Genomic DNA, 115,343 nt, shown 5'->3' with positions numbered 1-115,343 from the left:
TGGGGATAAATTGAATACTCGATTGTTTGGATATTTTCTTGAGTAATAGGAATAGACAGCAGTGCCTGATAGAGCCGATTCATGATAATAGCATTCTCTTCCTGTGCAGTTAACGCATCTGCTGCCTCTGTTACCACTCCTAATTCCAATTCGGCTACATCTGGTCGTACTTGTAACATGCCCGTACCAAAAACCTTTAGAGAAGGTTGATTCCATTCTTTATGAAAATGATTGGACATTCTCTCCCTCCATTCTTTTTCGATAATTTAGTCTATTCGTAGAGGGGGGAAAAATATGTGAATCTGAGAAAAAGTAGCTTAGGAAATTAGCTCTAATAAGTAGTAAACATCGTAAATTTTTGCAAGGTATAGCCTATTTTTCGTACGATGTTTATCGAATCGGCATATTCCTTATACGCTAAAGTATAGACAGCATCCTCATTATTCCAAATTATGCGAAAGTATTGATCGACCTCCTGTACTACTTTCTGGTGATTAGCCGAAGAGATCGAGAGGTTACTCTCTAAATTATAATTATTGAGATTTCTCGCAGTGAAATTGCTAGAGCCGATTACTATCTCACTCGTGGCCTGACCATGAACATAAAAAATCTTAGAATGATACTGCTCTTTGTTGATGTTATACCACCTAATCGTAATATTTTCTGAATGATCATTCTGTAATTCACTAGCAACAGGGATATTAGGTAATCCTACCTTTTCATTGCCAAAAGCATTTTGATTCGGATCAAGAATGATTCTAATCGATGCTCCACGGTCAGCAGCGTCTTTTAGTGAGTCAATAATCGTTCGGTCTGCTAAATAAAACATGCCAATCCAAATTTCATCTTCGGCTGTTGTGTCCTTTATCACTTGAATCACCCTTTTCTCTGTTTGTTTCTCTGTAACAATTTGTGCTTGAATAGCATCTTTTTTTGATGAGGTAGTTGTTTCAAGCAATGGGTCTAATTCCTTTTCGGTTGGAAATAAGGAGGTATCCCCTCCAGAGAATGCGGCAACAGCTTGTTCAGATTCAATGAGGTCTTTTAGGATAGCACCCTTTACTTTAAAGCCAACATTAGAGTGAAAGCCACTCGCATCATGAGGATTACCTGATAATATCAATCCATTGTCCTCCGAAATAACGACTTTACGATGGTTTGCTTTAATATTTAATAGCTTTAAGTAAGAACGTGCGGTAACATTTGGAGACTTATTACCAAATGGATTGGTGATCCAGCCAGTACCTTCTTGACCAAACCACTTGACAAACATTCGCCAAAAACCAGAATAAAGCGGGTTGGGATCTCTTAATCTATTTAAATCCGTATAGATGACTTCTGCACCTATTTGACTTAATGGCTCTATATGCTGAGCCTTATGAGATCCGTAGGTTGTATTAATTGGATCTGTAATAAAGATAATTTCTAGATCAGGGTATTTTTCCTTCTGTTTCATTATTTTTTGCCGAATGGTGCGACTAATAGGAGGGAAGTCTCTTCCTATAGCCGACGTTTCATTCATCATGAAAAAATCAAGGATTAAAAATTCCTCCGCATTTTCGATCGTTTGATAAACTTCTTCAAATATTTCTTGTTCGTGTATTTCCTTTCCATTCTTTTGATAGGTTAAATCATATAAAAATTCTATCTCACTATCGGTCAAATGGTGAATATTGCCTTTGTAGTTGATTCCCTTAGGTAGAGGCTTCTGTTGATGGTAGAAAATAGTACTAATATAGATAATCGATAACACAAAGAGGACCCAAAGTGATCTTTTTTGATGCCATTTATGACGTTTCTTCATCGCTGCTTGCTCCTTCAAAAAAATTAAAGTCTATTATCTATACCCTCTTTTTATACTTCTATCCCCTTGATTTTTCATCATGAAAAATGAATCTATTTTAATAATCATCTATAATATAAGGTGGGAAGAATATTCAAATGACTAACTAAAAATAGGAGGATCTATGACGATTCGAACGATTGCAGTAAACCTCGATTTGAAGGAGAAGGAGCTAGAATGGATACAGAATCATGCCCAAGATTGGAATGTCATAGCTGGTGCTGATTTGTCAGCAGAAGAGTTATTACAAGCAGAGATTATGTTGAATTGGAAAAAAGGAGTAAGAGATATTTTATCAGAGAGTAATAGGTTAAGGTGGGTGCAAACATGGAGTGCAGGTGTCAACCGTCTTCCGTTAGAACAATTAAAAGCAAAGGGAATCCATCTAACGAGTGCGAATGGTGTCCATGCCTATCCTATTTCTGAGACGATTTTTGCCATGTTATTAGGCTTTACTCGAAGAATAGATACCTATGTCCGTCAACAGCAGCTGAAGAAATGGGAGCATGCGAATTTAAGAAAAGAGATTCATGAAAAAACAATAGGAATTCTTGGTATTGGTGCGATTGGATTAGAGACGGCAAGAATAGCGAAGGCATTCGGAATGAAGGTACTAGGAATGCGTTATTCTGGAAGGTCAGCAGAATATGTTGATCAAATGTATAAACCAAAGGAGTTGGATAAATTATTACCACAGTGTGACTATGTGGTGATCACCCTTCCCTTAACAGAACAAACGAAGGATATGTTTACCACTAAGGAATTCAAACTAATGAAAGAGAACGCATTCCTTGTTAATATTGGTCGAGGGCCGATTATAAAAGAAGCTGATTTAATACAAGCATTAGAAAAAAACGAAATAGCAGGAGCAGGCCTGGATGTTTTTGTCGAAGAACCATTAGCTGTCGATAGTCCACTTTGGGAAATGGAAAATGTGATTATTACACCACATACAGCAGGTTCAACAGAATATTATACGGAACGTGTGATCAGGGATATTTTTCTGCCTAATTTCAAGGCCTATCTCCAAACAGGTAAGCCGACGACCAACCTTGTAAATTACAGTAGAGGATATTAGATCCCTTCATTCTCCATCAATGGGGTGAAGGGACCCCCTTATTTAATTGGTGGTACAAATAAGGGGTCTTGATTGAATTTTGAAATATGTAAATCCTTCTGGCGGTTAATCGAAGCAAAGAATACATCCTCTAGCTGTTCAATATTAGACTCATGCAATTTCTTTATTAACCATTCCTTATCCACATGTAGTGCAGGAAGAACATCCTCCATGATTTTTCCTTCCAATACAACAGGAAAGGAAATAGGTAATGGGGAAGACTTTGCCTTTAAGACACTCAATTCACCGTTTGCTTCAATTATGGCTGTCTCCACTTCTCTTATGTCGAATATTTCATTATTTCGTAGCATTTCCAATATGTTAGAAACCGTGTACCCTATTTTCTTTAAGTTTTGATTTAAAAATATTCCATCCTGGATGACAATCGTTGCTTCAAATGTTACTGCCTGATCTACCTTTTGACTTGCTATTTTTAGATGGGCAACCGTTTTTTGCAATAGGGCGATTACGATAATTGCAAAAATAGTTGGTAGATGGTTAATATTGGGGTCGGCGATATCTGCTCCAACTACCGATGCTAAGGTTATAATAACTAAGAAATCGAAAACGGGTAATTCCCCTACTGCTCGTTTACCCATGAATAGTGTGATCACGAGTAATAAAGGCAAAATGGTTAGGACTCTCCATCCAACGAGTAATAGGTCTTTCAGTAAATCCTCCATCTGTTTTCACCTCAAATAATTGTGTATTGCTATTTTTTCCACCTCCTTAGGATCCATGCATAATTAGGAAACCTTTTTCAATTTCCTTCGTATAAGAAGTAAACAAAGAATGGAGCGATTGATTCATGAATGACTATGAAGAAAAAGTATATCAAGAAATGATGGAATGGGAGCTAAAATTACTTAGAAACAAAAGTATGGTCCAGAGGCTTTCTAAAAAGGCTCAGAACAAGATAAATAGTTATATACCAGAGAAAGCCCACACCGTCATAACAGAAGCTATCAAACATATGGTGAAGGCAACCCTTGTTGGATCTGACTTTACCACTTCAAAAAAGCCTAGCAGCTTATACTCATTGGAAGAAAAGGAAAAATTAGTCGAAGAAAAAATCACTTCTTATCGAAAAACAGCAGCAATTGAAGGAGCGGGTACTGGTGCAGGAGGTATCCTTCTAGGACTTGCTGATTTCCCCTTACTGCTATCGATTAAAATGAAGCTTTTGTTTGAATTAGCCTCTATCTATGGATATGATACCAAAAATTATGAAGAGCGATTATTTTTGCTACACATTTTTCAACTTGCCTTTGCAAACGATGATCGTAAAAGAGAGGTATATTATTTTATCAAACATTGGGAGGAAGAAAAGGAGAAGCTAGTCGATGTGGATTGGCGCGTTTTCCAACAGGAATATCGTGATTATATTGATTTAGTAAAATTATTTCAGATGATTCCAGGTATTGGGGCGGTCGTAGGCGCATATGCCAATTATAATCTTGTCGACCAGCTCGGAGAAACGGCAAAAAATTGCTATCGACTTCGGATTTTTGGTGAATAGCATAAATTAACCCTTCCGTCGATAGAAATTTTATTCAGAATAGACAGTTTTCTTTTGAAGCTTCACATAATAGTAGTAAATACCTAATGCTAATATCGATAGGATAATTCCAGAAACATAAGGCAAATAAATAGCTAGTCCGTATAGCATTCCGCCCAGGGAGGGCCCGATAATTCGACCTAATGAATCAAAGGAAGACAGCATACCTGTTACCTGGCCATAGCCTGATTTTGCCTTTTTCGTTAGTAAGGAAGAAACGGCAGGGCGAATCAAGCCATTTCCAATTCCGAAAATCGTTAAAAAGATAGCAGCCGTTAAGAAGCTGTTCACTAACAGAATTGTCGCAAAGCCAATGGTGGAAACGATAATACCGATTTGAATAACATTGCCTTCCCCGAATTTTTTCGTCATTTTACCGACAAGTCCGCCTTGTACAACGGCTCCAGCTAAGCCCATGATCATAAAAATATAGCCAAGCTCCGTTGTTCCTAATCCTGCTTTGTCATCGGCAAAATAGGCAAAAGTAGCCTCAAGACCAGCAAGAGAAATCGACACAAACCATTGTAGTATAAATAACGGTGCTGTTGGATCCTTGATTGCCTTTAAGAAGGAAGGTCGATTTCTTTGTTGCTCGACTGCTTGATCTTTATCCAGTGACTCCTTCAACACAAGCATAACGAGTATTAAGGTAATAAGGGAAGAGCCTCCCGCTAACAAAAATGGGGTCGAAAGATTATTTTCTGAAAAAATACCACCAATCGCTGGTCCAAAAATAAACCCTAATCCAACAGAGGCCCCGATAATCCCCATCCCTTTACTGCGGTTCTCTTCTGTTGTGATATCTGCCACATATGCCATGACAGTAGGCATATTCGCAGCCGAAAGAAATCCACCAATAATTCTAGCAGCAAATAGCATCCATAAATGGGAAGCAAAGGCCATTAGAAAAAAGGATAAAGCAAGACCTGAGATCCCTAATAATAAAACAGGCTTTCTCCCTATGCGATCAGAGATTCTCCCCCACATTGGTGAGAATAGAAATTGCATTAAAGAATAAACAGACATCAATAAGCCTAATTCCAGCGGAGATGCCCCTAACTCCTCTGCATAAAAAGGTAGAACCGGAATAATAATCCCAAATCCGACCATAACTAGAAACATTACAGCAAATAATATCGCTAAAACTTTTTTAGATTTCACAGATGTTCACTCCAACTGAATAGAATATACCTCTCACTTAAGAAACCATGATACTAATTCTTTTGGATGATAAGCCGTGTAATTAGGCTGCCACTTAGGAAGATCGATCGTCCGCTTTCGGTGGTTCATCCAAATTGCCTGCCATCCCATTTGCTTCGCCCCGACAATATCATTTTCATAGGAATCCCCAATATACACTGTTTTTTCTTTATTGAGCTTTAATTGGTCTTCCATATATCGAAAGACTTCCCTACTAGGCTTTGAATGACCAATTGCACCTGAGACAAAAATATGGGTTGCTGGAATCCAATGAGATAAGCCTAGCTGTTTTACCTTCATCATTTGATGGGCTTCTTCTCCGTTTGTGAGAATCGCTAGCTGTTTTTTTTGTGAAAGAAGGTGATCTAATAATTGTTTTAATTCCTCAAATAAAGTAATTTGTTTTTGCTCTTGCAAGTATTTTTGTTGAAAACTGACAGCGTCTTGATAGCTTATAGCTAATCCAAACTCTTCACATGCCTTTGTTATACGATAGGTTTGGAGCTCTAAAGCAGTGATTTCCCCATTCATGTGTTTTTCAAAGACTTCATCACTATATTTTCTACTAGTGATATAAAGAGCCTCCAACTCTGCATCAATGAAATCCTGCTGGAATTGTTGTTTTACTGTATTCTTAAATGGTAGTAATTGATCATATAATGTATCATCTACATCGAAAATAATGGTATCCATTTGCGTCATCCTCATGATAAAAATGTCCTCATAAATTTTATCATAGTTTGATGGGTGGAAGGAATGTATTTACATGAAACGAGTCAATATTTCGTCAAAATATCTCGAAATTGTTAACAAACTTTGCGAATTTAGGATTGAAAAGTTATCAAAATATTGTTAAAATTATCACAAAGTATGAAGGCTATGTGTAACTGGCGAGATGCGGAAAACCGTAAGGGAGCACATAGTATCGATAGCCGCTCGCCTGGGCAAGGGTAAGGAGTTATTCCTTACCTCTTTCTATTTATAATCATTTCAAGGAGTGTGGTTAGATGAAAAGAGTATATAACTTCTCTGCTGGTCCATCAATGCTACCATTAGAAGTATTAGAAAAGGCACAAGCGGAATTACCAAGCTATAACGATTCAGGTATGTCTGTGATGGAGCTTAGCCATCGTTCTGGTTTGTTCACAGAAATCATAACAGAGGCAGAAGCACTACTACGTGAATTATTGAATATTCCAAGCCATTATAAAGTATTATTTATTCAAGGTGGTGCGTCACAGCAATTCGCCATGGTGCCACTTAACCTGATGAAAAATGGCAAAGCGGATTTCGTGCATACAGGATCCTGGTCCAAAAAGGCGATGAAGGAAGCAGAAAAATACGGTAAAGTGAATGTCATTGCTTCTTCTGAAGATGATAACTTTACCTATATTCCAAATATAGATCCAACAACATTAGACCCAGATGCGGATTATGTTCACATTACAACGAATAATACGATTGAAGGAACAGCCTTCCGAGAGATTCCTGATACAGGAAAAGTCCCACTCGTTGCGGATATGTCTTCAAATATATTATCAGAAGAAATCGATGTATCGCAATTTGGTATAATTTACGCTGGGGCACAAAAAAATATTGGTCCAGCGGGATTAACGGTGGTTATAATCCGAGAAGATCTAATAGGAAATGCGAAGGACATTTGCCCAACAATGCTAGACTATAAAACACATAGTGAAAGTGGTTCTTTATATAATACACCACCAACATTTGCTATTTATATGGCAAAGCTAGTTTTCGAATGGGTGAAGGAGCTTGGTGGACTGAAAGCAATGCAAGAGCGAAATGAGAAAAAGGCAGCTATACTCTATGACTATATTAGTCAATCCGATTTTTATCAATCTCCAGTAGCAGAGGATAGTCGTTCTATTATGAACATTCCTTTTGTTATTCCGAATCACGATTTAGATGCTAAGTTTATCAAAGAGGCACAAGCAGAAGGACTAGAAACATTAAAGGGTCACCGCTCTGTTGGTGGAATGCGTGCAAGTATCTATAACGCAATGCCAGTGGAAGGTGTAGAAGCATTCGTTGCATTTATGAAAAAATTCGAAGCAGAAAATAAATGATGAACCAGTAATCCCAGAGGTAACTATCTACTTCTGGGATTCTTAATTATGGAGGGAGAAGGCCAAGATAAAAGGATAAGCCAACCACCACGTTAAGATTCATCCACGAAACAAAAATTCAGAGGGCTAGCCCGCACTTTTTCTATATTGAAAAGAACCATGTTCCGTGCTAAAGTAACAATAGCTTTTTTTATCACAGTTACTAGTGGGGAAGAAGAAACCCCACAGCTTGGTGTCTTCTTTAATGAAAACGCTTTCCTAAGAGGTGGAATAAATGAAGAGATTAAACAAATTACGCAATGATTTACAATCCTTAAGCTTGAAAAGTAGAATTGCCATTCTATTTGCCATTAGTACATTTATACCCTTAATGTTTACAGTGCTATTTTCTTATCACACGATGTCAACCATTTTAACGAATAAACTTCATACAAACTTCAACAGTAACTTACACCAAATTAGTCTTACTATCGAAAATACGATCAATGATATGAACTATGTATCGCAACAGATTGATTTCTCTGAAAATATCCAATTTCGATTAAAAACCTACCTCAAAATGGAGGATTCTCTTGAGAAAACAAGACTCTATGAAGATATTAAAAATGAATTGAATTTGATCACCTTTAGTAATCCAAATATTGGACTTTCCCTTATTTATGTAGAGAAAGAGAACAAGTACTTATTTAATAGTCACGGGGTCAAGGATGAATTTCATTTGCGCAATCAACCTTTATTTATTAAAGGATATAAAATTGATAATTTCGGTCCACATGTAAGCATGGAAAGATACAATGACAAGTATGTATTATCGACAGTAAGGCAGTTAGATATGGATTATGAAAATCATGTTTATTTATATATGGAGTCAAATTTAGATTTAACGAGAAATATAGTAGAAAAAGACAATGTCCTCAATCATACAAGCTATTTACTTCTCAACAAGCAAAATGAAGTCATTTACAGTGAGGAGCAAGAGGAATTTCCACTACAAACACCATTTTTCCGTGAAGAGCATTTGGACGAGGATGGGACACGAAACGGCTATTATTGGTTCAAACAAACAACCGATCGTGGCTGGAGTGTGGTATCCCTTATTTCTATTGCTCAGTATAAACAGGAGATTAACGAGTGGATGATCCTAATGCTCTATATGGCTATTCTATTCGTATTGGTTAGCTTAATTGTTGGGTTGTTGCTATGGAAGACTTTTTACCGACCACTTCATCAACTAAACAGTGAGATCAAGCTGATGAGTAACCATAATTTTGCCTCAGAAGTAGTTAGCACAAAAATCCCCGAATTTGTCGATTTGCTCAGTCATTTTCGTAAAATGAAAAAACAAATAACGAATTTGATCCAAGCGATTGAACAAAAGGAAAGAAACCGTGCTGATTTAGAAGTCGAGAAGCTATTGCATCAAATAAATCCACATTTTCTCATGAACACATTAGACACAGCAAGATGGTTGGCTGTAGCCGGTAACAAAGAAGAGGTGACCCATTTATTAACAGCATTAAATAAATTACTTTATTATAACATGGGGAAGCTAGGGAACTCCTCCACCTTAAATCAAGAGATTGATTCAGTGAAGCAATACCTAGAGCTCCAACAAATTAGATATGATTTTGATTATAAAATAGAGCTATTCATAGCTGATAGCTTGCTAGAATCATCCGTTCCTAGATTTATCCTACAGCCAATTGTCGAAAATTCTATCTATCATGGGTTAGAGGATGATGGTTCTATTCGAATTGCCATAACGAATGACCCTCATAATATGATGATAAAGGTGAGTGATAATGGTCGAGGAATGAGTGAGGAGGATATTCAAAGGATTTGGCAGAAGGACCAGCAGAAAGAAAAGGGAATGGGTATTGGACTACATTATGTTAAACAAATATTGGACCGGACATATGAAGGGCGTGCAAGTATCGATATTTTCAGTAGTACTAACAATGGGACAGATGTTGTGCTGACTATACCAATAGGGGAGGAATTTTCATGATCAAGGTGCTTTTAGTAGAAGATGATAAATTGGTTAGAAAAAGTCTGATCACAGCGTTCGACTGGGCTAAGTTTGATATGGAGATTGTTGGAGATAGCAAAAATGGGGAGAAGGCATTGGAATTTTTACGCGAACAAAAGGTAGATCTAATCATTACTGATTTAGCGATGCCGATAATGTCAGGTATTGAACTAATTCGTAAGGTAAAGCAATGGTATCCCTCTGTTTTTATTGTCGTATTGTCCCTCCATCAGGATTTTGAATATATTCAAGAAGCGATGCGATTAGGTGCGATTGACTATATTGCGAAGGTGGAGCTCGATACGAATAGTATGGATGAAACATTGGAAAGAATTCATAATCGTATACAGAGTGAGCAATCAAATAAAACGATACCCCCAGAATCATCAATAGGAAATGGCTGGATACTGATCAGCGAAAGTGATCTAGAAGGCTATGTCAATATGATCAAGGATACATGCAAGCAAAAGGAATTCTTCTATCTTGAAACAGATGCCTTATTTGTTCCGTCTAAGGATGAACGGTTTCTAGATAGACTGTATTCAATGAATAGGAAGGATTATTTATTAATCATTGAGCTGGATGAACAAAAAAAGTATAAGTTAGATGATTTAAGGCAATGGCTACAACGACATAAGGATCGTTTGCTTTTCTATGAAACTATATCAGACCAGTCAATTACATGTATACCGTTGGAAAAAGTGAGGATGCAGGAGTACAACAAAGAAGAAAAGCAACGACAAATAGAGCAACTAATTCATGATACTAAAGCAATGCAATGGGTGTTTCACGAGGAAGTGCTAGCTAGCATTCTATCAAGACTTCAACATTTACGACTTACAAGTCACAAGTTGAATGAATTGCTCATGATCGGATTAGGGGAATGCCGAAAAATATATTCTCTTCTGACGATGAAGCCATTAGAATTACCAGAGTACTTCTCTTACTGGGTAGAGGTGGAAGAATGGTTTAATGAAGCACAGGATAGTATGTTTCGTGCAATGTATAGGCCATCCGTCTCAAAGGAAACAACCGCAAGTATATTAGAGGCTGTTTCGATCATTCATGAGCAACTTTCTACTAATCTAACGGCAGCAGATGTCGCAGAAAAGGTTCATATGAGCAGAAGTTATTTTAGTGTCTGTTTTAAGCAAGTGATGGGGGAAACTTTTCATGAATATGTAAGATTAGCACGGACGAAGCAGGCAATGGATTATTTCATGCATACTAATGAGAAGGTTGCCACAGTCGCTGAAAAAGTAGGCTATACCGATGTCAAATATTTTAGCAAAGTATTCAAAAAATCAACCGGTTTCCTACCAAGTGCTTATCGAAAAAAATACGCAGGAGGAAATTTGTTTGATAAACAGGAGACGATTGTTTCGGAATTAAACACAAAAAAGGACATCGATGAAGAATAGAACAATTACCCCCTATAATCTCGGAACATTTCACTGATTGAATACGCTTACAAAAATGCTACGATATAGATGTGAAAATAAAAAGGTTAGAAAGGGGATGGCAAGATGAGGAGAAAGTTCTTAGGTGTTTTCATTATTTTTCTTTCATTATTCTTAGTAGCATGCACCGGTGACTCCAAGGAAAGTAGCAGTGAAGAAGGGTCTGGAGAGCAGCCAGGAACAACTGGAGATATGGATCCATTTGGTAAATATGAAGAGCCGATTACCATAGCGATTGGACAGGAGGTAGATCCAACAGACACCAGCTTACAGGATGGGGACACACCATTAGATAATCAGTATACACGTCATGTAAAGGAGCATTTAAATATTGATGTGGAACATGCCTTTACAGCATCTCCTGCCAATTACGATCAAAAGGTAAGCTTGGCCATTGCAAGTAATGATTTGCCTGATGCGATGGTAGTTGGGCCAGTAGAGCTTAGGCAAATGGTAGAGGCTGATCAGATAGCAGATTTAACAAAGGTTTATGAAAATTATGCTTCACCTGCAATTAAGGAAATCATTGATAGCTCGGAAGGGGTAGCATTGGAGAATGCCACTTTTGATGGGAAAATCATGGCAATACCAAATTCACAGGCTGGTGCAGATGGTGTTCATAACCTGTGGATAAGAAAGGATTGGTTGGATAAGCTCGGATTAGAACCGCCAAAGACCGTCGAGGATCTTAAGGCAGTGGCCAAAGCTTTTGTCGAACAAGATCCAGATGGGAATGGAAGTGATGACACGATTGGGTTAGCGGGACCGGATACGAGCAATAAGCTCTATGCCAATTTTCTAGAATCAACGAACAATTTATACGGTTTTGACGGCATCTTCTCTGCATTACACGCCTATCCAGGTTACTGGATAGAAGGAGATGATGGGCAACCTGTTTATGGTTCGATATTACCGGAAACAAAGGAAGCTCTTGCTGTTCTACGGGATATGTATAGTGAAGGATTGATTGACCCGGAAATGGGCGTGCGTGAGGATTCAGGTGAATCGATTATTAGTGGGAATACTGGAATGTTTTTCGGTCCGTTTTGGATGCCATATGGTCCACTTACGGATGCTATTACCAATAATCCAGACGCTAATTGGCAGTCCTATGCCCTACCATTGGATGCAAATGGGGAATATACTCCTCACTTAAGCACAACAACAACACAATATGTCGTCGTGCGAAAAGGATATGAGCATCCAGAAGCAGCGATGAAAATATTAAATAATTTGTTGGCACATGAATCAGAATTTGACCCAAGTATTGGAGGGCCAGGCTATTATCCACTACGGCTAGTTTATGCACCAGCAGATGAAATGGAGGTTACTACCATTGCGCTAAGAGAAGTGTTGGCCGGAACGAAGGAACCTGAGGATTATTACAATATGCCGGCATATAAACTATTAAAATCAGATGTGGATCAGATCCATGAGGTGAAGCTAGAGCCGTACGATAATACGGATATTCAATATTGGGATCCTGATGCGAATTTGGGGTATTGGACTAGAGCCTATTCGGCTTTAGTAGGGACAGCACCACTAGTGGACACAGAAATAAAAGGAGTAAAGAGCTTAATTTATTCCCAAACAAAAACAATGGAAGATCGTTGGGTGAACCTGAAAAAGCTCGAAGAAGAAACCTTTATGAAAATTATTATTGGTACAGAACCGCTAGATGCGTTTGATCAGTTTGTGGAAAATTGGAAGAGTCAAGGCGGTGAGCAAATTACCGACGAAGTAGCCGAAATTGCGCAGTAAATAATAGAGAAGGCGTCGAAGCTAATCGACGCCTTAACTGATATCTATATCTAAAAGTTTTTAGGAGTGTGGGTGATGAAGACAAAAGGATTTGCGAAGCATTACTATATGATGATGGCTCCTGGGCTCTTATGGTTAGTGTTATTTAGTATTGTTCCGATGTTTGGAATTGTGATTGCCTTCCAGGATTTTAACCCGGGCAAGGGGATTCTTGGATCAGAATTTATTGGACTCGAAACCTTTAAATACATGTTCACACTTAGTGATACACTAAATGTTTTTTATAATACGATAATCATTGCCATCATGAAAATTATTGGAAACTTAATTGTGCCATTAGTGTTTGCGTTAATGCTTAATGAGATACGCTATATCGGCTTAAAGCGGTCGATTCAGACAATTGTCTATCTACCGCATTTTCTCTCCTGGGTTATTTTAGGTGGTGTGCTGCTAGATATATTTGCCTATCAGGGGCCGATTAACCAGCTCCTTGGTATATTTGGTGTCGAACCAATTCTGTTTTTTGCCCAAGCAGATCTCTTTCCTTTTCTAGTAGTAGGAAGTGATGTGTGGAAGGAATTCGGCTTTAATACAATAATTTATCTAGCTGCACTAACTGGAATTAATCCTGCCCTGTATGAGGCAGCAGGAATTGATGGGGCTTCTAGATTTAGAATGCTCTGGCATGTCACCTTACCTGGCATACGAACCACTGCTGTTTTACTAGCTGTATTAAGTCTAGGAAATGTGCTAAATGCAGGATTTGATCAGATATTTAACCTTTATAATCCACTCGTCTATTCGACGGGAGATATTATTGATACATGGGTGTATCGTGCTGGATTATTAAATTTACAATATGAATTAGCGACAGCTGTAGGGCTACTAAAATCTGTGGCAGGCTTTATTTTAATCAGTCTTTCCTATTTCTTAGCCTATAAGTTTACCAATTATCGAATCTTTTAAAGGAGGGATAAGCATATGTTGCGGAGTAAATCATTATCTTCCAAAATGACAGATGCTATTTTAATAGCGATCCTAGTGATCGTTGCGATCACATGTATTTTGCCACTTTGGTATACATTATCCCTGTCACTTAGCTCAAAGACAGCTGCTGCTGCAGGAGCCGTGGCCCTGTGGCCGGTGGATTTTAATTTTGATTCCTATAAACAATTATTGCAGGATAGTCAATTTTTTAAGTCTTTTTGGATCTCGGTACAACGGGTAGTGCTTGGCGCAGGATTGAATTTCATTATTGTACCATTAATGGCTTATCCTTTATCGAAAACAGTAAAGGATTTTAGAGGTAGAAATGTGTTGATGTGGACCGTTATTTTTACGATGCTGTTTAATGGAGGGCTCATTCCACTATATATTACGATTCAGGAATATAATTTAATGAATAGTATTTGGGCATTGGTGTTAGTAGGGGGAGCACAAACGATTGTTTTTAATATTATTTTAACCATTAACTTCTTCAGAAATTTACCTAAATCATTAGAAGAAGCGGCATTAGTGGATGGGGCAGGTCCTTGGTATATTTTGTTTAAACTGTTTATCCCTTTGTCGATTCCGGTTTTGGCAACAGTTTCGCTATTTAGTATTGTGTATCACTGGAATGAATTTCTGTACGGGTTAATTTTTATGACAAGAGAGGAGTTTTACCCATTACAAACTTATATTCAACAATTAGTTGTTTCGGTTGATCCTTCTACGATGACAGAGGATCAATATAAGCGAATGAGTGAGTTATCGAATCGAACATTAGATGCTGCAAAAATATTTATTGCGATGATACCAGTACTAGTCGTCTATCCATTCTTGCAGCGTTATTTTATACATGGAATTACGTTAGGATCGGTGAAAGAGTAGGAGGGAATCTTATTGGAATCAAGTGGCATGGAAAGAATATATCGTTTAGCGGATTTTATTATGAAGCTCGCTTATTTGAATCTACTAGCCATTTTTTATACTGTCATAGGGCTATTTATCTTTGGCTTTTTTCCAGCATTAACCGCTTTATTTTATATTGTTCGAAAATGGCTAACAGGCTATAGTGACATACCCATTACAAAAAATTTCTGGTTTGCCTATAAGAAAGAGTTTGTCAGAAGTAATGTGATTGGAGCTATTCTGTTTTTATCTGGTTTGCTTCTTTTTATTAATCTTTCGATCGCAGAAGTAGTAAACGAGCCAATCATTCGTTTTAGCTATTATATCCTATTGCTTGTTACGATCTTATTTGCTTGTATGTGTCTTTACGTTTTTCCGGTATATGTACATTTTAATGGGAGTATGGTTCAAATGTTTAAAAATGCATTTTTATTCCTATTTGTTCAGCCGATCCATACGGTGTGTATGGTGGCAGGGGTTATTATTCTATATTTTATGCTTAGGTTTGTTCCAGGGTTGATTCCTTTCTTCAGTATGAGCATCTTTGCATTTATTGTGATGTTTTTTAGTTTGAGAAAGTTTGAAAGGATAGTACGAGTAGCAGATTCCGAGGTTACACAAGCTTAAGCTCACCTTATGAAAGCGCAGAATAATGGGCTCATTGTGTGAAACGTTCTTAGCACACAATGAGCCGAAAGAGAAACCTCCTATTTTAATCTTCTCTCAATATGCAAATTGTTTTCGAATAAAGTCAATAAACTCTATATCCTGTTTGCTTTTTCTTTTTTCAAGCATGAATTGTGCATCGTCTCCTAATGCATAGCGGAACTGATCTGAAGTGTCATTAGCTACACGGTATATGCCATCTGCGATATCGTCAGCTTTTGAAGCATAATTTTCGAAGCTTTCCAGCTGTTTACTTAGTACTATTTCCTGATACTCCTGATAATCATTCTTATAATCATGTTGCAATGTTACTAAAGATCGTCCAGTAAAATCTGTATCAACATTACCGGGTTCTATCATTTTTATTTTGATATTATGTTGTGAGAGCTCATATTGTAAGGATTCTGCAAAACCTTCAAGGGACCATTTGGTAGCATGATAAAGACTTAGAAGTGGAAAACTAATTTGCCCAGCAATTGAGGAAACATTGATGATTAATCCATTGCGATTTTGTTTGAAATGAGGAAGAATCGCTTTAATGGTATTCATGACTCCGAAAACATTCACTTGAAATTGATGATAAATTTGCTCCTCTGTTGAGAATTCAAAAGGCCCAAATACAGCATATCCCGCATTGTTTAAAACTACATCGATCGAGGAAAATTCACTGATGCCTTGAGCAATTGCATGATGAATCGTTTCAGGAATGGTAACATCTAATTTTGTTACAAGGACATTTTCTTCCTGTGTCAGCTCTTTCTCCTTTTCAGGATTTCGCATTGTCGCAATCACATTCCATCCTTTTTCTGCAAAATATTTAGCAGTAGCCTTTCCTATACCAGATGAAGAACCAGTTATTAAGATTGTTTTCATTTAACTCTCCTCCTTTGTTATTTCCTATCCAGTATAAAATATATATTGAACAAAGTAAACTAAAATAGTTATACTAGTTTATTTAGTTTACATTTCTTTTTGCTAAGGTATAATGAAAATAGAACAAACGAAAGGGTTTTTCTAGATGAGAAAAAGTAGTAACTCGGATCAATTAATTGAAAAATTAAAACCAGTCATACGGAAAACTCCATATAGCCAATTAACAACAGATACCATTGCAAAGTATATGGACGTTAGTAAAGCAACATTATATAAACACTTCACTTCTAGGGATGAAATTATCGAAAAAGTTGTTGTATATTATATGGACTATATTGCTGAAGAAGAGGAGGGGAATAACTCAAATGAATATGAATATATAGAAAAATTCCAAAAAATATTTGACCATTCGTTAAAAGGAGTAATTTTCGTAACAGATATATTTTTAGAGGATCTTCATGACAATTATCATTACCTCTACGAAAGGTGGCAGACAGCCATACAGAAGCGGTATACAAAACTATCGTCATTCTTCGAGAGCGGTATAGAGAAAGGAATCTTTAATAATATCAACCCTATTCTGTTCATGATTCAAGACGATAGTGTATTAAGAAAAATGTTTGAACCATCCTTTTCGGTTAGATATAATGTGACTCTGAAACAGGCAATTTTGGACTATTATCAAATGAAAAAATTTCAACTAATAGCTCCTGAATGGCTGGGTATAGCGGATGATGATCTTATTATAAAAGAGGTAGAGTTTGTTTTAAAAAAGCTATAATAAATAAAGACGATCTACAGTAACGATAAGTTCTGTAGGTCGTCTAAATCTGTTCTACTTCAGCTTGCTATTTAAGCCCACCACAATTCCTTCGCACCTTCATCAATCAGCATATCCTTAAGAAATACAACTGCCTTGGAGAAGCCCTCATCGATGCTCATCAGCCCATCCTCATGTTCAATACTAATAGCGCCATCATATCCAATAACCTGTAGGGCACTAATAATATCACGCCATACTTGCTCATCATGTCCATAACCTACGGTGCGGAAGACCCATGAACGATTGGCAATATCCTTATAGCTTTTCGTATCAAGCACTCCATTTAGTTCTGTGTTCCGTGGCTCGATCTGGGTATCCTTTGCATGAAAGTGGTAAAGCGCGTCTCCTATTTGTTTAATGCTTTGAGCAGGATTCATTCCTTGCCAGAAGTAATGACTAGGATCAAAATTCACCCCAATTTGGCCTCCACACTCTTTTCGCAACCTTATCGCTGTTTCATTATTATAGACAACAAAACCTGGATGTGGTTCAATCGCCACTCGCACATGATGTTGCTTCAATAATTCATTTTGCTCCTTCCAGTAAGGAATCACCTTTTCTCTCCATTGCCATTCCACTACATTTGAAAAATCTGTCGGCCAAGGACAGGTGATCCATACGGGATTCTTAGAATGCTCGGATTCACCAGGGCAGCCGGAAAACGTAACAACCGTATCGATATTTAATTTATTCGCCAGCTTGACTGTCGCGACAAATTTATCATGGAAGTCTTTCGCCACCTCCTTGTTAGGGTGTAAAGGATTCCCATGACAGCTTAATGCACTAATCTTTATATTCCGTTTCTCAAAAGCTTGCTTGAATGCTTCGAGCTTTTTATTATCTGCTAATAATTCGATTGGTTTGCAGTGTGCATCCCCAACAAATCCACCAGAACCAATCTCTACTGTATCAATCCCTTTTGCTTTTACATGGTCTAGCATTTCTTCTAAATTCATCTCTGAAAATAGTACGGTAAAAACACCTAGTTTCATCGTATAACCTCCATTGTGCTATTTTTCTGACCCTGCAGTGATCCCACTGACAATGTGCTTTTGGAATAATAGAAAGATAATGATAATGGGTGCTGCTGCAATAGTAGAAACAGCCATTAAGTTATCCCACTGTGTTCCGTATTGACCGATGAATTTCTGTATCCCCATTGTAAGTGGTCGTACCGCTTCATCTGTCGCAAGTGTTAAGGCAAAAATTAAATCTCCCCAAGCGAATAAAAAACTAAATGTACAAACTGTTAGAATAATAGGCTTTGTTAGTGGTAGGATAATTCTGACAAAGGCAGTAAATGTATTACAACCATCAATGACTGCCGCTTCCTCTAACCCCTTTGGAATCGCTAGAAAAAATGGCCGCATGATCACAATGGCGAATGGCAATGCTGTTGTCGTATTTCCGACAATTAATGCTAAATAACTGTTCACTAAATCAAATTTGCTAAACATAATGTAAAGCGGCATTGCCATCATAATACCTGGTATCATTTGTGTCACGAGTAAGATTAAGAGAAAGCCATTCGCCCAAGCTAGTCTAAATCGAGCTAATGCGTACGCACATGGTAATGCTAATATAAGGGTAAAGATTGCTGTTCCGGCAGCAATGATAAAAGAATTTCGAATATATGGTAATAGACTTTGATCTTTAATTAGATTATCGATGTAGGCATCGAATTTGATTGTTTCAGGAAGAATCATCGGTGGTGATGCGAATACATCTTGGATCGGTTTTATTGAAGTGGTGATCATCCAATAAATAGGGAAAAGGAAAGCTGCTGTAATAACAATTGCACAAACAAGTAACAAATATTGCTTTACACTGTACTTATTTTTCATTGTGCTTCCTCCTTTTTAATCAAGTAAAGATAAATGGAAGCAATCAATAATAAAATGATCAGAATGACTGTTGCTATAACGCCACTTTCACCAAAGCTAAAGTTTACAAATGCTAGTTCATAGCCATAGAATGGTAAAACAGTAGTAGCGTTAACCGGCCCACCACCAGTCATAATTAAAATCAGATCAAACACTTTAAATGTATAAATAATCCCCAAAACTAAAATGACTAATAATTGTGGTCTTAGCAATGGTAGTGTGATATGCCAAAATGTTTGGATTCGTTTCGCTCCATCAACCTTTGCCGCTTCATACACATCCTTTGGTAAGGATTGCATGGCAGCTAAGATTAGAATCATATTAAAAGGAATTCCTATCCAAATATTGGTAATAATGACGGCAACTAAGGCTGTATTTTTTTGCCCTAGCCAGTTAATCGGGTTATCAACAATATTTAAAGAAGTAAGGATATAGTTAAATACCCCGTAGTCGACGTCGAATAGCCATGTAAAAAGAGAGCCTGTAATTACTAATGGGGTCATCCATGCCAACAGCATAATCGAACGGAAAAAGTTCCGAAAAGGAAAATCTTGATTAAGAAAAACAGCAAGTAAATAACCGATCACTACTTGGAACACAATACAGGTGAAGGTATAAATCAACGTGTTTTTTAATGCGATTCCAAATTTGTCTGTTTGCAGGATGTTGACATAATTGTCCAGTCCAACAAACTCTGCTCCTGTTTGTAAATTCATCAGTGTTAGATTTTGGAAGCTGACAAAAATGTTATATATAATAGGATAGATCATAAAGGTTAACACAAAGACTAGGGCTGGTAGTAGGAACAGGTATTTAGGTGCCTTATTACGTAAGTGCCCGTACATGTCTAAAACCTCCTATATTCAAAAGAGGGAGCTTCACCCCTCTCTTATTACAAGTTAGAAATGAATAATGTTATCATTCTGGAAGTAATGCCTTGATCTCCTCTGCTGTACTTTCCATGATGGTATCCACCTCTTCACCAGTCATTGCACGTTGGATAGCTTCTTGTATATGGGTAGAAATCTCAGGATAATTGGTACCATAGGCTCTTGGCTTTGCCGTTTCTAATTGCTCCATAAACACTTTGACATGCTCATCCTTTGCCCACACATATTGCTCGTCTTTGGCAACATCTGCTCGACTAGGAAGTCTTCCCCCTAATTCATGCATCGGACCTAGTATCTCAGGCTTTTGTGTCCATTTAATAAACTCCCAAGCTTCATCCTGTACTTCAGAATTAGCGGTAATCGCCCAATTTTCTCCTCCAAGGATAGATGCAGTCCCAGCTTCTCCAGCAGGCATGAGGAAAACCCCCCATTCTAAGTCTGGTGAATCCTCCTCGAGCATTGGAATTTGCCAGGGTCCATTTTCCATCATGGCAGCTTTTTCTGTTTGGAATTGAACGAGTACATCGGATTGATCCCAGTTGATCATATTAGAGGAGATGATGCCATCCTCAACCATCCCTTGTATATAACTCAGCGCACTTTTAGCCTCTTCACTTCCAAAACTGTCTAAATCCGCACCAGATTGCCATAAATAAGGTAAAAATTGAAAGGTTCCTTCTTCACTTTTTACACCAGACATCGCAAATCCTTTTATATCTCCATTTGTTAGTTTGTCGGCTGTAGCTCGAAATTCTTCCCAGGTTGTCGGAACCTCTTCAATCCCGGCCTCTTCAAACATGGTTTTGTTATAATAAATTGCCAGTGCGTTACTATTGTTTGGAATGCCATAATATTTATCATCTAACATGGCAGAAGCCATTGGACCTTCAAAGTATTGATCTGCTTCACCCCATTCTTCTACTTTACTCGTTATATCTGCGAAGACACCTGCTTGAGCAAATGATTGGTGATCAGGGTTGTCAATCACAACGATATCTGGTAAATCTCCAGCTCCTAATCCTTGTAGTAATTTTGTTTTTAAATCGGCAAATGGCATGTACGTTCTTTCGAAGGTGATATTTGGATTTTCTTCTTCATATTTCTCGATCAATGCTTCTTGTTCTCTTGCACTAGATGAACCAGGCTCTAAGTAATCCCAGATTTTTATCGTTACTTGTTCCCCATTTCCTGTTCCTTCCTCATTTCCGGTTTCATTTGAATCACCGGAGCAAGCTACTAAGACAAACATCATCAGACCGACAAGTGAAAAGAATACCCAATTTTTCATCATACTTCCTCCTTAAGATTTACTTCTCTCCCGTTTTTAATGGATTCAAGTGAAGCACTTACCATTTGAAAGCTATGAATATTATCGGTTATGTCTGTAAGTGGTTTTCTGTTTTCGTCTAATGCATTGACCATTTCCGTAATGGAATAAGCCCTGTCGACAACGGGCATGTTTGGAATTGGCAATTCTTTCATGTTATCTTTTTGTATTCGTACTGGTTTGTCATCGATAAGGGCAATAATTCCTTTCTCTCCGTACAGCTTAAAATCCCCATTCCAAGACGTTTCTGGTCCACTTGTTACCCAACTAGCAAAATAATTAATAAGCACATCTTCAAACGTCATAGTGATACTAACGGTTGGTTTCCCATGGAACCAACTCCATGTTGGACGAATGCTTTTGGCATAAACCGTTGTGGCATTTTTTTCTAATAGGTAACGCATTAAGTCAAAATGATGAATGCTCATATCCTCTACGATGATTTCTTCGTAATGATCACGCCAACCACCGAATTTTGTAGCCCTTTGGAAGTTCCATTCCACGTATTCAATTTTTCCTACAAGATCCTCGGTTACTGCCTTCTTGATTGCTTGTATTTCTGGTCGGTAACGATAGTTTTGGCTGATCATGACAGAGGTGTCATACTTTACTGCCATCTTTGTCAGCGCGATAGCATCTTCCTTTGTATGTGCGATTGGTTTTTCCATAAATACATGAAGTCCGTTTTCTAAAGCGGAGATCGCAATCTTTTTGTGTGTCTGTGGAGGTGTTATAATGACAGCTATGTCTGCATCTACTTCTTTAAAAGCTTGCTCATAATCGGAAAAAAGTTGAATAGAAGAATCCTTTAATAGCTCTTTTGCTTTTTGTTGATTGGTCTCATCGACATCTACTACTGCGACAACCTGAACTTGCTTGTGTTGATCTAAGATTTCTAACCAAGATAATCCAAACCCTCCTGTCCCAATTTGAATGATTTTCTTTTGTCCCATACGAACCACCTACTTTTGTCGGAATTTTCACATAATTGATGAACGTCAATCATTATGTCGATAAATAGAAAGAAGTGTTAGTCACTTCTTTGTCTAAAACGCAATTTGTAAGCGTTTTATTTTGTTAGTTCATATCATAAGACATAAAGTGATGAACGTCAATCATTTTTTTGCTCATAAAAATAAATTGTTAGCTTAGAAGTGGATCGAGTAGCGTAGAAAGAGGGTTGAAAAGCCCCCCCTCCATTGCGTATTCCTCTTTCCTTCTTTTGTCCACTTTATACCTAATTAACTCTATATGTCTTTTATTATGGTTCTACACTCAATAAAAGGCATCTGCAATTATTCTAGTTCCTTGATCTTTAGTATGGAAATTTGAAAGCATTTAAGTAAATAAGAAGGGCTTGAATTTTTAGTTATCTTATTCTATAATAATAAAATGAACGGTCAGTTTAAAAAATATCATTATTAGATAAAGGAGAAAAATTTATGGCTCGACCAAGAGGGCAAGGGGAAAAAACTAAGGAACTGATTGCTGAAAAGGCAAAAATTATATTTGAACAAAAAGGTTATGCTGGAACTTCAATGGAAGATATTCGGGAGTTTAGTGAGATAAGCAAAGGCAGTATCTACTATCACTTTAAAAGCAAAGAAGAGTTGTTCCTATATACAGTAGAAAAAACTTCAGAGGTTTGGAGAACAAAATGGGAAGATCATGCGAATAAGGTGGAAACGGCAACAGAAAAACTTTACCTTCTTGCAAAATACTATGCTTCGGATATGCAAAATCCTTTATCACATGCAGTTCCAGAATACATGGCCACTGAAAATATAGACAAAGTGCTCAAAAATAAGTTATTTGATTTGATAAAACCGGAATATGAAGTTTTTTATCAAATTATTGACGAGGGAATGTGCCGTAAAGAATTTAAAAGTAACCAATCCCCTGATGATTTAGCTTATATTTTATACAGTACACTTACAGGTTTAAGTATTACACAATTCGTTGGTTATAGTGATAAACAATTTCTCATGCTTTATCAGAGTGCAATAGATGTCTTCCTAAAAGGAATATTAAAAGATAGTACCCCTTAAAATAGAAGGGGTTTTAAAATAAACATTAATAAACCGAATGGTCAGTTAATTATTGGGGAGGAAATTAAATGAAAAATTATGATATTAAAGTAATACCAATGAGAGAGGCTAAAAGAGACGTATCCAGGGAGGTAGCAGCTGTTTTTGTTGATGGATATGAGAAAGACTTAACGTTTCTTTCAAACAATCGAGAGAAGTTAATAGAAGCGTTTCAGAAAATGATCTGTCAGGATGTTTTTTACTTTGCTACTCTAGAAGGAGAAATCGTTGGAATTCTTGCTTGTTCCAATAACCAGAAACGAGCAGTGACAATTGATAAAGCACTATTGAGAAAATCATTTGGCCTTATTACAGGTAGTATCGCCTATCATTTTATGAAAGATGAATTTAATAAAAAATTGCCTTATCAAGATGATACAGGTTATATTGAATGTGTTGCTACCTCAATTAAAGCTAGAGGTAAAGGTGTTTCAACTGCTTTAATGAGTTACGTATTAGAGAATGAGGATTATCATCGTTATATTCTAGAAGTGGTGGATACAAATAAGGTTGCTTATCGATTATATAAAAAATTGGGTTTTACAGAGTTTAAGCGAAAAAAGGAAAGTTTTTCAAAGATGAAAGGGTTTAAGCATAGAATTTATATGGAATTGTGTGTCACTTAAGAAAACAGAAAGAATTAAAATATCGCTTTTAACAAAATTAATTGGCGCAATTATGAAAGAGAGCAACAAGGCATTTATTGTTACACTCTTGATATACTGTACTCTGATTTATACCAATCAAAGGTGGAAAGTGTTTTTAATTGAGATAAATGAATAAGTTTATAAGGCTGTCCGTTAAAAAAGACAGCCTTTTTTAAAAGATAACCAGCTAATAGTAGCTCGTTATCTTGTTCCACTTTTGGGGCGAATGTTTAACAAGGGTATTCGTCTTTCCTTAATATTATTTGTTAGCTGTATCGAGATAATATTTTGCATTTGCTTTTGTTGCGATTTCAAGCTTCACAATATGATCGTCTACTTGACCACTTTGCTCTTCCAGCATATAATCTGTAACCTTCTGTAAGGTAATAGTAGCTTGTGCCATTGGATCCTGACAAATCGTTGCTGTCACCACACCTTTTTTCATCGAATCATAAATGGCTTGATTAATATCATGGCCGATTATGATATGCTTTGTAGACCATGACCAATAGTTCTTGATTTCACCTAGAATACCACTCGCAACATAAATGGCATCCGTCCTTTTTAACGTATCCGCTTCCTTTTCCATTACCTCTTTTATATGCTGACTATTCGTGTACGCACTTTGGCTAAAATATAGTGTTTGGATCTCAACATCTAGATCATGATCCTGAAAAAAGGCGAGAAAGCCCCTTTCCTTATGTTTCATTTGAAACGTATCTTCTAGATCTCTAATTAGAATGACACTTGTTAGATTTTCCTTGAAAAGATAAATAAGCTCCGCTGCTAAATAGCCTGCATCGAAATAATTACTCCCAACATAGGCAATTCGTTTACTGTTAGGAACGTCTGTATTGACAGTAAAGACTGGTATATTTGCTTCAATAGCTTGGTTTATTAGCTCTTCAAATGGACCAGCATCATGAGGAGCAATTGCAAATGCATCATACTTTCCCTTTTCGATCAGCTTTTCTAAATATTGAACTTGTTCATTGTTAGGAATTGTATGAATACGATGCACTTCAATATTAAAGCCAAAATCCTCATACATATAAGCGGCTTTTTTGATTTCTTTGTCTAATTCTCCCCAGAAATAATCTGGAACGACTGGTAATATAAAAGCAATATGAATCAATCGCTGTGTTGACAAAAACTTCGCTGCTCGGTTTGGTCGATAGCCTAATTCTTTTGCTTTTGCACGGACTTTGCGAACCGTTTTTTCACTAACACCTTTTCGGTTATTCAAAACACGGTCCACAGTTGCTGTTGACATACCTAATTGTTCTGCAATCATTTTTGCTGTGACTTTCATTTGAGTTCACCTGCTTTTTACTGTTTGTCTTAGCATATTATACTCCATACAAGAATGACTATTGCAAGTAAAATCAGTATCGTTAACCTAAAACGAAGTAAGCAACTAAAATCCCAACAGTACCAAAAATCAAGGAATAGATTAAGTTATAGTAGGTGATCAAGTAAGGACTTTGCCTTAGACTCATAGATGTAATCGTAACAACAAGTCCATAAGTTCCAATTGGTACGGTAGAAACCCCTGCTGTCACCAAAATAATCGCAAGACTGAGCGGATTTAGAATATCAATAAGCATTGTGCTAATACCACCTATAACCCCCATTGTAGCGACAGGATGTACACCGAACATGCTCATCAACATAAATAATACTTGAATCATGATTAATAGAACAATTGGATAGTCAGCTACTAGAATAATAGGTCTTTGAATCAAGTTTAATGCAGGTGAATCATTTAAACTACCAGTAAAAAAAGCGAGAGTAACGAATAGGACAATGAAATTATGCATGTTGTTCATACTATATTTCCACTTATTCCACCCAATTGTCCAAAAGCTTTTGCTCCTTCTGATAGCAAATGCCCAGCATGCTGCAAACGGTAAAACCAGTATCGTAACAATAAAAATAAATTCTAAATGAAACCAGTTGCCTAATAGAATAACAAGTGCTAAGAAGCTTCCCAATGCAATGATTAATTGGATTATTTTTGGTCGAATTTCACTGTTTTGCTTTTCTTTTATTGTTTGATTATCTTTAGGGTAGTCTATTTTACCAAAATATAACCTTCCCCAAACATTATCAAGAATGAACATAAAAACCGTGATCATAATCATCCACGGTAGAAGCTCCGCATATTTAACCCCTGTAATAAAAATAGATAAAGCTAGTAAGACTTCCAATGGACTCCACGGCAATGCAAGGGAATAACCACGCATTGTTGTCATCATAATAAATTTATCTGCTACTTTTTTATGGATTGGCTTCAAGTTTTCTACTAAAACATCTTGTGCAATCGTAGCAGATGAGACGTTTAAAAAGGCTGTTAGAGACATCATTGCTGTAGTGCTCCGCTGATAGAGAGCACCAAGATTCTGAACGTTTCCCCGTAATAAATTTTGTATCAGTTTATCAAATCTACCAGCTGTTACAACACTATTCATCCATGGAAGAACCGCTAATAGTGTTAGGATCGAGAGGTTTGCTTCTAGCATTGGTGGTATATCTAATAAGGCTAGGTCAGTTGTCGCAAAAAAGATTGCCCCTACGATTACAAAGGAAATACCAAGGATTTTAAAGAGTCTGGAAGCAGATCCAAAGCTTAACATAAGCATAGTAAAAGCAAGAATTCCTAGCATATAAGAAAATGTTTCACTCGGAAAAAAGACAGAAATAATATGTAAAATAAATACGAATGAAAAATAGATATAGCTATATCTCAAGTTAGATACCTTCCTTCTAGTCTGCTTCCTCTTATCATAGCAGAATAACAAGGAAGATAGCATTTAACTTGATTATCGATTCTAGTTTTATATGAAAAACATCCTAATAGATTCCGCTAACTGCCCCCTGAAGGTTTATGGTATATTGTAAATGAGAATCATTTTCAATAAAGGGAGGGTTTAGTGTGTATGAAATAAAACAGCTTGATCTGTTACCGGTGTTCGTAACACTAAAACGAGTGGAATCTATGAACTCTAACAAGCACTATCAGCTTACGCATACATGGAATCGGGATTATCTACTACTTTATTTTCCAAAGGGGAGTGGCTGGATTTCGATAAATGGGGAAAAAACAAAGATAAGCAAAAGGGAAGCATATCTTTGTAAGCCTGAAGAGACATATGCACTAACGCTAAAACCGGATATACATGCCTTTTTGTTTCATTTCAACATGAATGGGGAATTACCGCTAGAAGCCGAGAGGAAAATGGTTGTCCAGCCTGAGCAAGTCCAGAGATATTGCTATCAGTTGAACAGTATGGACCCAAACGATAATCCAATATTAGCATTACAATTACAAATACAATTTCAAAAAATGATCTATTCTATTTTAACGATGAAAAGAAAGCTATCTATTTCTTTAGAGGATAGATTGATAGAAGCAAAAAAATATATTGACGAACATTTTTCAAAAAATATTCAGATTGAACATTTAGCTAGAATGGCTCAGGTGAGTGAGCATTATTTTGTTGATCGTTTCAAAAGGCAGTTTGGCCTGAGTCCTATCAAATACTTACATCATCAGAGACTAAAAAAGGCAAAAGAACTACTGATAACATTAGATTTTAAGCTGCGAGACATTGCCTCACATGTAGGGATTCAGGACGAATATTATTTCAGTAGATGGTTTAAGAAGAAGACAGGCTACGCCCCTAGTGAGTATAGACTTCGTTATAAAAGAAAAATAGCAGTGAGTCAGCGGAATTATATCGGACAATTACTAGCCTTAGATATTATTCCTTATGCGGCACCATTACATCCAAAGTGGACACCTTACTATTACGAAAATTATCGAGTCGATATCCCTGTCCATTTAAGTGCTTATAAAATCAATGAAAGAAAGGATTCGAATCTCGATACACTGATTGATCTCTCTCCAGACATCATTATTTCAGATCGAAGGGATCAATTAGGAATTAGTGAAAAGCTTTCTGATCAAACAAAGGTGTTAAGCATGTATTATGGAAAGCAAACTTGGCGGGAACAACTAATGTTCATCGCAAAATATTTAGACGAGGAAAAGAAGGCAGTTGATTGGCTCAATCAATTTAATAGAAAAGTGGCCAATGTAAGAGAACAACTGCAAACTAAATACAAATCGACAACTTTTTTGTTCATTAGAAAGTTTAAACAGTCTCTTTATGTGAATTGCAATCGAACGATGTCAGAATTATTCTATGGCGAATTAGGTTTACTATCAGCGCTCGGGACAACGATCTGTGATCATGAGATATCATTAGAGGAAATTGATCAAGCAAATCCTGATCATATTCTGTTCATGATTTGCCATGAGCAAGAAACCCTACAGGACTGGCAGGAGGTAAAGAGATCAGCTGAGTGGAATAGATTGAAAGCAGTCAAACATCAACATGTACACCTGATACCAACAGACCCTTGGTTTGAATATTCAGCGATTGCACATGACCGTATTCTCGATCAGTTAACAGAATGGTTATCATCGTACTAAACGTCCTTTTACCTTAGAGGAATTTTGTCCAAATAGGAACAGGTAGATTGTCCATGGATTGGATTTCTTTTTTGTATTACCATTGAGAATGATTATTAATATCGTTATTCGGAGGGGGAAATAGATAGATGTTAAAAAAATGGATCAGTCTCATGCTACTAACACTACTTTTCACAATATTAGTGGCCTGTGGACAAGAAGAGACGCAAGAAGCAAATTCTAGTAGCGGAAAAGAAGAAGCAGAGGATACTAGTCAATCAACTGAAATAAATTATTTAGGAGAGACCTATGAAGTGCCAAAAGACCCTTCCATTGTTATTACAGGAAGTTTAGAAGCAATGGAGGATGCCTTAATGTTAGGGGTAGAGCCAATCGGTGCCATTTCCGTTGGTGGTGAGTTTCCAGAATTATATCAAGAGATTGTTGGTTCAGCTGAATCGATCGGAGAAAAGCAACAGCCAAACCTAGAGAAGATTTTGGAGTTAAACCCTGACGTTATACTAAGCACAACCAAATTCCCTGAGGATGTAAGTTCAAAGCTTAATGAAATAGCAACCGTCATACCAGTATCCCACCTATCTACTGATTGGAAGGACAACCTCTTGTTAATGGGCGAGCTATCTGGAGACAAGGAAATAGCAGAGCAAATTCTAGCTGACTATGACGAACAATTAGAAGAGATTCAAGCAAAAGCATCCGAGCAGCTACAGGATAAGACAGCGGTCGTTGTTCGAATTAGGAGTGGGAATATTATGATTTATTCTCAGAATACATTCTTTAATCCTTCCTTGTATGAGGATTTTGGTCTGGCGGTTCCATCTGTAGTCGAAGCAGCGGAAGCACAAGAAGCTATTTCGCTAGAAAAGTTTAGTGAAGTAAATCCAGACTATATTTTTGTTCAATATGCCGAGTCAGAAAATGCAGATAATCCAGAAGCACTGTCTGACTTAGAGGTCAATCCAATTTGGCAAAGCCTACAAGCAGTACAGAACGATCAAGTCTACGTGAATGTGGTAGATCCGCTTGCACAGGGCGGCACAGCTTGGAGTAAAATCGAATTTTTAAAAGCATTCAAAGAGAATGTGTTAGCAGAGTAAAAAGGGGTAGGAGCTATGCGAAAAATCAAAACCTTCATACCATTCGTCATTTTCATCATAGCTCCAGTCGTCATCATAGGCACGATGTTTTGCTCCATATTACTTGGTGCAAAAGCCATTCCAGTGGATGTGATTTGGGAGGCGATTTTCCAATTTGATGAAAAAAATGTCGATCATCAAATTATCCGTTTCTCTCGCATTCCACGAGCATTAGGTGCACTTCTTATTGGTTGTTTTTTGGCGATATCTGGTTCGATCATGCAGGGGATGACAAGAAATTATCTTGCGTCTCCTTCTATTATGGGGGTGTCTGATGGCTCCATTCTTATGATCACCTGTTGTATGATCTTTTTTCCGAATCAATCCAATATAACAATGGTGCTGTTTTCTTTCCTTGGTTCGGCAATAGCAGCAGGGGTGGTTTTTTTACTTGCATCCTCTTTGCCTGATGGCCTTAAGCCAGTGAAAATGGCCATCATCGGTACGATTATTGGAACATTTTTAAGTAGTGTAGCTACAGCGTTGGCCACCTATTTTCAAACCTCACAAAATATTAGCTTTTGGTATAATGCAAGACTCCACCAATTGGAGCCTACTTTATTAAAGGTCGTCTTGCCTTTTGCTTGTATTGGACTTTTCCTTGCGATTGCCATTTCAAAGCAAATGACGGTGTTATCCTTAGGGACAGATGTGGCCAAAGGTTTAGGACAAAGAGATCGACTGATCAAACTATTGGCAGGTTTAGCTGTAGTAATTTTGACAGGGTGTTCAGTATCACTTGCAGGAAATATCGGATTTGTCGGTTTGATCATTCCACATATTAGCCGGTTTCTTGTTGGCGTAGATTTCAAATGGACTATTCCGTTTGCTGGGTTGTTAGGCGGCGTTTTTCTTGCTTTTGCGGATATAGGAAGTCGGTTCTTAAATTATCCATTTGAGACACCAATAAGTGTAGTTACTGCCACAATAGGTGTTCCATTCTTTCTCTACCTAATTAAAAGTAGAGGAGGGGGCTCATATGCAGCAAAATCAAGCTAAAGGCCGGAAGTTTATTCGAATAAGCACCATTTTGATTCTTGGCTTTTTACTTGTTTTTTATTTTAGCTTAACCTACGGAGAGTTTTCGATGACCTTAACAGATGTAGTTCGCACTTTATTAAGGATGGATGAAAGTGATGACAATCAACTAGTCATTTTCACCTTTCGCTTGCCTCGTATTGTCATCGGTATATTAGTTGGTTTGGGACTAGGGATAGCTGGTGCCATCCTTCAAGCATTAACCCGTAATGAATTAGCAGATCCAGGAATACTAGGGATCAATGCTGGTGCGGGTGCTTCGATTGTTCTGTATATGTATACGATAAGCAAGCTCGGTATGGAAGCAGGATTCATGGCAACTTTTGCGATGCCTATATTTGGCCTGATTGGTGGGATTTTCACCGCAATATTTATTTATAGTTTTTCATGGACAAACGGGAGATTAGATTCAAATCGATTATTATTAGTTGGAATTGCAGCAGGTTCGGGATTAGGTGCCTTAACCTTATACCTTTCCTTAAAAATGGATCCACAAGATTTTGAAGCTGCAACAATGTGGATGACAGGGACAATTTGGAATGCAGACTGGCAAAAAATAATAGCCATATTGCCATGGTTTTGTCTTCTTTTACCTATTATTTTTATTCGATCAGCTAACCTAGACTTATTCTATTTAGGGGAGGATTCTGCCAAGAACGTAGGACTTGCTACAGAATGGGAGAAAAGTATTTGGCTATTCTGTAGTATTGGTTTGATCAGTGCATGTGTGGCTGTTTCTGGTAGTATCGGCTTTATCGGTCTTCTCGCACCACATATGGCAAGACGTTTGATCGGGTTACATCATAACTATGTATTAGTCATCTCTGGCTTAATTGGTATTGTCTTAGTTACCTTGGCCGATTTCATCGCAAAGACGATTTTTTCACCAGTTGAATTACCTGTAGGGGTTGTCATTGCTATTATAGGAATCCCTTATTTCATCTATTTATTAAAAAGAAGAACAGTGAGGTGAGCAAAATGAAGCAAGTCATGCTACAGGATACAGAACAATTTTGCTTAATTGCAACCAATCGTGACCAACAGACATATCAAATCTCGGTCTATGTGCCGAAGCAAATTGCGCCAGATGAAGGTTTTCCTGTTCTCTATTTATTGGATGGGAACGCTGTTTTTGGGACAGCTGTTGAAGCGGTAAGAATTCAATCACAGCGAACAGAAAAAACAAATGTGCAACCAGCAATCGTTGTCGGAATCGGTTATGAAATAGCGGATGCCTTCTCTTCGCGTCGATTTTATGATTATACAATGGACCCACCAGAGATAGATATATGCTCACGCTGGAAAAAACACCCCCCGCCTCAGCATGGTGGTGCAGACCATTTCCTAGCTTTTATCGAAGAAGATTTAAAGCCATTTTTGTTCCGTCGTTACAATATCAATCAACAAAGGCAAACCATCTTTGGTCATTCCTTAGGAGGATTATTTGTATTACATACGTTGTTTACGAAGAATCATGCCTTTCAAAACTATATTGCTGGTAGTCCGTCCATTCACTGGAATAAAACACGTCTCAGTAAGGAGAAGAAGGCATTTTTAAAAAATGACCAACAACGATCGCTTTCCTTATTGATAGCTGTTGGTGAGCTTGAGGCGAATCATTCCACCAATATGTCAGAAAATGCACGGCAATTAGCCGAGGAATTATCGAAGGTGCCTCTTCTAGAGGTACAGTTTGAGGAGCTAGAAGAGGAGAATCATATATCTGTATTGCCTGTTTTATTGAATAAAGCGATAAAGCTAGGATTAAAAGCAAAATAGAGTAGAAAACGAGCTGTCTTATGACAGCTTCTTTTTTGTGCGTTAGGAAAGCATAAAAATTTTTACACAATAGGGTTTCAATATACTGAAAAATTTTAAAGTACCAAGGTGCCTAGTTTTCCTAAACGAATAGAGTGTCTATGATGAATAGCAGATGATTTATTTGAAATAATATCCTTGATTGTCGCAATTTGTAGCAGTAACCAAATCATAGTGCAAAAGAATCAGAACGATTTTGGTTGTTTGTGATCGTTATTGATTGACTATGATTGAAAATGATTGTATAATCTCTGTAAGCGATTAATTCATGAATTGAGGGATACCTATAATGTTAACGATCGAGCGTCAGGAGTTCATCATAGGACTATTGAAAGAGAAGGAAATCGTTTCTGTTCGTCAAATATGCGAATCAACAGGAGCATCTGAATCAACTATACGTCGCGACTTAACCGAATTAGAAAATAAACAATTAATCAAAAGGGTGCACGGCGGTGCTTCTTTATTAAAGAAAAAACGAGCAGAACCCACACTTCTAGAAAAAACCGCACAATATCAAGCGGAAAAAGAGGCGATTGCGAAAAAGGCAGTTACCTTTGTAGAGGATGGGGATTCGATTTATTTAGATGCAGGTACCTCTACCATGCAAATGATCCCGCTACTAAAAGAAAAATCCGTTGTCGTAGTTACAAATGGCATTCCACATGTTCAGCTCCTTATGGAGTATGGGATTGAGACATATGTCATTGCAGGAAAAGCAAAAAAGGGGACTGCTGCTCTGATTGGAACGAAGGCAGTTGATGCTATTAAGGAATTTCGTTTCGACAAATGCTTTCTAGGCATAAATGGCATTCATGCAAGTCAAGGGTTCACCACACCAGATCCTGAAGAGGCCAATGTTAAACAAGCTGCAATCGAGCAATCACAAGCAAGTTATATATTAGCAGATCCAACAAAATTCGGAGAAGTATCCTTTGCAAGTGTAGCAAATATTGAAATGGCCACGATCATCACAACAGATGAGATATCGACAGAACAACAAGAAAAGATAGCAAAATTAACAACTTTAGAGGTGGTGTCACTATGATTTATACTATAACCTTAAATCCTGCCATTGACTATGTCGTCAAGCTTGATGTATTAGAGCAAGGAACGATTAACAGAAGTCAAGGCGATTATAAAGAAGCAGGTGGAAAAGGTATTAACGTATCCCGCGTATTAGATCGCTTAGGCACAACAAGCACGGCTTTAGGTTTTATTGGCGGTTTTACTGGAAAATTTATCACAAATTATTTAGAAAAGGTGGGCATTGCACATGACTTTGTCTCCTTACAAGAGGACACCAGAATTAATGTAAAGCTCAAAGCTGGAAATGAAGAAACAGAAGTGAATGGAAAATCACCAGCCATTACAGAAGAAAACTATGAATCTTTTGTTAATAAGCTCAGAGGATTAACGAGTGAAGACATGGTTGTACTAGCAGGAAGTTTACCGGCCTCTCTTCCTGAGGATACTTACCATTCCATTGTAACTATGTTGAATGCCCAAGGTGTTTCCGTCATTTTAGATACAAGTGGATCGGCATTAGAGCAAGCAATCAAAGCAAGTCCGGCCTTTATAAAACCGAACAATCATGAACTAGCCGACCTATTTTCAGAAAAAATAAAAACTGATTTGGACATTGTAAGGCTTGCTAAGAGATTACATGTGGAGAATCGAATAGATCATGTCTTAGTATCCATGGCAAAAGAAGGAGCCATTTACGTAGGAGAAGCAGGAACCTTTAAGCTAAGTGCCCCAACAGGACGAGCTGTACACTCCGTAGGTGCAGGAGACTCGTCTGTCGCAGGCTTCCTTTATAAATGGCAGGAATCTAACCATGCTGAAGAAGCTGCAAAATATGCGGTAGCTTCAGGAAGTGCCACAGCATTTTCTAAAACATTGTGTACAAAAGATGAGGTCGAGAAGTTATTAGAAGAAGTGCAGGTAACAAAGCTTTAGTTTTTAAACAGACATCTTAAGAAAGGATGAGGGGCTATGAATATCACAGAATTATTAAAAAAAGATATTATGATTTTGGATGTAGACGCAAGCTCAAAAGAAGATGTTATTCAAGCAATGGCTAATCGCTTAGACCAAGCTGGGAGATTGAATGACAAAAAATCGTTTATCCAAGCAATTTGGGAGAGAGAAAGTGGGAGTAGTACAGGGATTGGGGAAGGTGTTGCCATTCCTCATGCCAAAACAAGTGCAGTAAAAACACCTGCCATTGCCTTCGCTCGTTCGAAGGCTGGAGTAGATTTTGATTCATTAGATGCGCAGCCTGCCCATTTATTTTTTATGATTGCGGCAAGCGAAGGGGCAAATAATGATCATCTTCAAACATTGTCGAGATTATCCACTTTATTAATGGATGAAGATTTCCGCCAAAGATTGATGGAGGTAGAAACAGAGGAGCAAATCATCGAGATCATTGATGAGAAGGAAAAAGAGAAGCTAGGAAAAGAAGAAGTGTCTAATTCCACAAGTGGTCCTGAAATACTAGCTGTCACTGGTTGTCCAACAGGAATTGCTCATACGTATATGGCAGCAGATGCCTTAAAGGATAAAGCGAAAGAGCTTGGTGTAACGATCAAGGTAGAAACAAATGGCTCGGATGGAGTGAAAAATCGTTTAACAGAAGAGGATATAGCGAATGCGAAGGCGATTATCGTTGCCGCCGATACTAAGGTAGAGCTGGAACGTTTTAGTGGGAAGCAAGTGTTACAACGAGGAGTAACGGACGGTATTCGCAAGCCCGAGGAATTAATTAACACAGCAATAAACGGCGAGGCTCCTGTTTACCAAGGAGATGGAGACAGCTCCCAAGCTAGCTCAAGTGGAGCAGGAAAAGGCTTCTACAAGCACTTAATGAATGGTGTATCAAATATGCTACCATTCGTTGTCGGAGGTGGGGTATTAATCGCGATTTCCTTCTTCTTTGGTATCCACTCCGCTGAACCAGACCATGCTTCGTATAATGAATTTGCTGCTGCATTAAAAGCAATCGGTGGCGATTATGCCTTTGGTTTAATGGTAGCAGTACTAGCAGGTTTTATTGGAATGAGTATCGCAGACAGACCAGGCTTTGCTCCAGCGATGATTGGTGGTTTTATGGCCTCCATGGGTGGTGCCGGCTTTCTTGGTGGTTTAATTGCCGGTTTCTTAGGTGGTTATGTCGTGGTTCTCGTGAAAAAGCTACTAGCAGGCTTACCGAAATCATTTGATGGAATAAAGACGATTCTCTTCTATCCTGTAATCAGTGTTTTTGTTACAGGCTTACTCATGTATTTCGTTATTATTGAGCCAATTGCTTGGATTATGTCTGGGTTAGAAGGCTGGCTAGGTAGTATGACTGGTGTGAATGCCATGCTATTAGGTCTTATTCTCGGTGGGATGATGGCTGTTGATATGGGAGGCCCAATAAACAAAACAGCCTTCACATTTGGTATAGCTATGATTGAAGCAGGAAACTTTGGCCCACATGCAGCCGTAATGGCTGGTGGTATGGTGCCGCCTCTAGCATTAGCGCTAGCGACAACCTTTTTCCGCAATAAATTTACGCGAGAGGAAAGAGATGCAGGGAAGACAAACTATGCGCTAGGTGCTTTCTTTATTACAGAAGGTGCGATCCCATTCGCGGCAGCCGATCCTGGAAGAGTGATTCCTTCTCTAGTAGTTGGGTCCTCGATTGCAGGTGGATTGGCTTTATTGTTTGGAGTTGGGCTTCCAGCACCTCATGGTGGTATATTCGTTATCCCGACAGTAGAAGGTAGTTGGTTATTGTATCTTGTAGCCATTGCCATTGGAGCAATCGTATCAGCTCTAATGATCGGGTTTTGGAAAAAACCATTGAATAAAAAGTAAGGAAATAAGAGCCTATGCTGGTAGGCTCTTATTTTTGTAAGATTAAAAGTTCTACTCAAACAGATGTCCCTAAATTTAATTGGCTAACAGACTCAAAGAAGTTTTTATATGTTTCTCATATCGTTTAGCTTCTTGCTCAAAGTAGTCCTCTGTGCCTTCGTTTGCATTATAGGAGATAAAGGCAGGGAGATAAGTACCGTACACTTAGTAAGGGTCCTTTGTATCGGTCTTAGTAATTCACTGACTGTAAACCAATTGCTTCCCCCTGATCGATATTGCTTCTCCGTACCTCCCGTCGTTGTTGCCACCATAAACTCTTTTCCTTTTAAGTTATCGCCATTAGGACCATAAGCCCAGCCGAATGTTAGGACTTCGTCAAACCACTTTTTTAGTAGAGGGGGGCAACTGTACCAATAAAAAGGGAACTGAAACACTATTCGATCGTATTGAAGCAACAGTTGTTGTTCTTTTTCTACATTAATATTCCAATTTGGATACTCTTGATAGAGATCATGAAGATAGATATCTGCATTACTTCTTAGCTGTAACAACAATGCTTGATTGGCTCGAGAATTATTTAAGTTAGGGTGTGCAGCAATTACCATAGTCTTCATCACTTTCATCCTTTCAGTTTTCGTAATAATAATGAACTATACCCATTATTGGTCAAAAATTTTATTTTGCAAAGTAGGATTTTTTTAAAAACTAAGTCTTAAAAAAAGTACTAATAACCACGACTTAATAGTACGATAAAACGTACTTAGTATGATCAATAATCGTACTTTTTTCCTTTCCTATCCTTTGTTAAACTTATAATAAAGAATGGAGTGATAGTCATGAAAGAAGAGGTTCAAGATTCGAAAATAACTCAAGGGATAATGACGACTTTGCAGGCCATAGGGGGCAAATGGAAGCCACTTATTTTGTTTATTTTACTGCAAAAAGGTACAAAGCGGTTCGGGGAATTAAGGCGTTTGCTACCAAATATTACTCAAGGAATGCTCACCAATCAGCTTCGTGAGTTGGAACGGGATGGACTTGTCAACAGACATGTGTATTATGAGATGCCGCCGAAGGTTGAATATTCTTTGTCCGATCAAGGGAAGACTCTTCGCCCAGTTTTAAACGATATGTGTGGGTGGGGGTTTAAGCATGAAGAATTTCTGGAGAATAGGAAAAGTAGTGAGGAAGTATTTTTAGAGAAGAAAAACCATTAAGTTAAATTAAATTCTCAGTGGTGGTATAACTAGCAGGGATTTTTGCTTAAACACCAGTGGGGAGGAATGCAGACTTAAAGTCATAAGGTATAACGTCTGCATAATAACCTCCTATAGCTCTAACCCCACTAATGGAAATATTCTAACATGCACAGGTGTTTAAAAAATCAGCATGAAATTTATCCAATAGTATTATTCATAAATAGCTGCTTGAATTTCTTTATCCTCTAAATTGCTTTGATCATACCAGAAGAAGCCAGTATCAATGCTTTCAGGCACTTCTTTCCCATCTAAGGCTTCCACTGCGGCTTTTACGGTTTCATAGCCAATTCCCTCTGGGTTTTGTGTAATAGCACCTGCCATGACACCATCTTTAATGGCATCGATTTGTTGTTTGCCAGAGTCAAATCCGATAATGGTCACTTCTCCTTCTTTTCCTAATTCCTTTACCGCATTAACCACCCCAATTGCAGACCCTTCATTGGAGCCATAGATGCCTGCAATATCAGGATTAGCCTGCAAGATAGCTTTAGCAAGATTAGTAGATTCTAAATGATCTCCGCCACCATATTGAATATCAACTATTTCCATGTTCGGATAATTTTCTTCGATCGTTTCTACAAAACCATCGCGACGCTGTGTTCCAGTTAGAGAGACTTGGTCATGCACAACTAAAGCAACCTTTCCTTCTTCATCCATTAATTCAGCCATTTTTTCTGCAGCGAGTGAAGCAGCGGCATAATTATCGGTTGAGGCTGTAGTAATAGGGATGTCACTATCCACACCAGAATCAAAGGCAATAATCGGAATATCTTGCTCACTTGCTTCTTCTAGTAATGGGGTAGCAGCTTGTGAATCTAGTGCTGCAAAACCAATTGCATTAGGTTTTTTGTCCAGAGCCGTGCGTAACATTTCCATTTGCTTATCCACCTGTGATTCACTTTCTGGTCCTTCGAAGGTAATCTCGACCTGGAATTCCTCTGCTGCTTTCTCTGCTCCACTTTGAACCGCTTGCCAGAATTGATGCTGGAAACCTTTAGAGATGATGGCGATATATGGCTTTTCCTCTGATGAACCTGAATTAGGCTCTTCTTTTTGCTCCGTTGTGTTATTCGCACAAGCAGCTAATATCAGTACCAAAGAAATAATGGCTAATACGCTTTTCATTTTCATCGTTAACTCCCCTTTTTATACATTCTTTTTTCTTAACATATCGATATAAACAGCGAGTAAAATAACAAACCCAATGACAACTGTCTGCCATTCCTGTGGGATCGACATGATCCGTAGACCATTTGTAAGTACGCTCATAATGAGTGCTCCAATCATCGTCCCGACTAAAGAGCCCTTACCACCACTTAATGATGTACCACCAATCACGACAGCAGCAATTGCTTCTAGCTCATATCCCATCCCAAGTGCTGGTTGTGCAGAATCTAGCCTTGATGCCATAATCACACCAGCAACACCGGTGAAGCATCCAGCAATGGTATAAATAATGATTTTCCATTTCGTAACATTGATCCCCGATAAACGAGTGGCTTCCTCATTACTACCAATCGAGAAGGTATAGCGCCCGACGATGGTTTTGGATAATAATATCCAGCCGATCAGCACCATAAGAAAAAATATTAATATAGCATTTGGAAGGTTGACTCCAGGAATAATAGATCCGAGTGCAATTTGATGAAAGCCCTCTATATCACTAAAATAAATAGGTGAAGCCCCAGAGATTATGAGAGACAATCCCTCTGCGATCATCATCATTGCAAGCGTAGCAATAAATGGCGGTATTTTTAATATCGAAACAGAGAATCCCGAGATTAGTCCAATAAGTGCTCCCATTACAATTCCACCAAGGATACCTATTAGGATAGGTAAGCCTAAATAAACAATAAATACTCCCGTCATGACAGAGGTGAGCGTCATCCCAGTACCTATCGATAAGTCGATACCACCTGTAATGATGACAAAGGTAGTGCCTAATGCCAGTATCCCAATGACTGTCGTTGATAGTAAGATACCTTCAATATTTGACCATTGCATGAAATTATCAGAGGCTAGAGAAAAGAAAATAATTAAAAGAACCAAACTAGCAAATGCCAAAATTTGCTGAAGGGCTGCAGAACCTCTCATTTTTTGCTTTATCACTGCGGTAGACATGAACATCACTCCTTATTTCAAGCTTGTTTCGTCGCTAGCTCCATTATTGATTCCTGGTTCGCATCATGCTGGGGCAACTCCCCAGTTGTTCGTCCTTCATTCATGACTATAATCCGGTCACTAAGCCGTAATACTTCCGGTAATTCAGAGGAAATCATGATAATGGATTTTCCTTGCTTTGCGAGACTTTCTAATAGATCATAAATTTCTTGTTTTGCTCCGACATCTATTCCTCTTGTTGGTTCATCAAAAATTAATATGTCACAATTCTTTAATAGCCATTTTGCTATAACGACTTTTTGTTGATTACCACCAGATAAGTATTTCACCAATTGGTTCATGCTTGGTGTCTTCACCTTTAGTTGATTGGAATAGCTTTGTGTCTCTTTTTTTATCTTCTTCGTATGCATAAAGGTAAATTTCGTATAATGAGCTAATGAGGGAGCGGCAATGTTTTCTTGGACTGTTTGTTCTAATAGAAGCCCAAAACGTTTGCGATCCTCTGATAAATAGCCTATTCCATGCCTCACCGCATCATATGGCTGTTTAATGGACACAGTTTTCCCATGTATTTTGATTATCCCTGTGGAAGGATCTGCACCAAAAATAGCTCGAGCTACCTCTGTCCTGCCAGCCCCTACTAAACCAGCAAAGCCTAAAATTTCTCCCTTTTTGAGCTGAAAAGAAACATCTTTTAAATAACGATTGTTTAGCTGGTTCACTTCAAGGGCAATTTCCTTCCATCTACTTGGATTAGTAGCTTTTTGTTCGATATGGAGTTTTCTTCCTACCATTAAGGAAACAACTTGTTTGATGTTCGCACTAGCTGTTTCGAGTGTATCGATATACTCCCCATCTCTCATCACCACAATCCGATCCGAAATTTGTTTTAATTCTTCCATCCGATGTGAGATATAGATGATTCCTACACCTTCCCTTTTCAGCCAATGGATAATTTTAAATAATGTACTTATTTCCGTGTCAGTTAAAGCTGCAGTAGGCTCATCCATAATAAGGATTTTGGCATGAAAGGACAGGGCCTTCGCTATTTCGACCATCTGCTGTTTAGCAACGGTTAGTTCCGCTATTTTTGTTTTTGGATCTAAATGAATGTTTAGCTGCTGAAACAATTCCTCTGCTTTTTTGTTCAATTCTTTATCCTTTAAAAAGAATTGCAGCTTATCCCGTGGCTCTCTTCCGATAAATATATTTTCTGCAACAGTAAGGTCTTGCATTAAGTTTAGTTCTTGGTGAATGATACTAATACCCAACTCCTGTGCTTCCTTCGTGTTTTTTGGTGCCACCTCTTTCCCCTTATAAACAATCGAACCACGATCCTTTTGATAAATACCTGTAAGGATTTTCATTAAGGTGGACTTACCAGCCCCGTTCTCGCCGATAAGTGCTAACACTTCACCTCTATACAAATCAAGCTGAACATCCGTTAATGCCTTGACTCCAGGGAATGATTTATGGATATTTTTCATTTCTAAGATTTTGTCTGTCATTCTATGTCTCCTTCCTTTGTTGACAGCGTTGTCAAAGTTAGTAGCGATTTTCATAGTTTTACTATCATATGCCTCTAGCACCCCCCCTATCACTGTTATCGTTAACATTTAATTAGAAAGTCTGCTTTTGTAAAAAAGTATATGCATGGTAAGATAAATTTAGGTTGATTTTTTTAGAATCAGTGGGGTGAAATCTTATTCCAAGTTTTTTTATTAGGAATCACCCGCATTTTAATGCGTGTTTGTCTAATGAGAAAAAGAATATAGTGAAAAAAATTACACAAACTTCTATTATCCTCTTCGTTCCATATATTCCAGTTACCGGTAACATATAAAAGTTTAGTAGATATAGTAGTTAGTGCTTTTTAATTGATAAAAAATTTGCAGGAGGAATATCATGAAAAATAAACTTGTATTAGCATCGTCATCACCTAGAAGACAAGAGCTTTTAAAACAGGTGGAAATTCCGTATACACTAAGAGCACCAAATGTTGATGAATCTCAAATAGCTAGCAAGGATCCAGCTGAAAAGGTGCGGAAGCTTGCTTTGCTAAAAGGGCGACATGTGACCTTGCAGGAGGATGGAGAAGTGATCTTAGCTGCTGATACGGTAGTGTCCTACAATAATCAAATTCTCGAAAAACCAAAAAATAAAGAGGAAGCTTATCGTATGATTGCGACCTTGAGTGGAAATGTACATGAAGTATTTACAGGGGTTATGATTCGTTCCTTCGATAATGAAGTCGCATTTGTAGAAAGAACAGAGGTTGAATTCTGGACTTTATCGGAGGAAGAGATAAATTGGTACCTCTCAACCAATGATCCTTATGATAAAGCAGGGGCTTATGGGATCCAAAGCATTGGTGCGATATTTGTGAAACAGATTATAGGTGACTACTATACAGTTGTTGGATTGCCGCTTTCTCGAGTGGTGAAGGAGCTGAGCAGCTTTTCGATAAAGCCTTGTGAATGCTGAGACAGTAACGTAATCTGTAAGGCAACGAAATTACTAAACATAGACACTTTAGACTAGTGAAAAATGATTGTACTTTCATAAAAGAGAAGATATATTAGTGTGTGGAAACGTTTGCACATAATAGGTAAATAGACAAGAAGGGAGGGAATCTGTGCCCTTCCTTCTCTATTGTTTTCTTCATTAGTTACGTGTGGAGGTGCAATTAGGTATTAGGAGAATAAGGGGTTTCCTATCGCTGTTTATTCTCCTCCCCAATAGCGATAACCTCTCTTACTACTTCTAGGAAAGATGACATCATCGGTGAAAGCCACTTGTCTTTATGCCACAGCATTTGTGTGTAGACGTGCAAGTCGGGAATTTGCCATGGAAGAGCAACAAGTTCGCCCCGTTCGATTTCGGCTTGTGCTGTTATTTCAGGAAGAAAGGCAATACCGATTCCCGTAATGGCACATTGTTTAATCGCTTCGGCATTGTGAAACTCTAAATAAGTAATATTATCAATGCCCTTTTTCTCAAATGACCGGTCAAACATGGTTCGATAGGTACAACCCTTTTCATTAACCAGAAACACCTCTTCATGGAAATCTTCTAGTTTTAGTGCGGATCGTTTTGCAAGGGGATGGTCTGGATTGACGAGAAGGCGGAAAGTTTCTTCCAGTAACGGTTCTACTGCAAGTCCGCTCGAACGAATTGGTTCGTCCAGCATAAAGACGGCATCCGCGGTTCCTTCAAAAAGTGTTTCCTTAAGTCGCTGATTTGGAACAGAGCGAAAAATGAGACGAACACCAGGATGACGCGAACGATATAGCTGAAAGACAACTGGAAGACGGTAGGCACAAAGAACCTCGTTGGCACTTATCGTTAGAGTACCGCTTAACTCTTCATTGTCATGAACGACACTGCGGGCTTCGTCCAATTTGTTTAGAACCTCTTCGATATGTGTTAAAAAACGTTTACCAGCTGTTGTAAGAACGAGCTTCTTGCCCAATCGGTCAAAGAGTCGCACGCCAAGTTCTTCTTCCAATGCTTTTATTTGCATGGTGATGTTAGAAGGGACATAATTGAGCACTTCCGCAGCACGACTAAAATTTAGAGTGGATGCAACCGTACGAAACGTATTTAGTTGACGCAATTCCATCCTATTTTCCTCCTAGCACTTTCAATTTTATTGAATACTATTTTTAATTTTATTCACTTTTATTGAGAGTAACACAGGTTTATACTTACAACAAAGAAATAGATTCTAAAAAGTTTTGTTTTAAAAATAGAAGGGAGCAACAATAGAATGGATTATGAAATTTTTGATTTAGGTGACGTAACCTTGCAATCAGGAGTGACGTTACCGAAAGCTTTTCTTGCTTATAAGACTTACGGGAAATTAAATGAAAAGAAAGATAATGTGATCATCTATCCAACTGCTTTTGGTGACCAACATGTTCAGAATGAATGGTTGATTGGAAATGGAATGGCACTGGATCCACAAAAATATTTTATTATTGTTCCTAATTTGCTAGGTAACGGATTATCCTCATCTCCTAGTAACACGCCACCTCCATTCGATCGAGCTAAATTTCCTCAAGTTACGATCTATGACAATGTGAAATTACAGCATCGACTAGTGACTGAAAAATTTGGGATTCACAAGATCGCTCTCGTCGTTGGATGGTCAATGGGAGGTGTTCAAGCATTCCAATGGGGGGCAAGTTATCCAGACATGGTAGAACGTATTGCACCCTTCTGTGGGGGTGCAAAGACTTGGCCACAAACATATATAGTCCTAGATGGAATGAAGGCTTCACTCATGGCTTCAGTAGGTTTTGATTCCAATAAAATAAGTCAGTTGACTTCTACAGACATGCGTGCCATTGCCCGTGTTTATGCGGGGTGGGGCTTATCTCAGACATTTTACAGAGAGGAACTTTATCGTGTGCTAGGATATGATTCATTAGAGAGTTTTGTAGCTGGTGTCTGGGAAAAGAGTTTTATGAAGATGGATCCCCACAATGTTCTGGCAATGCTATGGACTGGACAAAACGCAGATCTAAGTGCAAATTCCACCTATAACGGTGATTTCGATGCGGCACTCAGAGGCATTCAAGCACTTACCTGCATCATGCCAGGGAGCACAGATCTTTTCTGCACAGCAGATGATAATGAATACGAGGCTAATCTTATACCGAACGCTGATTTTCAACCTATCGAGTCAATTTGGGGCCATTTCGCGGGGCGCGGGATCAACAGTGCCGATAATCAATTTATTGATGACAACCTAAGACGCTTGTTGGCACTCCACATAGACAGATAGATTACCATTTATTGAAGTTGTTCTTTAGCTTACATCTATAGGAGTTATTTCGAGAACTAAAAAAGTGTTGTTTCGGTCACTGGCGCTACGCATCCTAATAAGTTTCGTTAACCATCCCTACTGATGGAAGTCTTACTTTATTAAATCCTGACAACATCCTCTTTGCCAAAATAATGATTAGATTAGTTTGAATATGAGATGTTATCGCTATATTCTTAAGATAAGCAATTATTCTTATCTAAAAAAAGAGGGAAAGGGGTAAAGTCAATGGAAAATAAAGGATTTCGGGCGAAAGTTCAACGTTTTGGTAGTTATTTAAGTGGTATGATTATGCCAAACATTGCTGCGTTTATCGCATGGGGTCTTATTACCGCACTATTTATACCAGATGGTTGGATGCCAAACGAAGATTTTGCGGCACTAGTAGATCCAATGATTAACTATTTATTGCCATTATTAATTGGTTTTACTGGTGGGAAAATCGTATATGACATTCGTGGTGGTGTAGTGGGTGCGACGGCGACAATGGGGGTTATTGTTGGTGCCGATATACCGATGTTTTTAGGAGCGATGCTAGTAGGGCCGCTCAGTGGGTATTTAATCAAAAAAATAGATGGATTATTCCAACATCGAATTCGTTCTGGATTTGAAATGCTCTATAATAACTTTTCAGCAGGTATACTTGCTGCAATTCTAGCAGGAATTGCCTTGAAGGTTATTGGACCAATTGTGACAGTGTTAAGTGAAGTTTTAGCATCTGGAGTAGAAGCCTTAATCAATGCAGGCCTATTGCCGCTTGCGAACATCATCATAGAACCAGCTAAGGTGCTTTTCTTAAATAATGCCATCAATCATGGGATTTTAAGCCCTCTAGGGGTAGACCAAGCCTCTGAAGCAGGGAAATCGATTCTGTTTTTGTTAGAAACAAATCCAGGACCAGGTCTAGGAATTTTATTAGCCTTTATGCTATTCGGTAAAGGAATGGCGAAAAATTCGGCATCTGGTGCAGCAGTTATTCATTTTTTAGGTGGGATTCATGAGATCTACTTCCCATATATTTTAATGAAGCCAGCACTATTATTAGCAGCTATCGGTGGTGGTGTGAGTGGTGTGTTCACATTCAGTTTATTTAATGCAGGCTTATCAGCACCTCCATCACCTGGAAGTATATTTGCGTTAGTAGCAATGACGGCGAGAGGAGATCATCTTGCTGTTATTCTAGGAGTTATTGTGGCAACCATTGTTTCCTTCTTAATTGCTGCAGTGATATTAAGAACGAGCAAGGAGAGGGAAGAAGATCTTACCGATGCTACAAGTAAGATGCAAGAGATGAAAGGGAAGAAAAGCTCTGTGGCAGATAATTTAACGGAGAATAAAGTGATGGGTGAAGTAAATAAAGTGGTTTTTGCTTGTGATGCAGGGATGGGTTCGAGCGCAATGGGAGCTTCATTGCTTCGTGATAAATTCAAAAAGGCAAACATTGATATTGAAGTGACGAATAAAGCGATAAATGATCTTCAAGAAGATGCAGATCTTATTATTACCCATAAAGACTTAACGGACCGGGCTAAGGCAAAAATACCAAATGCCCAGCATATCTCAGTAGACAATTTCTTAAGTAGTCCAAAGTACGATGAATTAGTTAACGAACTGAAAAATAAAAAATAAAATAATCCGTCAAAGGATAGTTAGCCTATTTAAGGCTAATTATCCTTTTTAATTTATACATGAAAACTTTAAGACGATTGTAGAGTGATTAATCTATAGAGAAACTTCTATAATAACAGACTAAGTATAGCTCTCAGATGGCTTGAGTTAGTTTCGAATCCTTAAAAAAATGGACTTTTTATTCTTGACAAGTGATGCTATTATGTATTACTATATACTAGTAATCAGTAACACTTAATATCTGTATTGCAAAATACCTGTGATACAGAATACTGAAAAAATATAGGGAAATACAAATGGAGTGGGAAACTTGGAAAATAACACAGAAATGCTGAAAGGTGTGCTTGAGGGTTGTGTGCTTGAGATCATCAGCCGTGGCGAAACTTATGGCTATGAAATCACGCAACATCTTCGAGAGCTTGGCTTCACCGATGTAGTGGAAGGCACAGTTTATACGATTACTATGCGACTTGAGAAACATAATCTGGTGGACATCGAGAAAAAGCCATCCACTAAGGGACCGCCGAGAAAATTTTACACACTCAACGCAGCAGGTCAAAAGCAACTTGAAATTTTTTGGAGAAGATGGGATTTTGTCTCAAGTAAAATTAACGAACTCAAAACGAATAAAATCAAAAGGAGAGAAGTAAAATGAATATTTTTGAAAAAATTATTGGAAGTCTGGAAGACAAGCGGGAATGGAAGGCGATGGAGGCGCGTGCAAAGACACTTCCAAGTGAATACCACAACGCTTACAAAGCTATGCAAAAATATCTCTTTAACACTGGAGGCATGATAGATTGGCAAGAAACGAAATTCGTCTTTAATCACATCATCGACCTTCTTGAAGAAGCCGTAGCCGATGGCAAGCGTGTTAAAGAAGTTACTGGCAACGACGTAGCAGCCTTCTGTGATGATCTCGTCATTGATGCAAAATCGTGGGTTGATAAACAACGTCAAAAACTCAACGATGCGATTAAATAATAGTACTTTGCTGAACAGCTTAGTATCTTAAAGGAGAATACAATGAACTTTTTAGAAAAAATAACCGGTAGCGATATGACTAAAGAAATAAAAGGTTTTGAAGCACGAGCAAAAGTCTTGCCAGCTGACTATCAAACTGCTTGGAAAGAAATTAATAGTAATCTCTGGGTTCACGGAGATTTCACCGGTCGTAATCTGATGCCGATTCTTGACAGTGCTCTTGAACTGCTTGAAGTTACATCAGCAGACGGCCAGAGCGTCGATGAAGTACTAGGAGATGATATCAAAGGCTTCTGCGCTGCGCTTGTTGGTGACGAAGGCGCAAAAACTTATAGAGATAAATGGCGTGAACAACTCAACAAGAACGTAGCAAAAAAATTAGGAGGACTGAAATGAGTATCAAGGGAATCATCGAAGGAAAAAAAGTATGGAGAGCCCATGTTTCACGTGTCAAAGCGCTTCCGCAAGATTACCAAATTGTTTATAAAGAGATCCAAAAATATCTCTTTAAAGTCGGTCCTGTTGAGCTAAACGAAGGTATCGGACTGCTCTCAGAGATTATCAACTTCTTTGAAGAAGGCGTAGCTGCTGGGAAAGGTGTGCTTGAAGTCACAGGAACAGACGTTGCTGCTTTCTGCGATGCACTGATTGAAGACTCAAAAACTTACGCTGATCTTTATCAAGAATCGATCAAACAAAAAGTCGATAAGGCTAAGAAAAAATAGAAGGAACATAATACTAGACGGCAAAATTCTATCGAACTTTTGCCGAAATATCGTTCGAGTTTGCTTCGTACTAATAATATTATGTTTTTTATTTACCCTGTTGCTTTGCCGACGAACTAATGGCAAATCCTAAAACCTATGTCGACAAGTATCGGAAGATTTGAATCAGAGTATTATTAAGCATTGAGAAAAAAGTAAATTCAATAAATAATTCTGACTGAATAGCTGGTTACAAATGTGGATGTGCACCTTCATTATTCAGTTATATTTTTAATCTGGTAGTAAGTCACACAGATTATCAGTCAGACTGAATAGAAAAATATAGGTAAATTAGCGCCTTGTTGCGCTTTAATAAGGAGGAAAAAAGTATGAGTAATGCAGCGATTTCTGTAAAAGGGTTAAAAAAATCCTTTAAAGACAAGCAAGTTCTAAAGGGGGTAGATTTTGAGGTGCGGCGTGGCGAAATTTTCGCACTGCTGGGATCAAATGGAGCGGGCAAGACGACGACGGTCAACATCCTCTCGACGCTAATGAAGCCCGATGGCGGCGAAGTAGATATTTGCGGCTTTGACGTCCATCGTCAATCTGATCATGTTCGCCAGAGCATTAGCCTGACAGGGCAGTTCGCAGCTTTAGACGGCATGCTCACTGGACGGGAAAACCTGATGATGATCGCTGAGTTGCGGGGAGTTTCCAATCCCGCTCAAGTCGCCGACGATCTGCTAGCAAGATTCAGCCTGACCGATGCGGCCAACCGACGGGCCGACAAGTATTCTGGCGGGATGAAGCGCCGGCTTGACATCGCCATGAGCTTGATCGGGACGCCAGCAGTCATTTTTCTCGACGAACCGACAACAGGGCTTGACCCCGAAGCACGGATTGAAGTCTGGAATACTGTCAAGAAGCTTGCCGACGGCGGCACGACCATCTTGCTGACGACCCAGTACTTGGAGGAAGCCGAACAACTGGCGGATCGTATTGCCATCCTGCATGGCGGAAAAATCATCACGACCGGTACCCTTTCCGAGCTTAAAGAGATGTTCCCGCCAACGAAAGTGGAATATATCGAAAAACAGCCGACATTGGAAGAGATTTTCCTTTCGGTAATCGGTCAAAAAGGAGGTAATATAAATGAAAAGTAGAACATGGGTATTACTAAGGCGTTTAATGCGCAATATTATGCGCAGTCCAGATACGATTATTACGGTTGCGATTACGCCGATTATAATGATGGTGTTGTTTGTCTACGTATTCGGCGGTGCTATAGAGACAGGCACCGACAACTACGTCAATTATTTATTGCCGGGAATTTTGCTAATCACTATCGCATCAGGCATTGCTTACACTTCCTTACGACTATTTACAGATGTAAAAAGCGGACTGATGGCGCGTTTTATTACCATGCCCATCAAGCGCTCATCGGTGTTGTGGGCTCACGTGTGGACCTCACTTGTTACCAACGTGCTCACTGTCGGTATCGTTATCCTCATCGCGCTCTTAATTGGGTTCCGATCTAATGCGGATATCCTAGATTGGCTCGCGGTAGTTGGAATACTCAGTCTGTTTACACTGGCGCTGACATGGCTCGCGGTCATTCCCGGGCTGACAGCACGGTCAATGGAAGGAGCGACAGCATACTCGTATCCGCTGATTTTTCTACCTTTTATTAGCTCGGCTTTTGTTCCCACCGAAACCATGCCTAAAATTGTTCGTGCGTTCGCGGAGGACCAGCCCGTTACTTCAATCGTAAATTCGATCCGTGCCCTCTTATATGAAGGCCAGGTTAACAATAGTATCTGGACTGCTCTTGCTTGGTGCATCGGTGTCATGATCATCGCTTACATTATTTCCAATAAATTATTTAAACGTGAATTAGGGTAAAACAAAGGAAAACACATTTTAGGTTTATTAAAATGTGTTTTCCTTTTAATTTCCACTTCTACACAAATAGAATTACCTAGCTCCACGTGAATTCCGCATTTCTAACTTATTAAATTTTGTCAACATTTAACCAGAAAATAAAATAATAAAATAACGTTGAAACGATGGGGAAAGCAGGTATAAACTGAAAGAAAGTAATTTAAATTTGTCTGTCTTGTATTGGGGAAAGGGAGGGGTGTTTATTGTATTTATCGGGTAGAGAAAGACGTACTATTGAATTACTCTTATCGAAACAGGAGCCAACCACTATCAAAACCATTGCCAAGAACTTAGAAGTAAGTGAAAGAACTGTACACCGTGATTTAAAAAATATGGAAGACGTTCTATCGCAATATGAGCTCCGTATAAACAAGCGCGCAGGTGTAGGGGTATCGGTTTTAGGAGACGATACTGATAAAAAGGCATTAAAGCATGCGATCATGAAGCTACAATATACCGATTATACACCAGATGAGAGACAGTCGATTATACTAACAACCCTTCTTGAAGCAAGAGAGCCAATCAAATTATTTCATTTAGCCAGTGAACTAAATGTAACGATTGCCACGATCAGTCATGATTTAGATATGCTAGAGGAAATCATGACAAAGTATGAATTGAACCTAATACGAAGAAGAGGATATGGTGTCAAAATAGATGGTGCAGAAGAAAATAAACGTGCTGCCATCAGTTATTTAATCTCTAAGCATGTCAGTGAATCAGAGGTTATCCAATTACTACGTAAGAACATTGAAAAAGAAGATCCGTCTAATGCGATATCTAATCGTTTGTTAGGTATGGTTGATCAAGATAAATTAACCTATATCGAACAAACGGTGAATGCTTACCGCGCGAATCTTCCCTATGAACTCGCAGACAGTGCCTATGTTGGCCTTGTCGTTCATTTGGCTCTTGCAATGGAAAGGCTACAGAAAGGGGAAAGAATACAGTTCGATCCCGTTTATTTAAAAGAGCTGCAGGAGACAAAGGAATATAAGATCGCACACGAAATTACTTTTACGTTGGAGGAACAGCTACAGATTGAAATACCTAATGATGAAATAGGTTATGTAACCATGCACTTACTTGGTGCTAAACTACGAAACCATGAATATTTGATGGAAGAGTCCTCTCTAGACATTGCTTACAAGGCAAAGCAACTAATTTCCTTTGTTAGTAATATATTAAATAAAGATTTACTGAGTTTAGAGCATATTCTAGATGACCTCGTTGCCCATTTAAAGCCAGCCATTTATCGGCTGCAGCAAGGAATGAATATTAAGAATCCATTAATGGAAGAAATAGAATCAGACTACCATCAGCTTTTCTTTATATTGGAGGAAGGGACAAAGAAAGTGTTTCCTGATATCCATTTTCCAAAAGAGGAAATTGCTTACCTTGTGCTACATTTTGCTTCTGCTCTCTTACGAATGGATAAAGAAATAACGTTAAAAGTACTTGTAGTCTGTTCGAGTGGGATAGGGACATCCAAGATGCTCGCATCGAAGATTATTCAACAAATTCCTGAGATCACCGAGATTGAAAGCTCTTCTTTATTTGATTTAGAGAATAGAAAATGGTCGAGCTATGATTTTATTATCTCAACAGTGCCGATCAAGCATATGGAGCATGAGTATATTTTGGCATCACCTATTCTGACGACAGAGGATATTCATAAGATTAATAGTCAAATCCGAAAACTTAAAATGAAAGCTGGCCTAAAAAAAGCAAAGATCACTACATTAAAAAACAGGAAAATAACGAAGCAAGAAACGGTTAACCACATAAAAGGTATAAAATCGATGACAAGTGCAGTGATTTCCTTATTAGAAGGCTTTTATCTTCAATCCTATCAAGGAAATCAAGCATTAGCTTTTATTTTACAAGAGATTTGTAAGGAGTTAGAGGAAAAGCAAGTAATCACCGATGCCAAAAGGGTAGCAATCAAATTGCAAGAAAGGGCAGACTTAGGTGGATTAGGTATTCCAAATACAATGCTGGCATTATTTCATACACGTAGTGAAGATATTATGAAGCCAAGCTTTACGATCCATCCTTTAGCAAAATCGATCATCGTTCAAGGAATGGATGGTAATAGTATGAAAATCAAATATTTCTTGATCATGCTTTCACCAATTAACGCAGAGGAAGCAGAAATGGAGATATTAAGCTTTATTAGCAGCTTGTTAATTAGAAATCAAGAGAGTACGGAAATATTTCAATCCGAGGATCAGGAGAGAATAGGTTCTTATCTCGCTATCCAATTACATCAGTTTATTAAAGAGAAATTAACGATATAAAAAGGAGTGCTTATAAATGACAAAGGATATTTTAACAAAAGATAATATGATGTTAGGGGCAGTATTAAACGATAAGGAAGAAGCAATTCGCTTGACAGGGAATATTTTGAAGAAAAATGGATATGTAGAGGAATCCTATGTTGATAAAATGTTAGAACGTGAAAAGCTAACCTCCACTTATATCGGAAATAATGTAGCCATTCCACATGGAACTGATGATGCGAAGGATGCGGTCCTTCACACGGGTCTATCTGTGGTCACTGTGCCTGATGGGGTTGATTTTAATGGAGAACATGTCCATATCTTGATCGGAATCGCTGGAAAAGGGGAGGAGCACTTAGAGATCCTATCCAAGATTGCATTAGTTTGTGCAGAGGAAGAAAATATTCAAAAATTGATCCATGCTGATACGAAAGAGGACATTTTAGCTATTCTAGAAGGAGTCAACTAAATAGTAGACAATATTGGAAGAATCACCGTCTTTTTCACTTGATCATAAACCCTCCACTTCAGCCAATAGACGCATAAACCTGTCCAGAAAGAAAACCTTTGGTACAGGTTTTTTTGTTTGAAAGACTCTTATTTCTTTTACCATGAAATACTCCGATTTTCCTTCCTAGTGCATGAATTTTCAAGCTTTCACCCATACTAAAAAATATTATTTCTTTTAGAGAGGGCTGTCAGATGAATAGGAAACGAAAATTATGGTTTGGAAAGAAAAGTGAAAAGAGTCCAAAAACAGAAATCGAACAAATAAAAGGAAATATCCATGGAAATATATCGGATAATAAAGCTGCCTTACAGCAAATATTTCATCAAAGTACAGACATTAAATATCGAGAATTCAACCTACCGCTTCAAGAGCAGAAAAAAGTACTTCTATGCTATTTGGAGGGGTTAATTAATGCAGAAAGTATTAATAAAAGTATTATGGAGCCAATATTAGAGGAGTCTAGTCATTCAGAATCACCAAAAGCTGAGGTAATTCCCTTTATCCAAAATCGTATTGTGCATAACCTGGATGTAAAAGAAGTTACAAATCTTAAGGATATGGTAAAGGGTATTTTAGTAGGGAAGACAGTGATAATGGTAGAGGGTTCTACTGTTGCATTAGTGGTGAATACGATTCGATATGAGTCCAGAGGGATAGAAGAACCAGATACAGAGTCTACCGTAAGGGGTCCGAGAGAAGGATTTAATGAAGTCTTAAAAACGAATACCTCCATGCTTAGACGGATTATCAAAAATCCAAATTTAAGATTTGAAGATATGCAGATAGGTGAACTAACACAAACCACTGTTAGAATTGGATATGTCGATGGAATTGCCAAAGATGATATCGTAAAGGAAGTAAAGAAAAGGCTGAAAGCTATCCAGTCGGACTCTATCTTAGAATCAGGTTATATTGAACAATTTATCCGAGATCATAAATTCTCACCATTTCCCACAGTAGGAAATAGTGAGAAACCAGATAAGGTGGCAGCCAAGCTATTGGAGGGTAGAGTAGCGATTCTATGTGACGGCACTCCTTTTGTTCTGACAGTTCCTTTTTTATTCATTGAAGCATTACAAGTACCGGAGGATTATTATAATAACTACTTGTTTACTACTTTTATTCGCTTTATTCGTATAATCTCCCTGTTTTTGACGATATATACAGCCCCTTTATTTGTTGCGGCCTCCACCTTCCATCAGGAAATGGTGCCAACCTTATTATTAACAACAATGGCAGCAGCAGAGGAGAAGGTTCCCTTTCCAATTATGCTTGAGGCAATATTAATGCTGATTGTTTTTCAGTTATTAAGAGAAGCGGGTGTGCGAATGCCACGACCTGTTGGTTCCGCGATTAGTATTGTGGGTGCCTTAGTAATTGGGGAGGCAACCGTTCAAGCAGGATTAGTTGGGGCACCAATGGTTATCGTTGTCGCACTCACAGCCATTACGGGATTTGTGGTTACGGTCTATAATGGTGTCTCTATCTTGATTCGGTATTTTCTCTTATTATTAGCTGGAACCTTTGGTCTGTATGGTCTACTTATGGGTTCTCTTATCGTGATCACCCATGTCTGTTCCTTGCGCTCTTTTGGAATACCGTATTTAACACCATATGGACCTATTATTCTGAAAGAGTGGAAGGATTTCCCTTTCCGATTACCAATCCAGTTTATGAAAAATAAGCCGAAATCAACAACAAAGAATACGGGTTCTAAGGGAGATGTGTATAGATGATGAAAAGCGGTCATCTTTTTATACGTAAACGATCAGTTAAAATAGTTGCTGTGTTCTTATCTCTATTGCTATTAACAGGTTGCTGGGATCGTTTAGAGCTAACGGAAGTCGGGATTATTACGGCCCTTGCGATAGATAAAAATCCAGAAACAGGTGAATATATTCTAAGTGCTCAATATCTAAGGCCTGCTGCATTAAGTGCTGTTGCTCCATCGCCAGTAGAGCCGTTTATTGTTATTACTTCGAAAGGAACTACAGTCTCCGAGTTAATTCGCAAGGCAGATCAAAATGTAGGGCGTAATGGATTTTATGCCCATAATAAAGTCGTCATCGTTAGCGAAGAGGTCGCCAAGGACGGGTTATTAAATTTATTTGAAACGTTTCAAAGAGACAAAAGGGTACGTAGTTATGTATGGGTTGCAGTAGCAAAGGGCACAATGGCCAGAACCTTCCTTGAAAAAAAGGTGAAATCGATTGCCTCTGTACCAGCTAATTTTTTAAATAGTCTTTTTATTAGCGCAAAAACTGATGCTGTTACCCACAACTTATTAAACTTTTATAAAAAATCACTAAAGGAAGGGATTGATCCAGTATTAGGTGTATTAAGCTTTGATAAAGCCGAAGAATTGGAAGAGGAATCGATTAAATTGACTGGAGGTGCTGTGTTTCAACAGGATAGCTTTGTTGGATTTCTTAACGAAACAGAAGCGATGGCATATAATTGGGTACGAACAGAATCAACGAACAAATCACAGGGTACATTTAAGGTCCCAATGGACGATGGTTCGATCATTTCCCTTCGCTTAATTTCTAAAAAAGCAAAGATCATTCCTACAATAAAAGGAGAGGAGCCCATTACCTTTACCATCGAGTTAAATCAGGAAACCCAATTAGTAGAACAAGTAGCCAATAGAAAATTTACTAGTAATCAAGAGGTCGTCGAATATGTCAATAAAGTGAAGGAAACAACGGAGAAACAAGTTGAAGAGGATATCATGCGGTTAGTAGAAAAAACTCAAACAGAATTAAGATCAGATATCTTAGGCTTCGGGGAAACCATTCATAAAAAGAATCCAAAGGTTTGGCACAAAATAAAAGAAAACTGGCAAGAGAATTACCCTAATACAAAGGTAGAAGTAAAAGTTAATGTAACGATTAAGAATGCTGGTTTAATTAAAGGGGAATTGGCACCTGGTGAACAATAATTATTTAAATAACCCTTTTACCAAATAAAATAAAGTGAATAGGCAGATTACCATAATATATATGAGACCACTAATCATAATAAAGGCTAAGAAGTAGTCTTCTTTTAGAACATCGATAATTTTCGTGATTTCAGATTTCATTTCTTCTTCCCTTTCCTTTCACTCCATTTTTTTACAAATGCGAGAATGAGTAAAAATACAGGAATCAAGGAGTATACAACAATATTGTATACTCCTGCCTCCATCCCCTTCCATCTTTGGTGTTCAAGACTTTCAAATTGAAATAGGGCCAATATTGGCAGAAGTAGGCCAAAGATAGCGATCACCCAATTTGGCTTTCGCTTGCCGACCATCCATGTCATCACAATAGAAAAGGCGAAAAAGTGAATGGCAGTTTTGTAAAATCCACCGACAAACATAATAAATACACCCATACTATCTAAATTTGTAAAAATCATACCAATATGGATAGAGAGCAATGTCTCTAATAACGGAATTTCCATATGTGTTGCTAGGTCTGGACCTAAAACAGAAATCATGACAATCACAGAAGTGATTAATATTAAAGTAGAAAAGGTTACGGCAATATAGGTCGTTTTTCGAATCGATTTCTGCTGTTGAACAAAGTGCCAAAATACTAATACAACCACTACTTCTCCGAAAGGAAATCCAAGAACAGAAGGAACCTCTTTTAAAATCGAACCAAACCCTTTGTCTAAAATAGGTAAAAGATTAATAAGATCGAATTCTTCTGCTACAAAATTGAGAACAAAGATTAATATAAGAAAGATAATGAAATACAAAAATACGATTTCAATAGAACGAACAAGTACTTCCATTCCTAGCATCAAAATATACATAATGACGAAGACAAATATATATAAAATTACTGCTAGAGGGGTAAACGGAAGGGCAGTCATTTTAATTAAACTACCAAATTCATAAAAATTATGTAATGCTTGATGGAGAAAATATAGCCCAAAAAGAAAAAGTAACGGTCTTGCTAACATTTTCCCGAACAAATCGTCTAAAATAAAGGCAAAGTCCTTTTGTGGATACATTTTCGGAAATTGAGTATAACACCAAATTAGTGCTAGACTCAGTAGATACGCTACCACTATTACGATCCACGCATCTTGTCTTGCCCCAATTCCTATTGCGAATAGAGTAGTACTACCTACTTCGAATATAACGATTAATGTGAAAAGCTGAATATTTGTAATGCGATCCATATATGTATTCCCCTCATGAAAATTGCCTTATGAACAATAGTGAACATTCTTGTGATAAAATGAACTCCTCTAATGGAAGTCACTCCATATCCTTATTTTGCCCAATTATTTACTGGAATATAATTCGCCCTTAACGGATAAAAAAATCGATTGAAGCTAGTTGCTCTAACTTCAACCGATTCAGCTTAGATATATTGATTGGTTCGTAAATATGCAAGGATTATATCTACCGACTCCTCAATGGAGTTTTGTTCTGTATTCACGACTAGCTCTGGATGCAAGGGCTCTTCATAAGGTGCATCGATACCAGTAAACTGTTTAATTTCACCTGAACGCGCTTTTTGGTAAAGCCCTTTAGGGTCTCTAGCTTCACAGCTTTCTAAGCTGCATTTGATATAGACCTCGATAAAATCTCCTTTAGCTAATAGTTGTCGCACATTATCTCGATCTTCTCGATAAGGAGAAATAAAGGCGGTTAGTGTAATCAGACCTGCATCACTCATTAATTTGGAGACCTCTCCGATACGACGGATATTCTCTTTGCGATCTTCTGGACTAAACCCTAGGTTATTATTTAACCCATGACGAATGTTGTCACCATCCAAGCGGTATGTGCGAATTCCCTTTTCATATAGTGCCTTTTCTAACGCTACAGTGATCGTTGATTTTCCTGATCCAGATAGACCTGTAAACCAAAGCACTGGACTTTGGTGGTCATTTAGCTTTAAGCGATCCTCTTTCGTAATCGCCGATTCATGCCACACAATATTGGTTGCCTTTGTCATGCTTTAGCCCCTCTCTGCAGCCCTTTAATTAATATTTCTGCTACCTCAGGACGAGAGAATTGTCGAGGTAGAGGCTCACCATTACGTAGCTTTTCTCTTACCTTTGTACCACTTAGATGAACATGATCTTCTTTATTATGAGGACAGGTTTTTTGGGTGGCCATGTTCTCACATTTTGTACAGAAGAAGGCATGCTCAAATTTGAAAATGTGAATACCTAATTCTTCCTCATATTGAGCAATTAACTCTTGTGCCTCATAGGTTCCGTAGAAATCACCAACTCCTGCATGATCACGCCCGACGATGAAGTGCGTACAGCCATAATTTTTACGAACAGTAGCATGTAAAATCGCTTCTCTTGGACCAGCATAACGCATAGCTGCTGGATAAATAACTAGTCTCGTACGATTCTTAGGATAATAGTGTTTTAATATCGCTTGATAGCTTTCCATTCGAATATCTGCAGGGATATCATCAGCCTTTGTCTCCCCCACTAATGGATTTAACAAAAGACCATCGACAGACTCCAATGCACATTTTTGGATATATTCATGAGCACGGTGGACAGGATTTCTCGTTTGGAAGCCGACAACTGTTTTCCAGCCAAGATCCTGGAAGAGCTGGCGAGTTTCAATAGGATCTAAATAAAAGTCCTCAAATCCTTCGTGCTCTGGCCGATTCACTAAATGAATCGGCCCAGCTAAGTAAATGTCGCCTTTTTCATAAAGCTTTTTGACGCCAGGATGGGAATCATCTGTTGTACCATACACCTTTTGAGCTTCTTTCTTTTTGTCATAGCGATAGGCTTCCTCCAAATCGAGAATACCGTATAATACACCGTCTTCACCATATAGGGCAACAGGCTTTCCAATCGTTAGTTTATCGACCTCTTCTTCTGTAACGGCAAGTGTAATCGGAATACTCCAGACAGTACCATCAGCAAGGTGTAAATTGTCTACGACCTCGAGATAATCATTCTCTCCCAAAAAGCCCGTGAGTGGACTAAAGCCACCAATCGAAATTAATTCTAAATCAGATACGCCCCATTTATTGATAGTAAGTGATGGATAATCTTGCGCTCTTTCTATTGCTTTTTCTCGTTCCGCCCCTTTTAGTTCTCTGTTAACTAATTTCCCGCCGTGAGCGGCTATTGTTTGCTTTGCTTCTTCTTTTAATACGGTCATTATAAGACTCCTTTCTTTTCTTTGTGGAAGTTTCGTCCATCATAAACAGCATCGACATAGCCTTTACGAATAACGAAGTCACCGAAATACTCATCTTCTTCCTTTTCTGTAGCATATTCTCTAAATAATTCTTGGAGGGTTGCTAGTATTTCTGCTTCTGCGATATTTTCCTTATATAATTGGTTTAGTCTGTCCCCAATAAAGCTTCCACCTAAATAAAGATTATACTTACCTGGTGCTTTGCCGATGAAGGCAATCTCTGCGAGCGCTGGCCTTGCGCATCCGTTTGGACAGCCGGACATACGGATTACGATTTCTTGCTCTTTTAAGCCTTCTTTCTCCAAAATATCTTCAATCTTGTCGATTAAAGAAGGGAGGTAGCGCTCAGATTCTGCCATTGCTAGGCCACAAGTGGGAAGCGCCACACATGCAATCGAATTTTTCCGCAGCCCTGAATATTGCTTTCCCTCTGTTAGGCCATAAGCATCGATGATTTCCTGAATTTTTTGCTTTTTCTGTGCGGTAACATTGGCAATAACTAAATTTTGATTTGGTGTAAGGCGGAAGTCTCCGGTATGAATATTGGCAATCTCACGCAGTCCTGTCATTAACTTATAATCCTCTGTATCCTTCACACGCCCATTCTCAATAAATAAGGTAAGATGCCATCTGTTTTTCCCTTTTACCCAGCCATAACGATCTCCATTATGGTCAAAGTGATAGGGCTTCGCTTCTTCTAGCTCGTATCCGAGGCGATTAGCGAGTTCTTCTTTAAACCAATCCAAGCCATAGCGATCAATCGTATATTTAAATCGGGCATTTTTACGGTCGCTTCGATTACCATAATCTCGTTGGATTGTTACGACCTTTTCAGCTACATCAATTACATTCTCTTTTGCGCAATAGCCAGCAATTCTTCCTAATTGTGGGTAAGTATTTGTATTGCCATGGGTAGAGCCCATTCCACCACCTACCGTAATGTTAAAGCCGATCACTTCATTGTTCTCAATAATCGCAATGAGTCCAAGATCCTGTGAAAAGACATCAATATCATTGGAAGGAGGTGCGGCAATTCCGATTTTAAATTTTCGTGGTAGATAGGTTTTGCCATAGATCGGTTCTTCCTCTTGTTTGGAATCGATGATTTTCTCATTATCTAGCCATATCTCATGATAGGCACCCGTTTTAGGTGAAAGGTAGTCACTAATACGTTGAGCCCAGTTTTGTATTTGTTCATGAACCTCCGACTGGTATGGGTTCGGATTACACATCACATTACGGTTGACATCACCACAGGCTGCAATGGTCGTCATTAGCTCTTCATTAATGGTTTTAATCGTGTCCTTTAGATTCCATTTCAAAATACCATGAAGCTGGAATGCCTGTCTCGTGGTTAATTTAATCGAATGATCCCCATATCTTTGGGCAAGATCATCGACTGCCAGCCATTGTTTTGGTGTAGCGACACCCCCAGGAATAGCCACACGAAGCATAAATTGATAGGCAGGCTCTAATTTTTGTTTTCTTCTTTCATCTCTTACATCTCGATCATCCTGCTGATAGCTCCCGTGGAATTTTAAAAGCTTTGTATCATCATCGGAAATAGCGGCAGTTAGTGGGTCTTCTAAGCCTTCTTTTATTGTCCCTCTTAGGAATCGACTATCTTCTTTTAATTTTTCTATTGGATCAAGCTTCTTTTGATCTTGATTTGCCATAAAACTTCTCCTCTCCCTATTTCTTATTAGACTCCTGATTCCTCTGTGTTAATAGACATCACGTTGGTATCTTTTTTCTTGCTTTAATTGATTCAAAAAGGCTTCTGCCTCTGTAGAGCTAAGCTTTCCTTCTTGTTCAATAATGGTTAGGAGTGTTTGATGCACATCCTTTGCCATTCGTTTTTCATCTCCGCAAACATATATATGTGCACCTTGTTCCAGCCAGGAAAATAATTCTTTTGCTTTTTCTAGCATTCGATGCTGCACATATATCTTTTCAGCAGAATCTCTTGAAAAAGCAACATCCATCCTGCTTAGATAGCCATTCTTTAGCCAATTTTGCCAATCGACCTGGTATAAAAAGTCTGATCGGAAGTGTTGATCACCAAAGAATAGCCAGGTTTTCCCCTTTAATTCAAGCTCTTCTCGTTCCTCTATATATCCTCTGAATGGAGCAACTCCTGTACCTGGACCAATCATAATAACAGGTGTGCTATCATCAAAAGGAAACTTAAAATTCGGATTTCGATGAACATATACATTCAATTGATCACCAGGTTGAATTCTCTCTGCAATCTCACCTGAGCACACGCCATGACGATCACGTCCATAGGTGTGGTAGCGAACCGTAGCAATCGTTAAGTGAACTTCATCAGGATTTGCCTTATAACTGCTTGAGATCGAATATTGTCTTGCAGGAATTTTCCTTAACCAGTGCATAAGGGAGGCAGGGTCCAAATTGCTCGGTGTGAAATCAAGGATTAGATCTAGTAAGTCCCTGCCATGTATATATTCCCTCATCTTGTCACTATCCTCTATTAGCTTGGTAAGCTTTTCATTATCAAAAAATCCTGCAGCTTTTTCGAGCATTCCTTTTGTTAGTTTTGTAATTTCAAAGATAGAGGTTAATGCTTCTTGGATCGAGCGAATTTCCCCTTGCTTGTTTATAGGTATCGTTTGTTCTGCATTCCAATCTAGTTTATTGATGACTGCCTGAACAAGCTCGGGATTGTTCTTTGGATAGATAGCTAGACAATCGCCTGGTTCATAGCTTAGGTTAGAGTTTTCTAATGACAATTCAATATGTCTCGTTTCCTTGTTCGAGCCTCTTCCACTTAGGTCTATATTTTCTAGGACCTCTGCTGGGTATGGATTACTCTTGGAGTATATTGGTGCTTCTGCAGGGGAGGAGGGGACCTGCTGCTCTGAAGCCTGAGTTTGGCTGTCCTCGTTTAATACTTTTAATACACCATTCATCCATTCCTCGGCTAATTCTTCATAATCGACATCACAATCCACGCGTGGGTGAATACGTGTAGCACCTAATTCCTCTAAACGTTTGTCAAAATCCTTCCCTGTTTGGCAGAAATGCTCATAGGATTCATCCCCTAAAGAGAGGACAGAGAATCTTACACTATCTAACTTAGGTGCTTTTCTCCCTAATAAAAACTCATGGAATTGTATCGCATTATCTGGTGGATCTCCTTCACCGTGTGTCGCGGTAACAATTAAGAGATCCTCCACTTCTTTTAATTTCTTTGCCTTAAAATCATCCATGCTTGAAATCACGGTTTTTCGATCCGATGCCTTTAATTGATCATTCAACTGTTCGGCAATTGTTTGACTGTTCCCTGTTTCTGATCCATATAAGATAGTAATGGTTCTTGTTGCTGTCTCGCTCGTTTTAGTCACTTGCTTCGTTGTTTCAGGTGGTGCTGCTGATTGAGATGCAGCAAGGTAGCCGGCAAGCCAATTTTTCTGTGCATCGTTTAAGGTTGGCAATAATTGATTTAAAATTTCTGTTTGTCGTTCATCAAATGGGCTGTTAACCACTTGTAAGGCCAATAAGATCACCTCTCCATTATATTATGTTATGGGAATATTATTTGATTTTCATTATTCCGATAGTTTTACTTAGTTATAGACATAAAAATTTAACCATCTATTTTCTATGGTGTCGTTGTAGTGTGTAAACCACATTCTGTTTTGTTAAAGGAACTCCATCTACCAGCACGCTCATCGTCTGAATTAGTGACAGGGGAGGTACAAGGTATACATCCAATGCTTGGAAAGTTCTGATCATGTAAAGCGTTGTATGGGAGGTTGTGTTTTTTGATGTAGTCCCAAACATCATCCCAGGTCCAATAGATAAGGGGACATATTTTAACAGATTGGAATCTTTCATCCTTGTTAACAAATTGAGTCTTCGCACGACTTAGGGATTGCTCTCTTCTAAGTCCGGATATCCAAGCAACAGCTCCGCTCAGAACCTCCTCTAATGGTTTTACTTTTCGAAGGTAGCAGCATTGATCAGGATTTCTCTTCCAAAGAGCGGATCCATGTTTTTCTGCTTGCTCCTCTACTGTTAATTCAGGTTGCTTCATCGTTATTTGTAAGGAAGGATATTTGTTTTTCACTTCATCAATCAGATCATAGGTTTCTTGAAAATGTAAGCCTGTGTCGAGAAAAACTAATGAAGCATCTGGCTTCACTCTAGCAATTAAGTCTATTAGGACCATACTTTCTGCCCCAAAGCTACAAGCATAAACGAGTGAGTCTCCATAGCTTTTGTAAGCCCAATTAATGATTTGCTCAGCCCCTTTTGTCGGGTCATCTTCACCAGGCGTGAACTCATTCCAAAAACTTTCTTCATAATGAGCATAGGTAATTGCTTGTTCTGACATATTTCTCCTCCTTTTAATCGTCTTTCTCATCAAAAAAACTTCTTATCTGTTCAGATAAGAAGTCTTGTAATCAATCTACACTTCTTATCTTTCGGGATACAACCTAAAGCTGTCCCGCAGGATTTGGCACAGTGTTCATTTGTAAGAACCTGTTGCCGAGGATTCACTGGGCCTGCCCCTCCACCTCTCTGGATAAGAATTCCTTTTATGAATATTTAATGTAATGATAAACCGAATAACAGGAAATGTCAACATGATTTTTTGTAAAAATTGTTAATATATATTTTTATATATATGCAAATAGTCCAATAGATGGGACGAAAATGGGCAGCTAGACCGCCCGTTTTATCACCTTAACCGAGAATTTCCTCTGTTTTAGCTAATGTCTCTTGGGAAAGTGTGATGCCAGATGCCTTTGCATTTTCTTCGATTTGTTCTGGACGACTTGCTCCCACAAGTGCGCTCGCTACATTTTCTTGACGTAGGATCCACGCAATGGCTAATTGAGCAAGGGATAGGTTTTCATTTGCAGCAATGGCCTTCAATTTTTCTACTTTCTCTAGATTGTCTTCCGTTAGAATACGTGATAGATTCATATCCTTTTGAGCTGCCCGACTGTTTTCAGGAATTGCTTGTCCTTTTTTATATTTACCAGTTAGTACACCCTGTGCAAGTGGAGAGAAGACAACCTGTCCAATTCCATGCTTTTTACCTACAGGGATCACTTCTTTTTCGATGTAGCGTTGAAGCATACTGTAATTCGGTTGATTGACGACAATACGATCAAGCAATTTTTTGTCAGCTAGATGAATAGCTTCTGTCATTTGCTCTGCCGACCATTCACTAACACCGATATATAAAACTTTTCCTTGTCTAATTAAATCATCAAGCGCTCGTAATGTTTCCTCTAAAGGGGTGTCTTGGTGGTATCTGTGACAATAGTAGATATCGATATAGTCAAGTCCAAGTCGCTTTAAGCTCGCGTCACATTGTTCTACGATGTGTTTTCTCGATAAGCCGTGGTCGTTTGGACCATCTCCCATTTTTCCGAAAACTTTTGTCGCAAGCACATAGGAGCTCCTCGGGTATTTTCTTAATGCTTTACCGACGACCTTTTCTGCATCCCCTCGCATATAGACATTTGCTGTATCAAAAAAGTTAATGCCAAGCTCATAGGCTTTATCAATAGAGGCGATTGCTTTCTCTTCTTCAACATACCCTCCATATGTAAGCCAGCTTCCTAGACTAATTTCACTTACTTTTAATCCAGTATTTCCTAAACGGCGGTATTGCATATCGATCACTCCTTGTTATATTTTAAGCGCTTTCCTAAATAGTATAAAATAGAAAGAAGGAGGTTGCTAGTAATCTGTTTTCAGATCATTCACTAAATCAACGATGCATTTCGTTCACAACCAGTTTATAATAAAGGAAGACTTCTACCATCGGAGAAATTACAGACGTTAGTATAAGGAAAATGGAGGATCAAGATGCGTTATTTTTACTGGGCATGGCTTATTATTTGGTTTATCACCTGGACGGGGACAACATGGATGGGAATTCAAGCGGGAGGTAGTGTTGCCTTTCTATTTATGATGTCCGCTTTTGGCTTAGGAGTTTTATTTTTTACCTCTGTCGTAAAATACAAACAGAAGATGCATTTTACTCTATGGCTGCTTTTTCTCGTGATTATCACCATAGCTTTTATTTTACCTAGTTTTTCAACACTCAATCCTTTCGTTTTCCTTTTATTTCTTCTTGTTTTAGTAAGTGCTGCAGAAACCTTTCAAAAACATTACTTTTGGACGATTATGATTCTTGTTTTTCTTTTGTTAACCATTTTTACTTATCCGTATTTTAGCCTTTTTAATGGTTTAATCTTTTGCTACATCTATGTATTAATAGCCATAGGATTATCGATCTATCAAATGAATGCTACAAGATTAAGAGAATTAGAGCTGCGTTATAAGACTCTATTACATACACACCGGCAATTAAAACGTAATTCGATCACACAGGAAAAGCATATTAGAGAGCAGGAACGAGTAGTAATCGGTCGAGAGATTCACGATCGAGCTGGTCATTCCTTGACCAATTTGCTTATGTTAATTGAAACATTTCGCCTTAAAAACGAAAATGATCCAAAGGATTGGGAACAGGTAAAATCATTAGCGCAGGAAAGTCTTAACGAAACACGCCAAGCAGTAAAGGCACTACAAAATGAACAGATTACTGGGATGTCTGCCGTTATTCAATTAATTCGGAAGATTGAAGCAGAACACTTCCTTTCGATTACCTTTTCTATGAGACAAAATGCGCTTTCTGTATCTTTAAGTCCAACACAGGCGAGTGTTGTTTATCGGTGTATTCAAGAAGCACTAACCAATGTGATGCGTCACAGTGATTCAAAGAAAGCAGAGATCATTTTTGAGGCTCCTGGCAATAGTCATTTTCGACTGGAAGTTCATAATGCGCTATCCCGTCCGATACAATTAACAGAAGGATTTGGCCTAAAATCGATGCGAAAAAGACTTCAAGCAATAAATGGTCATTTGGAGGTTCTCGCATATGATAGTCAATTCATTGTTCGGGGAAGCTTCCCGATTAACCAAAAGGATGAGGAAAATTGATTAAAATCTTATTAGCAGAGGATCAGGTATTGGTGAGACAAGGGATCAAAATGATGATCGAAACAGATCCCGATTTAAAGGTGACTGGAGAAGTAGGCAATGGGAAAGAAGCCTTAAAGCTAAGGGAAATAGAATATTTTGATATAGCCATTTTAGATGTTCGTATGCCGGAAATGGATGGTTTAAAGGCCGCAAGAGAAATGCTTGGAAGATGGCCTGAAATGAAAATAATGATGTTAACAACTTTTAACGATGAAGCATATGCAGTCGAAGCATTGAAAATAGGAGTACATGGATATTTATTAAAGGATGCGGATGCTAGCTGGTTAATTCATGCGATCAAGGGTTGTATGAAGGGTGGATTGCAGTTACCAGGGGAGGTAGCGAGTAAAGTAATCCCACAACTGTTGGAGAAAAAGTCTGCTGTTGTCAAGAAAGAACACCCTAGCTTAACAAGGCGGGAGCAGGATATTTTGTACTTACTAGGGGAAGGGAAGGACAATAAAGAAATAGCAACAGAGCTAGCATTATCCGTCGGGACGGTGAAAAATCATATTAGTCAATTACTACATAAATTAAATCTGAGAGATCGCACTCAGCTCGCGATTTATGCTATTCAAAATGACTATGTATAAAATAGTGACTGGAGTCATAAAAGAAATGACTAGAGACAGTGTTCGTACTGTCTTTTTTTTATTACACTTATTAATAGGAGATATGGTCAAGGACATATAGGAGGGATTGGCATGTTAGAAACAGTATCATTACGCAAGGTGTTTAAAAAGCAAGTAGCAGTTGATGATGCAAATTTATATCTTCAAAAAGGAGAGTCTATAGGGTTATTAGGGCCAAATGGGGCAGGTAAATCCACCATGATTTCGATGATGGCTACATTGGTCAAACCAACCTCAGGGACAGTGACATGGGAAGGGCAGGATATTATCAAAAACCCGAACATCATACGACCAATATTAGGTGTTGTTCCTCAAGAAATAGCTTTATATAAGGAGCTATCTGCCTACGAAAACGTGAAATTTTTCGGGAAGATATATCGTCTTAGTGGAAAGGAATTGGAAAGAAGAGCACAGGAAGTACTAGAATTAGTTGGGCTTAGAGATAGACAAAAGGAGCAGGTGAAAAAATACTCTGGCGGGATGCAGCGACGTGTCAATATAGCTGTAGCCTTATTACACGAGCCTGAAATAGTTATCATGGATGAGCCAACGGTTGGTATTGATCCTCAGTCTAGAAATTATATTCTAGAGATGGTTCGTACCTTAAACAAGGAGAAGGGAATGACTGTTCTATATACTTCTCATTATATGGAGGAGGTAGAGAAACTTTGTGATCGAATTTATATAATGGATCATGGCAATGTGATTGCGACAGGAACGAAAGAGGAGTTAACGAGTATTTTGTCCAGTGAAGAGACCATTGACCTTACCCTTGATCAATCAAATGCCTCCTTCACGAAACTGCTAGCACAACAAGATTGGATTTTAAATGTTACCGAATCAGAAAGTAATATGAAGCTAATCGTTCCAAAGAAGAGTAGGAATCTTGCAAGGATTTTTCAATTAGCGGAAAAGGAACATGTTCAAATACTCAGTGCGAACGTACAAATTCCTTCATTAGAAGATGTGTTTTTACACTTAACTGGTCGAAGCTTGCGTGATTAGGAGGTGCACTTATGTTAACTTTTTGGAAGAAAGATCTAAAGATATTATGGCGGGATCGAACCGAATTAATCACTATTTTATTAATGCCATTTGTCTTGATCGTGATCTTAGGATTTGCGTTAAAAGGATTAATGGGCGGAGATGGAAGTGCCTTTGAAATGAAAGTTGCACTTGTAGAAGAGGATAAGACAGAGCAAGGGATCACCGAATTCTCTCAAGAATTACAGCAATCCTCTTTGCCTAATGAGGCGAAGCAACCATTAATGGAAGCTGCGCAATCATTTTCACCGAAAACAATACTACTTGAGGTTTTGGAAAATGATCTATCTGAACAAATCGTACTAGAAAAAATGTCAGAAGCGGATGCCAAGCAACAATTAGCAGATCAAGAGGTGGATTCCATCTTAATTATTCCAGATAACTTCACATATCACACATTACAGAATGTTTTCTTAGGTGAAGAAGTGACGGCAACCTTGAGGGTTATAAAGGGAGAACATGCCAATTTAATCGGCACAATTTTTCAAAATATTGTAGAACAATTTAGCCAAAAACTAAATTTTGAAACAGCGTTAGCCAGTGTGGACGGGGTAAATAAAGCTGCATTAGAGCCAGTTGTGTTAGAGGATATAAGGAAAGAAGAAACCGTGACAGATAGAGATCCAATCTCCTCTATGGAATACTACACCATAGGTATGGCAGTAATGTTTGCTTTCTATATTGCCTCTGCCATGGCTTCAAAAGCTTATACAGAAACCGACCAGCAGGTAGTGGATCGAATTCATTTAAGTGGAAAGCACCCTTTTCACTATTTAGCAGGCAAGGTGTTATCGGTCGTTGTCTTAACAGTCATCCAGATAGGTTTATTATTTGGCCTATCCAGTCTTATTTTACAATCATTTCTTCCTTTTTCTTGGGAAATAGTCCTTAGAATAGGACTGATCACAGTCTTGTATGCATTAGCTATTGGGGCAATTGGTGGCATTTTAACTGCTATCACCGTTAGGTCAGGTTCAAGTGTCATAGCAAGTATGTTTGCTACAGGTATTACAAGTGTGCTTGCATTACTTGGTGGAAGCTTTATCCCTACAACTACGCTACCTCCTATTATTCAAACAATTGGGAGTTGGACACCAAATGGCATGGTTATGCAAGCATATATGCTCGCAAATCAAGGACTGGCATTAGATGATATTTTTCCATATCTGCTTCGCTTAACTATTCTTACATTCGTTATCTTTTTATGTAGTATTTTTATCTTCCCGAAAAGGAGGACTGTGACATGAAATCGATTTTTATACTGCAATGGCAGCGTCTTAAAAGGCAGCCTTTAATGATTGTATCGATGATTGTGATGACAATGCTATTCATTTTTTTTATCGGGGGATCAACCGATCAATCCACGATTCCTATTCCGACTAGTTTTTCTGATGAAATAAGTGAAGAAGCTCAAAATGACTGGATCAAGGAGTTAAATGAATTAGATGGTTTTACATTTCAACCTATTAAGGAAAAGGTTATTAAAGAGCAGGTTGCTTTAGGCAATGCCTCTTTTGGTCTAAGAGTCTCCTCTGACTCCTACACCTTTATCACTGGCACGAAGGATTCGAATCAAGCTATAGTGGATCAATTTTTAAGTAATTTATATATGGAAAACAATCAAATAGATCAAGTGATAAAACAGACAGGTAATAATCAAGTTGAGACGATTGTAGAGAATAAAGAGAATAATCCACCAGTAACTGTAAAAGCTTCAGTTGGCGAAACAGATGGAGATTTCTTTGTTTTTGATAATAAGCTTCATGCATTATTTGGAATGACTCTGTTCTTTGCCATCTATACGATTGTTTTTACTTTAAGTGAGGTAGCAGAAGAAAAACAACGTGGTAGCTGGGATCGCCTTATTTTATCTCCGATTAAAAAATGGCAAATATACATCGGATATTTAAGTTATTCCTTTATCATTGGGATGACACAGATAATCATTGTTTTTGTCATGTTTTACTACTTGTTTGGCTTCGAAATAGGTTCTTATTGGCTAGAGATTCTATCCATTGTTGCCCTATACACATTTGCTATTGTCTCATTGGGGATGCTTTTGATCGGTTTTGTAAGGAAATCCTCCCAGCTAGGCGCTATCGTACCAATTGTAGCAGTGAGTATGGCAATGCTTGGGGGCGCCTATTGGCCGATTGAAATTGTGGAGAATCATTTTGTTTTAGCTCTTTCTAAAGGTATTCCTGTTACTTATGCGATGGATGCATTAAAAGGCGTGACAATCTATCAACAATCACTAGCAGAGAATGTTCAATCACTCGCTACGCTGTTCTTAATGGGAGTTATCTGTATGGGAGTTGGAATAAATTTGATGGAAAGAAGATAGAAATAAGAAGGCATAACTAAAATAGTTGAATCATAAGACGAACGATAAATATACTAATGTATTACAACAAAAACTCTCCCTAAGGTAGACATACCTTAGGGAGAGTTTATCATTCATTTTATACTTTTGTTCCATTTCTTTTATTAAATGACACCTTGTGCAACCATTGCATCTGCTACTTTTAAGAATCCAGCGATGTTTGCTCCGACTACTAGGTTACCTGGATGACCATATTCCTCTGCAGCGGTTATACTGTTTTTGTAGATATTTTCCATGATTTCCTGCAATTTCTCATCCACTTCTTCAAATTTCCAAGAAAGTCTAGCACTGTTTTGAGCCATCTCTAATGCAGAAACGGCAACACCACCAGCATTGGCAGCCTTAGCAGGTCCAAATAATACCTTGTTTTCTAAGAATACATCAATTGCTTCAAGCGTTGAAGGCATATTAGCCCCTTCTCCAACAGCCTTGACACCATTTTCTACTAATGTCTTCGCAGACTCCGTGTTTAATTCGTTTTGTGTTGCACATGGAAGTGCGATATCGCAAGGGATGGACCAGATTCCTTCGAATCCATCAGTATATTCTGCTTCTGGATGTTCATTTACATATTCTTTGATACGTTTTCTCTCTACTTCTTTAAGACGTTTAACTGTCTCAAGGTTAATTCCATTTTTATCATAGATATAACCACTAGAGTCACTACATGCTACAACCTTAGCACCGAGCTCTGTAGCCTTTTCTATGGCATAGATGGACACGTTTCCAGACCCTGATACTACTACTGTTTTTCCTTGGAAGCTATCACCTTGATCTTTTAACATTTCTTGTACGAAATAGACAGTACCATATCCTGTAGCTTCTGTACGTGCTAAGCTTCCGCCATAATTGAGTCCTTTACCAGTAAGGACACCTGCTGCTGTTTGCCCACGCATTTTTTTGTATTGACCGAATAAGTAACCAATTTCTCGCGCACCTACACCGATATCACCAGCTGGTACATCTGTATCAGGTCCGATATATTTAGAAAGCTCACTCATGAAGCTTTGGCAGAAGCGCATAATTTCTCCATCAGATTTCCCTTTAGGGTCAAAATCTGATCCACCTTTACCTCCACCAATTGGTTGCCCAGTTAGTGAGTTTTTAAAAATTTGCTCAAAGCCTAAGAATTTAATAATACTTGCATTAACGGATGGGTGAAAGCGAAGTCCACCTTTATAAGGGCCAATAGCACTATTAAATTGAACACGGAAACCACGATTCACTTGCACTTTGCCATTATCATCAACCCAAGGTACACGGAAAGAAATAATTCTTTCTGGTTCTACCATTCTTTCCAAAATTCCTTGCTCCATATATAAAGGCTGTTTTTCAAAAACAGGTACTAATGAATCAAAGATTTCTTTGACAGCCTGATGAAATTCGCTCTCATTAGGATTACGTTTTCTGACTGTTTCAAATACATCGTTCACATAATTTTGTGCGACTTGATAAGCGTTTGTCATAGTCTATTTGTTCTCTCCTTAATTTGAATTTTGATATATATAAAGCATAAGCGTGACACCAATATTTGTTTGATTATCCTGAAAGTTCAGAATTTTATTCTCAAAATGGTAAGGTTTGATTTTGAATTAATACCATTAGTTATAAGTCTATTATATCAAAAACAGCTAAACAATACTGAAATGAGATATGATTGATGCCGTATTGAGATAGGTTTCGCTATAGCTACTTTATTTTTTTATCAGAAGGAACAAAGGATAGAACGATCATCCCTAATACAAACAGTACAATCAGGCTTAATATTCCCATATTAGATTGACCTGTTAATTGAGCGGTAATACCTAGCAATAATGGTCCTGTAATCGAAGCGAATTTTCCAAAAATATTGTAAAAGCCAAAAAACTCGTTCGCTTTCTCCTTTGGAATCAGTTTAGCAAAGTAAGAACGACTTAGTGCCTGAATACCACCTTGAGAGGTCGCTACAAGCATTGCCAGTACCCAGAAATCAATCGCTGTCTCTAGAAAATATCCATAGATACAGACAATGATATAAATAAAAGAACCAATAAATAGCATCGTCTTAGCAGAGAATTTATCTGCAAGCCGCCCATAAATAATAGCAAAAGGTGCTGCAACCACCTGGGTAACAAATAGTACGACTAATAAGACAGTCGAGCTAATCCCTACATCAGTCCCATATGCAGTAGACATCGAAATAATTGTTCCTACTCCATCTATGTAGAAAAAGTAAGCGATCAAAAAAATACTTAAATGTTTATATTGTTTGATATGTTTCATGGTTTCAAATAATCGAACGAAGCTTTGTAGAACTGGTTTTGTATCTCGTTGAATAAAGTAAACCTGTCCTACATTGCGAATAATCGGTACAGAAAATACCGCCCACCAGAGACAAGTAATGAGAAAGGCAATGCGACTCGCAAATGTACTGGAAATCGGAATAATGCCTTGTTGAGATAGTAAGATAATGGAAATGCTAAGAAGGAAGGGAAAAGTACTCCCAATATATCCAAGTCCGAAGCCTTGTGATGACACTTTATTCATACGTTTATTATTCGCCACATCTACTAAAAAAGCATCATAGAATATATTGGCACCTGTGGAACCAATGGAAGCAAGTGTATAGAAAATAAGAAGCCATATCCATTGTCCTTCAGGGACAAAAACAAGTGATGCGGTCGAAAAAACACCTAGTCCTAAAAAGCTTAAGAAAAATCTTTTTTTATAGCCTTGATAATCTGCAATCGTTCCTAGAATAGGACCGAGTATAGCTAATATAAAGGTGAAGATGGATATCGTATAGCCTAAATATGCCGTGGAATTAGCGTTCTCAATCCCAGCGCTAGCTGCCTGTGCCTTATAATAAATCGGGAATATAGCGGTAGTAATAATAACAGAAAAGGCAGAACTGCCCCAGTCATATAACATCCAACTTCGTTCTTGTTTGGAAAACCTTCCCATTTTCTTTCCCCCCATCAACGACAATTTTTAAAAAAACAACCTTTCTCCTATTTTACTAGAACAGAGTAAAAACACTAGATGAAAATCAATAAATTAAAAGAAAATTAACTTTTAGTTTAATCTTTGTGAAAACGGGTACATTAAGTACAACAAATCTAATATTCGAAAGGTTGATAACAATGTATAAAACGATACAAGCATTTTTCAAAACCGAGAATGACGCAGAAGCAGTTAAAGCACTTTTGAATAAACTAAAAACGAATGATTTACGAGTCGATCAATTACCGGAGGAGGGAATTGGCTCTATTTTTCTAGTTCCATTAACATATGGTGGTAACAATTCTACGGGAACAGGCACAGGCTCTCCAACGGGTGCAGCGGGTGGTGTTATTGCAGCAGCTGAGCAAAGTAATGATGATTCGGCGAGAGAGCATGTATTAGAAGCAAAAGTTGAGGAAGAGGATCTTCAAGAAGCATTAAAAATCATTATGGAGAATGATGGACACGTTGACAGGGATTCCGTTGATTTTTGATTTAAAAGTTAACAGAGCAGATCATCCTGCTCTGTTTTCCTTATCACAACGCCAAACTCCTGTAGCCAATATATTTTTTTGTTGACAAACTTGTATATACAAGATAGAATGAAAGCGAAATCATTACATGTATATACAAGATAAGGGGGAGGAAGAATCATGAGTAAATATACCGAGCCAGCAAAAGAACTGCTGGAAAAGGTAGGCGGAAGTGAAAATATTTCGGTTGTGACCCATTGTGCTACGAGAATGCGGTTTGTTTTACATGACTCTAAACAAGCGGACGTAGAAGCAATTGAAGACATTTCTCTAGTGAAAGGAACGTTTACACAGGCAGGTCAATTTCAAGTAATAATTGGTAATGAAGTGGCCTCCTTTTACAATGAATTTACCAAAATAGCAGGAGTTGGGGATACTTCAAAGGAAGATGCTAAAGAGGCTGCGAAGCAAAATATGAATTTTTTACAGCGAATGGTTGCCCATTTAGCGGATATCTTTACACCGATTATACCAGCATTGGTAGTAGGTGGTTTGATCCTCGGCTTTCGTAATGTTATTGGTGAAATCAAAATGGTGAATGATGGGACCCAAACATTAATTGAAACCTCCCAATTCTGGACAGGAGTCTATGATTTTCTTTGGCTCATAGGGGAAGCCATTTTTCACTTTTTACCTGTTGCGATTACTTGGGCAATATCCCGTAAGATGGGAACAACACAAGTGCTTGGAATCGTGCTTGGGATTACACTTGTTTCTCCTCAATTGTTAAATGCCTATGGAGTTGCAGGAGCGGAGGAGATTCCGGTATGGGACTTCGGATTTGCTCAGGTAGATATGATAGGATATCAAGCTCAAGTCATTCCTGCCATATTAGCAGGATTTGTCCTCGCTTATTTAGAGATATGGTTACGAAAAGTTATCCCGCAAGTAGTTTCAATGATTTTTGTACCTTTTTTTGCACTGATTCCTGCAGTGTTAATCGCCCATGTTGTACTAGGACCAATTGGTTGGGAAATCGGTTCGTGGATTTCTAATGTTGTTTATTCTGGTTTAACCTCTGGGTTTGGCTGGTTATTTGCTGCTGTGTTCGGCTTTAGTTATGCTCCGCTTGTAATAACTGGTCTTCACCACATGACGAATGCGATCGATTTACAATTGATGAGTGAATTTGATGGAACGATCCTATGGCCAATGATTGCACTATCTAATATTGCTCAAGGTTCAGCAGTAGTAGCTATCATATATTTAAATCGAAAAGATAAGAAAGAACAACAAGTTTCTGTTCCGGCGGCCATTTCTTGTTATTTAGGAGTAACTGAGCCGGCAATGTTTGGTATTAACTTAAGATATCTGTTTCCATTTTTTGCAGGAATGATTGGCTCCTCCATTGCGGCGATTATCTCTGTCGGCTCTGGTGTTATGGCAAATTCCATTGGTGTAGGTGGAATCCCAGGTATACTGTCGATCCAGGTTCCAGATATGCTAATGTTTGCTCTTGCAATGATTATTGCGATTGTCGTTCCATTTATACTGACAGTTGTAATGGCAAAAATGAAAATAGGAAGGGATGCTTACGAGCGCCTAGGGAAATCTTAAAAAATAAAGAGGGTTATAATGAAATAGGGATAAAGAGAATCTAAAAAAACATCCGGCTAAGCATCATGGTATCAAAATAGTAATGGGCAGATTTGTTCTTCCAACTACTGGAAACATCTCTTGAAATGTCAGTAATAATGAGGATAAGTGCCAAAATACCCGCGATTTCGCATGAAATGGTAGTAAAAACAAGAATAAGTACCAAAATGCCCGCGCTTGCTCTTAAAATGGCACTTATCGAGTGGATAAAGCCCAAAACGCCAGAGCGCGTCCTCAAAATGGCACTTATCAAGTGGATAAAGCCTTCCCTATCTCTTTATAACCCGATCTCTATTCAGTCTAACAAGAAGGTGAACAAAATGAAGGAAAATTGGTGGCAAAAGTCTACCGTCTATCAGATCTATCCGAAAAGCTTCCAGGATACAACAGGTAGTGGAACAGGCGATATACAAGGGATTATCCAAAAACTGAATTATATCAAAAAATTAGGTGTGGACATTATTTGGTTAACACCTATTTATGCATCTCCTCAACAGGATAATGGGTATGATATCTCGGATTATTTTTCGATTCATCCAGAATATGGAACGATGGAGGATTTTGATCAATTGATAAAAGAGGCCCACGCTCTTGGTATCAAGATTATCATGGATATTGTCGTCAATCATACTTCAACAGAGCATGAATGGTTTAAGCTATCCAGAAACCGTGAAGACAAACACTATCGAAATTACTATATATGGAAAGATGGAGAAAAAGAACATCCACCGAATAATTGGCAATCCAAGTTTGGTGGGTCTGCTTGGCAATATGACGAAGCAAGGGGACAATATTATCTCCATTTATTTGATGTAACACAAGCAGATTTAAATTGGGAGAATGAAAGTCTTCGACAGGATGTGTACAAGATGATGAATTTTTGGTTGGACAAAGGGGTGGACGGTTTTCGATTAGATGTGATCAATTTAATCTCCAAAGATCAGCGCTTTTTAAATGATGATGGATCAATATTACCTGGAGATGGGCGAAAATTTTACACAGATGGACCGAGAATTCATGAGTATCTCCATGAAATGAATCAACAAGTATTTCAAGGAAGGAGAACGGTAACCGTTGGAGAAATGTCTTCGACAACATTAGCAGATTGTATACAGTACACGAATCCAGAAAATGAAGAGCTGGATATGGCCTTTCAATTCCACCATCTAAAAGTAGATTATCCGAATGGAGAAAAATGGGTAAATGCTCCCTTCGATTTTATACAATTAAAAAAGATTTTATCTGATTGGCAGACAGGTATGCAAGCTGGTGGTGGCTGGAATGCCTTGTTTTGGTGTAATCATGATCAACCAAGAATAGTCTCAAGATTCGGTGATGACGGCACATACCATCGAGCGTCTGCCAAAATGCTTGCGACCACTATTCACCTTATGCAAGGTACTCCTTACATTTATCAAGGGGAAGAATTCGGTATGACCAATCCAAAATTCACTTCGATGGATCAATATCGAGATGTTGAGTCCATTAATATGTATCATATGAAAAAGGAAGAAGGGATGAAGGAGGAAGAGATACTAGATATTCTAAAAAATAAATCTAGAGACAATGCGAGGACACCAATGCAATGGAACAAGGAGGAAAATGCAGGCTTTACTACTGGTACTCCTTGGATAGAAGTAGCAAAAAATTACCGCCATATAAACGCCGAACAAGCATTAGAGGATCAGGATTCTATTTTTTATCATTATCAAAGGCTGATTCAGCTAAGAAAAGATTATCAGGTCATCACAGATGGGACCTATCGACATATTTTACCTGATGACATTGCCATTTTTGCTTATATAAGAGAGAATGAAGAGGAGCAGATGCTTGTAGTGAATAACTTCTACGAGGATGAAGCCATCTTTCAGTTACCAGAAGACGAAACAGGCTTCACAGCAAATGGGGAAGTTATTTTGTCGAATTACACGACAGACTTTGAGGATCTGCAAAAGGTAAAGCTTCGCCCATTTGAATCATTCGTATACTATGAAAGAAAATAAACAGGAGATTTTATCATGAAGAATAAATACATGGTGATCTATCAAGAAATGGTCAACCATATAGACCAAGGTGAATTTAAAGCAAATCATTTCTTACCATCAGAGAATGAGTTAACGGAAAGCTACCAAACCTCGCGCGAAACCATACGGAAAGCTTTAAATTTACTGGCGCAAAATGGTTATATACAAAAAATCCGAGGGAAGGGCTCCTTAGTTATCGATCGAAGCAAGTTTGATTTTCCTGTCTCTGGTTTGGTTAGCTTTAAGGAATTAACGGAAAAACTCGGACAAGCTCCCAAAACAAAAGTACACAAATGCCAACTAATTGAAGCTCCATCCCCTATTCGTCACCATTTAAAGTTAACCAAGAAGGAGCAAGTATGGGAGGTCGTTCGTTCTAGATCCTTTTCTGGTAGTCGAATTATTTTAGATAAAGACTATTTATTAAAAAAATATGTACCCTATATGTCCGAAGAAATTGCTAGTGATTCGATTTACGTACATTTAGAAGATGAACTCCAATTAACGATTAGCTTTGCTAAAAAAGAAATTGTTGTCGAAGAGCCGACAGAAGAAGATAGGGAGTTGTTAGACCTTGAAGGCTTTCACAATATTGTTGTCATCAAAAATTATGTATATTTAGACGATGCTAGTCTTTTTCAATACACAGAATCAAGACATAGACCAGATAAATTCCGATTCGTAGATTTTGCAAGACGGCATCATTAAAAGAATAGAGGCTAGAGACAAGAGGGTGTCCTAGCCAATTTACGCTTTTAACAGTAAATAAATGAAGTAAGGTGTGCTCAATAAAGCAATGATCACTCCGACAGGCAACGAGGTTGGGGAGAATAGATTCTGTGCCAAAATGTCAGCTGTAATGAGAATAAAAGCACCGATTAGGGTAGCAACAGGAATCATATATTGATGTAATGGCCCTACAATTCGTTTGGCGATATGTGGGGCTACTAAGCCAAGAAAGGCAATGCCTCCCCCCGCTGCTACCGAGGCACCTGCTAGTGCGACAGCAGCAAATAAAAGCCACAATCTTTCTGCCTCAACTCTTGCACCTAAACTGGAAGCAATTGAATCTGTTAATGTCATCACATTTAAAGTATTGGACTTCCAAATAACAAAAGGAATGAAAACAAGCATCCATGGCAATAGAGCATAGACGAATAACCAGTCAGCATTCCATATATCCCCTGATAGCCAAACCGTTACTTGTCTGAAATCCTGTGGGTCCATTTTTAGCTGAAAGATGATTAAGGCAGCACCAAATCCAGCGTTAACCCCAATGCCGACAAGGATCAGTCGTATGGGATTTATTCCTTTACGCCAGGATAATAAATAAATGATGACTGCTGCAGTGAAAGCACCAAGTAATGCAAAAATCGGCATGCTAAAAATAGATAGACTAGAATTGATTGGGATGACTTCTTGGAAAAAATAGATAAATAGCACAATGAAAAAGCCTGCCCCAGCATTAATTCCGATAATCCCTGGTTCTGCTAATTCATTTTGAGTAATCGATTGTAGGACAGATCCTGATACCGAGAGTCCCATACCAATCAGTAATGCCAGCACAATACCTGGTAGACGAAAGTCGAATAAAACAAGCTCTTGTTGCTTGGTTCCTTGACCAATGATGGTATTCCAAACCTCCATCGGAGAAATAGAAATAACCCCAAGGTTTAAGCTGAGTAAACTGCTAGCGAGTATCGCCAAAATAAGTAAGCTTATAATCAACATATATTTCTTTTTTTTCATAGATTACTTCCCCCTCTACCACGCGCTAAATACAGGAAGAAAGGCACTCCAATTATCGAAGTGATGGCCCCAACTGGTGTTTCATAAGGAGCATTAACCATTCTTGCCACAATATCTGAAGCAACAAGTAGGACTGCTCCAAACACTGCAGAAATCGGCAATATCCAACGATAGTCATTCCCGACTAAAAAACGAACGATATGTGGAATAATCAATCCGATGAATCCAACTGCTCCGGCTGTTGTCACTGCTGCCCCTGTAAGCATAAATACAGAAATGATCGCCAAGCCTTTAATAAGGATATTTTTTTGACCTAATCCAGTAGCTACATCATCGCCAAGACTTAATAGAGTAAGAGAATTAGAAATAAATAAAGCGATAATGAGCCCCACTGTTCCTGTAATAATTAAAATTTTGACCGTCGACCAGTCTGTATTAGCAAGACCACCTGCAATCCAAAAGCTTAGCTGCTTTTCCAATTGGAAGTGTAAGGAGATAATCGATGTGATGGACTGAACGAAAGTACCAATAGCAACACCAGCTAATGCTAGTTTAACCGGGGTTAACCCTGTCTTTGAGGCATTACCGATAATAAATACGACGATGACTGTTATTCCCGCCCCGATAAAAGCGGCATACGTTTGACCTAGTGTCGATAGCGCAGGAAAGAAGGCAAGAACGGTAACTAATCCTAATCCTGCCCCATCTGTAACTCCCATGATGGAAGGGGAGGCAAGGGGATTTCGTGTCATACCCTGCATAATGGCACCAGCCACGGCTAAAAAGGCACCGACAAATGCCGAGCCAATCCCGCGTGGTAAACGGATCTCCCGAATGACCAAATGCTGTGAATTGTCATGATTAAAGTGAAATATACTGTCAAATATGGTTGATAGATGTATATCGGTGGAACCATAGATAATGGAACCAATCATCGCCAAACCTAAAAATAAAATGCCGATAATTATATAGACAAAATGTAATTTTTGTTTTTTATGGTAATTTGCTTGCATCTTTTTTCCCTTCTTATACAAATGTACAGGTATTCTTTAAGCTTATCACGCTAGGTTACTGTCCGTCCATTACTTAATAAACCAATTTTAGTTAAACGCTGTGATGAAAGGAATAGGTAAGAAATCATAGGGGAGCTTGACTGAATCATTTGACTTTTCAATTGAAAATGAATATCATAATCACTATATTACCTAAGAAAGAAAGGAAATGAAGCATGAAGAAAAGCCTTTTAGCTATATTACTGTTTATGTTATTTTTCCTAGCAGCATGTGGTGGAAATGAACAAGAAAATGATGATAATACAGAAGAATCAAATACAGAAGATACAAGTGAATTTAGTCCTGTTACGGTAGAAGGAGAAAACGGAGAGGTTACCATCTCTGAAAAGCCAGAAAGAATTATTGCACCATATATGGAGGATGCCTTAGTTGCTCTTGGAGTGAAGCCTGTTGCTCAGTGGTTCCTAGGTGGATCACCACAGGAGTATTTACAGGATGAGCTAGCAGATGTGGATACCATAGAATGGAATATGCCATTAGAGCAAACATTGAGCTATGAGCCGGATCTTCTTATACTAAGTGCGTTAGATAATATGGAAGGACAATTATCCGATTACGAAAATATTGCGACAACCTATGTATTTAAACCAGAGGATCTAGCAGATGTGCGGAAGCAAGTAACTATTGTTGGAAAGTTATTAGGTAAGGAACAAGAAGCGGAAGATCGTATAGATCAATATGAGGAGAAGATTGCCAGTGCGAAGGAAGCTCTCTCCGATACAGTTGGTGAAGAAACAGTAGCTGTATTATGGGCGATAGGGGATCAATATTTCATGTTTGAACAAGATCGACATACTGGTGAGGTAATCTATGGTGAATTGGGCTTAAAGCCATCACCACTAACGGTTGAACTCGGTGAAGCCGAAGAAACGTGGAATCCGATATCATTAGAAAAAATTGCGGAATTAGAAACAGATCACCTCTTCTTACTAGGGGAGGAAGATGCTGCGGGAATTCAAACATTACAAAACAGTGAAGTGTACAAGAGCCTTCCTGTTGTCCAAAATGAGCAGGTTTATCGAATAACAGATGCAAGCAATTGGACCAATAGAGGAATCGTTGCTTTTGAGAAAACGGTCGATGATATATTGGAGGCATTTGGAGAATAATAGAGGTTGGGCATGAAGCCCAACCTTTTTTCTACTTTTCTACCAGAAGAAGAATGGTAAAAAGGCGATAGTAGCAATGGCCCCTAAAGCAATGCCGAGGCCAAATCCACCCCAACCCCATCCACCATAATAGCCAATTCCATATCCACCAGGACCCCGATTCCCATCAATCGGATCTAAAAACACCTTGGAAGGATTGACTTTACGGATTATTCCTCTATGTGTCTGACCATCGTGAGTAACAATCTTAACTGGACGCCCAACGTTTTGACGACAAAAATCATAGTGACGAGACAAAATTTCGCTCCCCTTTCTCCATGTTTCAAAGAATGATAATAGCACTACTATTACGTTATGTGAGTTAGATATAATGGAGTGGACACCTGTTAACTGGCATTTGCACCATTTTTCTATCCTTTGATAATGGAGAGAAACTCCTCATTTGGGGTATATAGTATTTTTTTGGAGGAGTAGTTTTGCTTAGCTGCATAATTAGATACAAGGTAATAGCCGATGTTATAGCCAAGATGGTTAGGGAGTCCGTGTTTCCCATACATTATAAGATCATGCTTTGCATCAAGCCGCTTAATATCCCGATATTTTTTTATCCATTTATCCCATAAGGCCTTTGCTTGTTTCTCGGAGAGGGTTTGGATAATTTGACTTCCAGAGGAAGAACCGAGTAACCTTCGAACAAGATATTCTGCCGTCCCCTCTAAAATAATGGCATCTAATAAGGTATAGTCCTCCTCGGCCTTTTCAAAGTAATGAAGCCTACACGTATGGCTGTATTCATGTAAAAAAAGTGCTGTTAAAGCCTTAGGTGTTGCCTTAGGTGATAGGAATAGAAAAAGCTTTGAAGGATAGCTTAACCCCGCGTTTCCCTTAAATTGTTCCTGAAGTTCTCTGCTGTTCTCATTGGATGGAAATAGAAAAATATCGGCCTCTGGTCCGTCCCATGCTCGTTTCAATTTTTGATATAGTTTCTTAAAAAATGGATAAAAGTCTTTCTCTAACCACTCTGATAGATATTTAGAATTATTTTTGTGGGGGAGAAATAATCCATGACGTATAAGGTGTTCTTGTAGTGTCTTCTCATCTATGCTCCTAAAAAAGGAGGTGAGCGGTTTACAAATCAGCTTTTGATGTTCCACCAATGGTTGTTTTTGGGAAGTCTTTATTTTGTCTAAATAGGTATCTAACCATTGATCTGTTCGGTGAATGGTCATGTGTATCCCAATCCTTTTTGTGCGATATATAAATAGGCTAAGAGCTCTTTGTCGTAGAGCTGATTCCAATGATAGTGGGATTGGAGTGTGGAAAGCTGTTGTTCATTAAGCTCAGTGATAGCACCTGTTGGCACACTATCTTGGCTTTGCTTTTTCATTTGCTGTACATCGATACGCGTAAATCCATAATCCAACAATAGGGTGAGCCATTCCTTTTTCGTATATAAATGAGGCATTTCATAGAAATTCTGAATCACTTCTCTATCTAATTGGTCCAATGATGGTGATATTGTCATTTCATTGAGAACTAGTGTGCTTTCCTCTTTCATCACACGATCTATTTCTTTTAAACTTCTTCGAATATTCGTAAACGCCAGAACAGATTCGCAGATAATAAGATCAAAGGATTGATCTGGAAATGGAAGATTTTCTACATCACAGGGAAGAATGCTTACATCATCTAGACTATTGCTAAGCGGCATCGCTTTATCCACCATCTCCACGTTGTGATCAATTGCCGTAATAGGAGTGTTTGTGAGCTTTCGTAGCTGCTCCACCGTTTTTCCTACTCCACAACCAATTTCAAGTATATTTTTCACATTTATTAATGGAATTCGATTCATCCAGTTATTTGTTGCCTGTAATCCTCCAGGATGAGCATAGCTTATACCTAGCTGTGCTAAAAGTTGTTGATAACTCATAAGTAGTCTCCTTTTCGAAATTGTCATGGTTTATATTTGAAATGAATTGTAGTAAGATTAAATATAATTGTTATAAGCTAGTGTATACATAATGGTTAAAGAAGGTGAATGGATTGGAACAAAAGGAAATTGAACTGCTGAAGCTTTTAGAGAAAAACGGAAGAATAGATACGAACACGATAAGTAAAATGATTGATGTGGAACCAGATAAAGTGGAAGAAATGATTGCCAATCTAGAAAAAGAGCATGCAATATTAGGATACTCTACGCTTGTGGACTGGTCTAATGTCTATGAATATGAAGGGGTTGCTGCACTTATTGATGTAAAGGTGACACCTGTTAGAGGGGTAGGATTCGATAAAATCGCCTCAAGAATATATCGATTTCCGGAAGTGAAGGCTGTTTATCTAATGTCGGGAGCATACGATTTAAGTGTTTCTGTAGAAGGTAAAACAATGATGGAGGTTAGTCGATTCGTCTCCGAGAAGCTGTCAACATTAGATACGGTTATTTCTACTACTACACATTTTATCCTAAAGAAATACAAACATGATGGCATTATTCTAAATGATGATGAAGATAACGATAAAAGGATTATGGTGTCGCCATGAGTTCTTATTATTTATCCCAACAAGTACAAGAGATAAAGCCATCAGGTATTCGTAAATTTTTTGATCTAGCATCAAAAATGGAAAATGTTATTTCTTTAGGTGTAGGTGAACCAGATTTTGTCACTCCATGGAGTGTCATTGAGGCAAGCTACCATTCGCTTGAACAGGGATATACTGCGTATACGGCGAATGCAGGCCTTTTTGAATTGCGAGAAGAAATCAGCTATTATTTAGAAAATAATTTTGACGTGACATATAGCCCAGAGTCACAAATACTTGTTACTGTGGGCGGTAGCCAGGCAATTGATTTATCCTTGCGTGCAATTATTGATCCAGGGGATGAAGTGATTATTGTGGAGCCTTGCTTTGTAGCGTATAGCCCGATCGTTAGTTTAGCTGGTGGGGTGCCAGTGACGGTAAGTGCGACAAATGACAATGCATTTAAAATTACTGCAGAACAGATTGAACAGGCGATTACCAAGCGGACAAAAGCTATCATATTATGTAGTCCAAACAATCCGACAGGGGCAGTCCTTAGTAAAGAGGATTTAACAAGTATCGCTGCTGTGGTAAGGAAACACGATCTACTCGTGATCTCGGATGAAATTTATGCAGAGCTTTCCTATGATGATAAGGCGCCAAGTGTTGCTTCCATTAATGGCATGAAGGAACGTACCATTGTTGTTACTGGTTTTTCTAAAGCTTTTGCCATGACAGGCTGGCGCTTAGGCTATACGGTGGGCCCTGAAAAAATTATTCAGGCAATGTTAAAGATACACCAATACACGATGATGTGTGCTCCAACGATGGCACAACATGGAGCGCTTGAAGCACTTCGTAATGGAAGTGAAAGTGTGCAGGAAATGAAAACAAGCTACAGGCAAAGGCGGAATTTTGTCGTGAAGGCTTTAAATGAAATGGGACTTTCCTGCCATTTACCAGGTGGAGCGTTTTATGTTTTTCCTTCGATTAAGGCAACAGGAATGAGCTCAGAGGAGTTCGCCCAAAGGTTACTAGAAGAAGAACGTGTAGCCGTTGTACCAGGGGATGTATTTGGCGAAAGTGGGGAAGGTTATATTCGTTGTTCCTATGCGACATCTATTAAACAATTAGATCAAGCAATGAAAAGAATGAGTCGATTTGTAGAAAAGTACACTAAGTAGACAATAGGGAAAAGATTTTAGTCTTTGTTTCAGTTTTTAGCTGATCCAAAGACTTTTTTGTTTTGTCTTTCATTTATAAGTACAAGTTCTCAAATGAAAGACAATAATATTCAGTTGTAAGTACAAGTGAGTTTGTCTATAATAGAATTTATAGAGAGCAGAGAGGATGTACAAGATGGAAGTGAAGCGTATACATGAGGTGAATACAACAACGAATGTAGGGGAGGCTCCTGAATTACCGAATCAAGTAGACGTCGATTTGAATGATGATATAACAGCACCGTTTGACGTAGTTTGGGAAAACACTGATCCTTCTCTTTTGAATCAACAAGGGACAATAGAGATAGAAGGAGAAATTCAACATAAGGATTACCCAAAACCATTTATTGAAAAACGGGCAGACCCATATTTATATAAACATACGGATGGGTACTATTACTTCACTGGCTCTTACCCATTGTATGATCGAATTGTATTAAGAAGAGCCAAAACCATTGATGATTTACCAGAAGCAGAGGAAAAAGTGATTTGGTGGAAGCATGAGTCAGGTATTATGTCGGAGCATATTTGGGCACCAGAAATTCATTTCATTAATGGGAAATGGTACATACACGTTGCTGCCGGGGAAAAGGATGATGTTTGGGCAATTCGTCCATACGTGTTGGAATGCGAAGCGGATAATCCTTTAGAAGGGGATTGGATAGAGAAAGGGCAGGTTAATACAGCGTTCCATAGCTTCTCTTTGGATGCAACCACTTTTGAGCATAATGGGAAACGTTATTTAGTGTGGGCACAGAAAGTAGAAGATGATACGATCTCTAACCTTTATATTGCGGAGATGGAAAATCCATGGACGATTAAAGAACAAGTGTTACTTTCAACCCCAGAATATGATTGGGAGAGAATTGGATTTGATGTAAATGAAGGTGCTGCGATGCTCAAAAATGATCAGAAGATTTTTATTGCGTTTTCTGGTAGTGCTACCGATGAAAATTACGCAGTAGGCTTGCTTTATGCTGATATCAATAGTGATTTATTAAATCCAAAGTCTTGGACGAAAATGAAGGAACCTGTTATGGTATCTAGCGAGAACACGGAAGAGTATGGCCCAGGACACAACAGCTTTTCCGTAGATGAGAAGGGCTATGAGTTAATCATCTATCATGCTCGCCCATATAAAGGGTTTAATACAGATAACCCACTATATGACCATAATCGTCATGCGAGAATCCAGCGTTTATTTTGGACGAAGGATGGTTTCCCATACTTTGGGGAACCAGGTTATTCGATAGACTTTTCAGGGAAAAAAGCAAAAGCTATAGTTGAAATAAAATAACAAAAAGGAGGTGTCATGATGGTGGCACCTCTTTTTCTATTTTATTACATACTCTATTTCATCATATTTTCTTGAATATTTTATATGAAAATTTTTGTTATCAAAATACCACAAGTCCGATTCCTCTACAAAAAACAAAACACCTTCTTCGACGATTTTTAATCCGGCATTGACTGGCTCTGTTTTTTCTAATGCTAATGAAAATCCCTTATGTACGCCTCCGAATCCACCGTATCTAGCAAAAAAACGAACAGCATCGTTTTGTTGTAAGTCAAGCTCTTGAATAAACCAGCGGGCTGCAGGTTTAGTGATGGTCATTTCCATTCTTTCGTCCCCCTTTGTTTCAATATAGCAGACAAGCCAGTAAAATGGCAATGGAATCCACCTTTAATGTTGTTAACTAAATGTTTGTCAGATTATCTTACATAACTTATTTAATCTATAGTTAAAAGGTGTATACTTTTAATCAAGAGGTTTTTACGAAACTAAGCATGGGTGGTGTCTCCTTTGGCTGAAGATCCTTCATATAAAACGCGTAAAGTGATCACAATAGGTGTTGTTAGTGAGTTAACAGGCTTATCAGAAAGACAGATCCGTTATTATGAGGAAAGAAAATTAGTTTTTCCAGAACGATCGGCAAAAGGTAATCGCAAGTATTCCTTTGCGGATGTAGAATTATTGATTGATATAGCTAACAAGCGGGAAGAAGGAGTACAGACATTTGAGATCAGGCAAGACATGCTTCGTGCGGAAAAGAGAAAAGAGAAAAAGAAGAAGCGAGAGCTACTACGTGGTGAAATAAACGCAAGATTCGGTATACAAAAAGAACGATAAGCAAGGTGTTTGTCATATTAGAAGAGAAGCCTAATGAAAATCAGGCTTCTCTTCTTGCCGTTCAGGATTATATCTCGTGAATTTGAAGCTGTTTTGAGTCGTACGATCTAATTCAAGACAAAACTTTTCGTAATCATGTACGATTTCACTTATAGGTTTATTGTAAAGCTCTTGGTTATCTTCTTTTACCACGCCGCTTGCGATTAACTGCTCGATAAGAAATATTTTTTGTTTTTCCACTGCTTCACGTAAAAATGCCATCTTCAAGCCTCCTCAAGAGAAAATCATCATTAATGTAAGTATTACCATGTTTGTTATATGATATACGGATGATGAGTATGCACTTGTTTCTGAATCGTGACGAAATTGTTTTGAATTTGTAATATAAATTGATTTGCTGTATGAATTTCAATTATTTTCACTGGCATTTTAGTTGATATATAATAGAAATTGCTTCATCGATTTTTTGCTCGACTATATCATATGCTTTTATTCTATCGATGTCTTGGCTAGTGTCAATAAAGTTTACATACAATTTAAACAAACTTAATTTAGCCGCAAAATATATGGAAAAGGTGTGTATTTTCTGTGAAACCTACTATTTCTGTTATTATTCCAACATATAATCGTACTGTTGCCTTAGCAGAGCTACTAGCAGCATTAGAACAGCAAACCTATCAGGACTTTGAGGTGATTATTGTCAATGATGCTGGGAAGGATATCTCGGATGTTGTCGCTTTGTATCCAGAATTAACTACTAAATTACTCAATTTAGATAAGAATAGTTACCATGTTAAAGCAAGAAACACAGGTTTAGCATATGCGCAAGGGGAATACATTATGCTTATAGATGATGATGATTTAATCCTCTCGACACATATGGAAAAAATGCTGAATGAAATCACTGGGTATGATTTAGTATATTCGGATGTAGAAATTGTGAATTACCGTGAAACGGAGAGCGAAAGAATCCCTATTAATCATTATTTATTTGCCTATCGAATGGATCTAGAAGCTATGCGTCAATTTTCAACATTTGTACCGTCAGGCTGTTTGTATAGAAAGGCAATTCATGAAGAAATCGGGATATTTGATGAGGCGGTTCGTAATTATTGGGATTGGGATTTCTTCTTGCGTGTGGCGGAAAAATATCGCGTGAAACGGGTGCCTGTGGCTAGTGTGCTTTATGAGTTTTCTGAGACAGGTAATAATCAATCAAAGAATTTAGATAAGATGCGAATTTATTTAGATAAATTATCGCAAAAGCATCAATTAGGTGAGCTGCCGACTAAAAACTTTTTCCTGTTATTGAAGGAGCCTGAGGTAAAGGAAAGAGAAGCCGAGAGCAAGCGCATTTGGGATGGCAAAATGATTCCTTCCCGTTTAAAGCTATAGCTAATTGAAGGAGAGAGGAAAATTGAAGCAAAGAGATTTTACAAAGGGAAATATATGGGCCGATTTATTTTATTTCTCTGCCCCCATCATGTTCGCCAATTTGCTTCAAGTATCGTATCAATTTGTGGATAGTTTATGGGTTGGTAATTTGCTTGGTAGCAATGCATTGGGATCAGTAGCAGTAGCTGGTACCGTTATTTTTACTGTATTGTCTTTCATTATTGGTATTAATAATACGACCTTGACGATTTTGTCCCAACAGAAAGGAAAGGGTAATGATGAAGGACTTCAGAGTTATGTCAATGCTTTTATTGTAACATTGTCTGGCTTGGCTATCCTGATGGGGATAACGGGCTATCTACTTGCAGAGCCGATTCTGAATCTGCTTAGTACGCCTGAGAGCATGATGGAAGATGCTACGATTTATTTACGTATTAACGCTTCTGGTATCCTTTTTTTAGTTGGTTATAATTTTATTAGTACAGTATTGCGTGCTGTTGGAGACAGCAAAACGCCATTGCTGTTTGTTTCCATTGCTGTAGTATTAAACATCGTGCTAGATCCGTTATTCATTTCAACATTTGGCATGGGGATTCAAGGGGCTGCTCTTGCCACGATATTATCACAAGGATTTTCTTTTATCTTCGGAGTTGTTTATATTATAAAGCAAGGATTGATCCCGTTAAAATGGCCATCTAAACCAGAATGGCAAGAGGTAAAACTGATTCTTCATCTTGGTATTCCTTCTGGATTACAGATGGCTGTTATATCAGCAGGGTCTGCTGCTATTATGAGTGTTGTCGCTTCACATGGGGAGGGCGTAGTAGCAGGCTATAGTGCGGCTCAACGTTTAGATAGCTTATTTTTACTCCCCGCCCATGCGCTGAGTGCAACAGTTAATAGTATGGCAGGTCAAAATATTGGGGCTGGCTTATGGAGCAGGGTGAAGAAAATAGCACTATTTGCTACGGTTTATAATGCGATTATTATGTTTGTTTTTGCAGGGCTGATCGTGTTTTTTGCTTCTTTCGGCATTCAACTATTTATTCGAGATCAGGAAGCGGTCCGGTTTGGTGCTAGGTATTTGACCATTGTGGCCTTTTTTTACCCATTCTTAGGAATTAATTTTGTTTTAAATGGAATTGTCCGTGCGTCAGGCGCAATGTATCAAGTATTAATACTCAACCTCTTATCCTTTTGGCTTCTAAGATATCCATTGTCTTATCTTTTCTCCAAATGGTTAGGTGAGGATGGAATTGCTTATGGTATTGGTGTAAGCTTTATGTTAAGTAGCCTGTTTGCATTCGGCTATTACCGATTTGGAAAATGGCGTACGAAACAAATTTTTCAAAAAGAATAGGGGAGTGGAGAAATGACGATAAACATTGGCTTTATTGGTACAGGCGGATTCACTAGGCATCATGTGCAAATCCTATCCAGCTTTGATCATGTGAATGTAGTCGGTTTTGTTGGTTCAAGTCAAGAGAAAGCTGAAAAATTCGCAGAGGAGTTTAGTGGTACTAACGGGTACGCATCACTGGAAGAGATGATGGCAAAGGAAAAGCTGGATGCCGTCTATATTTGTGTGCCACCAATGGGGCATGAATCCTATGAGAAGACATTGATTGAAAATCAAATTCCTTTTTTTGTAGAAAAACCTTTAGGATTAGAGGAAGAGGCAGTCCGGGAAATCAAACATTTAGTGGAGGAAAGAAACCATTTAACTTCCGTTGGTTATCATTTTCGATATGCAGATATTGTAGATAAGTGGATGGAGCTCAATCATACTGTCACGACAGGAATGGTAACGGCAGGATGGATGGGGTCGATGCCTCCTGTTTATTGGTGGAAAAATCAAGCGCTTTCTGGAGGCCAATTTAATGAACAAACTACTCATTTAGTTGATTTGATTCGTTATCTCTATGGGGAGGTGCAATCTGTTTATGCTGTCGAAAACCAGACATCTGCTGCTCAATCAGATGATACGGTAACCGTTGCAGATGTCGGGTCGTTTACATTGACAATGGACAGCGGGATAGTCGTACAAGTAGCTAACACCTCCGTATTGCCTGGTGGCTTAGGGGATGTCCATATTAAAGCATATACAAATAAAGGGATGGTTACTTGGAGAATGAAGGAGCTAGAAGTCGCAACAGTAGGCAAAAAATCAATTTATTCTGCTAAAACCAATCCATACCATGAAGAAGCAAAAGCTTTTTTACAAGCAGTAGAGACAGGGGATCGCAGCTTTATATTATCCTCCTATGAAGATGCTTGGCAATCCTTTAAAATAGCGATAGCTGCAAGAAGGTCTATTGAAGAAAATCGTGTCATTGATTTAAAGGAAATCACTGACTGAATAAAATTTAAAAGAACGTACATAGTAAGGATTGCATAGCTAAAAATGGAGGTAATCCTTATGTACAAATTATTTTTTATAATAAGTTTATTGGTAGGTATGTTTATTACTGGCTGTAACCAATCCTCATTAGAGCCTGAGGATGAAAACATAAACCCTGATTATGTGAACTATACAGATGAACAAGAAAATCAAGCAGATCAAGATCAGGATGGTGGACGCTTCCGTGTTCCCGTTAATCCAGGTAGGGAGCAAAATATTTTCCGATATGACAATCCTGAACCCGGGCAAAATCAGCAGGAAGCAAATGAAATGCCAAATGCGGATAAAGAACAACAGGATCCAAAAGTGGAAAATCAACCAAAATCACAACAATCCAATGCTAATTTTAAACAACGAGTAATCGAGCTGACAAATCAAGCAAGACAAGAAAATGGAGTCGAACCACTTAGTGCTGATCAACAAGTAGCAGAGGTCGCCCAAAAAAAGTCGGAGGACATGTCAGAAAACAATTACTTTTCTCACACTTCTCCAACTTTTGGTTCCACCTTTGATTTGCTCGAGGACTCAGGTGTAGAGTATTCAGAAGCATTAGAAAACATTGCAGCAGGTCAACAGTCACCGCAACAAGTTGTAAAAGGCTGGTTAAACAGTGAAGGCCATCGCAAAAACATTCTAGACCCTAATGTAACACATATCGGAATTGGTTATGATAAAGATGGAAACTACTGGACGCAAGTGTTTATTAAGAAATAGTATGTATCGAACTAGTTGCAGAAAAGCGAGCCGGACTCGCAAAAATAAAGAGTGAGTTGCAAAAAAGGAAGTCCAACTTGCAAGAAAAATGTGTGAGTTGCAAAAAAGCGAATTCACTTGCAAGAATAAAGAGCAAGTTGCAAAAAAAGGAGTCCAACTCGCAAGAATAAAGAGTAAGTTGCAAAAAAGCTAGTCCACTCGCAAAACTAATGAGCAAGGTTGCAAAAAAAGTAATCCCCAATAAAAAATACAAGGGAGTGGAGAAACGCGTTTCTCCACTCCCTCTTATATTATTTTCTTCCTTCTCCATATAAAGAGTCCAATTCCTAGCACCAATAAGATAATCCCACCAAACAGAAAATTATATTGCTGTGTTGCTGTATCTGGTAACCTTTGCTCTTCTATAAAATCAGTTGTTTGTTCTTTTGTTTGAGTTTCTTTGTTTGGAGCCTCAGAGTCTTCTGTTTTCTCATTCTTTTCATTTTCCTCATTGTTTCGTTCCAAATGTTTGTCTTCATCATCTATTCCTTCTGGTACATCTTCTTCTTTTTCTGTTTCATCATTTGAATCCTCTGGATCAGGTTTTGGTTCAGGTTCTTTTTCTGTATCTTTCTCAGGTGGAGCTGGCGTTGATTGTCCAGAAGTCCCTTCAATGCTTGTACCATTTTTTACAATCGTATAGTCCACTTTTTCTCCACTCCAGAAATGGAAAGTTAGTTGAACCTCGCTATCGTTAACCTCTTGGAAGAAATTTTGTTTGAGTTCAATTGTTCGGTTTTCATAGTTCGGAGAAAATGTATAATCAAATTCTTTAAAGCCTGTCCAGTTTTGGGGGCCTGCGATGGATCCATCTGGATAATAGGCCTCCATTGTTGCTAGCTGATCACCATCAAATGCGGTTGGTATCTGGAAGCTTTCGGTAGTGCCTACTGCATCCTCTAGTAAAGGGGTTTGGTAATTAATGATATCTATATCCCAATCAAAGCCACCAGAGAAATCAACTGTTAAGGTAGCTTGATTTCCTGTTTGGTTAGGATCAACAACTGAAGCGAGAAGTTCTTGATGGAAGGTAACTGCATCAGACGAAACGGTATAGTCTTCAGCTGCTCTTAATAGCTCGCCATCTAATAGGATTTGATTAATCGTATGACTATTGAATTCGAAGGAAATTGTCTTATCCGTAATCTTCTCCCCTTTTTTCAAATAAATAAAATTCTCATTTGGAAGAGCAGATCTTGTCTCCCAGCTTGTTTGGATCATATCGATTAGTTCTGGATCAGCCCATTCTAGACTAGTTCTGCCTAAATGCTGACCGTTATCCCAAAGCATATGCACAAAGCCTTTCTCCTGTGCGTAATGAAGCATATATTCAAAAAACTTTAATTTTTCTCCTTGTTGAATGACGCCAGTATGTCTGTCAAAGCCTAATAAGCCATATTCACCGATGACGACAGGAATGTTATGAGGAGCAAAGGTATTATAGACCCGATCAAAATTATCGATGATATCCTGTTTCACTTCCTCATTAAAGCGTGTATATCCAGCGATATTCACACTAAAGGGCCAAAATCCATAATAGTGCACGGTTGCAATAATATTTGGATCATTAAGCTCAGAAATGAATTGGGACAAACCATCTAACTTCTCTGGCTCTTGTCCTGTATCTAATGTTGGTAGAACCAGTGGGCGAATATCATTCGATCCTCCAGAATTTCGAACAATTTGATAAAATGCTTCGTTTAACTCATCTAAATGCTGTTGCTCATTCTCTTCTACAGCAAATCTTGGCTCATTGATACTTTCAAACATGACTTTTGTTGAATAGTTCTTATAACGATCAGCGAGCTGTGTCCATATCGCCCGATAGCGTTTTACGGTGTTATCATGATCAGTCTCCATTCCATTTTCCATCCAGATCCATGAATCGTGATGGACATTAATCATGACATATAAACCTTCCTCTAAAGCCCAATTAATCGTTTGATCAATCCTGTTTAGAAAATCCTGCTCAATGGTGTAATCTGGACCGGCTGCCATTCGTTGATCAAACGTTATCGGGATGCGAATACTACGGAAGCCTTCTGCTGCTACTTTTTGAATGAGCGCTTTCGTAACAAAAGGATTTCCCCATGCTGTTTCATCCTCTCCTACTGCATCATAGGAATTTCCTAAGTTCCAGCCTGGCTGCATATTCTGGGCATAATCCTCGATGTCGATTTCTTCCTCTGCAAAAGTCATTATGGAAGTAGTACTAAGAAGGAATAAAACCAAGAGCAATACCTTTAATAAAGAAGCTTTCATAGAATGTTTCCTCCTACATGTTTTTTGTAAGCAAAAAAGAAAACGCTTACTAAACACAAGATATCATAGCTAAAAATGGAAAAATACCACGAAAATAAGTGGTGTTTTGCTGTAAAAATTAGACATTTTTTAAAAGTTGTGAAAATACAAGCCTTTTCTTTAAATACTAGAAGACGTATAATAGTTAGATTAGTTCTTTTGATTAATCAACAAGAAGGGAGCCATTTATATGGCTAGGGGAGAATCGACCGTACCATTAAAAATGCTTTTGTTTTGGTTTCACGGGGCTAATACGATTATCGTAAGCTTTTTACCATTATATTTACAATACTCAGGGTTAGATGGAACGGAGATTGGTTGGGTAATGGCGATCGGTCCTTTTATCGCAATATTTTCACAACCATTCTGGGGTTATATGAGTGATAAGTATCAAACAGTAAAAAAAATACTTCTACTATGTTTGATAGGATTGCTTATTAGTAGTGCGATTTTTTTGCAAATGAAAACATTACCATTACTGTTATCGCTAGGTGCAGTCTTTTTCTTTTTCTCTTCACCTATTGGGGCATTAGGGGATAGCCTGTCACAACGACGAGCAGATCAGCTCGGAATTTCCTTCGGTTCCATTCGAACATGGGGATCGATAGGGTTTGCAGTGTCTTCTCTTCTAGTAGGAGAAATATTAGCTAAAATCGGGGTTCAATATATCTTATGGCCATACATAATCTTCGCTTTCTTAGCATTACTTGTTGCTACAAGGCTAGTAGACGTAAAGGTCGAAACAAGACCAATTCAATTTCAGGATATTGGCTTATTAATTAAAACGAAACCGTTTGTCATATTCCTTGGTCTCATCACGCTTCTTACCATATCACATCGTGCTAATGATAGTTTTGTAGGTATCTATATTGATTCTCTTGGCGGATCGGAGAATTTAATTGGTTACGCATGGTTTGTTGGGGTTGCAAGTGAGGCATTAGTCTATGCAACAGCTGGACTTTGGTTTCGAAGGTATCATCCTTTAATTTTTATTATTGCTGCTGGTATCTTATATTCTATTCGATGGTTCTTCTATGCTAGTTTTGACGAACCGATTTTTATCGTTGGGCTACAATTTTTGCATGGTCTTACTTTTGGTGTATTTTATCTAACCGCATTTCAATATGTGACAAGACTTATTCCCAAACTATTACAATCAACAGGACATCTAGTTTTTGTATCCGTATTCTTTGGTCTATCTGGTATCATTGGTTCATTATTTGGTGGGATGATCATGGATGCATTTGGTGGTGATACCTTGTATCTGTATATGGGTATTTTGACTTCATTAGGGACTCTGTTGTTGTTGCTGTATCATATGTTACCATTTGGTAAAGTATGATATAGAAGTAGTAGTAAGTTATAAGGTAAAACAAGTTTTCAGAATTATTTTAAAATAAAGACTTTAATCAAACTTATTGTAATTGGAAAGAAAATATCATATGATAAAATACTGTCATGTATAAATACAAAACGGAGTGAATATTTATGAATAAATGGATATTAAAAATAGTACCAGTTTTATTGTTAGCTCTTTTGGTAGCTTGTGGTGGGAACGATGCAGAAGGGGATGCGCAGAGTGACAGCCAAACATTGAATGTATTAACTGAATCGGGATTTAAGCCATTTTCTTTTCTAGATAAGGGAGAGGTTGTTGGCTTTGATATTGATTTGATGGATGCATTAATGAAAGAGGCTGGCTACAAATATGAGCTTAAGAATGTCGGTTGGGAATCGATGCTTGCATCTGTCCAGAGTGGTGAAGCTGACCTAGCTATTGCTGGAATTACGATGAATGAAGATCGTAAGCAAACATACGATTTTTCTTCACCATACTTTGAATCAACACATAAGATTGTATTTCGTTCAGGGGAAAATATAACAAGTGGTGAGGATATTAAGAACGTAAAAGTAGGCGTCCAAACAGGAACAACAGGTGCAGAAGCAGTAGAGAAAATACTAGGTAAAAATCATGAAAATATTGCAAAATACGAATCCAATACGTTAGCATTTATGTCCTTACAATCAGGGGATGTTGATGCAGTAGTGACAGATAATGTCGTAGCAGATGAGTATGTAGCCAATAATCCTGATGCGAATGTTGAAATGATAACAGATCCTGAAACATTTGAGTCTGAATTCTATGGAATTATGTTCCCTAAGGGTAGTGAAGTGAAGGAAAAGTTCGATGCTGCTCTAGAAACATTAATAGAAAACGGAACATATACAGAAATCTATAAAGAATGGTTTGGAGTAGAGCCAGACTTGGAAGGATTAAAATAATTCTCCATATCAGATAAATAAAGAAAAGCGAGACTTTATAAAGCTCACAATAAAGGCGTAGCGGTTTCGTTGCGCTTTTCTATTTTGTAAATTAAGAAGTATAAAACAGGCACCCAAAGGCGCATTGAAAAACGTCCAGCGCAAGCGTCCAGAAACGGGTGCCCAGCGCTTTTGTTGTTTGTTCAGAAACTTATTCGGGAAACAATAGGATAAATGAAATGAAAGAAAGAAGGAGGTTGAAAAAATGGACTTAAGAATGGACATCGTCGTCGAATATTTCCCTTATTTTATGCAAGGGATGGGTTTAACCATTTTAATGTCTGTTGTTGGGGTACTAATGGGATGTATTCTAGGTTTTTTTATAGCATTAGGAAAAATGTCCTCCATCTTCATCGTAAGGCTACCATTTGTTTGGTATATTAATTTCCTTAGAGGAACACCGCTCTTAGTGCAATTATTTTTATTCCATTATGCTGTTTTACCAACAGTATTAGGTTCCACAACTGCTATTACATCCGTTATGGTAACTCTATCGCTTAACTCTTCAGCATATGTTGCGGAAATCTTCAGAGCAGGTCTCCAGTCAATCGATAAAGGACAAGCAGAGGCAGCTCACTCCTTAGGGATGAATAAATTTCAAGTGATGAGGCATGTTCTTTTGCCTCAGGCATTTAAAAGATCAATACCTCCGCTTGGCAATGAGTTTATTGTCTTATTAAAGGATTCTTCTTTAGGTGCTATGATTGCTGCTCAAGAGATACTTTATTGGGGAAGAGCAGCTGCGGGACAGTACCTACGTGTATGGGAGCCATACATCATGGTAGCATTGATGTATTTAGTTCTAACGTTAAGCTTAACCTATCTGCTAAACTATTTGGAAAGAAGGCTTGATGTGAAATGATCTCTGTAAAGCATTTAAAAAAAAGCTTCGGGAAATTAGAAGTATTAAAGGATATTAACGCGGAAATTAAACAGAGCGAAGTGGTTGTGGTAATAGGTCCATCAGGATCAGGTAAATCCACCTTTTTGCGTTGTTTAAATTTAATTGAATCCATTACAGACGGAACGGTTACAATTGATGGAGAAGTCATTACTGATAAAAGTGTAGACATTAATAAATTGCGTACAGAAGTTGGCATGGTATTCCAACAATTTAATTTGTTCCCTCATAAAACGGTATTACAAAACATCACACTGCCAATGATTACGGTAAGAAAATGGAAGAAAGAAGAGGCAGAGAAAAAGGCGCTTCAACTACTTAAAAAAGTTGGACTTGAGGAAAAGGCAGGGGTTTATCCTGATTCCTTATCTGGTGGCCAAAAGCAACGTGTAGCCATCGCCAGAGCGCTCGGCATGGAACCTAAAATCATGTTATTCGATGAGCCTACCTCTGCCTTAGATCCAGAGATGGTCGGAGAAGTACTAGAGGTCATGAAGGAATTAGCTCAGGAAGGAATGACAATGGTAGTAGTTACACACGAAATGGGCTTTGCTCGAGAAGTTGGCGATCGAGTAATATTTATGGATGAGGGATACATTGTGGAAGAAAATGAACCCCAAAGTCTCTTTCAACATCCACAGCATGAAAGAACAAAGGCGTTTTTGAGTAAAGTATTATAAGTAAAGGGATAACCCGAGTTTAGCCAAGCTCGGGTTATTTCTTTATAAGGTCAGAAAGTATAAAGTTTTTGCAGGAAGAATAGCGACGAAGCTTTTGAAGTCCAAAATATAAGAAAAGCTAACGATCCGCTAAAGGACGCGCGAATATGAGTTTTTCTAAAGTGTTCTACATCGATTTTCGCACTGGTGCAACAATTTGATTAGCTTCTACTAGCTCTTCCTCTGTTAAATAATAGTTTTCTGCGAAGGAGTTCTTTGGCTCGTCTAGCATAAAATAACAGATGATAAAACTAATGATAGCACCTGTTGCCAGCAGAAAAAAGAATTGCTGGGCGCTAACAAAGGTATATAAAGTTAAATATACAGTCGATCCCACATTTCCGTATGCTCCTGACATGCCAGCTATTTGCCCTGTTATTCTTTTCTTTATGAGGGGAATGACGGCAAAGGTTGCTCCTTCCGCTCCTTGAATAAACATGGAAGTAATGATCGTAATGGCGACAGCAAATGCTAATGGCCAGCTCGAATTAATGAACCCCATAAGAAGAAGGCCAATGGAAATACCGATCATATAAACGAGCATAACTTTTCTACGACTCCCTAATCTGTCCGATAACACACCCCCTAATGGCCGTGCAAGTAAATTTACAAAGGCGAAAGAAGAGGCGATGAGCCCAGCTTGTGCCGCCGATAAAGAAAAGGTTAGCTGGAAGAACATCGGGAGCATGGAAACAATAGCAAGTTCCGCTCCAAAATTAGCAAAATAAGTACTATTTAATGCCACTACATTACGGAACTTATAGCGATCCTCCTTAGGCACTCCTTTTTTCAGAATGGGAATATTGATTTTTAAGATGGTATAGAGCTGGTAAAACAGGACAATAAGGATAACTGTATAAACAACATATAATATTGGCTTCGAAATAAACCCTAATCCTTCTAATCTCCATGCACTAATTGCTACTGCTCCGCCTAATGGTAGGGTCCATATCATTAACTGAATTAAGTCGCCCCAGCTACTAACCTCTAATGCAGCAGTTCGCTTAGGCCTGACCAGCTTTTTTCCCTTAGGGGTATCCCGAACGACAAAATAATAGAGGATTCCATATAAAAAGCAAACCACCCCTGTAAATGCAAGGGCGTATCGATAGCCATTATCCCCAGCAAAAACGGTTAACGCCAACCATGGCAATAAAATAGCTGCAGCTGCAGAGCCAAAATTCCCCCACCCGCCATAAATGCCTTCCGCAAATCCGACATGCTTAGGAGGAAACCATTCGGCAACCATCCGAATACCAATCACAAAGCTTGCACCAATACTTCCAAGCACCAATCTTGAAATCATTAATTGAATCCATGTATCACCAAAAGCAAAAATAATAGTAGGTAGTGACATCGTTATAAGTAACCCTGAAAAGACGATTCTCGGCCCCCATTTATCTAACAATTGGCCGATGATAATTCTAGCAGGGATCGTTAACACCACATTACAAATACCGAGAGCTGCTAGGTGTTCTGCCGTGAGCCAATCCATGTTCTCCATCATCGTTGTAGCAAGTGGTGCCATACTGAACCATGCAAAAAAGGAGACAAAAAAAGCAAACCAGGTAAAATGAAGAACCTTTATTCGTTCGCTTTTAAATGAAAACAAATCTTTGATCGTCATGAAAACACTCCCTATAAATAGCTATCTATTTGTCAGACCTGCCAATGGCAGAAGTCTCATTTTATAGTTTGCCATGACTGATTCCCATTTGTCTTAGTAGTTGTAAGAAGGGTTCACATACTTTTTAAAATAAGGGAGGATACAGTGGAAAAATGCTGCATATAATGATGTTGTCCTTTGAAGTAGGTGTTCTTCTTATTCTTTTTCTTTCAATTCCATGATAAGATGATACTAAAGATGGGAGGAGTTAGAGGTGAAGCTGGTAAACTATCGTTTAAAAAATGATTTTTCATTAAACAGGATCGGTATCATGCGTGATGATAAGGTGATCGATTTATCAAAAGGCTATGCACAAATGAAATTAAAAGAAAATAATTTAGCGAGTATAGGTGTATTCCCGAGTGATCCAGATCAATTTTATTCCAATGGAAAAGCTATACTAGAAGAAGCAAAAAAGATCGATGCTTTCTTGCAAAAGGAACCACCAGAATACCAATATAAAAAAGAAGAGGTTGTGATAGGGCCTCCTGTACCGAATCCTTCGAAAATTATTTGTGTTGGGACTAATTATGCGGAGCATATAGCGGAGATGAAAGGGGTAGTTCCCGATTACCCAGTGCTCTTTGCTAAATTTAATAATGCTTTAATAGGTCCTGAGGATAGTATTTATAAAACGGATCAAACGGAAAAGTTAGATTATGAAGCAGAGCTTGGTGTAGTAATCGGACAAAAAGCATCCAATGTGAAACAAGAAGATGTTTTCGAATACATTGCGGGATATACAATCGCTAATGATATATCTGCTAGGGACTTACAGAAGCGGACATTGCAGTGGCTACAAGGGAAATCCCTTGATCATACCACCCCTATAGGTCCATATATCGTTACAGTCGATGACATCCCGAATCCAAATCAATTAAATATTAAGTCATATGTAAACGGAGAAATGCGACAATCCTCTAATACGAAGCACCAAATCTTCAATATTCCACATATCGTAAGCTTTATATCAGAACTAATCACACTAGAGCCTGGAGATATTATTTTGACAGGTACTCCAGACGGGGTCGGTATGGGAATGAACCCACCAACATACCTTAAGCTAGGAGATAAAGTAAGAGTAGAAATTGAAGGCATTGGTATGATGGAAAATGAGGTTGTAGCACCAAGGCAATAGCTCACTCTTTTTAAGGGTGAGTTTTTTATTTTACGTTAAGAAAGTATAAAATTTTTGCAAGTAGTAAAGCGATGAAGCGGAAATTTTGAAGTCCAAGGTATAAGAAAAGCTAACGCATTCGCTAAAAGGACGAGCGAATGCGAGTTTTTCTAATCTTACAATAGTGTTTATATTTTACGGATGTGGATGACTTTAGTAATATATTCATAGATATATTTTCCTTTGTCGAGCATATAATGGACAGAAAATAAACACTTCTAACAAGTAAAAAGCCCCATACAGATAGAGCTTTATTAGATAAGGAGGACTTATGGAACAAACCTTTGAAAAGAATATGTCTCATTTCTTTACTGGAGTTTTTCTCGTCTTAATACCTTTATTTATTCTAGATCGCCAGCATCATTTAGAACTACTTTATACACTTGTTGGATTCTACACATTCGTACAAATAGTAAGGGATTACATTTGGAAACTATCCTTAGAAGATACCAAAGGCATATTATTTTTATGCTTCCAGCTTTTAATAGTTTCTATCATTATAAGTGTCGACCAGTCTTTTATCTCACAGGTATACTTACTTGTTTTAATAGGGGAGGTTGTTTTTCACCATCCATTAAAGGTAAGTATTCCGTTTGCTGCCACTGGATATATCACTTTTGTCGTCGGAAAATGGATAGCGTTTGGGTTTCCATCCTTTCAGGAAATAAGCTTTATTATACCTAGGATTACCGAATTCCTTGTGGTCTTTTTGTTCAGTTATATGGTGTCTAAGTCAGTAAAACAAAAGCAAATGCTTGAAGAAGCCTATGAAAAAATTAAAGCATCTTCTTTGAAATTAGAGGAGAACGTGATTATTTCGGAAAGAAGACGCTTTGCTCGTGAAATGCATGATACCATCGGCCATTCTTTTTCCACATCCTTGATAGGATTACAAGCCGTAATCGCTTTATTGGAAACGAATAAAGCAGAAGCGAAAGAAATGCTACAAAAAATACGAGGTAATTTAGATAAAGGGCTACAAGAAGTACGTCAATCTGTTCATTATTTACAGGAAAGTCATTTTTTTATTGATTTTGAAACTGCTGTCCGTGCATTATTAAACGAAACGGTGGAGCAAACAAGTGTTATCATAGATCAAGATTTACAAATTGAAGAAGAATGGATGAAACCAGCTCAGGAAATAGTTATTTATCGTGCGTTGCAGGAAGGTTTAAATAATGGAATTAGACATGGAGGAGCAGATCGTTTTTTCTTAATTATTAAGACAGAAGAGAATCTTCTCCATTTTCGACTAGAGGATAATGGCTCAGGTATTGAGAAGACAAAAGTGGAAAAGGGCTTTGGCTTAACAGCAATGGAGGAGAGAGTGAAGGAAATAGGCGGTAGCTTTCAGATGGATTATGATAATAGAAGAACAGGACTTGCACTTATCATTGTGTTACCTCGGGAGCAAGTAAACTTTGGAGAAATGTAGGGTGGAATTATGAGTGAAAATCAAGTGAAGTTAATGGTGGTAGATGACCAAAAGCTTATATGTGATGGCCTTTCCGTTGTCCTCAATCAAATGGATAATTTGGAGGTTATAGCAATTGCCAATGACGGTAAAGAGGCTATTGATAAAGCGGAAGAACTACAGCCAGATGTGATATTAATGGATATTCGAATGCCAATAATGGGCGGAATAACTGCAACGAGTATCATCAAAAAAAAATACCCACAAATAAAAATTCTCATGCTAACCACTTTCTCAGATGATGCCTATATTTTAGAAGCATTAAGAAATGGAGCAAGTGGTTATGTATTGAAGGATATGAATGTAGTGGATTTGGCTAAGGTTATCCATCAATGCAATAGTGGACAAATAATCATCCCGCAATCTATTCAGCCCATGCTTATGCAATTATTGCAAAAAACGGAAAGAAACGAAGATCCCTTGTCAGCAATCAGAGAAAAGCTACAATCGAGAAATATTCACCTAACGAAAGCGGAAGCAGATGTACTAAAAGAAATATTAAATGGTAAATCAAATAAGGAGATTTCAGATTCCTTGTTTCTTTCCATAGGAACGATCAAAAATTATACGAGTAAGCTTTATCGAAAGCTTGGAGTGTCGAGTCGTGCAGAGGCAATTATTTTAGTGAAAAACCTATAGCATCCTATACGCTTTAAGGGATTAACAACAACAAGGTTTATGGAATGGCAGCTATGTACTTAAAGCGTTCGTGCTTTTATGTTTTTGACTTCACCAGTGTTTCTTTTAATTGACTATATGTTTTCAGAAAAATGGCTACATCCTTTTTTGAAACTCCCTGAATTTTGGCTAAATAAATAAGCCTTAACCACTCTTGGTCGATTCGTTTTGACTCTAACGAAGGTTGTTTCGATTCCCTTTCCATTTTAACCACTCCATTACGAAAGATAAATTTCATCCTCATCATATCTTTTCTTTCCACTTTAAGAAAGATAACGAAAGTCATTTATTTCATAGAAAAGTCATCTATTCGTCATGAGACATTCGGTTTAATTGAGGAGTCAATTAATATCCAAAAGAACACCTCTTTATGCATATTCATGGATATTTATACAATTACTAAAGCGGATATAAAGAATAAAAAGCTGAAACGATAGCGAAATGATTGAATTTAATTAGGAGTATCTTATGGAAAGCTTTCGAATTTTTTATTCTTTTTTGGAAACATTATTGCATGAAAATACAAAATAGAGTATAATTATAAAATATCACATACGGAAAATTGTATAGGAGGATAACAATCGTGAATGTAGCAATTATTGGTGGAACAGGATATGGTGCGGTTGAATTAATTCGATTTTTATATAATCATCCCAATGTTACATTAACTACTATTATTTCGCATTCCAATAGTGGGACTTCCTTTTCTGAAGTATATCCACATTTATCTGATCTTGTAAATGTAGAGATGGAATCGTTTGATGAAGATCAACTAGCGAAAGAGGTGGATTTAGTCTTTTTTGCTACTCCATCCAATGTTAGCAAACACCAGATTCCTAAATTAATAGATAAAGGGATCAAATGTATTGATTTATCTGGAGACTTTCGCTTAGAAGACCATGAATTATACGAGCAATATTACGGAGAGGAAATGGCAGAAGCTAAATATATAGATCAAGCAGTTTATGGACTAAGTGAAATAAACAATGAGAGCATTAAAGGTGCTAGCTTAATTGCTAATCCTGGCTGTTATCCTACTGCTACGACGTTAGGTTTAATACCGGTTTTAGCAAATGATATGGTCGAACGGAAAAATATAATAATTGATGCCAAAACAGGCGTTTCAGGAGCAGGTAGAAGCTTATCATTGAATACTCATTTTTCAGAAATGAATGAAAATTTCAAAGCCTATAAGATTGGTAATCACAAACATATTCCCGAGATTGAACAAGTATTATCAAAAGCGGCCGAAGAGGAAATTCAAATCACCTTTACTCCTCATATTGTCCCGATGACTCGAGGAATCATGAGTACAATGTATGTTGATTTAAAGGAAAAACAATCGACTAATCAATTGATTGCATTATATGAAGATTTTTACAAGTATCATCCTTTTGTTCGGATAAGGAAAGAGGGAGTTTTTCCACAAACGAAAGAAGTTTATGGTAGCAATTATTGTGATATAGGATTATATGCTGATCAAAGGACAGGCAAGCTTATTATTGTATCTGTGATCGATAATTTAGTCAAAGGTGCATCAGGCCAAGCAATTCAAAATATGAACATAATGAACGGATGGGAAGAAACGACTGGATTAACTCAGTTGCCGATTTATCCATAAGGAGTGGAGAACGAATGTATAACGTACAACAGGAGAATTTTAAGGTATTAGAAAATGGAAATATAGCCACAGCTAAAGGATTTCATGCAGGCGGTTTGCACTGTGGTATACGGAAACAAAAGATCGATTTTGGATGGTTTTATTCTGATGTACCAGCCCAAGCAGCTGGTGTATATACGACCAATGTATTCCAGGCAGCACCGCTTAAAGTAACACAAGAAAGTATTGCAAAAGAAAATAAGCTACAAGCAGTTGTCGTGAATTCTGGAATTGCCAATGCTTGTACAGGTGAACAAGGTCTAACGGATGCCTATGATATGCGGAAGCTTTTCGCTGAAACAGTTGGTGTGGAAGAACATTTAGCAGCCGTCGCTTCTACAGGCTTAATCGGAGAGCTTTTGCCAATGGAGAAAATTCAAACGGGTATTAGTCAAATTCATACAGCCGAACATCAAGGTGCGGAAAAATTCGAAACAGCTATTCTAACAACGGATACACATGAAAAAGGAATCGCCATCGAATTAGAAATAGATGGAGAGAAAGTAGTTATCGGTGGTGCGGCAAAGGGTTCTGGTATGATACATCCAAATATGGCGACAATGCTAGGTTTTGTAACAACGGATGCAAACATTTCGTCAGAGCAATTATCGACTACACTAAAAAAGATTACTAATCAATCGTTTAATATGATCACAGTAGATGGAGATACAAGCACGAATGATATGGTTTTAGTTTTAGCCAATGGCAAAGCAGGTAATCAGCCATTAACAAACGCCCATTCAGATTGGGAGACTTTTTACTCCGGATTAAAGTTTGTTTGTGAGTATTTAGCAAAAGAAATTGCGAGAGATGGGGAAGGTGCGAGTAAGTTAGTCGAGGTAAACGTGGATGGCTCCTTCTCAGATGAATCTGCTCAGGCTATTGCAAAATCGATTATTTCTTCTAATCTTGTAAAAACCGCTCTACACGGTGCTGATGCTAATTGGGGGAGAATTATTACGGCTATAGGCTATAGTGGTCAGTCATTAAATCCTGATAAGGTAAGCATTTATTTAGGAGATATCCTAGTTGTAGAAAACGGTATTCCCCACCGGTTTGATGAAGAAGAGGCCAAAAATTATTTGCTAAAGGATGAGGTGAAAATCCTAGCAAAACTAGGAGACGGAAACGGTAAAGCAACTGCTTGGGGCTGTGATTTGTCCTATGAATATGTCAGAATTAATGCTTCTTATCGAACATAAGGAGGAAAGAAAACGTGAATAAAAAATACGTCGTGATTAAATGTGGTGGCAGTGTATTAGAAAAGCTGCCTCATTCTTTTTATCAAAATGTTGTCGATTTACAAAAGCAAGGCGAATGGCAGCCAATCATTGTTCACGGTGGAGGACCACTTATCTCTAAGCTACTAAAACAAACAGGTGTCCCTACTACATTTGTCAATGGTTTAAGGGTGACAACGCAAGAGGTGCTTGATGTAGTAGAAATGGCGCTGAGTGGTTCTATCAACAAACAGATTGTTAGAAAGCTAGTAGAAGCAGAGGGCAAGGCATTTGGCATCAGTGGTATCGATGGAGGACTGTTAACAGCAAAGCCGGTAGACAATAAGGAGGATATGGGCTTTGTTGGTGAGGTTACGAATGTGAATACCATGATCATCAAGGATTTAGTAGAAAAAGGATTTATACCAATTATTTCTCCGATTGGAATCGATGAGTCAGGTGAGCGTTTTAATATTAATGCCGATATGGCTGCATCTGCGGTTGCCCAGAGCTTAGGTGCAAAGCTTTGTTATATAAGTGATATTCCAGGAATCTACGAAGAAAAAAATGGACAAAAGCATATTTTTCATCAATTGGATCAAGTAAAAGCCAATCAACTCATAGACTTAGGGGTCATAGCAGGTGGCATGATTCCAAAAGTACAGTCAGCGATTAAGGCCTTACATCAACATGTCTTGGAAGTCTCTATTATAGATGGGATAGAACCAGATGGATTATGGCAGTTTATGCAAGGAAAAGAAATTGGTACTAGAATTCTATTAAATAAGGAGGGAAAGAGTCATGTCTGAGAAGGTAGAATTGAACCCAGTTATGAGTACATACGGCCGTTTTCCAATCACATTAGTGAAAGGGAAGGGGAGCTATGTATGGGATAAGGAAGGGAAAAAATATTTAGATTATTCATCAGGTATAGCGACATGTAACTTAGGACACGTTCCTGATGTAGTAGAAAAGGCTGTTCAAGAGCAATTAGGACACCTTTGGCACTGTTCTAATTTATACCATATTCCGTCACAAGACAAGCTCGCACAATTGCTTGTCGCAAATAGTTGTGGAGATCAAGTATTTTTTTGTAATAGTGGTGCAGAGGCAAATGAAGCAGCATTAAAAATTGCTAAAAAATATGCAAAGGATCAATTTCTTAAAGAGATACCACAGATTGTGACATTTAAAAATTCCTTCCATGGACGAACGATGGCCACGTTATCTGCAACAGGTCAGGAGAAAATACATCAAGGCTTTACTCCTTTAACACCAGGCTTTTCTTTCCTGCCTTTTAATGATTGGGATGCACTGGAGCAGTTAACATCGATGAACCCAGATGCTGTTCTCATAGAATTAGTTCAGGGAGAGGGTGGAGTTTTACCTGCCGATAAAGAATGGTTGAAGCAATTGGCAAAGGTATGCTATGATCAACAAATTCTACTTATGGTAGATGAAATTCAAACAGGAATGGGACGAACGGGTACTCTTTTTGCATATGAACAGTATGAAATCGAACCAGATGTGATTAGCTTAGCAAAAGGGCTTGGATCAGGTATTCCAATTGGGGCAATTATTGCCAAGGAGCATGTGGCGAAGGCCTTCAGTCCTGGAACTCATGGTAGTACATTTGGAGGAAATCCGATTGCTACAACGGCGGGAGTTGCAACAGTGACGGAGCTAACGACTACAAACGTTTTGAATGAGGCGAACGAAATGGCTCATGATATTTGGACAGGGTTAGAGAAAATCGCAGCTAAATCCAATACAATCAAACAATTACGTGGTATGGGATTACTAATTGGACTAGAACTAGACAAACCAGCAATTGATTATGTCAATAAAGCTCGGGAAGATTATCAATTACTAGTCATTGTAGCAGGACCGAATGTTTTACGTATTTTACCTCCATTAACGACAACGAGAGAAGAAGTGGATCAATTTTTAGCAATTATGAAGCAGCTGTTTATATAATATGGCATTGAAAAGGAACGCTATCGTAGCAGCATAAACTTAAGTGATAGCGTTCTAGGTGTAACAGAATGGATGAATTGCATGAAGGATAACGGCTCGGCAATTGCCGAGTTTTCTTTATTATGATAAAATAATTCAGAATTCTAAGAGCAAATGCGGTAGAATAGTAATAAATAAAGAATGAATGGAGTAAAGAGGGATCATTAATGAAGACATATATGAAAGAAAAAATAGACACTTTTCGTCAGGAACACAAAAATCGTGCAAGACTGTTAATTAATTGTCCTGATCAGCCAGGTATTGTGGCGGCAGTTTCACAATTTCTTTATGAGCACAATGCTAATATTATTGAGTCCAATCAATATTCGACAGACCCGGACCGTGGTGAATTCTTTATGCGGATCGAGTTTGAAATACCGGAGCTGAAAAGCCAAATAAAAAATTTGGAAGAAGAGTTTCAAGCAATTAGAAAGCAATTCGACATGGAAGCAACCTTTAAATATGTAGATCAATTAAAGAAGGTAGCTATTTTTGTTTCCAAAGAGCCCCATTGCTTATTAGAGCTTTTATGGGAATGGCAAAGTGGTGATATGATAGCGGATATTGGACTAGTCATCAGTAATCACGAGACATCTAGAGAAATTGTAGAATCTTTAGGCATACCGTATTACTATATTCCAGCAAACAAAGATATCCGTGAGCAAGTCGAGCAAAAACAAATTGAGCTACTGAGAGAATATAATGTGGACTTAATCATTCTCGCTCGATATATGCAAATTTTGACACCACATTTTGTTGGAACCTTTAAAAACCAAATTATTAACATCCACCATTCCTTTTTACCTGCTTTCATCGGTGCCAAACCGTATGAGAGAGCATATAATCGTGGAGTTAAATTAATTGGGGCGACTTCTCATTATGTAACCAATGATTTAGATGAAGGTCCAATAATCGAACAGGATATTAGTCGTGTAGATCATCGAGATAATGCAGAGGCAATGAAGAAAATAGGCCAATCAGTAGAGCGTAGCGTCTTAGCGAGAGCGGTCAAATGGCATTTGGATGATCGCATTATTGTATATGGAAACAAAACCATCGTATTTTAACAGGGAAAGCATGTGACTCTTATGTGAGCCATATGCTTTTCTTTTATGTTCTGTTACCGAAATATCCTCCTTGCATAGAATATGGTGGAGGTGTTTTCGGTGAATCGTTTTATGAATGTATTGAAAAAAGGTAACCAAGTTTACGTAGAGGCAATGTATCCTACTTGCTTTAAAATATATAAGGACCGTCAGTTTCTAATGGCTACAGATCAAAATCGCATCATCTCATTTGAAGTGGAGGATTATGTCAAGTCGATAACGATACTTGGCTATTATAATGATCTGATCGTCAGAGAGGATTACTTTCTATCAGATGATAGGGAGCTTGATCGAGATCGCGATTTTCGACCTGGAGATATATTAGTAGCAAGCGATAATGTCAAGAAGGAGTTATCAGGATATATGGGGCATAGTGCTCTCGTAGTGAATGAAAAAGAGGTCGTAGAAGCAGTAGGAGGACATCCAGCTATCACGAAAGATCCGATAAAAGACTTTTTACGGAAACACCCAATTCACGCACAGTTTCGTCCTAAAAATAAAGAGGTCGGGGAGAAGGTGACCGAATTTGCTCTTCAATATTACGAAAAATACCAGGAAAATTTAGATCAAGGGATTAAAAAACCGATTTTTTCTTTTCAATTATCTCAAAATCTAGATGATTTATGGGAATTTACTTATTGTTCTAAGCTGATCTGGCTTTGCTATCATTATGGGGCAGGATACACATTTGAAAATGATGACTTATGGTTTTCTCCAGAGGATTTGTATCATAATTTAATAGATAATGAAGCATTTGAATTAGTTTACAGACATCCAGATCTTCAATTTTTAATCGATACTTAGTAGAGAATGACGCAGAAATTTGGGTTATTTCATGGTTAGACTCATAATAAAAATACTTCATTCCATTGATGTGTCCTTCAATGGAGTGAAGTAATCGGTATTTTTATACTATTTTCAACAAAATTAAACACCTATTTTTCAAAAATGTATTGCTTTAAAAATTCATTGCGAAACTTTCCGTCTGGATCATACTTCCTAACTAGCTGTCTAAATGCTGGCAGTTGTTTATAACGTGTTTGCAGCTTTGTTGGGTCCATTGTGAACAGCTTCCCCCAATGTGGTCTTGGTTGGAATGGTTCGAGTACTGCTTCTATTTTCGGTAGTACTAGCTTCACTTCATTCCAAAGATCCTTCCATGTAAAATGGATCCCAATCGAGTCCTGCTTATAGTTCATACTCATCCAAAGGTCGTCAGCTTTAATACTTCGAAGCTCTGAAACTAATAATAATGGGGCAATTTCATCACGCAGTCCATTCAGTTTTTTCATTGCATCACTTATATGATGACGTGATAATATATACTCACTTTGTAGTTCTTTACCACTACTTGGAGTAAAGTTCATTTTGAAATGTGCTAAACGGTCGTGCCATGGTCCTAGAACACCTAATTGCTCGGTACAATGCTCAGCCCCATGACCAGAGATTGGATGGAGATTCACGTTGGCGAGCTCTGCGCCATAGAAATCTGTATTTAACTCGACAGCATCTTGTTCAGTGATTGTCTGTTTAAGCCAGACTTGGTTAAATCGTTCCTCCTGCCAGTCAGTAAATAAACTAACACTGTAGGCGCTAGCATAAATTTCATCATAATATTGATAAAATTCGTGAAAGGATAGATTTTGATAGACCACTTGTCTCACTTGAAAATCTGGTATTAAATCAAGTGTAAGCTTTGTAATAATACCAAATGCACCAAGACTTACGGACAAGCCTCTCATCTCCTCTTCATGCTCTTCTCGTGTTAACGTAATGATTTCTCCATTTCCATTAACGAATTCAATACCAGATACAATTGTAGCGAGATTTCCATTTTTATCACCAGATCCATGGGTTGCTGTGGCACAAGCCCCCGCCACGGAAATGTGAGGCAATGAAGCAAGGTTATGTAATGCCAGCCCAGTTTCACCAAGATATTGACAGACATCACTATACTTCATTCCTGCTTCGACGGTTATTTTTTGCTTCTCTTTATCAAAATCTATCACCCTATTTAATTGTTCAAGTGAAACGATATGCTCGTTAGAATCCGCAATATGATTAAACGAGTGACGAGACCCTACTACTTTTAATCGGTTACATTTTTTTACTAACCGTTGTATTTCTTCGACACTTTCAGGTATATGCCAATTGCTTGCGTGATAGGTGTAATTACCTGCCCAATTGCGTTGTTTTGTCATTTTGTAAAGCTCCTTTTTCATACAATGCTTGTAGAATATTCAACTTGACCGTACAAAGTCGTCGCTAATAGAATAGCACAGAATGTAGAAAAAAAGTAGTGAAGGATGCCAGAGGGGCCGGGATCCCCCTGCACCCTAGTCTCTATAGATCTTTAATACCTGATCATTAGGTAGATGCAAGGTGACCTCTAATGGATTACTATCTGTTGGTATTGCATCATACGTTATTTCAAATGTCGTTCCTGTTATATTGGTACTGTAACCATTGCTTAACAAATTTATTTTTTCTCCGTTTACGATCAATTCCATTTGTTCAAAATTTAAGCTTTCTATCAGCTCCTTATCACCTTTTCCTTTAATGATCGTAGAAGTTGGGGAAGCTTCTATTGTTTGAAAAGTTAACAGTGCCTCATTTAGGATAACTTTCTCATTAATGGTTTGCTTAATCGTGTGTCCCATTGCTTTTTCTGGATTATAAGAGAAAGTGAGTGTTTCGGTTGTTTCGTGAAAATGTACGGTTAATTCCTTCGCAAAGCCGTTAGGAGTCTCAAAGCTATGTGTCCCTCTTATTACCTTTTCATCTTCACTGACTTCCCCCATACCACTTTCATGGGATGCGTTTGTCAAAAATCCTGTGATATTGATTGGCTGGTGATCATATTCGGTATTTTTTACGATAGAGCCGGGACTTTCTAATGTGTAGAACATAATTAATTGATTCTCATCAACGATAATACCATCTATGGTAAAAGTAGTACCATCTTCAAAAGTAATACTTTTATTAATGGTCTGCCCCATGCCTGAATCATTTAGTTGCTGTAATGTATTGGAAATAACATGATCATAGCCAATGATTTTTTTACCGTAATAGGCAAGGCTTTGGTAATTATAGCCGATAAGAATACTTATAATAATAAGTGCTGCAAGCCTTCGCCAAACTTTACCTGAACGTCGTTGCTTTTGATTTGGAAGATGATCGAGTCTGTTACGCAAGCGTGATTCCAATTCCTTTGGTGCATGAACTTTTTGTAATTGCTCCTTTTCTCGCTCAAATTGTTGTTTCATTCTACCCATCTTGCTCACCTCGATATAAATGATGTAATTTCTTTAAACCATAATAAATTCTAGATTTCACCGTCCCTATGGATGTATTGGTTATCGAACCAATTGTTTTCAAATCCAGGTCATGCAAATACTTGAGTCGAATCACTTCTGCTTGCTGTGGAGTTAACTTTGCAAGCAGATGATCTAGGTCAATCTGGGTGTCTGTTAATTCAAATGCATGATGGGATGTTGCAAATTTGTCTAGTTCTTTATCATCTAAAAATTCCATTCTTTTTCTTTTTCGGAAAGTATCATAACAACACCTTACAAGGATGGTTTTACTCCAGCTATAGAAGGATTCGCGTTTTTGCAATGTATGAATTTTTTCATAAAGAATTACAATCATATCCTCCATCACATCAAGGGCGTCATGTTCATTTTTCATATAGGACCATGCAAGGCGGTAATAGTCGTCTTGTTTTGCTAGAATTAGTTGTAAAAGTGCTTCTTTATTGCCGTTTTGTGCTTTCTTCACAAGCTTGACTGTCAAGTTGTTGCCCCCTTTCTCTAGATAAGAGATCTGAATAGGGAAAAAAGTTCATATCATTTTTCCTGAAATTAGTTTACCATGTAAGGACACATTGAAATGCCCAGTTTTTCAATAAAATCATTGTAAAAAAAGAAAATCCTTTGGTGAATTCTTGATATCGTACACTTTTATCTGTGTTTTTTGAAAATATTACTCCATGATTGTCATCATGTTATGTAGTATAATTGGTATATCGAATATGTAAAAATTTACGGAAAGGAGAAGAAGTATTATGGAAAATAGTGAGGGTAAGATGATTATTCAGGCCATTAGGGAATTGTCAGTCAAAGTAGATCAAATTAGTGGCTTTAATCAACAATTAACAGAAAAAATGGACAAGACCCAAAAGTCCTTGGATCAACTAACAGAGCGAGTGGACGAGACCCAAAAATCATTGGATCAACTAACAGAGCGAGTAGATGATAACCAAAAGTCCTTGGATCAACTGACAGAGCGAGTAGATGATAACCAAAAGTCCTTGGATCAACTGACAGAGCGAGTGGATGATAATCAAAAGTCATTGGATCAACTGACAGAGCGAGTAGATGAGAATCAAAAGTCATTACAACAATTAACAGAGAAAGTTGACCAAAATCATACTGCATTATCAAAACGGATGGATAGTATGGAAGAGAAAATGGACTATATTCAACACAAACTGATCGAACATGATCAAGATATTTATACATTAAAGCGAAAGGTGAGATAGGGTATAAAAATAGAACTAGTCCGCAATGTGAAAATAGATGGCTGAATTAGTTATCAAACAACGAAACCCCCATCACTCGACATTTATTTACCTTTCATAACATCCTTCAGTTTGCTTTTATCTTTATTCGCAACAGACTCGTCAAAGGCAACTTAATCTTATCCAACCCTGATTTGAACTTTTACTTGAATGAAACCTTTTCCATTTTCATGACGTATAGAGAAGGGAGAGGAGCTTAAACCATATGAAAAAGACCATAATATTACTTGCATTTGTTTTTTCTATTTTTTTACTACCTCAGGATGTTTATGCTGTGGATTTTTCCATTACAAACACAGAGATTAACGCTTACTTACAGGAGAATGGTGATGTACAGGTCCAAGAGCAGCACACCTATCGTTTTGAAGGTGATTTTAATGGCATTACACGCTCCATAATTCCAAAAGAACAAACAAAAGTAGAAGGCTTTCAAGCATTTGAAAATGGTAAGCCTTTAGAGGTTGAATTAGAAGAGAACGTTTATAAAGTCTATCGAAGTGGTTCCGATCAGAAGATTTTGATTGATCTCACTTATACGATAACTAATGGAGTGGAAGTGTACACAGACTTGGCACAATTTTACTGGCCATTTTTTGACACTAGCAATGAATCAACATATCAAAACATGGACATTTATATCCACCCGCCTCAAGCTTCGGAAGAGGTAATTGCATTGGGTTATGATGAGGCATATGCTACATCGGTTATAGCTTCAGATGGTGTGGTCCATTTTGCTATGGGTGAAGTAGAAAGTGGGACGAAAGGAGATATAAGAGTAGCATATGATCCTAATCTGTTCCCTGCTGCAAGCCTCTTAGCCGATAAAACGATTCGAGATGATATTCTAGCTGATCAGGCCGAACTTGAGCAAGAAAGACAGAACTATGAGAATAGGCAGGAGCTGTTAAATCGTATTTCCCCTTATATAATTTGTAGTTTATCTATCTATTTATTGTTACTAGTAACAGTAGCATGGAGAAAAAAGAACAGTAGATTATTAGAAATAGAACGTAGCTCTTTATCATCACAATTCTTGCCAAATCAAGAAATGAGTTTACCAGCCACCATGCTCTATATAAGGAATATGTCTCCTAGTAGTGAGCTCATCTCAGCTGCATTGATGGATCTGGTAAGAAAAGGATATGTCAAAAAAGATGGTGAAAGTAAATTTGTTATCGTAGATTCTAATACAGATTTTCCACATGAGAGCATATTGATCGAATGGTTATTCCATAAAATAGGCGAAAACGGGGTATTTACCTTATCCGATCTTTCTGCCTATACAAAGGTGAAAGGGAACCATTCCACTTACAGCAGTGACTTTGCCAAATGGATTCAAGCAGTAAAAGAAGAGGTTAAACAGAGCCACTTAGTTGAAAAGAAAAAAGGCTTAAGATGGACAATAGGTATAGTCAGTCTGTTAACAATGCTTTTTGCGATCATACTAGGTGTTCATTCGCTTTTTATGTGGATGTTTTTCTCGATCATCTTAGCATTCGCGTTGTTGCTCTTTGCGATCATTTATCAACCTAAAACCCTTCGAGGTCATCGGATTAGACAGCAATCGAAAAAAATCAGCCTCAATTACGACAATATCAGTGAAAAAGACTGGAATGACTGGATGACTGATGAGCAAATGCAATCATTTATTTACGCGATAGGTACAGGGAACAAGTCGATGCAGAAAAAATTTGAACAACTTAGCAAGAGCTTGTCTTTACATTCTACTACGGATCACAGCATGCAATCACATGATGTGATGATGTTTATCCTCATTGCAAGCACCTTAACCAATCAATTTGACAAAGCGGATTCCACCGTTTCTGCCTCTATTAGCAGTGGGAGTGTTACTGGTGGAGGAACAGGCGTAGGTGGTGGCGGTGGAGGTTCAGGTGCTTTTTAATAGCAAAAAAGGTTTCAGTTGCTAATTGATATGCTCCCCCTAAAGTAGACACTTAAAAAAGTAAAACTACTTTAGGGGGATTTTTATGCGTTTAAATAGT

107 protein-coding genes and 2 riboswitches (1 of these 109 running past the window's edge) are annotated in these 115,343 nt (G+C 38.1%); of the genes, 67 read left to right on the top strand and 40 right to left on the bottom strand.

What is annotated here, in order from left to right:
• Together DLJ74_RS02250 and DLJ74_RS02245 are read right to left on the bottom strand one after the other, a co-directional pair.
• Nucleotides 1-239, bottom strand: partial view of an SIMPL domain-containing protein gene (locus DLJ74_RS02250; protein WP_109983182.1) — the 5' portion only. The gene continues 409 nt to the left of window position 1, outside the view; 239 of the gene's 648 nt are visible here — the first part of the coding sequence; the start codon lies at nt 237-239; its stop codon lies beyond the left edge, outside the window.
• Nucleotides 240-331: 92 nt separating this feature from the next.
• Nucleotides 332-1,804, bottom strand: coding sequence for a phospholipase D family protein (locus DLJ74_RS02245; protein WP_146202420.1), 1,473 nt, complete (start codon nt 1,802-1,804; stop codon nt 332-334).
• A 163-nt stretch (nt 1,805-1,967) separates the two neighbouring features.
• Here DLJ74_RS02245 and DLJ74_RS02240 point away from each other — a divergent pair, with 163 nt between their 5' ends.
• A complete protein-coding gene (locus DLJ74_RS02240) occupies nt 1,968-2,921 on the top strand; it encodes a D-2-hydroxyacid dehydrogenase (protein ID WP_054860113.1) in 954 nt (317 codons plus the stop codon).
• Between the two features lie 38 nt (nt 2,922-2,959).
• Here DLJ74_RS02240 and DLJ74_RS02235 read toward each other — a convergent pair whose 3' ends face one another.
• Nucleotides 2,960-3,643 (bottom strand): DUF421 domain-containing protein, encoded by a 684-nt coding sequence (locus DLJ74_RS02235; RefSeq protein WP_109983180.1) that lies wholly within the window; start codon nt 3,641-3,643, stop codon nt 2,960-2,962.
• Nucleotides 3,644-3,768: 125 nt separating this feature from the next.
• On the opposite strand from DLJ74_RS02235, the gene DLJ74_RS02230 reads away from it, so the two are divergent.
• Nucleotides 3,769-4,479: an EcsC family protein gene (locus DLJ74_RS02230; RefSeq protein ID WP_109983179.1), complete on the top strand. Its 711-nt coding sequence runs from the start codon at nt 3,769-3,771 to the stop codon at nt 4,477-4,479.
• Between the two features lie 30 nt (nt 4,480-4,509).
• On the opposite strand, the gene DLJ74_RS02225 is transcribed toward DLJ74_RS02230, so the two are convergent.
• Both DLJ74_RS02225 and DLJ74_RS02220 read right to left on the bottom strand, forming a co-directional pair.
• On the bottom strand, nt 4,510-5,679 hold the full coding sequence (locus tag DLJ74_RS02225) for an MFS transporter (protein ID WP_109983178.1): 1,170 nt from the start codon (nt 5,677-5,679) through the stop codon (nt 4,510-4,512).
• A 33-nt stretch (nt 5,680-5,712) separates the two neighbouring features.
• A complete protein-coding gene (locus tag DLJ74_RS02220) occupies nt 5,713-6,411 on the bottom strand; it encodes an HAD family hydrolase (protein WP_109983177.1) in 699 nt (232 codons plus the stop codon).
• 180 nt (nt 6,412-6,591) lie between these two features.
• Nucleotides 6,592-6,671: riboswitch (ZMP/ZTP riboswitch) on the top strand.
• Nucleotides 6,672-6,725: 54 nt separating this feature from the next.
• On the opposite strand from DLJ74_RS02220, the gene serC reads away from it, so the two are divergent.
• The 7 genes from serC to DLJ74_RS02185 all read left to right on the top strand — a co-directional run bounded on the left by serC (nt 6,726) and on the right by DLJ74_RS02185 (nt 15,575).
• Nucleotides 6,726-7,805 (top strand): 3-phosphoserine/phosphohydroxythreonine transaminase, encoded by a 1,080-nt coding sequence (gene serC / locus DLJ74_RS02215; RefSeq protein ID WP_109983176.1) that lies wholly within the window; start codon nt 6,726-6,728, stop codon nt 7,803-7,805.
• 274 nt (nt 7,806-8,079) lie between these two features.
• On the top strand, nt 8,080-9,813 hold the full coding sequence (locus DLJ74_RS02210; RefSeq protein ID WP_109983175.1) for a sensor histidine kinase: 1,734 nt from the start codon (nt 8,080-8,082) through the stop codon (nt 9,811-9,813).
• The gene (locus DLJ74_RS02205) at nt 9,810-11,255 is read left to right on the top strand and encodes a response regulator transcription factor (RefSeq protein ID WP_109983174.1); all 1,446 of its coding nucleotides are present in this window, start codon (nt 9,810-9,812) and stop codon (nt 11,253-11,255) included. The genes DLJ74_RS02210 and DLJ74_RS02205 overlap by 4 nt, the downstream gene beginning before the upstream one ends.
• Nucleotides 11,256-11,360: 105 nt before the next feature.
• Nucleotides 11,361-13,055, top strand: a complete 1,695-nt coding sequence (locus tag DLJ74_RS02200) for an extracellular solute-binding protein (protein WP_054788313.1) — start codon at nt 11,361-11,363, stop codon at nt 13,053-13,055.
• A gap of 75 nt (nt 13,056-13,130) precedes the next feature.
• Nucleotides 13,131-14,021 (top strand): ABC transporter permease, encoded by an 891-nt coding sequence (locus DLJ74_RS02195; RefSeq protein WP_109983173.1) that lies wholly within the window; start codon nt 13,131-13,133, stop codon nt 14,019-14,021.
• 15 nt (nt 14,022-14,036) lie between these two features.
• Entirely contained in the window at nt 14,037-14,927 is an 891-nt protein-coding gene (locus DLJ74_RS02190; RefSeq protein WP_109983172.1) for a carbohydrate ABC transporter permease, read from the top strand.
• A 12-nt stretch (nt 14,928-14,939) separates the two neighbouring features.
• Nucleotides 14,940-15,575, top strand: a complete 636-nt coding sequence (locus DLJ74_RS02185; protein WP_109983171.1) for a YesL family protein — start codon at nt 14,940-14,942, stop codon at nt 15,573-15,575.
• Between the two features lie 96 nt (nt 15,576-15,671).
• Here the strand turns inward: DLJ74_RS02185 and DLJ74_RS02180 are convergent, their stop codons facing one another.
• Nucleotides 15,672-16,487 carry an SDR family oxidoreductase gene (locus DLJ74_RS02180; protein ID WP_109983170.1) on the bottom strand — a complete coding sequence of 272 codons (816 nt, stop codon included), beginning with the start codon at nt 16,485-16,487 and terminating at the stop codon, nt 15,672-15,674.
• 145 nt (nt 16,488-16,632) lie between these two features.
• On the opposite strand from DLJ74_RS02180, the gene DLJ74_RS02175 reads away from it, so the two are divergent.
• Nucleotides 16,633-17,268: a TetR/AcrR family transcriptional regulator gene (locus DLJ74_RS02175; protein ID WP_109983169.1), complete on the top strand. Its 636-nt coding sequence runs from the start codon at nt 16,633-16,635 to the stop codon at nt 17,266-17,268.
• A 71-nt stretch (nt 17,269-17,339) separates the two neighbouring features.
• Here DLJ74_RS02175 and DLJ74_RS02170 read toward each other — a convergent pair whose 3' ends face one another.
• The 5 genes from DLJ74_RS02170 to DLJ74_RS02150 all read right to left on the bottom strand — a co-directional run bounded on the left by DLJ74_RS02170 (nt 17,340) and on the right by DLJ74_RS02150 (nt 22,363).
• Nucleotides 17,340-18,302, bottom strand: a complete 963-nt coding sequence (locus DLJ74_RS02170; RefSeq protein WP_109983168.1) for a sugar phosphate isomerase/epimerase family protein — start codon at nt 18,300-18,302, stop codon at nt 17,340-17,342.
• Nucleotides 18,303-18,320: 18 nt separating this feature from the next.
• On the bottom strand, nt 18,321-19,154 hold the full coding sequence (locus tag DLJ74_RS02165; RefSeq protein WP_109983167.1) for a carbohydrate ABC transporter permease: 834 nt from the start codon (nt 19,152-19,154) through the stop codon (nt 18,321-18,323).
• Nucleotides 19,151-20,038: a carbohydrate ABC transporter permease gene (locus tag DLJ74_RS02160; RefSeq protein WP_109983166.1), complete on the bottom strand. Its 888-nt coding sequence runs from the start codon at nt 20,036-20,038 to the stop codon at nt 19,151-19,153. Before DLJ74_RS02160 ends, DLJ74_RS02165 begins: the two co-directional genes overlap by 4 nt.
• A gap of 73 nt (nt 20,039-20,111) precedes the next feature.
• Nucleotides 20,112-21,371 carry an ABC transporter substrate-binding protein gene (locus tag DLJ74_RS02155; RefSeq protein ID WP_181397412.1) on the bottom strand — a complete coding sequence of 420 codons (1,260 nt, stop codon included), beginning with the start codon at nt 21,369-21,371 and terminating at the stop codon, nt 20,112-20,114.
• On the bottom strand, nt 21,371-22,363 hold the full coding sequence (locus DLJ74_RS02150; protein WP_109983164.1) for a Gfo/Idh/MocA family protein: 993 nt from the start codon (nt 22,361-22,363) through the stop codon (nt 21,371-21,373). Before DLJ74_RS02150 ends, DLJ74_RS02155 begins: the two co-directional genes overlap by 1 nt.
• A 489-nt stretch (nt 22,364-22,852) precedes the next feature.
• On the opposite strand from DLJ74_RS02150, the gene DLJ74_RS02145 reads away from it, so the two are divergent.
• On the top strand, nt 22,853-23,458 hold the full coding sequence (locus DLJ74_RS02145; RefSeq protein ID WP_109983163.1) for a TetR/AcrR family transcriptional regulator: 606 nt from the start codon (nt 22,853-22,855) through the stop codon (nt 23,456-23,458).
• Between the two features lie 68 nt (nt 23,459-23,526).
• Entirely contained in the window at nt 23,527-24,123 is a 597-nt protein-coding gene (locus DLJ74_RS02140; protein WP_054860130.1) for a GNAT family N-acetyltransferase, read from the top strand.
• A 280-nt stretch (nt 24,124-24,403) separates the two neighbouring features.
• On the opposite strand, the gene DLJ74_RS02135 is transcribed toward DLJ74_RS02140, so the two are convergent.
• Both DLJ74_RS02135 and DLJ74_RS02130 read right to left on the bottom strand, forming a co-directional pair.
• Nucleotides 24,404-25,456, bottom strand: a complete 1,053-nt coding sequence (locus DLJ74_RS02135) for a LacI family DNA-binding transcriptional regulator (RefSeq protein ID WP_109983162.1) — start codon at nt 25,454-25,456, stop codon at nt 24,404-24,406.
• 82 nt (nt 25,457-25,538) lie between these two features.
• Entirely contained in the window at nt 25,539-26,894 is a 1,356-nt protein-coding gene (locus tag DLJ74_RS02130; RefSeq protein ID WP_109983161.1) for a hypothetical protein, read from the bottom strand.
• A 185-nt stretch (nt 26,895-27,079) separates the two neighbouring features.
• Between DLJ74_RS02130 and DLJ74_RS02125 the strand changes: the two genes are divergently transcribed.
• The 8 genes from DLJ74_RS02125 (at nt 27,080) to DLJ74_RS02090 (ending at nt 36,498) form a co-directional block, all read left to right on the top strand.
• Nucleotides 27,080-28,642 carry an AraC family transcriptional regulator gene (locus tag DLJ74_RS02125; protein WP_109983160.1) on the top strand — a complete coding sequence of 521 codons (1,563 nt, stop codon included), beginning with the start codon at nt 27,080-27,082 and terminating at the stop codon, nt 28,640-28,642.
• A gap of 128 nt (nt 28,643-28,770) precedes the next feature.
• Nucleotides 28,771-29,739 carry an ABC transporter substrate-binding protein gene (locus tag DLJ74_RS02120; protein WP_109983159.1) on the top strand — a complete coding sequence of 323 codons (969 nt, stop codon included), beginning with the start codon at nt 28,771-28,773 and terminating at the stop codon, nt 29,737-29,739.
• Nucleotides 29,740-29,754: 15 nt separating this feature from the next.
• Nucleotides 29,755-30,777, top strand: coding sequence for a FecCD family ABC transporter permease (locus tag DLJ74_RS02115; protein WP_109983158.1), 1,023 nt, complete (start codon nt 29,755-29,757; stop codon nt 30,775-30,777).
• Nucleotides 30,758-31,789: a FecCD family ABC transporter permease gene (locus DLJ74_RS02110; RefSeq protein ID WP_109983157.1), complete on the top strand. Its 1,032-nt coding sequence runs from the start codon at nt 30,758-30,760 to the stop codon at nt 31,787-31,789. Before DLJ74_RS02115 ends, DLJ74_RS02110 begins: the two co-directional genes overlap by 20 nt.
• A 5-nt stretch (nt 31,790-31,794) precedes the next feature.
• Complete coding sequence (locus DLJ74_RS02105) at nt 31,795-32,595, top strand: alpha/beta hydrolase (protein WP_109983156.1); 801 nt, start codon at nt 31,795-31,797, stop codon at nt 32,593-32,595.
• Nucleotides 32,596-32,923: 328 nt separating this feature from the next.
• The gene (locus DLJ74_RS02100) at nt 32,924-33,679 is read left to right on the top strand and encodes a DeoR/GlpR family DNA-binding transcription regulator (RefSeq protein ID WP_109983155.1); all 756 of its coding nucleotides are present in this window, start codon (nt 32,924-32,926) and stop codon (nt 33,677-33,679) included.
• On the top strand, nt 33,676-34,593 hold the full coding sequence (gene pfkB, locus DLJ74_RS02095) for a 1-phosphofructokinase (protein ID WP_109983154.1): 918 nt from the start codon (nt 33,676-33,678) through the stop codon (nt 34,591-34,593). The genes DLJ74_RS02100 and pfkB overlap by 4 nt, the downstream gene beginning before the upstream one ends.
• Before the next feature lie 36 nt (nt 34,594-34,629).
• Nucleotides 34,630-36,498, top strand: a complete 1,869-nt coding sequence (locus DLJ74_RS02090; RefSeq protein ID WP_109983153.1) for a PTS fructose transporter subunit IIABC — start codon at nt 34,630-34,632, stop codon at nt 36,496-36,498.
• A 104-nt stretch (nt 36,499-36,602) separates the two neighbouring features.
• On the opposite strand, the gene DLJ74_RS02085 is transcribed toward DLJ74_RS02090, so the two are convergent.
• Nucleotides 36,603-37,112 carry an NAD(P)H-dependent oxidoreductase gene (locus DLJ74_RS02085; protein ID WP_425454558.1) on the bottom strand — a complete coding sequence of 170 codons (510 nt, stop codon included), beginning with the start codon at nt 37,110-37,112 and terminating at the stop codon, nt 36,603-36,605.
• 222 nt (nt 37,113-37,334) lie between these two features.
• Here DLJ74_RS02085 and DLJ74_RS02080 point away from each other — a divergent pair, with 222 nt between their 5' ends.
• On the top strand, nt 37,335-37,715 hold the full coding sequence (locus tag DLJ74_RS02080) for a winged helix-turn-helix transcriptional regulator (protein WP_109983152.1): 381 nt from the start codon (nt 37,335-37,337) through the stop codon (nt 37,713-37,715).
• A gap of 192 nt (nt 37,716-37,907) precedes the next feature.
• On the opposite strand, the gene DLJ74_RS02075 is transcribed toward DLJ74_RS02080, so the two are convergent.
• The 3 genes from DLJ74_RS02075 to DLJ74_RS02065 are packed head-to-tail and all read right to left on the bottom strand — an operon-like array spanning nt 37,908 to nt 41,386.
• Nucleotides 37,908-38,888, bottom strand: a complete 981-nt coding sequence (locus DLJ74_RS02075) for an ABC transporter substrate-binding protein (protein ID WP_109983151.1) — start codon at nt 38,886-38,888, stop codon at nt 37,908-37,910.
• Nucleotides 38,889-38,903: 15 nt separating this feature from the next.
• Complete coding sequence (locus DLJ74_RS02070; protein ID WP_181397411.1) at nt 38,904-39,884, bottom strand: ABC transporter permease; 981 nt, start codon at nt 39,882-39,884, stop codon at nt 38,904-38,906.
• Between the two features lie 11 nt (nt 39,885-39,895).
• A complete protein-coding gene (locus tag DLJ74_RS02065) occupies nt 39,896-41,386 on the bottom strand; it encodes a sugar ABC transporter ATP-binding protein (protein ID WP_109983149.1) in 1,491 nt (496 codons plus the stop codon).
• A gap of 397 nt (nt 41,387-41,783) precedes the next feature.
• Between DLJ74_RS02065 and DLJ74_RS02060 the strand changes: the two genes are divergently transcribed.
• Nucleotides 41,784-42,362 (top strand): Maf family protein, encoded by a 579-nt coding sequence (locus DLJ74_RS02060; RefSeq protein ID WP_109983148.1) that lies wholly within the window; start codon nt 41,784-41,786, stop codon nt 42,360-42,362.
• 229 nt (nt 42,363-42,591) lie between these two features.
• Here DLJ74_RS02060 and DLJ74_RS02055 read toward each other — a convergent pair whose 3' ends face one another.
• Nucleotides 42,592-43,500 carry a LysR family transcriptional regulator gene (locus DLJ74_RS02055; RefSeq protein WP_054860139.1) on the bottom strand — a complete coding sequence of 303 codons (909 nt, stop codon included), beginning with the start codon at nt 43,498-43,500 and terminating at the stop codon, nt 42,592-42,594.
• Between the two features lie 147 nt (nt 43,501-43,647).
• Between DLJ74_RS02055 and DLJ74_RS02050 the strand changes: the two genes are divergently transcribed.
• The 12 genes from DLJ74_RS02050 (at nt 43,648) to DLJ74_RS01995 (ending at nt 55,698) form a co-directional block, all read left to right on the top strand.
• The gene (locus tag DLJ74_RS02050; RefSeq protein WP_109983147.1) at nt 43,648-44,667 is read left to right on the top strand and encodes an alpha/beta fold hydrolase; all 1,020 of its coding nucleotides are present in this window, start codon (nt 43,648-43,650) and stop codon (nt 44,665-44,667) included.
• A gap of 267 nt (nt 44,668-44,934) precedes the next feature.
• Nucleotides 44,935-46,335, top strand: a complete 1,401-nt coding sequence (locus DLJ74_RS02045; protein WP_109983146.1) for a PTS mannitol transporter subunit IIBC — start codon at nt 44,935-44,937, stop codon at nt 46,333-46,335.
• 310 nt (nt 46,336-46,645) lie between these two features.
• Nucleotides 46,646-46,990, top strand: coding sequence for a PadR family transcriptional regulator (locus DLJ74_RS02040; RefSeq protein ID WP_054788294.1), 345 nt, complete (start codon nt 46,646-46,648; stop codon nt 46,988-46,990).
• Nucleotides 46,987-47,319 (top strand): DUF1048 domain-containing protein, encoded by a 333-nt coding sequence (locus tag DLJ74_RS02035; RefSeq protein WP_054860142.1) that lies wholly within the window; start codon nt 46,987-46,989, stop codon nt 47,317-47,319. The genes DLJ74_RS02040 and DLJ74_RS02035 overlap by 4 nt, the downstream gene beginning before the upstream one ends.
• A 42-nt stretch (nt 47,320-47,361) precedes the next feature.
• Nucleotides 47,362-47,715 (top strand): DUF1048 domain-containing protein, encoded by a 354-nt coding sequence (locus DLJ74_RS02030; protein WP_054860143.1) that lies wholly within the window; start codon nt 47,362-47,364, stop codon nt 47,713-47,715.
• Entirely contained in the window at nt 47,712-48,044 is a 333-nt protein-coding gene (locus DLJ74_RS02025; protein WP_109983145.1) for a DUF1048 domain-containing protein, read from the top strand. Before DLJ74_RS02030 ends, DLJ74_RS02025 begins: the two co-directional genes overlap by 4 nt.
• Nucleotides 48,045-48,412: 368 nt before the next feature.
• On the top strand, nt 48,413-49,186 hold the full coding sequence (locus DLJ74_RS02020; RefSeq protein ID WP_109983144.1) for an ABC transporter ATP-binding protein: 774 nt from the start codon (nt 48,413-48,415) through the stop codon (nt 49,184-49,186).
• Nucleotides 49,176-49,925, top strand: coding sequence for an ABC transporter permease (locus DLJ74_RS02015; RefSeq protein WP_109983143.1), 750 nt, complete (start codon nt 49,176-49,178; stop codon nt 49,923-49,925). Before DLJ74_RS02020 ends, DLJ74_RS02015 begins: the two co-directional genes overlap by 11 nt.
• Before the next feature lie 242 nt (nt 49,926-50,167).
• Complete coding sequence (locus DLJ74_RS02010; protein ID WP_109983142.1) at nt 50,168-52,264, top strand: BglG family transcription antiterminator; 2,097 nt, start codon at nt 50,168-50,170, stop codon at nt 52,262-52,264.
• A gap of 16 nt (nt 52,265-52,280) precedes the next feature.
• Nucleotides 52,281-52,715 carry a PTS mannitol transporter subunit IIA gene (locus DLJ74_RS02005; protein WP_109983141.1) on the top strand — a complete coding sequence of 145 codons (435 nt, stop codon included), beginning with the start codon at nt 52,281-52,283 and terminating at the stop codon, nt 52,713-52,715.
• A 233-nt stretch (nt 52,716-52,948) separates the two neighbouring features.
• A complete protein-coding gene (locus DLJ74_RS02000) occupies nt 52,949-54,493 on the top strand; it encodes a spore germination protein (RefSeq protein ID WP_109983140.1) in 1,545 nt (514 codons plus the stop codon).
• Nucleotides 54,490-55,698: a Ger(x)C family spore germination protein gene (locus DLJ74_RS01995; protein ID WP_109983139.1), complete on the top strand. Its 1,209-nt coding sequence runs from the start codon at nt 54,490-54,492 to the stop codon at nt 55,696-55,698. Before DLJ74_RS02000 ends, DLJ74_RS01995 begins: the two co-directional genes overlap by 4 nt.
• A 137-nt stretch (nt 55,699-55,835) precedes the next feature.
• Here DLJ74_RS01995 and DLJ74_RS01990 read toward each other — a convergent pair whose 3' ends face one another.
• The 7 genes from DLJ74_RS01990 to DLJ74_RS01960 form a co-directional block, all read right to left on the bottom strand.
• Nucleotides 55,836-56,930 carry a GerAB/ArcD/ProY family transporter gene (locus DLJ74_RS01990; RefSeq protein ID WP_109983138.1) on the bottom strand — a complete coding sequence of 365 codons (1,095 nt, stop codon included), beginning with the start codon at nt 56,928-56,930 and terminating at the stop codon, nt 55,836-55,838.
• A gap of 185 nt (nt 56,931-57,115) precedes the next feature.
• Complete coding sequence (cysC, locus tag DLJ74_RS01985) at nt 57,116-57,715, bottom strand: adenylyl-sulfate kinase (protein ID WP_054788284.1); 600 nt, start codon at nt 57,713-57,715, stop codon at nt 57,116-57,118.
• Nucleotides 57,712-58,899 (bottom strand): sulfate adenylyltransferase, encoded by a 1,188-nt coding sequence (gene sat / locus DLJ74_RS01980; RefSeq protein WP_109983137.1) that lies wholly within the window; start codon nt 58,897-58,899, stop codon nt 57,712-57,714. Before sat ends, cysC begins: the two co-directional genes overlap by 4 nt.
• Nucleotides 58,899-60,614 (bottom strand): assimilatory sulfite reductase (NADPH) hemoprotein subunit, encoded by a 1,716-nt coding sequence (gene cysI / locus DLJ74_RS01975; RefSeq protein WP_109983136.1) that lies wholly within the window; start codon nt 60,612-60,614, stop codon nt 58,899-58,901. Before cysI ends, sat begins: the two co-directional genes overlap by 1 nt.
• A 48-nt stretch (nt 60,615-60,662) precedes the next feature.
• Nucleotides 60,663-62,459 (bottom strand): assimilatory sulfite reductase (NADPH) flavoprotein subunit, encoded by a 1,797-nt coding sequence (locus tag DLJ74_RS01970; protein WP_109983135.1) that lies wholly within the window; start codon nt 62,457-62,459, stop codon nt 60,663-60,665.
• 104 nt (nt 62,460-62,563) lie between these two features.
• Nucleotides 62,564-63,298: a phosphoadenylyl-sulfate reductase gene (locus DLJ74_RS01965; protein ID WP_109983134.1), complete on the bottom strand. Its 735-nt coding sequence runs from the start codon at nt 63,296-63,298 to the stop codon at nt 62,564-62,566.
• An 81-nt stretch (nt 63,299-63,379) separates the two neighbouring features.
• Nucleotides 63,380-63,497: riboswitch (SAM riboswitch) on the bottom strand.
• 154 nt (nt 63,498-63,651) lie between these two features.
• Nucleotides 63,652-64,593, bottom strand: a complete 942-nt coding sequence (locus DLJ74_RS01960) for an aldo/keto reductase family protein (protein WP_109983133.1) — start codon at nt 64,591-64,593, stop codon at nt 63,652-63,654.
• Between the two features lie 195 nt (nt 64,594-64,788).
• Here DLJ74_RS01960 and DLJ74_RS01955 point away from each other — a divergent pair, with 195 nt between their 5' ends.
• The 5 genes from DLJ74_RS01955 to DLJ74_RS01935 all read left to right on the top strand — a co-directional run bounded on the left by DLJ74_RS01955 (nt 64,789) and on the right by DLJ74_RS01935 (nt 69,990).
• Nucleotides 64,789-65,928 carry a sensor histidine kinase gene (locus tag DLJ74_RS01955; RefSeq protein WP_109983132.1) on the top strand — a complete coding sequence of 380 codons (1,140 nt, stop codon included), beginning with the start codon at nt 64,789-64,791 and terminating at the stop codon, nt 65,926-65,928.
• Complete coding sequence (locus tag DLJ74_RS01950; protein WP_109983131.1) at nt 65,925-66,563, top strand: response regulator; 639 nt, start codon at nt 65,925-65,927, stop codon at nt 66,561-66,563. The genes DLJ74_RS01955 and DLJ74_RS01950 overlap by 4 nt, the downstream gene beginning before the upstream one ends.
• 111 nt (nt 66,564-66,674) lie before the next feature.
• Complete coding sequence (locus tag DLJ74_RS01945; protein WP_109983130.1) at nt 66,675-67,607, top strand: ABC transporter ATP-binding protein; 933 nt, start codon at nt 66,675-66,677, stop codon at nt 67,605-67,607.
• 11 nt (nt 67,608-67,618) lie between these two features.
• Complete coding sequence (locus DLJ74_RS01940) at nt 67,619-68,893, top strand: ABC transporter permease (protein ID WP_109983129.1); 1,275 nt, start codon at nt 67,619-67,621, stop codon at nt 68,891-68,893.
• Complete coding sequence (locus DLJ74_RS01935; protein WP_109983128.1) at nt 68,890-69,990, top strand: ABC transporter permease; 1,101 nt, start codon at nt 68,890-68,892, stop codon at nt 69,988-69,990. Before DLJ74_RS01940 ends, DLJ74_RS01935 begins: the two co-directional genes overlap by 4 nt.
• A 143-nt stretch (nt 69,991-70,133) precedes the next feature.
• Here DLJ74_RS01935 and gdhA read toward each other — a convergent pair whose 3' ends face one another.
• The gene (gene gdhA / locus DLJ74_RS01930) at nt 70,134-71,495 is read right to left on the bottom strand and encodes an NADP-specific glutamate dehydrogenase (protein ID WP_109983127.1); all 1,362 of its coding nucleotides are present in this window, start codon (nt 71,493-71,495) and stop codon (nt 70,134-70,136) included.
• Between the two features lie 223 nt (nt 71,496-71,718).
• Nucleotides 71,719-72,972, bottom strand: a complete 1,254-nt coding sequence (locus tag DLJ74_RS01925; protein ID WP_109983126.1) for an MFS transporter — start codon at nt 72,970-72,972, stop codon at nt 71,719-71,721.
• Between the two features lie 179 nt (nt 72,973-73,151).
• On the opposite strand from DLJ74_RS01925, the gene DLJ74_RS01920 reads away from it, so the two are divergent.
• From DLJ74_RS01920 to treR, 4 genes are all read left to right on the top strand, one after another.
• Nucleotides 73,152-73,505, top strand: a complete 354-nt coding sequence (locus DLJ74_RS01920) for a hypothetical protein (RefSeq protein ID WP_054788276.1) — start codon at nt 73,152-73,154, stop codon at nt 73,503-73,505.
• 159 nt (nt 73,506-73,664) lie between these two features.
• Nucleotides 73,665-75,101, top strand: coding sequence for a PTS system trehalose-specific EIIBC component (treP, locus tag DLJ74_RS01915; protein ID WP_109983125.1), 1,437 nt, complete (start codon nt 73,665-73,667; stop codon nt 75,099-75,101).
• Nucleotides 75,102-75,460: 359 nt separating this feature from the next.
• Nucleotides 75,461-77,143: an alpha,alpha-phosphotrehalase gene (gene treC / locus DLJ74_RS01910; protein WP_109983124.1), complete on the top strand. Its 1,683-nt coding sequence runs from the start codon at nt 75,461-75,463 to the stop codon at nt 77,141-77,143.
• A 15-nt stretch (nt 77,144-77,158) separates the two neighbouring features.
• The gene (treR, locus tag DLJ74_RS01905; protein WP_054860162.1) at nt 77,159-77,872 is read left to right on the top strand and encodes a trehalose operon repressor; all 714 of its coding nucleotides are present in this window, start codon (nt 77,159-77,161) and stop codon (nt 77,870-77,872) included.
• Nucleotides 77,873-77,911: 39 nt separating this feature from the next.
• On the opposite strand, the gene DLJ74_RS01900 is transcribed toward treR, so the two are convergent.
• Together DLJ74_RS01900 and DLJ74_RS01895 are read right to left on the bottom strand one after the other, a co-directional pair.
• The gene (locus tag DLJ74_RS01900; protein ID WP_109983123.1) at nt 77,912-78,913 is read right to left on the bottom strand and encodes a FecCD family ABC transporter permease; all 1,002 of its coding nucleotides are present in this window, start codon (nt 78,911-78,913) and stop codon (nt 77,912-77,914) included.
• Nucleotides 78,910-79,926, bottom strand: a complete 1,017-nt coding sequence (locus DLJ74_RS01895) for a FecCD family ABC transporter permease (protein WP_109983122.1) — start codon at nt 79,924-79,926, stop codon at nt 78,910-78,912. Before DLJ74_RS01895 ends, DLJ74_RS01900 begins: the two co-directional genes overlap by 4 nt.
• A gap of 215 nt (nt 79,927-80,141) precedes the next feature.
• Between DLJ74_RS01895 and DLJ74_RS01890 the strand changes: the two genes are divergently transcribed.
• Complete coding sequence (locus DLJ74_RS01890) at nt 80,142-81,095, top strand: ABC transporter substrate-binding protein (protein WP_109983121.1); 954 nt, start codon at nt 80,142-80,144, stop codon at nt 81,093-81,095.
• 39 nt (nt 81,096-81,134) lie between these two features.
• Here DLJ74_RS01890 and DLJ74_RS01885 read toward each other — a convergent pair whose 3' ends face one another.
• From DLJ74_RS01885 to DLJ74_RS01875, 3 genes are all read right to left on the bottom strand, one after another.
• Entirely contained in the window at nt 81,135-81,392 is a 258-nt protein-coding gene (locus DLJ74_RS01885; RefSeq protein WP_109983120.1) for a hypothetical protein, read from the bottom strand.
• A gap of 113 nt (nt 81,393-81,505) precedes the next feature.
• Nucleotides 81,506-82,324: a DUF2268 domain-containing putative Zn-dependent protease gene (locus tag DLJ74_RS01880; protein WP_109983119.1), complete on the bottom strand. Its 819-nt coding sequence runs from the start codon at nt 82,322-82,324 to the stop codon at nt 81,506-81,508.
• Nucleotides 82,321-83,025 (bottom strand): class I SAM-dependent methyltransferase, encoded by a 705-nt coding sequence (locus DLJ74_RS01875; RefSeq protein ID WP_054860165.1) that lies wholly within the window; start codon nt 83,023-83,025, stop codon nt 82,321-82,323. Before DLJ74_RS01875 ends, DLJ74_RS01880 begins: the two co-directional genes overlap by 4 nt.
• A gap of 113 nt (nt 83,026-83,138) precedes the next feature.
• Here DLJ74_RS01875 and DLJ74_RS01870 point away from each other — a divergent pair, with 113 nt between their 5' ends.
• The 3 genes from DLJ74_RS01870 (at nt 83,139) to DLJ74_RS01860 (ending at nt 86,135) form a co-directional block, all read left to right on the top strand.
• The gene (locus tag DLJ74_RS01870) at nt 83,139-83,636 is read left to right on the top strand and encodes an Lrp/AsnC family transcriptional regulator (protein WP_109983117.1); all 498 of its coding nucleotides are present in this window, start codon (nt 83,139-83,141) and stop codon (nt 83,634-83,636) included.
• Nucleotides 83,633-84,799, top strand: coding sequence for an aminotransferase (locus DLJ74_RS01865; protein WP_109983116.1), 1,167 nt, complete (start codon nt 83,633-83,635; stop codon nt 84,797-84,799). The genes DLJ74_RS01870 and DLJ74_RS01865 overlap by 4 nt, the downstream gene beginning before the upstream one ends.
• Nucleotides 84,800-84,974: 175 nt before the next feature.
• Nucleotides 84,975-86,135, top strand: a complete 1,161-nt coding sequence (locus tag DLJ74_RS01860; RefSeq protein ID WP_109983115.1) for a family 43 glycosylhydrolase — start codon at nt 84,975-84,977, stop codon at nt 86,133-86,135.
• Nucleotides 86,136-86,171: 36 nt separating this feature from the next.
• Here the strand turns inward: DLJ74_RS01860 and DLJ74_RS01855 are convergent, their stop codons facing one another.
• A complete protein-coding gene (locus tag DLJ74_RS01855) occupies nt 86,172-86,459 on the bottom strand; it encodes a HesB/YadR/YfhF family protein (protein ID WP_054860195.1) in 288 nt (95 codons plus the stop codon).
• Nucleotides 86,460-86,642: 183 nt separating this feature from the next.
• Between DLJ74_RS01855 and DLJ74_RS01850 the strand changes: the two genes are divergently transcribed.
• Nucleotides 86,643-86,969, top strand: coding sequence for a MerR family transcriptional regulator (locus DLJ74_RS01850; protein WP_054789076.1), 327 nt, complete (start codon nt 86,643-86,645; stop codon nt 86,967-86,969).
• Nucleotides 86,970-86,999: 30 nt separating this feature from the next.
• On the opposite strand, the gene DLJ74_RS01845 is transcribed toward DLJ74_RS01850, so the two are convergent.
• Nucleotides 87,000-87,230 carry a Fur-regulated basic protein FbpA gene (locus DLJ74_RS01845; RefSeq protein WP_054789077.1) on the bottom strand — a complete coding sequence of 77 codons (231 nt, stop codon included), beginning with the start codon at nt 87,228-87,230 and terminating at the stop codon, nt 87,000-87,002.
• A 327-nt stretch (nt 87,231-87,557) separates the two neighbouring features.
• Here DLJ74_RS01845 and DLJ74_RS01840 point away from each other — a divergent pair, with 327 nt between their 5' ends.
• Genes DLJ74_RS01840 through DLJ74_RS01825 form a run of 4 tightly spaced genes read left to right on the top strand, consistent with a single transcriptional unit; the run spans nt 87,558 to nt 91,479 of the window.
• The gene (locus DLJ74_RS01840) at nt 87,558-88,364 is read left to right on the top strand and encodes a glycosyltransferase family 2 protein (RefSeq protein WP_109983114.1); all 807 of its coding nucleotides are present in this window, start codon (nt 87,558-87,560) and stop codon (nt 88,362-88,364) included.
• A 22-nt stretch (nt 88,365-88,386) separates the two neighbouring features.
• The gene (locus DLJ74_RS01835) at nt 88,387-89,724 is read left to right on the top strand and encodes an MATE family efflux transporter (protein WP_109983113.1); all 1,338 of its coding nucleotides are present in this window, start codon (nt 88,387-88,389) and stop codon (nt 89,722-89,724) included.
• 12 nt (nt 89,725-89,736) lie between these two features.
• The gene (locus DLJ74_RS01830) at nt 89,737-90,723 is read left to right on the top strand and encodes a Gfo/Idh/MocA family protein (protein WP_109983112.1); all 987 of its coding nucleotides are present in this window, start codon (nt 89,737-89,739) and stop codon (nt 90,721-90,723) included.
• A gap of 60 nt (nt 90,724-90,783) precedes the next feature.
• Nucleotides 90,784-91,479: a CAP domain-containing protein gene (locus DLJ74_RS01825; RefSeq protein WP_245902241.1), complete on the top strand. Its 696-nt coding sequence runs from the start codon at nt 90,784-90,786 to the stop codon at nt 91,477-91,479.
• A gap of 285 nt (nt 91,480-91,764) precedes the next feature.
• Here the strand turns inward: DLJ74_RS01825 and DLJ74_RS01820 are convergent, their stop codons facing one another.
• Complete coding sequence (locus DLJ74_RS01820; protein ID WP_109983110.1) at nt 91,765-93,780, bottom strand: cellulase family glycosylhydrolase; 2,016 nt, start codon at nt 93,778-93,780, stop codon at nt 91,765-91,767.
• A 229-nt stretch (nt 93,781-94,009) separates the two neighbouring features.
• Here DLJ74_RS01820 and DLJ74_RS01815 point away from each other — a divergent pair, with 229 nt between their 5' ends.
• The 4 genes from DLJ74_RS01815 to DLJ74_RS01800 all read left to right on the top strand — a co-directional run bounded on the left by DLJ74_RS01815 (nt 94,010) and on the right by DLJ74_RS01800 (nt 97,722).
• Nucleotides 94,010-95,161, top strand: a complete 1,152-nt coding sequence (locus tag DLJ74_RS01815) for an MFS transporter (RefSeq protein WP_109983109.1) — start codon at nt 94,010-94,012, stop codon at nt 95,159-95,161.
• Nucleotides 95,162-95,307: 146 nt separating this feature from the next.
• Nucleotides 95,308-96,102 (top strand): basic amino acid ABC transporter substrate-binding protein, encoded by a 795-nt coding sequence (locus tag DLJ74_RS01810; RefSeq protein WP_109983108.1) that lies wholly within the window; start codon nt 95,308-95,310, stop codon nt 96,100-96,102.
• Between the two features lie 244 nt (nt 96,103-96,346).
• Nucleotides 96,347-97,003 (top strand): amino acid ABC transporter permease, encoded by a 657-nt coding sequence (locus DLJ74_RS01805; RefSeq protein ID WP_054789083.1) that lies wholly within the window; start codon nt 96,347-96,349, stop codon nt 97,001-97,003.
• Nucleotides 97,000-97,722 carry an amino acid ABC transporter ATP-binding protein gene (locus tag DLJ74_RS01800; protein ID WP_109983107.1) on the top strand — a complete coding sequence of 241 codons (723 nt, stop codon included), beginning with the start codon at nt 97,000-97,002 and terminating at the stop codon, nt 97,720-97,722. The genes DLJ74_RS01805 and DLJ74_RS01800 overlap by 4 nt, the downstream gene beginning before the upstream one ends.
• Before the next feature lie 166 nt (nt 97,723-97,888).
• On the opposite strand, the gene DLJ74_RS01795 is transcribed toward DLJ74_RS01800, so the two are convergent.
• Entirely contained in the window at nt 97,889-99,388 is a 1,500-nt protein-coding gene (locus DLJ74_RS01795; protein WP_109983106.1) for a NarK family nitrate/nitrite MFS transporter, read from the bottom strand.
• A gap of 253 nt (nt 99,389-99,641) precedes the next feature.
• Here DLJ74_RS01795 and DLJ74_RS01790 point away from each other — a divergent pair, with 253 nt between their 5' ends.
• From DLJ74_RS01790 to DLJ74_RS01780, 3 genes are all read left to right on the top strand, one after another.
• Complete coding sequence (locus tag DLJ74_RS01790; protein WP_109983105.1) at nt 99,642-100,565, top strand: fumarylacetoacetate hydrolase family protein; 924 nt, start codon at nt 99,642-99,644, stop codon at nt 100,563-100,565.
• Between the two features lie 310 nt (nt 100,566-100,875).
• A complete protein-coding gene (locus DLJ74_RS01785) occupies nt 100,876-102,039 on the top strand; it encodes a sensor histidine kinase (protein WP_109983104.1) in 1,164 nt (387 codons plus the stop codon).
• A 9-nt stretch (nt 102,040-102,048) separates the two neighbouring features.
• Nucleotides 102,049-102,717: a response regulator transcription factor gene (locus DLJ74_RS01780; RefSeq protein ID WP_109983103.1), complete on the top strand. Its 669-nt coding sequence runs from the start codon at nt 102,049-102,051 to the stop codon at nt 102,715-102,717.
• Nucleotides 102,718-102,793: 76 nt separating this feature from the next.
• Here DLJ74_RS01780 and DLJ74_RS20335 read toward each other — a convergent pair whose 3' ends face one another.
• On the bottom strand, nt 102,794-102,961 hold the full coding sequence (locus tag DLJ74_RS20335) for a hypothetical protein (RefSeq protein ID WP_181397410.1): 168 nt from the start codon (nt 102,959-102,961) through the stop codon (nt 102,794-102,796).
• 378 nt (nt 102,962-103,339) lie between these two features.
• Here DLJ74_RS20335 and argC point away from each other — a divergent pair, with 378 nt between their 5' ends.
• The 6 genes from argC to DLJ74_RS01750 all read left to right on the top strand — a co-directional run bounded on the left by argC (nt 103,340) and on the right by DLJ74_RS01750 (nt 109,562).
• Complete coding sequence (argC, locus tag DLJ74_RS01775; protein WP_109983102.1) at nt 103,340-104,377, top strand: N-acetyl-gamma-glutamyl-phosphate reductase; 1,038 nt, start codon at nt 103,340-103,342, stop codon at nt 104,375-104,377.
• Between the two features lie 14 nt (nt 104,378-104,391).
• Complete coding sequence (gene argJ, locus DLJ74_RS01770) at nt 104,392-105,618, top strand: bifunctional ornithine acetyltransferase/N-acetylglutamate synthase (RefSeq protein ID WP_109983101.1); 1,227 nt, start codon at nt 104,392-104,394, stop codon at nt 105,616-105,618.
• Between the two features lie 14 nt (nt 105,619-105,632).
• Nucleotides 105,633-106,445 carry an acetylglutamate kinase gene (argB, locus tag DLJ74_RS01765; protein WP_109983100.1) on the top strand — a complete coding sequence of 271 codons (813 nt, stop codon included), beginning with the start codon at nt 105,633-105,635 and terminating at the stop codon, nt 106,443-106,445.
• Nucleotides 106,438-107,613 (top strand): aspartate aminotransferase family protein, encoded by a 1,176-nt coding sequence (locus DLJ74_RS01760; protein WP_109983099.1) that lies wholly within the window; start codon nt 106,438-106,440, stop codon nt 107,611-107,613. The genes argB and DLJ74_RS01760 overlap by 8 nt, the downstream gene beginning before the upstream one ends.
• Nucleotides 107,614-107,819: 206 nt before the next feature.
• Entirely contained in the window at nt 107,820-108,719 is a 900-nt protein-coding gene (gene purU / locus DLJ74_RS01755) for a formyltetrahydrofolate deformylase (protein WP_109983098.1), read from the top strand.
• Nucleotides 108,720-108,818: 99 nt separating this feature from the next.
• A complete protein-coding gene (locus DLJ74_RS01750) occupies nt 108,819-109,562 on the top strand; it encodes a C40 family peptidase (RefSeq protein WP_109983097.1) in 744 nt (247 codons plus the stop codon).
• A 131-nt stretch (nt 109,563-109,693) separates the two neighbouring features.
• On the opposite strand, the gene DLJ74_RS01745 is transcribed toward DLJ74_RS01750, so the two are convergent.
• The 3 genes from DLJ74_RS01745 to DLJ74_RS01735 all read right to left on the bottom strand — a co-directional run bounded on the left by DLJ74_RS01745 (nt 109,694) and on the right by DLJ74_RS01735 (nt 112,553).
• The gene (locus tag DLJ74_RS01745) at nt 109,694-110,959 is read right to left on the bottom strand and encodes an FAD-binding protein (protein WP_109983096.1); all 1,266 of its coding nucleotides are present in this window, start codon (nt 110,957-110,959) and stop codon (nt 109,694-109,696) included.
• 135 nt (nt 110,960-111,094) lie between these two features.
• A complete protein-coding gene (locus tag DLJ74_RS01740; RefSeq protein WP_219987213.1) occupies nt 111,095-112,024 on the bottom strand; it encodes a DUF4179 domain-containing protein in 930 nt (309 codons plus the stop codon).
• A 1-nt stretch (nt 112,025) separates the two neighbouring features.
• Complete coding sequence (locus tag DLJ74_RS01735; protein ID WP_054860182.1) at nt 112,026-112,553, bottom strand: RNA polymerase sigma factor; 528 nt, start codon at nt 112,551-112,553, stop codon at nt 112,026-112,028.
• A gap of 271 nt (nt 112,554-112,824) precedes the next feature.
• Here DLJ74_RS01735 and DLJ74_RS01730 point away from each other — a divergent pair, with 271 nt between their 5' ends.
• Both DLJ74_RS01730 and DLJ74_RS01725 read left to right on the top strand, forming a co-directional pair.
• Nucleotides 112,825-113,301, top strand: coding sequence for a coiled-coil domain-containing protein (locus DLJ74_RS01730; protein WP_109983094.1), 477 nt, complete (start codon nt 112,825-112,827; stop codon nt 113,299-113,301).
• Between the two features lie 244 nt (nt 113,302-113,545).
• Nucleotides 113,546-115,243 carry a DUF2207 domain-containing protein gene (locus DLJ74_RS01725; protein WP_109983093.1) on the top strand — a complete coding sequence of 566 codons (1,698 nt, stop codon included), beginning with the start codon at nt 113,546-113,548 and terminating at the stop codon, nt 115,241-115,243.
• Nucleotides 115,244-115,343: the final 100 nt, after the last annotated feature.

This window comes from Gracilibacillus dipsosauri, assembly GCF_003176895.1.
Taxonomy (GTDB): domain Bacteria; phylum Bacillota; class Bacilli; order Bacillales; family Amphibacillaceae; genus Gracilibacillus; species Gracilibacillus dipsosauri.
Note: the sequence above shows the minus strand (reverse complement) of the source record. Positions and strands in the feature narration are given on the sequence as shown.

Coding starts and splice junctions, on each gene's coding strand:
- DLJ74_RS02110 (WP_109983157.1), top strand. CDS start 30,758: ATGCAGCAAAATCAAGCTAAAGGCCGGAAGTTTATTCGAATAAGCACC.
- DLJ74_RS01845 (WP_054789077.1), bottom strand. CDS start 87,230: ATGGCATTTTTACGTGAAGCAGTGGAAAAACAAAAAATATTTCTTATC.
- DLJ74_RS01920 (WP_054788276.1), top strand. CDS start 73,152: ATGTATAAAACGATACAAGCATTTTTCAAAACCGAGAATGACGCAGAA.
- DLJ74_RS01965 (WP_109983134.1), bottom strand. CDS start 63,298: ATGTCAGAACAAGCAATTACCTATGCTCATTATGAAGAAAGTTTTTGG.
- DLJ74_RS01935 (WP_109983128.1), top strand. CDS start 68,890: ATGAAATCGATTTTTATACTGCAATGGCAGCGTCTTAAAAGGCAGCCT.
- DLJ74_RS02090 (WP_109983153.1), top strand. CDS start 34,630: ATGAATATCACAGAATTATTAAAAAAAGATATTATGATTTTGGATGTA.
- DLJ74_RS01725 (WP_109983093.1), top strand. CDS start 113,546: ATGAAAAAGACCATAATATTACTTGCATTTGTTTTTTCTATTTTTTTA.
- DLJ74_RS02085 (WP_425454558.1), bottom strand. CDS start 37,112: ATGAAGACTATGGTAATTGCTGCACACCCTAACTTAAATAATTCTCGA.
- DLJ74_RS01820 (WP_109983110.1), bottom strand. CDS start 93,780: ATGAAAGCTTCTTTATTAAAGGTATTGCTCTTGGTTTTATTCCTTCTT.
- DLJ74_RS01990 (WP_109983138.1), bottom strand. CDS start 56,930: ATGGATCGCATTACAAATATTCAGCTTTTCACATTAATCGTTATATTC.
- DLJ74_RS02000 (WP_109983140.1), top strand. CDS start 52,949: ATGAATAGGAAACGAAAATTATGGTTTGGAAAGAAAAGTGAAAAGAGT.
- DLJ74_RS01880 (WP_109983119.1), bottom strand. CDS start 82,324: ATGACCATTCACCGAACAGATCAATGGTTAGATACCTATTTAGACAAA.
- DLJ74_RS02115 (WP_109983158.1), top strand. CDS start 29,755: ATGCGAAAAATCAAAACCTTCATACCATTCGTCATTTTCATCATAGCT.
- DLJ74_RS02120 (WP_109983159.1), top strand. CDS start 28,771: ATGTTAAAAAAATGGATCAGTCTCATGCTACTAACACTACTTTTCACA.
- DLJ74_RS02140 (WP_054860130.1), top strand. CDS start 23,527: ATGAAAAATTATGATATTAAAGTAATACCAATGAGAGAGGCTAAAAGA.
- DLJ74_RS01760 (WP_109983099.1), top strand. CDS start 106,438: ATGTCTGAGAAGGTAGAATTGAACCCAGTTATGAGTACATACGGCCGT.
- serC (WP_109983176.1), top strand. CDS start 6,726: ATGAAAAGAGTATATAACTTCTCTGCTGGTCCATCAATGCTACCATTA.
- DLJ74_RS01995 (WP_109983139.1), top strand. CDS start 54,490: ATGATGAAAAGCGGTCATCTTTTTATACGTAAACGATCAGTTAAAATA.
- DLJ74_RS02015 (WP_109983143.1), top strand. CDS start 49,176: ATGAAAAGTAGAACATGGGTATTACTAAGGCGTTTAATGCGCAATATT.
- DLJ74_RS02210 (WP_109983175.1), top strand. CDS start 8,080: ATGAAGAGATTAAACAAATTACGCAATGATTTACAATCCTTAAGCTTG.
- DLJ74_RS02060 (WP_109983148.1), top strand. CDS start 41,784: ATGAAAAATAAACTTGTATTAGCATCGTCATCACCTAGAAGACAAGAG.
- cysI (WP_109983136.1), bottom strand. CDS start 60,614: ATGGCAAATCAAGATCAAAAGAAGCTTGATCCAATAGAAAAATTAAAA.
- DLJ74_RS02170 (WP_109983168.1), bottom strand. CDS start 18,302: ATGAAACTAGGTGTTTTTACCGTACTATTTTCAGAGATGAATTTAGAA.
- DLJ74_RS01740 (WP_219987213.1), bottom strand. CDS start 112,024: ATGAAACAACAATTTGAGCGAGAAAAGGAGCAATTACAAAAAGTTCAT.
- DLJ74_RS01805 (WP_054789083.1), top strand. CDS start 96,347: ATGGACTTAAGAATGGACATCGTCGTCGAATATTTCCCTTATTTTATG.
- DLJ74_RS01860 (WP_109983115.1), top strand. CDS start 84,975: ATGGAAGTGAAGCGTATACATGAGGTGAATACAACAACGAATGTAGGG.
- DLJ74_RS02025 (WP_109983145.1), top strand. CDS start 47,712: ATGAGTATCAAGGGAATCATCGAAGGAAAAAAAGTATGGAGAGCCCAT.
- DLJ74_RS01795 (WP_109983106.1), bottom strand. CDS start 99,388: ATGACGATCAAAGATTTGTTTTCATTTAAAAGCGAACGAATAAAGGTT.
- DLJ74_RS02050 (WP_109983147.1), top strand. CDS start 43,648: ATGGATTATGAAATTTTTGATTTAGGTGACGTAACCTTGCAATCAGGA.
- DLJ74_RS02175 (WP_109983169.1), top strand. CDS start 16,633: ATGAGAAAAAGTAGTAACTCGGATCAATTAATTGAAAAATTAAAACCA.
- DLJ74_RS02035 (WP_054860142.1), top strand. CDS start 46,987: ATGAATATTTTTGAAAAAATTATTGGAAGTCTGGAAGACAAGCGGGAA.
- DLJ74_RS01940 (WP_109983129.1), top strand. CDS start 67,619: ATGTTAACTTTTTGGAAGAAAGATCTAAAGATATTATGGCGGGATCGA.
- pfkB (WP_109983154.1), top strand. CDS start 33,676: ATGATTTATACTATAACCTTAAATCCTGCCATTGACTATGTCGTCAAG.
- argJ (WP_109983101.1), top strand. CDS start 104,392: ATGTATAACGTACAACAGGAGAATTTTAAGGTATTAGAAAATGGAAAT.
- DLJ74_RS20335 (WP_181397410.1), bottom strand. CDS start 102,961: ATGGAAAGGGAATCGAAACAACCTTCGTTAGAGTCAAAACGAATCGAC.
- DLJ74_RS02230 (WP_109983179.1), top strand. CDS start 3,769: ATGAATGACTATGAAGAAAAAGTATATCAAGAAATGATGGAATGGGAG.
- DLJ74_RS01830 (WP_109983112.1), top strand. CDS start 89,737: ATGACGATAAACATTGGCTTTATTGGTACAGGCGGATTCACTAGGCAT.
- DLJ74_RS02105 (WP_109983156.1), top strand. CDS start 31,795: ATGAAGCAAGTCATGCTACAGGATACAGAACAATTTTGCTTAATTGCA.
- DLJ74_RS01855 (WP_054860195.1), bottom strand. CDS start 86,459: ATGGAAATGACCATCACTAAACCTGCAGCCCGCTGGTTTATTCAAGAG.
- DLJ74_RS01900 (WP_109983123.1), bottom strand. CDS start 78,913: ATGAAAAAAAAGAAATATATGTTGATTATAAGCTTACTTATTTTGGCG.
- DLJ74_RS02240 (WP_054860113.1), top strand. CDS start 1,968: ATGACGATTCGAACGATTGCAGTAAACCTCGATTTGAAGGAGAAGGAG.
- DLJ74_RS01745 (WP_109983096.1), bottom strand. CDS start 110,959: ATGACAAAACAACGCAATTGGGCAGGTAATTACACCTATCACGCAAGC.
- DLJ74_RS01875 (WP_054860165.1), bottom strand. CDS start 83,025: ATGAGTTATCAACAACTTTTAGCACAGCTAGGTATAAGCTATGCTCAT.
- DLJ74_RS02150 (WP_109983164.1), bottom strand. CDS start 22,363: ATGGGACAAAAGAAAATCATTCAAATTGGGACAGGAGGGTTTGGATTA.
- DLJ74_RS01945 (WP_109983130.1), top strand. CDS start 66,675: ATGTTAGAAACAGTATCATTACGCAAGGTGTTTAAAAAGCAAGTAGCA.
- DLJ74_RS02020 (WP_109983144.1), top strand. CDS start 48,413: ATGAGTAATGCAGCGATTTCTGTAAAAGGGTTAAAAAAATCCTTTAAA.
- DLJ74_RS01780 (WP_109983103.1), top strand. CDS start 102,049: ATGAGTGAAAATCAAGTGAAGTTAATGGTGGTAGATGACCAAAAGCTT.
- DLJ74_RS02220 (WP_109983177.1), bottom strand. CDS start 6,411: ATGGATACCATTATTTTCGATGTAGATGATACATTATATGATCAATTA.
- DLJ74_RS01890 (WP_109983121.1), top strand. CDS start 80,142: ATGAAGAAAAGCCTTTTAGCTATATTACTGTTTATGTTATTTTTCCTA.
- DLJ74_RS02070 (WP_181397411.1), bottom strand. CDS start 39,884: ATGTTCATGTCTACCGCAGTGATAAAGCAAAAAATGAGAGGTTCTGCA.
- cysC (WP_054788284.1), bottom strand. CDS start 57,715: ATGACAAAGGCAACCAATATTGTGTGGCATGAATCGGCGATTACGAAA.
- DLJ74_RS02200 (WP_054788313.1), top strand. CDS start 11,361: ATGAGGAGAAAGTTCTTAGGTGTTTTCATTATTTTTCTTTCATTATTC.
- DLJ74_RS02160 (WP_109983166.1), bottom strand. CDS start 20,038: ATGTACGGGCACTTACGTAATAAGGCACCTAAATACCTGTTCCTACTA.
- DLJ74_RS01865 (WP_109983116.1), top strand. CDS start 83,633: ATGAGTTCTTATTATTTATCCCAACAAGTACAAGAGATAAAGCCATCA.
- DLJ74_RS02235 (WP_109983180.1), bottom strand. CDS start 3,643: ATGGAGGATTTACTGAAAGACCTATTACTCGTTGGATGGAGAGTCCTA.
- DLJ74_RS02100 (WP_109983155.1), top strand. CDS start 32,924: ATGTTAACGATCGAGCGTCAGGAGTTCATCATAGGACTATTGAAAGAG.
- DLJ74_RS01800 (WP_109983107.1), top strand. CDS start 97,000: ATGATCTCTGTAAAGCATTTAAAAAAAAGCTTCGGGAAATTAGAAGTA.
- DLJ74_RS02180 (WP_109983170.1), bottom strand. CDS start 16,487: ATGAAAACAATCTTAATAACTGGTTCTTCATCTGGTATAGGAAAGGCT.
- DLJ74_RS02030 (WP_054860143.1), top strand. CDS start 47,362: ATGAACTTTTTAGAAAAAATAACCGGTAGCGATATGACTAAAGAAATA.
- DLJ74_RS01825 (WP_245902241.1), top strand. CDS start 90,784: ATGTACAAATTATTTTTTATAATAAGTTTATTGGTAGGTATGTTTATT.
- DLJ74_RS02135 (WP_109983162.1), bottom strand. CDS start 25,456: ATGAAAGTCACAGCAAAAATGATTGCAGAACAATTAGGTATGTCAACA.
- DLJ74_RS02075 (WP_109983151.1), bottom strand. CDS start 38,888: ATGAAAATGAAAAGCGTATTAGCCATTATTTCTTTGGTACTGATATTA.
- DLJ74_RS01815 (WP_109983109.1), top strand. CDS start 94,010: ATGGCTAGGGGAGAATCGACCGTACCATTAAAAATGCTTTTGTTTTGG.
- purU (WP_109983098.1), top strand. CDS start 107,820: ATGAAGACATATATGAAAGAAAAAATAGACACTTTTCGTCAGGAACAC.
- DLJ74_RS02045 (WP_109983146.1), top strand. CDS start 44,935: ATGGAAAATAAAGGATTTCGGGCGAAAGTTCAACGTTTTGGTAGTTAT.
- sat (WP_109983137.1), bottom strand. CDS start 58,899: ATGACCGTATTAAAAGAAGAAGCAAAGCAAACAATAGCCGCTCACGGC.
- gdhA (WP_109983127.1), bottom strand. CDS start 71,495: ATGACAAACGCTTATCAAGTCGCACAAAATTATGTGAACGATGTATTT.
- DLJ74_RS02055 (WP_054860139.1), bottom strand. CDS start 43,500: ATGGAATTGCGTCAACTAAATACGTTTCGTACGGTTGCATCCACTCTA.
- DLJ74_RS02155 (WP_181397412.1), bottom strand. CDS start 21,371: ATGAAAAATTGGGTATTCTTTTCACTTGTCGGTCTGATGATGTTTGTC.
- DLJ74_RS02205 (WP_109983174.1), top strand. CDS start 9,810: ATGATCAAGGTGCTTTTAGTAGAAGATGATAAATTGGTTAGAAAAAGT.
- DLJ74_RS02080 (WP_109983152.1), top strand. CDS start 37,335: ATGAAAGAAGAGGTTCAAGATTCGAAAATAACTCAAGGGATAATGACG.
- DLJ74_RS01785 (WP_109983104.1), top strand. CDS start 100,876: ATGGAACAAACCTTTGAAAAGAATATGTCTCATTTCTTTACTGGAGTT.
- treP (WP_109983125.1), top strand. CDS start 73,665: ATGAGTAAATATACCGAGCCAGCAAAAGAACTGCTGGAAAAGGTAGGC.
- DLJ74_RS01895 (WP_109983122.1), bottom strand. CDS start 79,926: ATGCAAGCAAATTACCATAAAAAACAAAAATTACATTTTGTCTATATA.
- DLJ74_RS02190 (WP_109983172.1), top strand. CDS start 14,037: ATGTTGCGGAGTAAATCATTATCTTCCAAAATGACAGATGCTATTTTA.
- DLJ74_RS02145 (WP_109983163.1), top strand. CDS start 22,853: ATGGCTCGACCAAGAGGGCAAGGGGAAAAAACTAAGGAACTGATTGCT.
- treR (WP_054860162.1), top strand. CDS start 77,159: ATGAAGAATAAATACATGGTGATCTATCAAGAAATGGTCAACCATATA.
- DLJ74_RS02195 (WP_109983173.1), top strand. CDS start 13,131: ATGAAGACAAAAGGATTTGCGAAGCATTACTATATGATGATGGCTCCT.
- treC (WP_109983124.1), top strand. CDS start 75,461: ATGAAGGAAAATTGGTGGCAAAAGTCTACCGTCTATCAGATCTATCCG.
- DLJ74_RS01925 (WP_109983126.1), bottom strand. CDS start 72,972: ATGGGAAGGTTTTCCAAACAAGAACGAAGTTGGATGTTATATGACTGG.
- DLJ74_RS02165 (WP_109983167.1), bottom strand. CDS start 19,154: ATGAAAAATAAGTACAGTGTAAAGCAATATTTGTTACTTGTTTGTGCA.
- DLJ74_RS02005 (WP_109983141.1), top strand. CDS start 52,281: ATGACAAAGGATATTTTAACAAAAGATAATATGATGTTAGGGGCAGTA.
- DLJ74_RS01955 (WP_109983132.1), top strand. CDS start 64,789: ATGCGTTATTTTTACTGGGCATGGCTTATTATTTGGTTTATCACCTGG.
- DLJ74_RS02245 (WP_146202420.1), bottom strand. CDS start 1,804: ATGAAGAAACGTCATAAATGGCATCAAAAAAGATCACTTTGGGTCCTC.
- DLJ74_RS01810 (WP_109983108.1), top strand. CDS start 95,308: ATGAATAAATGGATATTAAAAATAGTACCAGTTTTATTGTTAGCTCTT.
- DLJ74_RS02065 (WP_109983149.1), bottom strand. CDS start 41,386: ATGACAGACAAAATCTTAGAAATGAAAAATATCCATAAATCATTCCCT.
- DLJ74_RS01730 (WP_109983094.1), top strand. CDS start 112,825: ATGGAAAATAGTGAGGGTAAGATGATTATTCAGGCCATTAGGGAATTG.
- DLJ74_RS01960 (WP_109983133.1), bottom strand. CDS start 64,593: ATGCAATACCGCCGTTTAGGAAATACTGGATTAAAAGTAAGTGAAATT.